Here is a 106,005-nt window from a genome sequence, read left to right on the forward strand (position 1 = left end):
GTCGGGGAAAAAACGGAGACAAACAGGAAAAGGGGGGGGTGTTGCGGAGGGGGGGGTGTTTTTTTGGGGGGGGGTTATTTTTTTTTTTTTTTCCTTTCCCCCCCCCCCCCCCCCCCCCCCCCCCCCCCCCCCCCCCCCCCGCACCCGCCCTCCCGCGACACTTCCACGGCGCGCGGGCACAGAAAACGCCGGAGGGCCCGCAGCATGCGCTCGCTGCGGGCCCTCCGGCGCTTGCCGTACCGTCTACGCCTCGTCCCGGCGCAGCGACGGCTTCAGCTCCTTGAGCCGGCCGAGCAGGCCGTTCACGAACGAGGGCGACTCGTCCGTGGAGAACTCCTTGGCGATCTGCACCATCTCGTCCAGGACGACGGCGTCCGGGGTCTCGTCCACCCAGATCAGCTCGTAGGCGCCGAGACGCAGGATGTTCCGGTCGACGACCGGCATCCGGTCGAGCGTCCAGCCCACCGCGTACTGGGAGATCAGCTCGTCGATGCGCTTCGCGTAGACCGCGTAGCCCTCGACCAGCTGCATCGTGTACTCGCTCACCGGCGGCTGCCGGGTGTCGGACCGGGACAGCCGGATCCAGTCCGCGAGGACCGTCAGGACGTCGGCGCCGCGCTGGTCGCCCTCGAAGAGGATCTGGAAGGCGCGTTTGCGGGCCGTGTTGCGGGCAGCCACGGTTAGCTGTTCACCCGGCCGAGGTAGTCGCTCGTACGGGTGTCGACCTTGATCTTCTCACCGGTGGTGATGAAGAGCGGGACCTGGATCTGGTGGCCGGTCTCCAGGATGGCGGGCTTGGTGCCACCGGTGGAGCGGTCGCCCTGGACGCCCGGCTCGGTCTCCTGGATGACAAGCTCCACGGCGGCCGGAAGCTCGACGAAGAGCACCTCGCCCTCGTGCTGCGCGACGGTGGCGGTGAAGCCCTCGATGAGGAAGTTGGCGGCGTCGCCGACGGCCTTGCGGTCGACCATCAGCTGGTCGTAGGTCTCCATGTCCATGAAGACGAAGTACTCGCCGTCCATGTACGAGAACTGCATGTCGCGCTTGTCGACAGTGGCCGTCTCGACCTTGACACCGGCGTTGAAGGTCTTGTCGACGACCTTGCCGGAGAGCACGTTCTTGAGCTTGGTGCGCACGAAGGCCGGGCCCTTGCCGGGCTTGACGTGCTGGAACTCGACGACGGACCAGAGCTGGCCGCCTTCGAGCTTGAGCACCATGCCGTTCTTGAGGTCGTTCGTGGAAGCCACGGTTGCGGAATCTCCTGGACTGACGTACGACCCCGGGGCACGCGCACAGCGCGAGGCTAGAGCGCGAGCAGCTCCTTGGTCGTGATGGTGAGTAGCTCGGGTCCGCCGTCCGCCTCAGGGCGTACGACGAGCGTGTCATCGATCCGGACGCCGCCCCGGCCCGGGAGGTGGACCCCCGGTTCGACGGTGACCGGCACGCAAGCGTCCAGTTTACCCATGGACGCAGGGGCCAGCTGCGGGTCCTCGTCGATTTCGAGTCCGACGCCGTGTCCCGTCAGCGGTGGCAGAGCCTCAGCATAGCCTGCGGAGCCCAGTACCTGGCGTGCCGCACGGTCGACGTCGCGGTAGGCGACGCCGGGCGCCAGGGACTCTCGTCCGGCTCGCTGGGCTGCGAAAACCAGGTCGTACAGCTCGATCTGCCAGTCGGCGGGCGAGGTGCCGATGACGAAGGTACGGCCGATCTCGCAGCGGTAGCCGCGGTAGGTGGCGCCCAGACAGACGGAGAGGAAGTCGCCCTCCTCCACGCGGCGGTCGGTGGGCCGGTGGCCGCGGCGGCCGGAGTTGGGGCCGGTGGCCACCGAGGTCGCGAACGCGGGCCCGTCGGCGCCGTGGTCGACCAGACGCCGCTCCAGCTCCAGCGCGAGGTGCCGTTCCGTGCGGCCGACCAGGATGGACTCCAGCAGCTCACCGAGGGCCTGGTCGGCGATCTCGGCGCCGATGCGCAGGCAGGAGATCTCCTCCTCGTCCTTGACGACCCTGAGCTGCTCGACGGCCCCGCCGAGGTCGGCGAGGCGCAGCCCGGGGGCGACGGCGGACAGCGCACGGTGGCGGGCGACGGTGAGGTGGTGTTCCTCCACCGCGAGGGATTCGGCCCCCTGCACTTCGGCGAGGCCGGCTGCCGTGACCGCGGGGTCGCCGCCCGGCGAGGGCAGGACATGCACCGTCAGGGCCTCGTCGGGACGGCCCTCGGTCGGCCGGTCGTCCAGCGGGCCGGCGCAGGCCAGCAGGTCCTCGCTCTTGCCCAGCAGCAGCACGGAGCCCCGCGGTGCCGCACCGGCGAGGTAGCGCACGTTGGCAGGGCGCGAGATGAGCGCTGCCGCGGCGCCGGCCGCGTTGCAGCGTTCCCTGAGCTGGGCACGGCGGGTCGCGTACACCTCTGACATGAGATGATCGTAGGAGTTTTGTCCGGCTTGCGCTGGTTGGTGGGGGCCGAGTGGGGTGCGGTCGGTAGTGCCTACGGGTGCGGGCCGGCGGGGATCGATCGGGCCCACGCGGCGGAGCCGCCCCCCGATGGGGCCCCGCACCACTCGGACAGGACCGGCCGCCCGCCGGTCACCAGCTCGGGGGGCTTGCGATGGCCCTGGTCAGGACCTCGTCCAGTACTTGGGCCGTGCCCGGGACGTCCAGCTGGGAGTTGTCGATGATCGGGAGGCCCGAGCCGTACCAGCCGGCCATGCGGCCGTGGATGCGGGCCACCTCCTCGTCGGTGAGGCGGCGGTTGCCGGTGCGTTCGGCGTTGCGCTCCAGGACGATGTCGAGGCCCGGGAGGAGGACCACCGGCAGCAGGCCTGGGCCGACATGCCGCTTCCAGCCACCGAGGCCCACCACGGGGCGGTCCGGGAAGACGGCGTCGTCGAGAATGCAGGAGATGCCGTTGGCCAGGAAGTTCCGGGCGGCGAAGCCGCAGGTGCGGCGGGCCAGGCGGTACTGGGCCTCGGAGTTGTCGTTCCACCCGGACTGCGGGTTCGCGTAGCCGGCGCGGACCCATTCGCGCACGTCGTCCAGGCTGATGTGCGCGGTGGGCACCCGGCGGTGGTCGGCCCAGTACTTGGCCACGCTCGTCTTGCCCGCGCCCGCGGGGCCGATCAGCAGGACCGCCAGGGTGGTGGTCGTCGGGTCCGGGACGGCGGCCGCGGCAGGGGGCGCGGTGGGCACACCGACCGGACCGCCGGGCGGCAGCGGGACATGACCGGTCGTGTCGGGCGGCGGGGCGGGGGCGTGCTGCGGAGGCGCGGGCGGCACGGGAGCGGGCGGGGGCACGGATCCCGGCCCGGCTCCGGGGTAGCCGGGTGGCGGCGGGGGCGCGGGTGCGGGACCCTGTGGGGCTCCCGGGTGGTGTGCGGCCGGCTCCCAGCCGGCGTGCGGTCCCTGCCCCGGCCGGTGGGGCGGCGGCAGCGGAGACCCCACTGCGTGCTGCATCCGTTGCCACTCCGTCTCGTACACACATTTGGCGCTGGCAGGCGGGTACGGAGCCCGCTCCCTAGCGAACGGTACCGCCCCCGGCCGTCGTTTGGTGAAACGACCGGGGGCGGTCCGAAGTGCCCGGCCCGGAAAGGCAATCGGGCGGAAGGGAACAGTGGAGGACTTACTGGACCGCTTCCTACTGGCCCACTTCTCCGTAGGCGGCGAGGAGAACGGCCGGGTCCGGGCCCTCCAGCACGGTCGGCTTCGCCAGCCCGTCCAGGACGATGAAGCGCAGCAGGTCACCGCGGGACTTCTTGTCGACCTTCATCGCCTGCAGCAGCTTGGGCCACTGGTCGTAGCGGTAGTGCAGCGGCAGGCCGACCGACTCGAGGACGGTGCGGTGGCGGTCCGCCGTCGCATCGTCCAACCGGCCCGCCAGACGGCCCAGTTCGGCGGCGAAGTGCATGCCGACCGCGACCGCCGCACCGTGCCGCCACTTGTAGCGCTCGTTCTTCTCGATCGCGTGGCCGAGCGTGTGGCCGTAGTTCAGGATCTCCCGGAGCCCGGACTCCTTCAGGTCGGAGGAGACGACGTCCGCCTTGACCCGGATCGAGCGCTCGATCAGCTCGGCCGTGTGCGGGCCGGCCGGAGTGCGGGCGGCCTCGGGGTCGGCCTCGATGAGGTCGAGGATCACCGGGTCGACGATGAAGCCGGCCTTGATGATCTCCGCGAGACCGGAGACGTAGTCGTTGACCGGGAGGGAGTCGAGCGCGGCCAGGTCGCACAGGACACCGGCCGGCGGGTGGAACGCGCCGACCAGGTTCTTGCCCTCGGCGGTGTTGATGCCGGTCTTGCCGCCGACCGCCGCGTCCACCATGGCCAGCACGGTGGTCGGGACGGCGATCCAGCGCACCCCGCGCAGCCAGGTCGCGGCCACGAACCCGGCGAGGTCCGTGGTGGCGCCGCCGCCGACGCCGACGACGACGTCGGTGCGGGTGAAGCCGGACTGGCCCAGCGCCTTCCAGCAGTAGGCGGCGACCTCGGCGGTCTTGGCCTCCTCCGCGTTGGGCACCTGGATGGCGACGGACTCGTAGCCCTGGTCGGCCAGGTCGGCGCGCAGTGCGTCGCCGGTCTCGGCGAGCGCCTCGGGGTGGATCACCGCGACGCGCTTGGCCTTCGGCCCGATCAACCCGGCCAGCTCGCCCAGGAGTTGCCGGCCGACCAGCACCTCGTACGGCTCGGTGCCCGCGGTGCCGGCGACCTGGATCCGGGTGACTGCCTCGCTCATGCTTCCTTCAACTCCAGTGCGTCCAGCGCTGCTTGGGTGACCTCTTCGGGGGTGCGGCCGTCGGTCGGCACGACGGCGGTGGCGACCTCCTCGTACAGGTGACGGCGGGCCTCCATCAGCTCGCGCCACTGCTTGCGCGGATTGACCGCGAGCAGCGGCCGGGCCACGTTCAGGCCGGTGCGCTTGACCGCCTCCTCCACGTCCATGGAGAGGTAGACCACCCGGTGCCCGGCGAGCAGCGCCCGTGTGTCCGCGTCGAGTACCGCCCCGCCGCCGAGCGCGAGGACGCCCTCGTGCTCGGCGAGCGCGGTGTGCACCGTGCGCTTCTCGATCGCGCGGAAGGCGGACTCGCCCTCGTCCACGAAGATCTCGGCGATGGTCCGGCCCTCGGCGGCGACGATGTCGTCGTCGGTGTCCCGGTAGACGACCCCGAGGCGCTCGGCCAGCAGCTGCCCGACGGTGGACTTGCCCACTCCCATCGGGCCGACCAGTACTACCGCAGGCACGGCGGTCACCGGATGGCGAGGTTGTCGAGGTACGACTGCACGTTCCGCCGCGTCTCGGGGACGGAGTCACCACCGAACTTCTCCGCGACGGCGTCGGCCAGGACGAGCGCCACCATGGCCTCGGCGACGATGCCGGCGGCCGGGACCGCGCACACGTCGGAGCGCTGGTGGTGGGCCTGGGTGGCCTCGCCGGTGGCGACGTCGACGGTCTGCAGGGCCCGGGGCACGGTCGCGATCGGCTTCATCGCGGCGCGCACGCGCAGCAGCTCGCCGGTGCTCAGGCCGCCCTCGGTGCCGCCGGAGCGCCCGCTGGACCGCTTGATGCCCTCGGGGGTGCCGACGATCTCGTCGTGCGCCTTGGAGCCGGGCACCCGGGCCAGCTCGAAGCCGTCGCCGACCTCGACGCCCTTGATCGCCTGGATGCCCATGAGGGCGGCGGCGAGCCGGGCGTCCAGCCGGCGGTCCCAGTGCACGTGCGAACCCAGGCCGACCGGGACGCCGTAGGCGAGCACCTCGACCACGCCGCCGAGCGTGTCGCCGTCCTTGTGGGCCTGGTCGATCTCCGCGACCATCGCCTTCGAGGTGTCGGCGTCCAGGCAGCGCACCGGGTCGGCGTCCAGCTTCTCGACGTCGGCCGGGGTCGGGTAGAGGCCGTACGGGGCCTTGGCGGCGGCCAGCTCGACCACGTGGGAGACGATCTCGATGCCGGCCGTCTCCTTCAGGTAGGAGCGGGCGACGGCGCCGAGCGCCACACGCGCGGCGGTCTCGCGGGCGGAGGCGCGCTCCAGGATCGGACGGGCCTCGTCGAAACCGTACTTCTGCATGCCGGCGAGGTCGGCGTGGCCGGGCCGGGGACGGGTCAGCGGAGCGTTGCGGGCGAGGCCGTCGAGGATCTCGGGGTCGACCGGGTCGGCCGCCATGACCTGCTCCCACTTGGGCCACTCGGTGTTGCCCACCATGACCGCGATCGGGGAGCCGAGGGTGAGGCCGTGCCGGACGCCACCCAGGAAGGTGACCTCGTCGCGCTCGAACTTCATCCGCGCACCGCGGCCATAGCCGAGCCGCCGCCGCGCAAGGTGGTCCGCCACCATCTCGGTGGTGATCGGCACGCCGGCGGGAAGCCCCTCCAGCGTCGCGACAAGTGCGGGACCGTGGGACTCCCCCGCGGTCAGCCAACGCAGCCTGCTCAACGGTGCTCCTCAGTGTTCGCGCCCGGTACTGCCCTGCGTACGCACGTCCTCGCGTACGGCGACGACGCCACCGGGTGCGCGACCCCGGTCCGCCACCTCCGATCCTCCCACGTCCGGGGGCGGTGTCCGGCCGCTGGTCCAGCAGGCGGGACGCGGCGGCGGAACGGAGGCGGCCCTTCAGCGCGCGGCGAGCGCCTTCTCGCCTGCGTGCCGCATGGCCTCCAGGGGGGCAGGGGAGCGGCCCGTCATCCGCTCGACCTGGAGAACGGCCTGGTGGACCAGCAGGTCGAGGCCGCTGACCACGGCACCGCCGAACATGGACCAGCGGGCCGCGAGCTCGGTGGGCCACGGCTCGTAGAGCACGTCGAAGAGGGTGGCGGGGCGCTCGGGCACGGCGCTGGCGAGCGCGTCGGTGGTGCCGGCCGGGGTGGTGGCGATCACCAGGGGTGCCTTCAGGGCCTCCCGTGCGTCGCCCCAGTCCGCAGTACGGACGTCCACGTCGAGCCGCTCGCCCCACTGGCGCATCTCGGCGGCGCGGGCCTCGCTGCGGACGTAGGCGACGACCTCACCGGTGCAGATCCGGGCGAGTGCGGCCAGCGCCGAGGAGGCCGTGGCGCCGGCACCGAGGATCGCCGCGGAGTCGACCTGTTCGATGCCGTGCTCGCGCAGGGCGGCCACCATGCCCGGGATGTCGGTGTTGTCGCCGATGCGGCGGCCGTCCTCGGTGAAGACCACGGTGTTGACGGCGTCGACCGACGCGGCCGTCTCGCTGATCTCGTCCACCAGCGGGATGACCGCGCGCTTCAGCGGCATGGTCAGCGACAGCCCCGCCCACTCCGGCCCGAGCTCCTCGATGAAGCCGGGCAGGGCGGCTTCGTCGATCTCGAAGCGGCCGTACGACCAGTCGGTCAGTCCGAGTGCCTCGTAGGCCGCCCGGTGCAGCACCGGGGAGAGGGAGTGGGCGATGGGCGATCCGAGCACGGCAGCCCGGCGGGCGTCAGTTGCCCGAGGAGGCATTGAACTTTTCCTTGAGCTTTTCGAATTCGTCGTTGGTCTTGGCGAATTCGGTGTTGTTCACACCGTCGGTCGCCACGAAATACATCCAGCCGTCGTGCGTCGGATTCAGTGCCGCCTTCATCGCGTCCTCACCGGGGTTTCCGATCGGACCGGGCGGAAGGCCCTTGTGGGTATAGGTGTTGTACGGGCTCTGGTTGCTGTTGATCTCCTTCTCGGAGATGTGGATGTTGCTCGTGCCCTTGAGGTAGTTGTACGTCGAGTCGAACTGGAGCAATTGGTTCGTCTCGGTGTTCGTGGGCTTCAGACGGTTGTAGACCACTTCGGCCATCTTGCGGAAGTCGTCGTGCGTCTTGCCCTCGGCCTGGACCAGGCTCATGACCGTGATGAGCTGGAACGCGTTGTTCAGGCCCAACGCCTTCGCCTTCGCCGGCAGGTCGTAGGCGGCGTACCTCTCCTTGGCCTGGGTGACCATCTGCTTCAGGATCGCGTCGGGCTTCATGCCCTTCGCGGCCGCATAGGTACCCGGGAACAGGAAGCCCTCCAGCGGGTCCTGGATCTGGCTGCTGCTCTGCGCCCAGCTCGGCAGACCGAACTTCCGGTATTCCTGCTTGGCGAGCTTCCGGGTGGTTCCGGTGGACAGCTGGAGTTTCTTGTCGATCGCCGCGTAGACACCCGCGTTGCGCTCGCCGGGCGTGACGATCACATTGTTCTGGCTCTTCGGGTCGAGCATCAGCTGCACGGCGCTGGCGGCGGACATCTGCTTCTCCAGCGTATAGACGCCTTCCTGGAGCCCCTTGCCCTTGGGGTTCGCCTGCAGCGCGGAGACGAACGCGTCCGCGCTCTCGACGACGCCCGCCTCCCTCAGCTTCGTACCGATCTCCCAGCCGCCCGCGCCCTTCGGGATGGAGACCGTGACCTGTTCGCCGTTGCCGCTGCCCGCGTAGTCCGGGGCCGGGCCGAAACGATTTTGGTAGTACTTGTAGCCGAAGTAGCCGACCGTGCCGAGGCCGCCACCGAAGACCAGGACGACGACCATGCAGGCGCAGCCGGTGCGCCGCTTCTTGCTCTTGACCGGTTTCTTGCCGCGCCGTTCGCCACGGCCGGACCGGCTGTCCGCCTCGTCGTCGGCATCGTCGTCATCGCCGCCTCCGGCGAAGAAGGCGTGCTCGCCCTGGTCCTCGCCCGGGTCCCAGCCGGTCTCGGGATCCGGTTCCGGTTTCGAATCGGGACGCCTGCGGCTGGGCGGCACCGGCGGCGGGTAGGCGTCCTCGGTGCCGTAGAAGTCGGGCGCTTCCCCGCCGTAGGAAGCGGGCTGCTGGCCGTACGGGTCGCTCGGGTCGGGCGTGTAGGGCACCTGGCCGTGCGTGCCGGACGCCTCCCAGCCGCCCTGGTGCTGGTACTGCTGCGGGGCCTGCACCGCGTACTGCTGGTCCTGGCCGGTGTACTGCTGACCGTACTGCTGCCGTCCCTGCTCGTCGTAGTACTGGTACTGCTGCTGGTCGTACCCGGGCTGCTGCCCCTGGGTCCAGTCACCGTGCTGCGGCTGCGGGTACTGCTGCTGTGGCTGGCCGCCGTAGGGGGACTGCTGGCCGACGTGGGCCTGCTGTCCTCCCCATCCGCCGTCCCCGTACAACGGGTCCTCCGGATGCCACGGTTCGGAGCCAGGGCCCCGGCCATACTCAGTCATCGATCCCCTAGAGCCGCGAGGCCGACGGTCGCATGGCCGGTGGACCGGCTTCCGTTCCGCCTCTTGCTGTGCGGCGGCTGTTCGAACACCGCCGCATCGCGCGGAACGTTACCGTATCGCGATCAGATGACCACTTCGACGCCCTCGCCGGGTGCTTTACCTGACACCCGTTCGGATTCCAGGGCCTGCTGCAGGATGATGACGGCTGCTGCCTGGTCGATGACGGCCCGGCCCTTCTTGGATTTCACCCCCGAGGCGCGCAGTCCCTGACTGGCCGTCACGGTCGTCATCCGCTCGTCGACCAGCCGGACCGGCACCGGGTCGATGCCCTTGGCGAGCTCCTGGACGAAGGCGCGTACCTTCTGGGCGGCCGGGCCCTCGCCCCCCTTGAGGGAGCGAGGGAGTCCGACGACGACCTCGATCGGTTCGTACTCCTCCACCAGCTGCCTGAGGCGGCGGTGGGCGGCCGGGATGTCCCGGCCGGGGACGGTCTCCACCGGAGTGGCGAGGATCCCGTCGGGGTCACACGAGGCGACCCCGATCCGGGCGTCCCCGACGTCGATCGAGAGTCGGCGTCCTCTGCGCATTTCCGACCGTTTCCTTACTTAACTGTCACTTGGCGGTCTCGGCGACGAGGCGCTCGACGGCCTCCACGGCCTCGCCGACCGCGGCCGGGTTCTGGCCGCCGCCCTGGGCGACGTCCGGCTTGCCGCCACCGCCGCCGCCGAGCGTCTTGGCGGCGGTACGGACCAGTTCACCGGCCTTGAGGCCGCGCTCGCGGGCAGCCTCGTTGGTGGCGATGACGGTCAGCGGCTTGCCGTTGTTGACCGTGAACAGGGCGACCACGGCGGCCCGGCCGCCCTGGATGCGGCCGCGCACGTCGAGGACCAGCTTGCGCAGGTCGTCCGGCGTGGTGCCGTCCGGGACCCGGCCGGTGACAAGAGCGACGCCCTTGATGTCCTTGGCGGACTCGACGAGACCGGCGGCGGCCTGCAGCACCTTCTCGGCGCGGAACTTCTCGATCTCCTTCTCGGCGTCCTTCAGCTTGCCGAGCATCGAGGCGACCTTCTCCGGCAGCTCCTCCGAACGTCCCTTGAGCAGCTCGGTCAGCTGGTTGACGACCGTGTGCTCGCGGGCGAGGAAGTTGTAGGCGTCGACGCCGACCAGCGCCTCGATACGGCGGACACCGGAGCCGATGGAGGACTCGCCGAGCAGCTTCACCAGGCCCAGCTGGGCGGTGTTGTGCACGTGCGTGCCGCCGCACAGCTCCTTGGAGAAGTCGCCGATGGTCACGACGCGGACGCGCTCGCCGTACTTCTCGCCGAACTCGGCGATGGCGCCCTGCTTCTTGGCCTCGTCGATGCCCATGACCTCGGCGTGCACGTCGAGATCGCGGGCGAGCACCTCGTTGATCTTCTGCTCGACGTCGGTCATCACGGCCGTCGGGACGGCGGACGGGGAGCCGAAGTCGAAGCGGAAACGGCCGGGCTGGTTCTCGGAACCGGCCTGGGCGGCCGTCGGGCCGAGGGCGTCGCGCAGGGCCTGGTGGGTCAGGTGGGTGGCCGAGTGGGCGCGGGCGATGGCCTTGCGGCGGCGGGAGTCGACGGAGGCGTGGGCCTTGGCGCCGACCGTGACCTCGCCGACCTGGACGACGCCCTTGTGGACGTACACACCGGGGACCGGCTTCTGGCAGTCGCGGATCTCGATCACGGCACCGGAGTCGACCTTGATCCGGCCGGTGTCGCCGATCTGGCCGCCGCCCTCGGCGTAGAACGGGGTGCGGTCGAGGACGACCTCGACCTCGTCGCCCTCGGTGGCGGCCGGGGAGGAGACGCCGTCGACCAGGAGGCCGACGATCGTGGACTCGCCCTCGGTGTCGCCGTAGCCGATGAAGTCGGTCTCGCCGGCGGCGTCGGCGATCTCGCGGTAGGCGCCCATGTCGGCGTGGCCGGTCTTCTTGGCCTGGGCGTCGGCCTTGGCGCGCTCCCGCTGCTCCTTCATCAGGCGGCGGAAGCCGTCCTCGTCCACGGACAGCCCCTGCTCGGCGGCCATCTCGAGGGTGAGGTCGATCGGGAAGCCCCAGGTGTCGTGGAGCAGGAACGCCTTGTCGCCGGGCAGGACCGAGGAGCCGGCCTGCTTGGTCTCGGTGACGGCTGTGTCGAGGATGTTGGTGCCGGCCTTCAGCGTCTTCAGGAAGGCGTTCTCCTCGGCGAGGGCGACCTTCTCGATGCGCTCGCGGTCGGTGACCAGCTCCGGGTACTGCTGGCCCATCATCCGGATGACGGTGTCGACCAGGTCGAGCGCGACCGGACCGGTGGCGCCCAGCAGACGCATGTTCCGGATGGCGCGGCGCATGATGCGGCGCAGGACGTAGCCGCGGCCCTCGTTGCCGGGGGTGACGCCGTCGCCGATGAGCATCGTGGCCGTACGCATGTGATCCGTGACCACACGGAGGGACACGTCCGAGCCGTGGGCGTCGCCGTAGCGCACACCGGTCAGCTCGGTGGCCTTGTCGATGACGGCCATGGAGGTGTCGATCTCGTACATGTTCTGCACGCCCTGCAGAATCATGGCGAGGCGCTCCAGGCCGAGGCCCGTGTCGATGTTCTTGCTCGGCAGGTCCCCGAGGATCTCGAAGTTGTCCTTGCCGATGCCCTCGCCACGCTCGTACTGCATGAAGACGAGGTTCCAGATCTCCACGTACCGCTCGTCGTTGACGGCGGGGCCGCCCTCGACGCCGAACTCGGGGCCGCGGTCGTAGTTGATCTCGGAACAGGGACCACAGGGTCCGGGGACGCCCATGGACCAGTAGTTGTCCTTCATGCCGAGGCGCTGGATGCGCTCCTTGGGCACGCCGACGACCTCGTGCCAGATGCGCTCGGCCTCGTCGTCGTCCTTGTAGACGGTGATCCACAGGCGCTCGGGGTCGAGGCCGTAACCGCCCTTGTCCTGGGGGCTGGTGAGCAGCTCCCAGGCGAGCTTGATGGCGCCTTCCTTGAAGTAGTCGCCGAAGGAGAAGTTGCCGCACATCTGGAAGAACGTGCCGTGGCGCGTGGTCTTGCCGACCTCTTCGATGTCGGGCGTGCGCACGCACTTCTGCACGCTGGTGGCGCGCGGGAACGGCGGCTTGACCTCACCCAGGAAGTAGGGCTTGAAGGGAACCATGCCGGCGGGGACGAGGAGCAGAGTCGGGTCGTCCGCGATGAGCGACGCCGAAGGGACGACGGTGTGCCCGCGCTCCTCGAAGAAGCTCAGCCAGCGGCGGCGAATCTCGGCCGACTCCATCAGTGGTCCTCATTCCGGTTGTACGAGTACATCGGGGCTTCGATGTACTTCGGGTTGCTGTGGTTGTCGCTGTTCTCGATGGCGGTGTACCGCCGGGGTGCGGGGAGTTCGGGGTCCTCCTGGATACCCAGCGCGTCCGCCAGCTCGGCCTCCCGCTGCGCCATGTTGTCGCGGACGTCGAGCGCGAAGCCGACCGCGCGGTCCTTCAGGCGGTGACCGGTCTCCAGGGCCTTGTTGGCCGCGGTCGCGGCGAGGCTCTCGGGGGTCAGCTTCTTCAGCTTGCGGTTGACCTTGGTGGTGGCCCACACACCTGCGGCGACACCCGTGGTGAACCAGAACGTACGGCGGAACATCGCTCGGTCAGTCCTTCTTTCCCCGGTTGCTCCGCTTGCGTGCCGCCGGGACCGTGCGGCCCACGATCACGGTACGCCTGGGCTCTTTGGCGGGCACGTTCTCCTTGCGGCCGCCGATCGCCCGGCGCACGCCGTAGCCGAAGGCCGCGACCTTGACCAGCGGGCCGCCGAAGGTCGAGGCGACGGTGGTCGAGAGCGCGGAGGCGTTCGACGTGACTTCCTGGACGTCGGAGGCGATCGCGTCGACCCGGTCGATCTGGGTCTGCGCGGAGCGCACGGCCGCGGAGGCGTCGGCGAGCAGCGGGACGGCCTGGTCGGTCACGTCCGCCACGAGCTTGGTGGTCGCCTTGAGCGTCTGGGCCAGCCTCGCCAGTGCGACGGCGAGGAAGGAGACCAGGATCGCCCAGAAGACGGCCACCAGGATCCCGGCCACCTCTCCACCGGACACTGTGCGCACCCGCTCCCTGAAACGTGCTCTGAACTTCGAAACCATGAATAAGCAGTGCACCGAGCCTATCGCGCCACGGGTGCGGCTCCGTACCGGTTTACGGTCGGCGGATGGTGGAGTTGCGGGAAGCGATTGTACGGAATGAACACGGTTCAGTACGCTCCGTGTCCCATGCGAGGTCCTCAGCGCCCCGGCCCTTACACGGACGGGTCTCCGCCCCTTGAACTCACCGCCTTCGTCGGGCGCTCGGCCGAACTCGCCCAGCTGGCCGAGGCGATGGAGGCCGCCCGGCTGGTGACGGTGACCGGGGTCGGCGGCGTGGGCAAGTCCCGGCTGGCCGCACGGGCGGCGGCCCGGTCGGCGCCGCGGGCCTGGGTGAGGGTCGAGCTGGCGCCCGTACAGGATCCGCAGTTCGTGGAGTACGCGGTCGTGGAGGCGCTGGGGCTGACCGACCACACCACCCGGTTACCCCGCCAGACCCTGCTGGACCGTCTCGCCGGCCGCCGACTCCTGCTGGTGCTCGACGGGTTCGAGCATCTGGTGGCGGCCTGCGCCGACCTGGTGTCCGAACTGCTGCGCAGGCTGCCGGAGCTGCGGATGCTGGCCGTGGGGCGGCGCCCACTGGGGCTGACCGGCGAGCGGCTGTTCCCGCTGGCCCCGCTCGCCGAGGACGAGGCGGTGGAGCTGTTCACGGACCGGGCCCGGCAGCACGGGCCTGAGCCGGAGGACTGCCCCGTAGTGCGGGAGCTGTGCCGCCGGCTGGAGGGGATCCCGCTGGCTCTGGAGCTGGCCGCGGGGCGACTGCGGGCGCTGTCGCCGGCGCAGTTGCTGGAGCGGCTCGACGACCGGTTCCGGCTGCTGACCGGCGGCGGCCGGGACGCTCTCCCCCGCCATCAGGCGCTGCGTACGGCGATCGGCTGGAGCCATGAGCTGTGCACCCCGGCGGAGCGGCTGCTGTGGGCGCGGCTCTCGGTGTTCGCGCAGACCTTCGACCTGGAGGCGGCCGAGTACGTGTGCAGCGGGGACGGGCTGGACGCCGAGGACGTCCTGGACGTGCTGACGGAGCTGCTCGCGCAGTCGGTCCTGTCCCGCGAGGAGACTCCGGCGGGCCCCCGCTACAGGATGCTGGACACGGTCCGGGCCTACGGCGGCGACTGGCTGGAGGCGACGGGCGACGCGGTACGGCTGCGGCGGCGGCACCGGGACTGGTACCTGGGGCTGGCGACCTGGTGCGAGCTGGAGTGGTTCTCGGCCCGGCAGCGCGAGGTGGCGGCGCGGGTCGAGGTCGAGCTGCCGAACCTGCGCACCGCCCTGGAGTTCTGCCTGACCGAGCCGGACGAGGCGCATCTGGGGCAGTACCTGGCGGGTTCGCTGTGGTTCTGCTGGGCCGGCTGCGGGCGGCTGTCGGAGGGGCGGCGCTGGCTGGAGCGCAGCGTGGAGCTGGATTCGGAGTACGAGCAGTCCCGGCTGAAGGCCCTGTGGGTGCTCGGTTATGTGGCGATCCTGCAGGGCGACACCGTGCCGGCGCTGGCCGCGCTGCGGGAGTGCCGGGTGCAGGCGGAGCGGGTCGCGGACGGAACGGCGGTCGCGTACGCGGAGCACCGCACCGGCTGTCTGGCCCTGGTCACGGATGACATGGCACGCGCAGAAACGCTGCTGCGCTCGGCTCTCGACCGGTACCAGGAGATCGGCGAGCTGAACAGCAACGTGCTGATGGCCCAGGTGGAGCTGGCAATGGCGCGGGCGTTCCAGGGGGATCTGGCGGACGCGGTGCGGCTGTGCGAGGACGTAAGCCGGGTGTGCGAGGACCACGGCGAGCGCTGGGCCCGGTCGTACGCGCTGTACGTGCTGGCCTACGCGGCCTGGCGGGACGGTGATCCGGCCGGCGCGCGGGAGCTGCTCGCGGACTGCCTGGACAACGCGCACGCCTTCCACGATCTGCTGGGATCGGTGCTGTCCCTCGAACTGCTCGCCCTGGTGACGGCGGCCCAGGGCGACCCGGCCGAGGCGGCGGTGCTGCAGGGCGCCGCGGGCCGGATGTGGCCGTCGGTGGGGCTGCCGCTGTTCGGCTCCGCCTACTACAACGCCCCGCACGAGCTGTGCGAGGCGACGGCCCGGCAGGCGCTCGGCGACGAGCGGTACGAGGAGTGCGTGCGCGCGGGGGCGGAGCTGGACGGCGACGCGGCCGTGGCGCGGGCGCTGGGGGGCGGCGGCGTACGGCCGCTGGAGGCCCTGCCGGCGCCGCGCGGGCCGGTGTCGCACGCGCTCGGGGACGCCGGGAAACGCGAACCCGCCGCCTCGCCCACCCGGAAGGGCGGGGAGACGGCGGGCTGAGATGCTGCGCCGGTGCTGGGATCAGCGGGCGTAGTACTCGACGACGAGCTGCTCGTCGCAGATCACCGGGATCTCCTTGCGGTTCGGCTCGCGGTCCAGGCGGAACGCCAGGGCCTTGAGGTTCACCTGCAGGTAGCGCGGGGTCTCACCGTCGGGGGCGAAGCCACCCTCGCGGGCGATCTGGAAGAGGGTCTTGTCCTTGGAGCGGTCGCGGACCTGCACGACGTCGTCCGGACGGACACGGAAGGACGGCTTGTCGACCTTCTGGCCGTTGACCTGGATGTGGCCGTGGACGACCATCTGGCGGGCCTGGTAGATCGTGCGGGCGATGCCCGAACGCAGGACCAGCGCGTCGAGACGGCGCTCCAGCTCGACGATCAGGGCCTCACCGGTCTTGCCCTGGACCTTGGACGCACGCTCGTAGGCGCGGACCAGCTGGCGCTCGGAGATGTCGTACTGAGCGCGCAGGCGCTGCTTCTCGAGCAGACGGACCTTGTAGTCCGAGTTCTGCTTGCGGCCGCGGCCGTGCTCGCCCGGCGGGTAGGGGCGGGCCTCGAAGTACTTGACGGCCTTCGGGGTCAGCGCGATGCCGAGGGCACGCGACTTCTTGACCTTGGGGCGGGACTGGTTCGCCACTGTCTTTCTCTTTCCTCGTTTTCGGCTTGTCAGAGTTGAGGGAGGTCGCATCCGCAGCCGGGGAAACCCGCCGGGTCCGTATCGGACCTGTCGGGCAGCCGCTCCCCTGGTCTGGGCACATACGTGCAGCACGCGAGTGGCCCACCGACCTCTCCCGGGATCCGGGTGGTGGTGGGCTGCCCGCGACACCGTTCGACGGTGCGCGACGCTCCTGGAGATCAGTCCCGAGGGACCGGGTCTCCGGCTGGCTGTCCCGCTCTGACTGCGCGGGACTCAGCACTTCGAGGGATTCTACAGGGCGCTCAGGACCGCTTGCGACCGAGGTGCTTGCGGGTCCATTCGACGGCGTCCGCGTACCGGGCCTCGGCTCCGTGCCGGGTCGGTGTGTAGTACTCGCGGTCCTTGAGGGCGTCCGGGGCGTACTGCTGCTGGGCGATGCCCTCGGGCAGGTCGTGCGGGTACACGTAGCCCTGCGCGTGGCCGAGCTTGGCGGCGCCCTTGTAGTGCCCGTCCCGCAGGTGCGGCGGTACGGCTCCGGCCAGGCCCTTGCGTACGTCCTCCATGGCCGCGCCGATCGCGGTGGTCGCGGCGTTGGACTTGGGGGCGAGCGCGAGGGCGATGGTGGCGTGGCTGAGGGTGAGGGCGGCCTCGGGGAAGCCGATCATGGCGACGGCCTGGGCGGCGGCGACCGCGATGGGCAGCGCGTGGGGGTCGGCCAGACCGATGTCCTCGCTGGCGGAGATCATCAGGCGGCGGGCGATGAAGCGGGGGTCCTCTCCGGCCTCGATCATGCGCGCCAGGTAGTGCAGGGCGGCGTCGACGTCGGAGCCGCGGATCGACTTGATGAGGGCGCTGGCGACGTCGTAGTGCTGGTCGCCGTCGCGGTCGTACTTCACCGCGGCCCGGTCGACGGTCTGCTCCAGGGTCCGGAGGCTGATCTCCGGCTCGCCCTGGTCGAGGGCGGCCCCGGCGGCGGCCTCCAGGGCGGTCAGGGCGCGGCGGGCGTCGCCGCCGGCGATGCGCAGGAGGTGGTCCTCGGTGTCCTCGGGGAGGGTGACGGCCGCCTTGAGGCCGCGCTCGTCGGTCAGCGCCCGCTTCAGGAGTCCGCGGATGTCGTCGTCGGTGAGGGGTTCGAGGGTGAGGAGGAGGGAGCGCGACAGCAGCGGGGAGATGACCGAGAAGTACGGGTTCTCCGTGGTCGCGGCGATCAGGGTCACCCAGCGGTTCTCGACCGCGGGGAGCAGGGAGTCCTGCTGGGCCTTGCTGAAGCGGTGGATCTCGTCCAGGAAGAGGACGGTCTCCTTGCCGAAGGCGCCGGTGGCGCGGCGGGCCCCGTCGATGACCGCGCGGACCTCCTTGACGCCCGCGGTGATCGCGGACAGCTCCACGAACCGCTTGTCGGTCGCCTTGGAGACGACGTAGGCGAGGGTCGTCTTGCCGATGCCGGGCGGGCCCCAGAGGATCACCGAGGAGGGTCCGGCCGGGCCGCCGCTGCCCTCGCCGACCAGTCTGCGCAGCGGGGATCCCGGCTTGAGCAGGTGCTGCTGGCCCACCACCTCGTCGAGGGTGCGCGGGCGCATGCGGACCGCCAGGGGGCTGCCGGCCGGGTCCTTCTCCTGGCGTTCCTCTGCTGCGGCGGTGAACAGGTCGGCTTCCACGCTGGAAACCCTATGTCACACCACTGACAACGCGGCCCCGGATGTCAGCTGGTCCAGAAGTCCCACCAGCGGGTCAGGATCAGCATGCCGATGATCCCGACGTGCAGGACCGGCACGACCCAGGTGAACTCGCCGAAGAAGGACTTCAGCCAGCGCGGCGACGGCAGGAAGCCGTTGCGGATGTTGAACGAGGTGACGTACCAGAACATGGTGATGGTGGCGACCCAGGCGAGCGAGCACCACAGGCACAGCGCGTTGATCCGGTACAGGGACTGGAACTGCAGCCAGGTGCAGAACGCGACGCCGAACAGCGTGCCGAAGTTGAAGGTCAGCCAGTACCAGCGCGGGAAGCGGGCACGGGCCAGCAGGCTCATGCCGACGCAGACGACGATGCCGTAGCAGACCAGGCCGAGCATCGGGTTGGGGAAGCCGAAGGCGGCGGCCTGCTTGCTCTCCATGACGCTGCCGCAGGAGACGACCGGGTTGAGGCTGCACCCGGGGGTGAACGTCTTGCCCTCGACCTTGGCTTCCAGCAGCTTGAACTTGTCGATCGTGATGACCCAGGCGGCGAGCAGTCCGGCGGCACCGGTGATCACCAGCAGCAGGGCGAAGGCGCGACTGCCGCCCACCGTGCTGGGGGCGTCGACGGCGCGCTCCGGCTCGGGCTCCGTGGAGACGTCCTTGACTGTCGTCTTGCTCATCACGCCGATTCCGTCACTTGAGAGTTGGACCATCTTCGGGCACCGGACATTGTGCCGCACACACCCGGGTGCGCACCGTTCGCTCCGCATAAGGATGTACGTACGACGGGTCCCGTCCGTTCGGTTCCGGACAGCGCCCGTACCCGAGACGACGAAGGCGCCGGACACCCCCGAGGGGACAGCCGGCGCCCACGCGCGCGGGTGCGGCTAGCCGAGCCGCGACCGCAGCTCGGCCACGATGTCGTCCACACCGACCGCCGTCTGCTCGCCGGACTCCATGTCCTTGAGCTGCACGACGCCCTCGGCGAGGTCGCGCTCGCCGGCGACGATCGCGTAGCGGGCCCCGCTGCGGTTGGCGTTCTTCATGGCGCCCTTGAGGCCCTTGCCGCCGTAGGAGAAGTCCGTGGCGACACCGGCCTTGCGCAGCTCGGTGACCTTCGCGAACAGGACCCGGCGGGCCTCCTCGCCGAGCGGCACCGCGTAGACGCTGGTCGCGGACGGGATGTCCAGCTCGACACCCTCGGCCTCCAGGGCGAGGACGGTGCGGTCGACGCCGAGGGCCCAGCCGACGGACGGCAGCGCGGGGCCGCCGATCATCTCGGACAGACCGTCGTAGCGGCCGCCGCCGCCCACCGCGGACTGGGAGCCCAGACCGTCGTGCACGAACTCGAAGGTGGTGCGGGTGTAGTAGTCCAGGCCGCGCACCAGCTTCGGGTCGTCCTCGAAGGACACACCCGCCGCGGAGATCAGCTCGCGCACCTCCTCGTGGTACGTCTTGCAGGCGTCGCACAGGTAGTCACGCAGGAGCGGGGCGCCGCCCAGCTGCTTCTGGACCGACTCCCGCTTGTCGTCGAGCACGCGCAGCGGGTTGATCTCGGCACGGCGCTGGGTGTCCTCGTCGAGGTCAAGGCCGCGCAGGAAGTCCTGCAGCGCGGCCCGGTAGACCGGACGGCACTCCTTGTCGCCCAGGCTGTTCAGCAGGATGCGGAAGTTGCTGAGGCCCAGGGAGCGGTACGCCTGGTCGGCGAGGATGATCAGCTCGGCGTCCAGCGCCGGGTCCTCGGCACCGATCGCCTCGGCGCCGACCTGGGAGAAGTGCCTGTAACGGCCCTTCTGGGGGCGCTCGTAGCGGTAGTACGAGCCGGAGTACCAGAGCTTGACCGGGAGGTTGCCCGCCTTGTGCAGGTTGGCCTCCAGGGCCGCGCGCAGGACGGACGCCGTGCCCTCCGGACGCAGGGCCAGCTGGTCGCCGCCCTTGGTCTCGAAGGCGTACATCTCCTTGGTGACGATGTCGGTGGACTCACCCACGCCGCGTGCGAAGAGTTCGACGCTCTCGAAGCCGGGAGTCTCGATGTAGCCGTAGCCGGAGTTGCGCAGCGGGGCCGCGATCGCCTCGCGGACCGCCAGGTACTTGGCGGAGTCCGGCGGAATCAGGTCGTACGTGCCCTTGGGGGCCTGAAAGGTGCTCACGGAAAGCTCTCTCGTCACATTCCTCGTCGGGGAGCCTGGGGGGCTCCCTGGCCGGCCGCCACCTGCCGCAGATAGGGGTTGGTGGCGCGCTCCTGGCCGATGGTCGTCTGGGGGCCGTGGCCGGACAGCACCACGGTGGAGTCCTCGAGCGGCAGGCACACGCGGGCCAGCGAGTCGAGCATGTCCTCCATGGAGCCACCCGGAAGGTCGGTGCGTCCGACGGAGCCGGCGAACAGCAGATCCCCGGAGAAGAAGACCGAGGGGATGTCCGCGGTCTCGGGCATCTGGAAGGTCACCGACCCCCTGGTATGGCCCGGTGCGTGCGCGACGGAGAGCTCCATCCCGGCGAGCGCGAGCCTCGCGCCGTCGGTCAGCTCCTTGACGTCGTCCGGCTCCCCCACGGTCAGCTCGCCCATGAGCGGCATGCCGATGGACCGGCCGATCCCCTTCTCGGGGTCGGTCATCATGTACCGGTCCTCGGGGTGGATCCAGGCCGGTACGTCGTGCGCGCCGCACACGGGGACGACCGAGGCCACATGATCGATGTGGCCATGGGTGAGGACGACGGCGACGGGCTTGAGCCGATGCTTCTTCAGCGCTTCCTCGACGCCCTGGGCGGCCTGGTGGCCCGGGTCGATGATCACGCACTCCTCACCGGCGGCGGGGGCGACGAGATAACAGTTCGTCCCCCAGGCCCCGGCGGGGAACCCGGCAATGAGCACGATCGTCCTTCGTTGTGTCGATACGGGAGGGCTTACGGGCGGGCAGCCCGTGGTCCAGAGACTACCGGCGCTGCCGTTTCCTCAGCCAACCCATATACGGTACGGGGCTACACGCAGCTGTCGGCTCACAGGTCGCACGCGTACCGGTCGACACACGACACGCATGAGGAGAGAACCCGGTGGTCAGCCAGGAGCAGCGGCGGCGTCAGCTCGCCCGGGAGAAGTTCTTGCGGCAGCAGCAGCGGCGCACCAGCGCGCGGCGCAAGGCGAATATGCGCAACTCTGTGATCGCGTCGGTACTGGGCGTGGTCGTGATCGGCAGTGTCGCGCTGTACACGACCGGCGTGCTCAAGAACGACGACAAGAAGACCAACGCGAGCGCCGACGTGACGCCGAGCGCCACGCCGAGCAGCAAGGCGCCGGACCCCTGCGCGAAGCCGGCCGCCGGCTCCATCGCGAAGGAGACCTGGAAGAAGGAGCCGGCGATGTCGATCGACACGTCGGCGAAGTACACGATGAAGCTCGCGACGACGTGCGGTGACATCGGCATCGCGCTGAAGACGTCGGCCGCGCCGCACACCGTGAACTCGTTCGACTTCCTGGCGGGCAAGGGCTTCTTCGACCACACCAAGTGCCACCGCCTGACCACGAACGGCATCTACGTGCTGCAGTGCGGCGACCCGACGGGCGTCGGCAGCGGCGGCCCGGGCTACACGATCCCGGACGAGAACCTGAAGGACGCGAGCCTGAAGGGCAACAAGTACCCGGCGGGCACGGTGGCGATGGCCAACACCGGTCAGAAGCACACCGGCGGCAGCCAGTTCTTCCTCGTCTACAAGGACAGCCCGCTGCCGCCCAGCTACACACCGTTCGGCACGATCGACGCGGCGGGCCTGAAGGTGCTGGACAAGATCGCGGCCGCGGGTGAGAACACGGGTGCCGGTGACGGCGCCCCGAACGCTACGGTCGTGATCAACAAGGCGACGGTCACCAAGTCCTGACGCCGTACCGGCGCTCAACACGGCCAACTGCGGAATTTCGGTCGCGCTGGATGCGGACAGGCAACCTGCTGGTCGCCTATGTTGGCCGTGACGAAACTGTGGACGATGCCCGGGGGCGCCGAGGCCCCCGCGGGCATCATGTGGAGGAGGCGCTGTGAGCAGCGACCCGTGGGGCCGCGTCGACGAGACGGGGACCGTGTACGTGCGTACGGCCGACGGCGAGCAGGTCGTCGGTTCCTGGGCGGCCGGCTCCCCTGAGGAGGCGCTTGCCTACTTCGAGCGCAAGTACGAGGGCCTGGTTGTCGAGATCGGCCTCCTCGAGAAGCGAGTGCAGACGACGGACCTGTCCGCGAAGGACGCCCAGACCGCGATCGACCACCTGCGCGAGCAGGTGGACGCGCATCACGCCGTGGGTGACCTGGAGGCGCTGCGGGCCCGTCTCGACAAGCTCGTGGCGACGGTCGAGGCGCGGCGCGAGGAGCGCAAGGTCCAGCGGGCCAAGCAGTCCGACGAGGCCCGCAAGGCCAAGGAGGACCTGGTCACCGAGGCCGAGCAGCTGGCGCAGTCCGACCAGTGGCGGGCCGCCGGTGAGCGGCTGCGGGCGCTGGTGGACACCTGGAAGGGGCTGCCGCGGCTGGACCGCAAGTCCGACGACGAGCTGTGGCACCGCTTCTCGCACGCCCGGTCGGCGTTCTCCAAGCGTCGCAAGGGTCACTTCGCGCAGCTGGACGCGCAGCGCGAGGAGGCCCGCAAGACCAAGGAGCGGCTGGTCGCCGAGGCCGAGTCGCTGTCCGGTTCGACGGACTGGGGTCCGACGGCGGCGCGCTACCGCGAGCTGATGGCGGACTGGAAGGCGGCGGGCCGTGCCCAGCGCGAGCACGAGGACGACCTGTGGAACCGCTTCCGCGGCGCCCAGGACGTGTTCTTCGCCGCCCGCAGCTCGGTCTTCGCCGAGCGCGACGCCGAGCAGTCGGAGAACCTGAAGCTCAAGGAGGAGCTGGCCGAGGAGGCCGAGAAGATCCTCCCGGTCACGGACCTCAAGGCCGCCCGGGCCGCCTTCCGCTCGATCAACGAGCGCTGGGAGGCCATCGGTCACGTCCCGCGGGACGCGCGGCCGAAGGTCGAGGGCCGGATGCACGCCGTCGAGCGGGCCATCCAGGAGGCCGAGGAGGCCGAGTGGCGCCGGACCAACCCGGAGGCGCGTGCGCGTGCCGAGGGGCTGACCGGTCAGCTGCAGGCCGCCGTGGACAAGCTGCGGGCGCAGATCGAGCAGGCGCGTGCCCAGGGCAACAACTCCAAGGCCGACAAGCTGGAGCGTGAGCTGGAGGGCCGTCAGGCGCTCCTGGACCAGGCTCTGAAGGGCCTGCACGAGTTCGGCGGCTGATCCCCGCTGCGCATCGAGAAGGGCCCCGTACGTGGCGTACGGGGCCCTTCCTCGTGCGTGGGTGTCCTACGACCGTCTACGACCGGCTGCGCGCCGAGGTCACGCGGTAGACGTCGTACACGCCCTCCACGCCCCGTACGGCCTTCAGGACGTGGCCGAGGTGCTTCGGGTCGCCCATCTCGAAGGTGAAGCGGGAGGTGGCCACCCGGTCGCGGGAGGTCTGGACGGCCGCGGAGAGGATGTTGACGTGCTGGTCGGACAGGACGCGGGTGACGTCCGACAGCAGGCGGGAGCGGTCCAGCGCCTCGACCTGGATGGCGACCAGGAAGACCGAGGACTGGGTGGGCGCCCACTCGACGTCGAGGATGCGCTCCGGTTCACGGGACAGCGACTCCACGTTGACGCAGTCGCTGCGGTGAACCGACACACCGCTGCCCCGCGTGACGAAGCCGATGATCGGGTCGCCGGGGACGGGCGTGCAGCAGCGGGCCAGCTTGACCCACACGTCGTCGACGCCCTTGACCACGACGCCGGGGTCGGCGCTGGAGCGGCGCTTGCGGCCGCGGGTACGGGTCGGCGGGACGGCCTCGTCGATCTCCTCGGTGGCCGCCTCCTCGCCGCCGAGCGCCTGGACGAGCTTTTGCACGATGTTCTGCGCGGAGACATGGCCCTCGCCGATCGCCGCGTACAGCGCGGAGATGTCGGAGTAGCGCATCTCGTGCGCGAGCGTGACGAGGGAGTCGCCGGTGAGGATGCGCTGGATCGGCAGGTTCTGCTTGCGCATGGCGCGGACGATGGCGTCCTTGCCCTGCTCGATCGCCTCGTCGCGGCGCTCCTTGGAGAACCAGGCCCGGATCTTGTTGCGGGCACGCGGCGACTTGACGAACCCGAGCCAGTCCCGGGACGGACCCGCGCCGGGCGCCTTGGAGGTGAAGACCTCCACCAGGTCGCCGTTGTCCAGGGTGGATTCGAGCGGTACGAGCCTGCCGTTGACCCGCGCTCCTATGGTGCGATGGCCGACCTCGGTGTGGACGGCGTATGCGAAGTCGACCGGGGTCGCGCCGGCCGGGAGCGCGATGACGTCGCCCTTGGGCGTGAAGACGAAGACCTCGTTGCGGGACAGGTCGAAGCGTAGGGACTCCAGGAACTCGCCGGGGTCCTCGGTCTCCTTCTGCCAGTCGAGCAACTGGCGCAGCCACGCCATGTCGTTGAGGTGGTCGTCCTTGCCCTTGCCCGCCTTGGGCACGTCGGTGCGGACCTTGGAGGCGCCGGCGACGGCCTCCTGCTTGTACTTCCAGTGCGCGGCGATGCCGTACTCGGCGCGGCGGTGCATGTCGAAGGTGCGGATCTGCAGTTCGACGGGCTTGCCGTTGGGTCCGATGACCGTCGTGTGCAGCGACTGGTACATGTTGAACTTGGGCATCGCGATGTAGTCCTTGAACCGGCCGGGGACCGGGTTCCATCGCGCGTGCACGGTGCCGAGGGCGGCGTAGCAGTCGCGGACCGTGTCGACAAGTACACGAATCCCCACCAGGTCGTAGATCTCCGCGAAGTCGCGACCGCGGACGATCATCTTCTGGTAGACGCTGTAGTAGTGCTTCGGGCGTCCGGTGACGGTCGCCTTGATACGGGCGGCGCGCAGGTCGGCCTGGACCTCGTCGGTCACTATGGCCAGGTATTCGTCACGCTTCGGTGCCCTCTCGGCCACCAGCCGTACGATCTCGTCGTACATCTTGGGGTAGAGGATCGCGAACGCGAGGTCCTCCAGCTCCCACTTGATGGTGTTCATGCCCAGGCGGTGGGCGAGGGGCGCGTAGATCTCCAGCGTCTCGCGCGCCTTCTTCTCCTGCTTCTCGCGCTTGAGGTAGCGCATGGTGCGCATGTTGTGCAGGCGGTCGGCGAGCTTGATCACCAGGACCCGGGGGTCCTTGGCCATCGCGACGACCATCTTGCGCACGGTCTCGGCCTGCGCGGCCTCGCCGAACTTGACCTTGTCCAGCTTGGTGACGCCGTCCACGAGGAGGGCGACGACGTCGCCGAAGTCGCGGCGCAGGTCGTCCAGGCCGTACTCGGTGTCCTCGACGGTGTCGTGCAGCAGGCCCGCCATGAGGGTGGCCGGGTCCATGCCCAGCTCGGCGAGGATGGTGGTGACGGCGAGCGGATGCGTGATGTACGGGTCGCCGCTCTTGCGCTTCTGCCCCCGGTGCCAGCGCTCGGCGACCTGGTAGGCACGCTCGATCTGCCGGAGCGTCGAGTTCTCGATCTTCGGGTCGTTGCTGCGCACTATCCGCAGCAGCGGCTCCAGCACGGGGTTGTACGGGTTCGCGCGCTGGACACCGAGGCGGGCCAGGCGGGCTCGGACGCGGTTGGAGGAGCCGCTGCGGGCGGGCTGGTTGGTGGCCGGACGTCCGGGCGACGGGGGTCCCCCCGCTCGGGCGGAGTCGGGAGTGGGGGACGGTTTGGGGCGCGCCACCTCGGCAGCCTTCTCCACGGGCGTGGACTGGGCGTGCTCGACCGCCCCGCGGGTGTCGTTCTTCGCATGCGACACGTTCGGCGCGGGCTTGGCCGCGGGTGCCGAGGCGGGCTCGGGCTTGGCGGCGGTCAGTGGCTGGGCCTCGTCTGGCAAGAGGACTCCTCGTGCGCGATCCGGGTCCCCCGGTCAGGCTCCGGAGACCCCATGGTAGCGATCCTGCGCCCGGTCATCGCCTTCAGGCGGATGTGAGGACCGTCTACCCCTGCAACACGAGGGACGGGCGCAGGATTCCAGGAGGTGGCTCCGAGGTGTTTTCCCGGCATGCCGCGCATGTCCCGCACGGGGACGCCGACTGCCGCCCCGGTGGTGCCGGAGCGGCCGTGGAGCACCTGGTGCCCGGTTCGGTCAGAGCTGTCAGATCTGGAGCAGCGCCTGGAGCGGTGCCCCGTTCAGCGCCGGTTCCAGACGGGCGCGGCCGTCCAGGAAGCCCAGCTCCATGAGCACCGCGAGGCCGGAGACCTCGGCGCCCGCCCGGTGGATGAGCTGGATCGCGGCCTCGGCGGTGCCACCGGTCGCGAGGACGTCGTCCACGATCAGCACACGGTCGCCGGAGGACAGGTCCTCCGCGTGCACCTCGATCTCCGCCGAGCCGTACTCCAGGTCGTACGCCTGGCGCAGGGTCGCTCCGGGGAGCTTGCCCGCCTTGCGCACCGGGATGAAGCCGAGGCCCGCGCGGACCGCGACCGGGGCGCCGAGGATGAAGCCCCGGGCCTCCAGGCCGACGACCTTGGTCGCGCCGGTGCCGACGGCGATCTCGGCCAGCGCGTCCGTGAGGGCCGTGAAAGCGGCGGGGTCCGCCAGGAGCGGCGTGATGTCCTTGAACATCACGCCGGGCTCCGGGTAGTCCGCCACGTCACGGATGCGGCTGAGCAGCAGCGGCGTGATCTCCGCGAGCTCGGTCATCGACGCTTCCCGGAGGGGCGGCCGCGGCCCCGGGTGCGGGACGACGGCTGGTTGCGCGGACCCACCACGGCGGGAGCGGCGTCCTCGGACTCGTCACCGGCGGCGGACCGCGCGTCCGCGAAGCCCTCCTCGGCGGCGGCCTGGGCACGCTTGGCCAGGACCCGCTTGCGGAGCGCCTTCATCGCCGGCTCGGCCTCCTTGAGGTCGGCGACGAGCGGCGTGGCGATGAAGATCGAGGAGTACGCACCGGCCGCGAGGCCGACGAACAGCGACAGCGAGATGTCGTTCAGCGTGCCGGCCCCGAGGAAGCCGCCACCGATGAACAGCAGGCCCGCCACCGGCAGCAGCGCGACCACGGTGGTGTTGATGGAGCGGACCAGCGTGCCGTTGATCGACCGGTTGGCGATGTCGCTGTACGTCCAGCGGGTCTGCTTGGTGATGTCCTTGGTCTGCTCCTTGAGGCTGTCGAAGACGACGACCGTGTCGTAGAGCGAGTAACCGAGGATCGTCAGCAGACCGATGACCGTACCGGGCGTGACCTCGAAGCCGACCAGGGCGTAGATACCGGTCGTGATGGTGATGTCGTGGATCAGCGCGACGAGGGCCGCGACGGCCATGCGCCACTCGAAGGCGATCGCCAGGTAGATCACCACGAGCACCATGAAGATCGCCAGGCCCTCCCAGGCCTTGTTGGCGATCTGCTCGCCCCAGCTCGGGCCGACCAGGTCGGCGGCGAGCTTCTCCGGGTCGAGGTTCAGGTCCTTGGCCAGCGTCTGCTTGATCTGGTCCGACTTGTCGGTGTCGATACCGGCGATCTGGATGCGCAGGCTGCCGTTGCCGAGCTTCTGCACGACCGCTTCATGGCCGGAGGCGGACTTCGCGTAGTCCTCCGCCTGCGCGACCGACGTGCTCATCGCCGTCGGCGTGGTGAAGACCGCGCCGCCCTGGAACTCGATGCCCATGTTCAGGCCGCGCACCGCCAGGCCGAGGATGGCCGTGATGGTGATGAGGATGGAGACGCCGTACCAGATCTTGCGCTTGCCGACGAAGTCGTAGCTGATCTCGCCGCGGTGCAGTCGAGCGCCGAGGTTGCCGAGTTTCGACATCGCTCACGCCTCCTTCGGGTCGACAGGGCCGGCGGCGGGACCGGCGGGACGGCGGGTGCGGCGCAGCGGCGGCTGGGCACCCAGGCTCTTCGGGTCGAGGCCGGACCACTTGTGGCCGTTCGCGAAGAACTTGCGGCGGGCGAGCAGGGTCATCAGCGGCTTGGTGAAGAAGAACACGACGACCACGTCGAGCACGGTGGTCAGGCCGAGCGTGAACGCGAAGCCCTGCACCTTGCCGACGGTGACGATGAACAGCACCGCGGCGGCGAGGAACGACACGAAGTCGGAGACCAGGATCGTGCGCCGGGCGCGCGGCCAGGCCCGCTCGACGGCGGGACGCAGCGTGCGGCCCTCACGGATCTCGTCCCGGATGCGTTCGAAGTACACGATGAACGAGTCCGCGGTGATACCGATGGCGACGATGGCACCGCAGACGGCCGGCAGGTTCAGCGCGAAGCCGATGGCCGGGCCGAGCAGCGCCATGAGCACGTAGGTGAGGATCGCGGAGACCAGCAGGGACGCCATGGCCACGATCGACAGACCGCGGTAGTAGGCGACCAGGTAGATCACGACCAGAGCGAGGCCGATCGCGCCCGCGAGCAGACCGGCGTGCAGCTGCTGACCACCGAGCGCGGCGGTCACCGTGGTGACGGTCTCCTCCTTGAACGACAGCGGCAGCGCGCCGTACGACAGCATGTTGGAGAGGCTCTGCGCCTCCTGCTGCGTGAAGTGGCCCGAGATCTCCGCCTGACCGCCGGAGATGGCCGACTGGACGAACGGGCTGGAGACGACCTCGCCGTCGAGGACGATGCCGAACTCGTTCTGCGGGGACTGCTTCTTGGCCAGCTCCTCGGTGATGTTCGCGAACTTCTTCGACCCGCTGGAGGTGAAGGTCATCTGGACCTGCCAGCCGGCGGCACCCTGGGTGTCGATCACGGCCTGGGCCTTCTTGACCTCGGTGCCGTCCACGGCGGCCGGGCCGAGCAGGTACTTGTACCAGACCTTGTCGTTCTCACCACAGGCCACGGTGACCTCGCCGGGCTTGGCACCCTTGCCGGCGTTGGCCCGCTGGGCGGGCTTGGAGCAGTCCAGCGCGGCGTACTGCGCCTGGAGCTTGGTGGTGTCGGCCGTGCCGCCGGAGGACGACGCGGACGGGCTCGGCGAGGACGAGGTGCTCGGGGAGCCGGAGGGCGACGGCGTGGCGTCGTCCTTCAGGGCGTCGGTGACCGCACGGCCCTGCGAGGTGGCGGTGGCCGTCGGCGTCGGGGACCCGGAGGAGGACGAGGAGGCCTTCTCCTTGGAGGAGGCGCTGCTCGACGGGCTCGGCGAGCCGCTGCCGCTGGGGGACGCGCTCGGCGAGGGCTTCGCGGCGGATCCCGTGGGCTCGCTGGCGAGCACCGGGCGGAAGTACAGCTTGGCGGTGGTGCCGACCTGCTGCTGGGCCTCCTTGGAGTTGGTGCCCTTGGGGATGTTCACGATGATGTGATCGTTCCCCTGGGTCTGCACCTCCGCCTCGGAGACGCCCAGGCCGTTGACACGACGGTTCATGATGTCGACCGCGGTGTCCATGTTGGCCTTGTTGATCGCGGACCCCTGGTCGGGCTTCGCCTTGAGCGTGATGCTCGTACCACCCGCGAGGTCGATGCCGAGACGCGGAGTCTTGTGCCCGGAGGCGAACATCCCCCCGGTCAGCGCCACGATGGCGATCAGGATGAGGGCCAGCGAGCGCCCTGGCTTGCTCTGGGCGCTCGCGCTCCGGCCCTTCTTAGGTGCTGCCACCTTCTCGTACTCCCTCTCGGGCCGCCCTGCGCCCGGTCGGCGCGGTCGGCCATGACATGGTGTCGGGCTCCCGTGCGGAAAACAGACGCGCCCGGGGTGCTCGGGGTGCGGTCGGTCCGCGCCCCGCACCCCGGACGTGACTACTTCGCGTCGGTGTCGCCGTCGGTCTTCTTCGGCTCTTCGTCCGCCTTGGCCTCGGGGGCCTCGGGGGCCTCGTCGGCCTTGTCCTCGTCGGCGTCCTTCTTACCGAGGTCGACGGCCTTGTCGTCGGAGGCGGCGGCAGCGGCGTCGGCAGACTCGTCGGTCTCGGTGAGGGAGGAGGCGTCGTCCGGGACGATGTCGGCGTCGGACTTCAGGTCGTGCTCGATGCCGTGGACGATGCGGTTGTACTCGTCGTCCGTGAGGACGGCGCCGATCGCGTTCTTGGCGAAAAGGAGGTCCACGCCGGGGCCGGCGTCGAGGAGGACGGTGTCCTCGTTGACCTCCTTGACCGTCGCGTACATCCCCCCGATGGTGCGGACACCGGAGCCGGGCTGCATCTCGTTCCGCATGTTTGCGGCCTGCTGCTGCTTCTTCTTGGACGAGCGCGTCATCAGGAACATGGCCGCGATGAGCACGATGAAGGGGAGAAGGGTAAAGGCATTCACGGGACGGAATTTCCTTCGCGCGACCGCGCGGTGAGCGGCCTGATGGATGGGGGTTGGTCGGCGCCACCCGCAAGGGCGGCATCGGCGGAGTCTAAGCGAGTCCGCGTGCATGGAACAACGCTCAGCATGGCACCTGGGTTCCTGCTCCCGCCATTGCCCTCGCCGTCACGGAGCGGTCACGCCCCGAACAGGTCCTGTTGTCCGTTTCCCCCCGCCGACGAGCGGGGCGGCGTCAGTCCGAGGTGCGCCCAGGCCGCGGGAGTGGCGACCCGGCCTCGTGGGGTGCGGGCCAGCAGACCCTCCCTGACCAGGAAAGGTTCGGCGACCTCCTCGACGGTCTCGCGCTCCTCCCCCACCGCGACGGCGAGCGTGGAAAGGCCCACCGGACCGCCGCCGAACAGCTTCAGCAGCGCCTCCAGGACGGCCCGGTCGAGGCGGTCGAGGCCGCGCGCGTCGACCTCGTAGACGGCGAGTGCGGCCGCGGCGATCTCGCGGGTGATCACGCCGTCGGCCTTGACCTGCGCGTAGTCGCGCACGCGGCGCAGCAGGCGGTTGGCGATACGGGGCGTGCCGCGGGAGCGGCCGGAGATCTCGGCGGCGCCGTTCGGCTCGATCTCGACGTCGAGCAGGTGTGCCGAGCGGTGCACGACCCGCTCCAGCTCGGCGGGCTCGTAGAACTCCATGTGCGCGGTGAAGCCGAAGCGGTCGCGCAGCGGGGGCGGCAGCAGTCCCGCGCGCGTGGTTGCGCCGACCAGCGTGAACGGGGGCAGCTCCAGGGGGATGGCGGTGGCGCCGGGGCCCTTGCCGACGATGACGTCGACCCGGAAGTCCTCCATGGCCATGTACAGCATCTCCTCGGCGGGCCGGGACATGCGGTGGATCTCGTCCAGGAAGAGGACCTCGCCCTCCTGGAGGGAGGAGAGGATCGCGGCGAGGTCGCCGGCGTGCTGGATGGCGGGGCCGGAGGTGATGCGGATGGGGGCGCCCATCTCGGCCGCGATGATCATTGAAAGCGTGGTCTTGCCCAGGCCGGGCGCGCCGGAGAGCAGCACGTGATCGGCGGTCGCCCCCCGCGCGCGTGCGGCGCGCAGCACCAGGTCGAGCTGTTCGCGCACCTTCTCCTGGCCGATGAACTCGCCGAGGTCCTTGGGGCGCAGGGCGGCCTCGACGGCCTGGTCCTCACGGTCGGCGACAGAGCCCACCAGCCGCTCCGCGGCGGGGCCGACGGGCTGCTCATCGGCAGCGCTGTCGGTCGTGTCGTCCCAGTTCATGTGATGTGCCTTCGGCTATGGGGGGTCAGCGGGCTCGGTTCAGGGTCTGCAGGGCGGCCTTCAGCAGCACGCCCACCTGGGGTGTGCCGCCCGCCGCCTCCGCCTGGGGCGCCACGGCGGCCACGGCCTCCTCGGCCTCACGGGTGGCGTAGCCGAGGCCGATGAGAGCCGCGTGCAGCTGGTCGCGCCAGCCCTGGGTGACGGGGGCGCCGACCGCGGGGGCGCCGGTGGGGGCACCGAGCCGGTCCTTCAGCTCGAGCAGCAGCTTCTGCGCGCCCTTCTTGCCGATGCCGGGGACCGCGATGAGGGCCTTCTCGTCACCGGTGGCGACGGCGCGGCGCAGTGCGTCCGGCGTGTGCACGGCGAGCATCGCCTGGGCGAGGCGGGGTCCCACTCCGCTCGCGGTCTGCAGCAGTTCGAAGACCTGGCGCTCGTCGTCGTCCGCGAAGCCGTACAGGGTCAGCGAGTCCTCGCGCACCACCAGGGAGGTGGCGAGCTTGGTCTGAGCGCCCATGCGGAGGCCGGAGAGCGTGTTCGGGGTGCACTGGACGGCGATGCCGATGCCGCCCACCTCGACCACCGCGGAGTCGGGGGCGAGGGCGGCGACCGGGCCGCTGACGAACGCGATCATGCCGTACGGCCTTTCGTTGCGTGGACTGTGTGCCGGGCGACGGCCTGCTGGAGCCGGTTCTGGGCGGGGGCGCGCCAGATGTGGCAGATGGCGAGGGCGAGTGCGTCGGCGGCGTCGGCCGGCTTCGGCGGGGCGCTGAGCCGCAGCAGGCGGGTGACCATGGCCCCGACCTGGGCCTTGTCGGCGCGGCCGCTGCCGGTGACGGCGGCCTTGACCTCGCTGGGGGTGTGCAGGGCGACGGGGATGCCCCGCCGGGCGGCGCACAGCATGGCGACGGCGCTGGCCTGGGCGGTGCCCATCACCGTGCGCACGTTGTGCTGGCTGAAGACGCGCTCGACGGCGACGAACTCGGGCCGGTGCTCGTCCAGCCACTCCTCGATGCCCTGCTCGACGGCGAGCAGCCGCAGGCTCAGGTCGGCGTCCGCAGGTGTCCGCACGACCCCGACGCCGAGCATGGTGAGCGGCCGGCCCGCGACCCCCTCCACCACGCCGACACCGCACCGCGTCAGCCCGGGGTCCACCCCCAACACGCGCACGCGCCCCTCCCTTCGATCGCCTGTTTGTGCAGGCTATCGGGTGCCACCGACAACGCCCCGCACCAACGCCAGACAAGGCGACGGGCCGACGGGGTGTCCCGTCGGCCCGTGAGAACCTGTGCAGCCCGCGGCGGCGCTACGCGTCGACCTTCTCCATGATCTCGTCGCTCACGTCGAAGTTGGCGAAGACGTTCTGCACGTCGTCGCTGTCCTCGAGGGCGTCGATCAGCTTGAAGATCTTCTTGGCACCCTCCTCGTCCAGTTCGACCTGGACGGACGGCACGAAGCTGGAGTCGGCGGAGTCGTAGTCGATCCCGGCCTCCTGGAGGGCGGTGCGGACCGCGACCAGGTCGGTGGCCTCGCTGATGACCTCGAAGGTCTCACCGAGGTCGTTGACCTCCTCGGCGCCGGCGTCCAGGACGGCACCCAGGACGTCGTCCTCGCTCAGCTCGCCCTTGGGGACGATGATGACGCCCTTGCGGGTGAACATGTACGACACCGAGCCCGGGTCGGCCATGGAGCCGCCGTTGCGGGTCATGGCGACGCGGACGTCGGAGGCGGCGCGGTTGCGGTTGTCGGTGAGGCACTCGATGAGCACCGCGACACCGTTCGGGCCGTAGCCCTCATACATGATCGTCTCGTAGTCGGCACCGCCGGCCTCGAGGCCGCCGCCGCGCTTGACCGCGGAGTCGATGTTCTTGTTCGGGACCGACTGCTTCTTCGCCTTCTGGATGGCGTCGTAAAGGGTCGGGTTGCCCTCGATGTCGACGCCGCCCATGCGGGCCGCGACCTCGACGTTCTTGATCAGCTTCGCGAAGAGCTTGCCGCGCTTGGCGTCGATCACGGCCTTCTTGTGCTTCGTCGTAGCCCATTTAGAGTGGCCGGACATCTGCCTGTCTCCTTCGCGTAACCCATCCAAACAACGAACGCCAGAGATCCTACAAGGACTCGGCGGTCCGGTTCGCGCGCACCATGTCGACGAACAGGGAGTGCACGCGGTGGTCGCCGGTCAGTTCCGGGTGGAACGACGTGGCGAGCGCGTTGCCCTGACGGACCGCCACGATGTGGCCTTCGTGCTCGGCGAGCACCTCGGCCTCGGCCCCGACGGACTCGACCCAGGGGGCGCGGATGAAGACGCCCTCTACAGGATCGCCCTCGACGCCCCTGACGTCGACCGCCGCCTCGAAGGACTCGTTCTGCCGTCCGAAGGCGTTGCGGCGCACGATCATGTCGATGCCGCCGATGGTCTCCTGGCCCGAGCGCGGGTCGAGGATCTTGTCCGCGAGCATGATCATGCCGGCGCAGGTGCCGTAGACGGGCATGCCGTCGCGTACGCGCGCGCGGAGGGGCTCCATCACTCCGAAGAGGACGGCCAGCTTGGAGATGGTGGTGGACTCGCCGCCGGGCAGGACGAGACCGTCGACCTCGGCGAGTTCCTCGGGGCGCCGCACCGGCCTGGCCACGGCGTCGGCCGCGGCCAGGGCGATGAGGTGCTCCCGTACGTCGCCCTGGAGAGCCAGGACGCCTATGACGGGGGTGTTCATGTCTTTTGGTGCCTTACCAGCCGCGGTTCGCGTAGCGCTCGGCCTCGGGGAGGGTGTCGCAGTTGATGCCGACCATGGCCTCGCCCAGGTTGCGGGACGCGTCCGCGATGATCTTCGGGTCGTCGTAGAAGGTGGTGGCCTTCACGATGGCGGCGGCGCGCTTGGCCGGGTCGCCGGACTTGAAGATGCCGGAGCCCACGAACACGCCCTCGGCGCCGAGCTGGCGCATCAGGGCGGCGTCGGCCGGGGTGGCGACACCACCGGCGGAGAAGAGGACCACCGGGAGCTTGCCCAGCTCGGCGACCTCCTTGACCAGCTCGTACGGGGCGCGCAGCTCCTTGGCGGCGGCGTACAGCTCGTTGTTGTCGTAGCCGCGCAGGCGGGCGATCTCGTTCTTGATCTGGCGCAGGTGACGGACGGCCTCGACCACGTTGCCGGTGCCGGCCTCGCCCTTGGAGCGGATCATCGCGGCGCCCTCGGCGATGCGGCGCAGGGCCTCGCCCAGGTTGGTGGCACCGCAGACGAAGGGGGTGGTGAAGGCCCACTTGTCGGAGTGGTTGACCTCGTCGGCCGGGGTGAGGACCTCGGACTCGTCGATGTAGTCGACGCCGAGGGACTGCAGCACCTGGGCCTCGACGAAGTGGCCGATGCGGGACTTCGCCATGACCGGGATGGAGACGGCGTCGATGATGCCCTCGATCATGTCCGGGTCGGACATGCGGGCCACGCCGCCGTCCTTGCGGATGTCGGCGGGCACTCGCTCCAGGGCCATGACCGCGACGGCGCCCGCGTCCTCGGCGATCTTCGCCTGCTCCGGGGTGACGACGTCCATGATCACGCCGCCCTTGAGCTGCTCGGCCATACCGCGCTTCACGCGGGCGGTGCCGGTCTCGGGAGCCTGGTTCTCGGTGGTGGACACGGGTGACCTCACTGAAGTGAAAGAGGGTTTTCTGCTTCAGAGAGGAAACGTGAGTGGACCAGGCCACAGCAAGGGCCAATGGCAACCCGGTGGATCCTTTTGGTCCACCAAAGGTTCAGGAGGCCCGTTCCACCAGCGCCGCGGGAGGCTCGTCGTCCATCTCGAAGGCCAGCGGGAAGGGGGCGTGACCGGCCAGCCGGAACCAGCGCACCTTGCGGTGCTCCCGGAGCCTGCGGGCGGCTCCCACGGCATCGTTGTGGAAGCGGCGGGCCATGGGGACCCGGCGTACCGCTTCGGCCAGCTCGCGGGCCGCCGACTCGCCGCCCGGGGCCTCCCGTACGGCCTCGACCTGCTGCGGAGCCTCGAACACCGCGCGCAGCGCCTGGCTCAGCTCGCTCTCGGCGACCTCCCGCTGCTCCTCCTCGGCCTGCCGGGCGGCGTGCGCGGCCTCGTAGAGCACGATCGAGGCGGCCGGGTCCAGGACGCCCGAGGTCGCGAGTTCCTGGGTCACGGAGGCCCGCCGCAGCAGCTGCGCGTCCAGCGCGGCCCGCGCGGCGTCCATGCGCACGTGCAGCCGGTCCAGCCGGCCTGCCGTCCAGCTCAGATAGAGGCCGATGGCGACGAGCGCGACGAAGATCCAGATCAGGGTTGCGGTCACGGGCGAAGGTTAGTCGGCCCGCGAGGCCGGCCGGAGCAGACCCTCGCCTCAGTCCCGCGCCAGCCCGAACCGGGCCCTGAACCCCGTGCGCTCGTCGGTGGCCACCGCCGACGTACCGGTGGTGACCGTCTCGTACACCGACAGGATGTCCGCGCCGACGGTGGACCAGTCGAAGCGGCGGACGTGGGCGCTGCCCCGCTCGCTCAGTTCAGCCCTGCGGTCCGGGTCCGCCAGCAGGCGTACGGCGGCCTCGGCCAGGGCGTCCGCGTCCTCGTTGGCGAAGACCTCGCCCGCCTGGCCCTGGTCCAGGACCTGGACGAAGGCGTCCAGGTCGGAGGCGAGGACCGGGGCGCCCGCCGACATGGCCTCGACGAGGATGATGCCGAAGCTCTCGCCGCCGGTGTTGGGCGCGATGTACAGGTCGACGCTGCGCAGGAAGCGCGCCTTGTCCTCGTCGCTGATCATGCCGAGGAACTCGACGCGGGAACGCAGCTCCTCGGGCAGGTCCTCGACGGCCGCCTCCTCGTCCCCGCGCCCCGCGACCAGCAGACGCGCCTGCGGGCGGGCGGCGAGGATCTTCGGGAGGGCCTTCATCAGGACCGGCAGGCCCTTGCGGGGCTCGTCGATACGGCCGATGAAGCCGAGCGTGTCTCCCTGCCACTCGGGGTTCGGCTCGGCCTTGGCGAAGAAGTCGACGTCGACACCGTTGGGGATGACCACCGCGTCGCCGCCCAGGTGCTCGACCAGGGTGCGGCGGGCGTACTCGCTGACCGCGATGCGCGCGCTGATCTTCTCCAGCGCGGCCTGCAGGATCGCGTACGCGGCGATCATCGCGCGCGAGCGGGGGTTGGAGGTGTGGAAGGTGGCCACGATGGGGCCCTGGGCCGCCCAGCAGGTCAGCAGGCCGAGCGACGGGGAGGTGGGCTCGTGGATGTGGACCACGTCGAACGCGCCGTCGTGCAGCCAGCGCCGCACCCGCGCGGCCGACAGGAAGCCGAAGTTGAGGCGGGCCACCGAGCCGTTGTACGGCACCGGCACCGCTCGGCCGGCCGAGACGACGTACGGCGGCAGCGGGGTGTCGTCGTCGGCCGGGGCGAGGACGGAGACCTCGTGGCCGAGGCGGATGAAGTACTCGGCGAGGTCGCGGATGTGGAACTGGACGCCCCCGGGCACGTCCCAGGAGTACGGGCAGACGATCCCGATTCTCACGCGGGTCCCTTCGCGGGGTCGAGGTCGGCGAGCCACAGGCGCTGGAGCATGTGCCAGTCCTCCGGGTGGTCGGCGATCCCCTTGGCGAAGACGTCGGCCAGTGCCTGTGTCATGACAGACGTCTTCTCGGCCCGGTCGCCTGTCTCCGGTACCTCGACCGGAGGATGCACCTGGCCCTTCATCACGGGCGAGTCGTCGTACCAGAGGGTGACGGGCATCAGCTGCGCGCCGGTCTGCTGGGCGAGCAGGGCCGGGCCGGCGGGCATCCGGGTCCGCTCGCCGAAGAAGTCGACCTCGACGCCGGACGCGGACAGGTCCCGGTCGGCGACCAGGCAGACCAGGCCGCCGTCGCGCAGCCGCCGGGCCAGGGTGCCGAAGGCGGTGCCGCCGCTGTGCGGCAGGACCTCCATGCCGAGGCCCTCGCGGTAGGCGACGAAGCGGTCGTAGAGCGACTCGGGCTTCAGCCGCTCGGCGACCGTGGTGAACGGCGTCTCCAGCCGGGTGGTGACCCAGGCGCCGGCCAGGTCCCAGTTGGCCATGTGCGGCAGCGCGAGGATCAGGCCCCGGGGGGAGGCGATGCCGTCGGTCAGGTGGTGCACGTCCGTGCAGTCGAAGCCCGTCCTGACGCGCTCGGCGCTCCAGGCGGGCAGCCGGAAGGACTCCATCCAGTAGCGCAGGTACGAGCGCATGCCCGCGCGGGAGAGTTCGGCGAGGCGCTCGGGGCCGGCGTCGGGCACCACGCGCGCGTAGTTCGCCTCCAGCCGCAGGACGCCCTTGCCGCGCTGCTTCCAGGCGAGGTCCGCGACGGACCGGCCGAGCCGGACCGCGGCGGGTTCCGGGAGCTTCTTGACGGTGCTCCAGCCGAGGCCGTACAGCGCGTCGGTGAACCGGTCGGCGGTGCTCACTTCGCCGCCTCCCTCCCCTGGGACGCGTTCTGCTCCGCCTCGGCCTCCGCCTCGGCGGACTCCCGGCGGACGGTGACGACCCGCTGGACGAGGGTGACGAGGCTGCCCACGGCGACGATCCACAGGGCGATCGGGAGGAGGATCTGGATGCCCGGGACGCCGAACGTGTGGAGGCCGGCCAGACCGGCCGCCACCAGCGAGATCACCAGCCGCTCGGCGCGCTCGACGAGGCCGTTGACGGCGACCGGCAGCCCGATCGACTCGCCGCGCGCCTTGGTGTACGACACCACCTGGCCGCTGGCCAGGCAGAAGATCGAGACGGCGCACAGGGCGTTGTTGTCGCCGTTGCCCGCGTACCACAGGGCGAAGCCGCCGAAGATCGCGCCGTCGGCCACCCGGTCGAGCGTGGAGTCCAGGAAGGCGCCCCAGCGGCTGGAGCGGCCCAGCTGGCGGGCCATGTTGCCGTCGACCAGGTCCGAGAAGACGAACAGGGTGATCACGATCGTGCCCCAGAAGAACTCGCCCCTGGGAAAGAAGACCAGCGCGCCCGCGACCACACCGGCCGTGCCGATGAGCGTGACCGCGTCGGGGCTCACGCCCCGCCGGATGAGAAACGCGGCGAACGGTGTGAGGACACGCGTGAAGAATGCACGCGCGTACTTGTTCAGCATGGCCTTCCCGACGGTCGTGGCGCCGCGGCCCTGGTGGCCACCGGCTGGCCCATCGTAGTCACGCGCGCGCGTGGGTGACGGGCGGGCACCCACAGACGTGCCGCGAACCGGTGCACACCCGCCCGCACGGGGGGCGCGTGGCGCGATCGGCGTCCGTCGTATGGACGCAGCATGACGGGAGTGGAAAGCTCGAAGGACCGCGGGCGTCGCAGGAGCCGCCAGTGACGCGGTGCCGCGTGTCCGCGCCCACAGTGACCTCACCGTCCACGGGAGGCAGGATCATGGGCGACAAGGCTCAAACACACCCCGGGGCCGCCGGCAGGGCAGTGGCGGCCGACCACCCCGCGTCCGTACGGAATGTGGTGCTGGTCGGCCACTCCGGTTCGGGCAAGACGACTCTGGTGGAGGCCCTCGCGCTGACCGCGGGGGCTGTCAACCGGGCGGGCCGCGTTGAGGACGGCGGCACCGTCTCCGACTACGACGAGATCGAGCACCGGCAGCAACGCTCGGTACAGCTCTCCCTGGCCCCGGTCGAATGGGACGGGTTCAAGATCAACGTCCTCGACACCCCCGGGTACGCCGACTTCGTCGGGGAGCTGAGGGCCGGTCTGCGAGCGGCGGACGCGGCCCTCTTCGTCGTCTCGGCCTCGGACGGCGTGGACGGCTCGACCCGCATGCTCTGGGAGGAGTGCCAGGCCGTCGGCATGCCCCGGGCGATCGTGATCACACACCTGGAGGCAGCCCGGGCGGACTTCGAGGAGATGACCCGGGTGTGCGCGGAGGCCTTCGGCGCCGACGACCCCGACGCCGTGCTGCCGCTGTACCTGCCGCTGCGCGGGCCGGAGGGACCCGACGGGCACGCGCCGGTGACCGGGCTGATCGGGCTGCTGTCGCAGAAGCTGTTCGACTACGCGTCCGGGGAGCGCAAGGAGGCCGAGCCCGGCGAGGACCAGCTGCCGGCCATCGGGGAGGCCCGCAACAGGCTGATCGAGGGGATCATCGCCGAGAGCGAGGACGAGACCCTCATGGACCGCTACCTCGGCGGTGAGCAGATCGACGTCAAGACACTGATCGACGACCTGGAGCGGGCCGTCGCGCGCGGCACCTTCTTCCCGGTCCTGGCGGCCGCCCCCGCCGCCGACGGCGCCCGGCAGGGCCTCGGCACCGTCGAGCTGCTGGAACTGATCACCGGCGGGTTCCCCACCCCGGTCGAGCACCCGATGCCCGGGGTCACCACCATCGACGGCAAGCCGCGCGAGCTGAAGGCCTGCGACACGAGCGGCCCGCTGGTCGCCGAGGTCGTGAAGACCGCCTCCGACCCGTACGTCGGCCGGATCTCGCTGGTCCGCGTCTTCTCCGGCACCCTGCGCCCCGACGAGACGGTGCACGTCTCCGGGCACGGCCTCGCCGACCGCGGGCACGAGGATCACGACGTGGACGAGCGGATCGGCGCGCTGTCCACGCCCTTCGGCAAGCAGCAGCGCCCGGTGACGCACGCCGTCGCGGGCGACCTGGTGTGCGTGGCCAAGCTCGGCCGCGCCGAGACCGGGGACACGCTCTCGGCCAAGGACGACCAGCTCCTGATGGAACCCTGGCAGATGCCGGACCCGCTGCTGCCGCTCGCCATCCAGGCGCACAGCAAGGCGGACGAGGACAAGCTCTCGCAGGGGCTGAGCCGGCTGGTGGCCGAGGATCCGACGATGCGCCTGGAGCAGAACCAGGACACCCACCAGGTGGTCCTGTGGTGCCTCGGCGAGGCCCATGCGGACGTCGCCCTGGAGCGGCTGCGCAGCAGGTACGGCGTCCAGGTCGACGTCGTCCCGCACCGGGTCTCCCTCCGGGAGACGTTCGCCACGAAGGCCGCGGGGCGCGGCCGGCACGTCAAGCAGTCCGGCGGGCACGGGCAGTACGCCATCTGTGAGATCGAGGTGGAGCCGCTGCCGGGCGGCTCGGGCATCGAGTTCGTGGACAAGGTGGTGGGCGGCGCCGTGCCGCGCCAGTTCATCCCGTCCGTGGAGAAGGGCGTACGGGCGCAGGCCGCCAAGGGCGTGGTCGCCGCGTATCCGCTGGTGGACGTGCGGATCACACTGCTGGACGGCAAGGCGCACTCGGTGGACTCCTCCGACGCCGCCTTCCAGACGGCGGGCGCCCTGGCTCTGCGCGAGGCAGCGGGCCAGACCCGGATCCATCTGCTGGAACCGGTGGCCGAGGTGACCGTGCTGGTCGCCGACGACTACGTGGGCGCGGTGATGAGCGACCTGTCGAGCCGGCGCGGCCGGGTGCTCGGCACCGAGCAGGTGGGTTCCGGACGGACCCTGGTCCGCGCCGAGGTGCCCGAGTTCGAGATCGGCCGCTACGCGATCGACCTGCGCTCCCTGTCGCACGGGACGGCGCGCTTCGACCGGGCGTACGCCCGGCACGAGCCGATGCCGCCGCAGATCGCCGAGCGGATCCGCGAACAGGCGGGAGAATCCTCGTAGTTCACCACCGGTGGACGTCATGCGCCGGCGGGCGGCTTCGGCCGTCCGCCGACGCGGTGTCAGCGGCTGCGGATACGCTGATCACCTGATCACGGTGTGCCGAACTCGTTCGGCAGTGGCTCGGTATCGGCACGACGCGCTGTTCAAAAGGTGTGCGGGGCAGGGAAGTCGGGAAGGCCGCAGAAGCGACACCGGCGGCGATGGGGGCGGGAATGTCGGTTGGCACGGAGTGGGACGGACCGCAGGTGCCCGTGTCCGGCGACGAGGGACAGGCGGCGACCTTCGCGCTGGCCTCGGCGGCCTACCGGGACAACGTGGTCGAGGACATCAAGAAGACCGACAACGAGTGGCACCAGTCGGCGGTGAAGGCCGGCCGGATCGCCCTGCTCAAGCCGAACCTCGGCGAGGCCTTCTCGCGGGCCGTCGTCGACCGCATGCTCGCGCCCGGGCGCAAGCCGCTCATCCAGTCCTTCGGCGCCGAGCCGCAGGTCGTCGTGGAGCACTGCCTGGCGGCCAACAACATCCGCCGGGAGCGGGACAACCGGCTGTCCCTGGTCATGGTGGTGTGCGGCCTGATCTTCCTGCCGGGCCTCATCGGCTGGCTGCTCGTCTTCCAGCTGCGCACGTTCGTCGCCAAGCGCGAGGACAAGCGGGCCGGCGCGCTCGCCACCGCCCTGCTCGCCGGGGTCGGCGTGCTCGCCGCGCTCTTCCTGCTGAAGATGCCGTTCACCGGTTTCTGGGCGTGGTACGCGCGCGGTTGCGTCGTCGCCCCGGTGCTGGGCTGGTTCTGGGCCAAGCAGATCTGCGAGCGCACCGCGAAGGACCTGCGGGCGCGCTGGGACGGCCTGCTCTCGGGCACCAGCGTCGGCGCCAAGGTCCCCGAGGCCGTGCCGCGCAGCCCCGGCGAGACCGCGGCCGAGCAGCTGCGCCAGTCGCTGGCCCGGCTCAGCGCCGAGCAGCAGTCCAACGCGGTCTTCTACGCCGGCCCCAAGGGCATACTCGGCATGGGTACCCGCTGGGGCGCCTGGCAGCTCGCCGAGGACCTGGTGCCCGCCGACCCCACCCGGGAGATCCACCCCTTCCGCAGCTGGGACGTCGTACGCGCGATCCACGACCAGCTACGGATGCTGGAGCGCGGCCCGCTGAACACCGGCGGCTTCCCGCGGCCCTCGATACGGCACTGGATCGTCACGCCGATCGGGGAGAACGCCAAGGAGGTGTCCCGGCCGGCGGGCACGGACGTCGAGGCGTTCCAGGTCAAACCGCACGCCATACAGGACATCTGCAACAAGCAGCAGTTCGGCAGCGGTGACCGCCACTACCTGGGCGTGCAGTGGACGCTGTGGGACGGGCAGTTGGTCATCACGATGCTGATCACGGTGACCGTGCTGCACGAGACGCTGCGCATCGAGGTGACCGGGCACGCCCTGGGACCGGTGAACCCGCTGTTCACGACCAAGCCGGCGGCACCGACCAAGGAGGTCGCCAAGTCCCTCAAGCCCTGGGAGAGTCGCACGATCAAGCTGCCGCTGGTCCCCACCGACGAGGTGGTGCGGCTCGCCGCGCGCGCCCCGCTGACCTGGTATCCGCCGTTCCTCAACTGGCTGGGCGGCTCCCTCGCGCTGCCCGAGCCCTTCGGACTCAGGCACGCCTGGGCCGACCAGCCCTGGCGGCACCGCTTCATGGCCGACGACGCGCTGCGCGCGGCCACGCCGGTGCTGCGGGTGGTGCACTCGGCCGCACTCCGGGTCCTCGCGGAGAACGGCGTGGACACGGCGAAGTTCGGCAACCGCTCGTCCGTGCTCAGCGGTCTGGTGCAGGATGCGTCGCCCAGGAAGGCAGACCTCTACGACGCGTAGGGGGTGCCCTCTGCGGAGGGCACGCGGGGACCTACGCCGGCCAGGCCTCCGCCAGCATCTTCCGCGTGTCCGCCAGCAGCTGCGGCAGTACCTTCGTGTGGCCGACCACCGGCATGAAGTTCGTGTCGCCGCCCCAGCGCGGGACGATGTGCTGGTGCAGGTGGGCCGCGATGCCGGCGCCGGCCACCGTTCCCTGGTTCATACCGATGTTGAAGCCGTGCGCGCCGGAGGCGGTGCGCAGGGCCGTCATCGCCTGCTTGGTCAGCTCGGCCAGCTCGGCGGTCTCCGGCCCGGTCAGGTCGGTGTAGTCGGCCACGTGCCGGTAGGGCACGGTCATCAGGTGGCCGCCGTTGTACGGGTAGAGGTTGAGGACGGCGTAGACGTGCTCGCCGCGGCGGACGATCAGGCCGTCCTCGTCGGACTTGGCCGGGATGGAGCAGAAGGGGCAGCCGTCGCCGGACCCCGGGCCGGTCGGCTTGTTCTCGCCCTGGATGTAGGCCATCCGGTGGGGCGTCCACAGGCGCTGGAACGCGTCCTGCGTCCCCACTCCGATCTGCTGCTCCGGCTCACTCGTCATGCAAGGCAGCATATGGCTTCGCCCGTTCGCGGCGTGTCGCCGGGGCGGCAGGAGGGCACTCACCGGCCAAGCTTGGCCGGTGGACGTCGACAGCCCCCTGGCCCGCTGGGAGCAGAGCAGCGAGATTCCCCTGTTCGCCGCCTCACTGGTGTTCCTGGCGGCCTACGCGACCCGTGTCCTCGCGACCGACGTGGCGCCCTTCTGGCTCGACCTGTGCGGGTTCGTGATGCTGGCGATCTGGGTGGCCTTCGCCGTGGACTACGTGGTGCGCTTGCGGCTCAGCGGGCAGCGCTTCCTGCGCTTCGTCTCCGGGCACTTCCTGCTCACGGTGGTGGTCGTGCTGCCGCTGCTGCGCCCGCTGCGGATCGTTCCGCTCTACGACGTCATCCAGCGCCGGCAGGGCGAGCCCCGGCTCTCCCTGTACGCCCGTGTGATCTCCTACGCGAGCCTGTCCACCCTGCTCCTCGGCTTCTCCGGTGCCCTCGCGACCTACCAGCAGGAGCGCGGGGCGCCCGGCGCCACCATGAAGACGTTCGGGGACGCCGTGTGGTGGGCGGCCTCGACCCTCAGCACGGTCGGCTACGGCGACGTCACCCCGGTGACCAGGGCCGGCCGGACGATCGCGGTCGGGATGATGGCCTGCGGAGTGGGCCTGCTCGGCGCGGTGACGGGTTCGTTCTCGTCCTGGCTGTTGCAGACCTTCACCCGCGAAGGCGACGAAAGGCCCCCGGGGAAGTGATCCCCGGGGGCCCTGCAAACGGTACGGATCAGACCTGGGTCCGCTCCTCCACGATCTGCGCGATCTTGGCGATGGCCTCGTCGAACGGGATGCCGTTCTCCTGCGAGCCGTCGCGGTAGCGGAAGGACACCGAGCCGTTCGACATGTCCTCGTCGCCCGCGATGACCATGAAGGGCACCTTCTGCTTCTGGGCGTTGCGGATCTTCTTCTGCATGCGGTCCGAGGAGGAGTCCACCTCGACGCGCAGACCCTTCTTCCGGGCCGCCGCGGCGAACTTCTCCAGGTACTCGACGTGCCCGTCACCGATCGGGATGCCGAGCGCCTGGACCGGGGCGAGCCACGCCGGGAAGGCGCCCGCGTAGTGCTCCAGGAGCACCGCGAAGAAACGCTCGATCGAGCCGAAGAGGGCACGGTGGATCATCACCGGGCGCTGCTTGGAGCCGTCCGGGCCGGTGTACTCCAGGTCGAAGCGCTCGGGCAGGTTGAAGTCGAGCTGGATGGTCGACATCTGCCACGTGCGGCCGATCGCGTCCTTGGCCTGGACGGAGATCTTCGGGCCGTAGAAGGCGGCGCCGCCCGGGTCCGGGACCAGGGGCAGGCCCTGCTTCTCGGCGACCTCGCGGAGGGTCTCCGTCGCCTCCTCCCAGACCTCGTCCGAACCGACGAACTTCTCCGGGTCCTTGGTGGACAGCTCCAGGTAGAAGTCGGTCAGGCCGTAGTCGCGCAGCAGGCCGAGGACGAAGGTGAGCGTCTTGTCCAGCTCCTCGGACATCTGCTCACGGGTGCAGTAGATGTGCGCGTCGTCCTGGGTGAAGCCGCGGGCCCGGGTCAGGCCGTGCACGACGCCCGACTTCTCGTACCGGTACACGGTCCCGAACTCGAAGAGGCGCAGCGGCAGTTCACGGTACGAGCGGCCGCGCGCGTCGAAGATCAGGTTGTGCATCGGGCAGTTCATGGGCTTGAGGTAGTAGTCCACGCCCTCGTCGAGCTGCATGGGCGGGTACATGCCCTCGGCGTACCAGTCCAGGTGGCCGGACGTCTCGAAGAGCTTCCCCTTCGTCGCGTGCGGGGTGTAGACGAACTCGTAGCCCTCCTCCTCGTGACGGCGGCGCGAGTAGTCCTCCATCACGCGGCGGACGATGCCGCCCTTGGGGTGGAAGACGGCAAGGCCGGAGCCGATCTGCTCGGGGATGGAGAACAGGTCGAGCTCGTTGCCCAGCTTGCGGTGGTCGCGCTTCTCGGCCTCGGCGAGGAAGTCGAGGTACGCCTTCAGCTCGTCCTTGGACGGCCAGGCGGTGCCGTAGATGCGCTGGAGCATCGGGTTCTTCTCGCTGCCGCGCCAGTAGGCGGCCGCGTTGCGCATCAGCTTGAACGCCGGGATGAGGCGGGTCGAGGGCAGGTGGGGACCGCGGCAGAGGTCCTTCCAGCACAGGTCGCCGGTCTTGGCGTCCAGGTTGTCGTAGATCGTCAGCTCGCCGGCGCCGACCTCCACGTCCGCGCCGTCGTCGTGCGACGCCGAGCCCTTGAGGCCGATCAGCTCCAGCTTGTACGGCTCGTTCGCCAGCTCTTCGCGGGCGGCCTCGTCGGTGACGACGCGGCGGGCGAAACGCTGACCGCGCTTCTGGATCTCCTGCATCTTCTTCTCGACGGCTTTGAGATCCTCGGGCGTGAACGGCTTCTCGACGTCGAAGTCGTAGTAGAAGCCGTCCTTGACCGGCGGGCCGATGCCCAGCTTGGCCTCGGGGAACAGCTCCTGCACCGCCTGCGCCATGACGTGCGCGGTGGAGTGGCGCAGGATGTTCAGACCGTCCTCGGAGGAGATCTCGACGCCCTCGACCTCGTCGCCGTCGGACAGCTCGTACGCGAGGTCCTTCAGCTCGCCGGCCACGCGCGCGGCGATGATCGACCGCTCGCCCGCGAAGAGGTCGGCGGCCGTAGTGCCCGTCGTCACCACGCGTTCTTCCCGCTCGGAATCGCGTTGGATGATCACACGGACGTCTGACACCGGTCTCTCCTGACTGAAGGTGGGATGCGGCGCTATACCAGGAGCGCGCGCACAAGGGATCGTACCGACCCGACACCACCGACCGCTAAACGGTCACCCTCAGTCCTCGCCCCCGTACGCCTCTCCGCACGCCTCCTCGAAGAAGTCGAGATTCTCCTGAAGCGACTTCATCAGCCGGTCCCGCTCGGCGTCGTCCACCTGCACGGGGACGACCCCGGAGGCGCCGGTGAGCCTGCGGAAGCCGCCCCGGCGCTCCAGCCGGCCGTGGACCCGCACCGGGAGGCCGACGAGGTGGGCGTGGCCGGCGATGCGGTAGTCCTCCTCGTCCAGGGTGAAGCGGACGTGCGGGACCTCGGCGCCGGCGAGCACCCGAAGCCGTACGGTGCCCGCGCCGCGCGGCCCGGAGCGGCGCAGACGGACCACCGTGCCGGTGATCCGGACCGGCACCGAGGGTTCGCCCTGGACGTAGCGGGCGCCGGCCGCGTGCAGCACGGGCAGGTCGCCGGGTGAGAACTCGACGGGTTCGGCGGTGGGGGCGCAGCCCTCGGGCACTCCGGCCCCGGGGGCCCAGGCGATGGCGATGCGGGCGCCCTCGGTGCCGCGGACGAGCGTGGTGAGGGCCTCGGTCAGCTCGCGGCTGACGCCGGCCTCGACCGCGCCGTCGAACGCGTCCATCCCGCCGGTGGCCCGCTGGTAGTCGATGGCCTCGCGGGCGGCGTACAGGGCCTGGTGGAGGCGGACGGCGAGGGAGCGGCCGGTGGGCACGGGCACGAAGGCCGTCAGCCGGTGGCCCTCGGCGGTGGGGCCGACCAGGACGTCCTCCAGAAGTCCGGCGGCGGACCGGCGGTGCCGGGCGCCGTAGTAGCCGGCACGCGCGCGCGTGGCGAGCGCGGCCGCGAGGAGCATCTGGCGGGCCGCGGTGCGCAGGCGCTCGTCGACCGCCCAGGGGGAGGCTCCGACGGGCCCGCCCGGTGTGTCCCGCCACCAGCGGATCTCGTCGCTGGGCACGGCGAGGGAGATCAGCACCTCGCGCGCGGCGGGGGTGTCGCTGCGGGCGAGGGCGTCGAGGGCCTCGCCGAGCAGGTCGTCGCTGTCGGGGAAGGCCCGGCTCTCGGGCACCAGCAGGCTGGTCCCGCCGCCGCCCGGCCCGGGCGGGGTCCAGCGGCCGTAGCGCCCGGCCGCTCCCCCGCGCCGCTGCCAGCCGTGCCGGCGCAGCAGGGCGCCGAGCACGGCGGGGTCGATCTCGGCGGGGTCGGGCGGCCGGTTCCAGGCCAGGTCGTCGGGGTGCGGCCGGACCTGCCTGGCCGGCTCGTCGTACGGACGGATCCTCATGGCCTGCCTCCCGTCCCGACCCGCGTCATGATCTCGCACAGCGCTCGGTCGTCGAAGATGCGCGAGGTCGGTATCCGCACGGTGGTCCGGTGCCGGCCGGTGACCGGTTGACCGGCGAGGTTGACCCAGTAGCAGCAGTGCCTGAGGTCCAGCCGGTCGTGGCCGGCGCGCAGCCAGTCGTCCTGGGAGCGCGGGACCAGCATGACGACCAGGATCTTGTGCACCGAGACGGGCGTGCGGGCGAGTTTGCGCAGGTGGTCGTTGTCGAGGGTGAAGGAGAAGAAGCGGCCCGGCGGGTTCGGCGGGACCTGGTAGGTGCACTTGAGCTGCACCTTGATGGTGACCTCGTCGTCGACGGTGTGTCCGGGTGCGCTGTGGCTGACGTGCCAGTCGATGCCGTTGTCCGGGAAGGGCTGGGACAGCGAGCAGCCCGCCGCGGCGGCGACCGCGTGCAGATATCCGACCTGCAGTGTCTCCATGCAGGCGGTGGTGGCGAGCGTGCCGCGGACGGTGCCCGAGCGTTCGGGCAGCAGCCCGCCCCGCTCGGGCTGCGCTATGGCCATGACCAACAGCCTTCCAAGCCAAGAGTTTCCCCGCTGCGGGCTGCTGAACTGCAAAGACCCGCACTCCTGTTGTGTCCTCCCGGCGTACGGCGCAAACGGCCCGGGTATCACCAAACGGGCAGAAGACGGAACTTCATCTGCCGTGGGTGAACGAGGAGTTGGGTTGGGATGACGTGCTGGTACGAGGGGGCGCTGGCCGCCTTCGACACGGAGACGACGGGCGTCGACGTGGAGGCCGACCGGATCGTGTCGGCCGCCGTCGTCGTCCAGGACGCGCCGGGCACCCGGCCCAGGATCACCCGGTGGCTGGTGAACCCGGGTGTGCCGGTGCCGGAGGGGGCGACGGCGGTGCACGGTCTGACGGACGAACACCTGCAGCACAACGGCCGCTGGCCGGCGCCGGTGATGTTCGAGATAGCCGAGCAGCTGGCCGAGCACGCGGCGATGGGCCGCCCGCTGGTGGTGATGAACGCGCCGTTCGATCTCACGCTGCTGGACCGGGAGTTGCGCCGGCACCGCGCCTCGTCGCTGGACCGCTGGTTCGAGACGAGCCCGCTGCACGTGCTGGATCCCCGGGTCCTGGACAAGCACCTGGACCGCTACCGCAAGGGCCGGCGCACGCTGACCGACCTGTGCGCGCACTACGGCGTGACGCTGGAGGGCGCGCACGACGCGGCGGCGGACGCCATGGCCGCGCTGGACGTCGTACGCGCCGTGGGCCGCCGGTTCACCACCCGGCTGGAGCGTCTGAGCCCTGCCGAGCTGCACACGCTCCAGGCCACCTGGCACGCGGCGCAGGCCCGCGGCCTTCAGGCGTGGTTCGCGCGCAGCGGCTCGGAGGAGACGGTGAGCACGGACTGGCCGCTCAGGCCGGAGCTGCCGGCGGCGGCGTAGCGGATGTCCGGCAAGCTCCGCGCGGCAGGCGGGAATTGCCGGACAGGCTCCCCGGACCTCGGCGGGGGCGGGGGTTCACCAGGAGCCTCCGCCACCGCCGCCCGCTCCCCCGCCGACGCCGCCCGAGGAGCCGCTGCCGCTGCCGCCGGAACTTCCGGAGCCGCTGGAGGAGGGTGCCCTGGACGACATCGCGGCCGTGACGACGACGCCGAGGGCCAGCGCGGGTCCGAACCGCACGGCCGGCGAGGCGCGCCGCCGGGTGGGCACGGCGGACGACTCGACGGCGTGCCGCCAGGTGTCGCCCAGGCCGAGTGCGACGGCCCACGCCGTACAGAGCCGTACCTGGTCGTCGTCGAGCGGTTCCGTGCCGGGGAACGCGGACGGGTCGGCGAGAGCGCGCCGGAACGCCTCGACCCGCAGCAGTCGGGCGCTGCCCTCGGCGGTGCGCCGGTGCAGTTCCCAGCCGCGCCGCCACAGCGCGAGGCCGACACCGAAGACGATCACGCCGGCGACGAACAGCGGCCCTCCGGCCGCGTGGCGGCCGGCGCCCAGTGCGGCGCCCACCACGCCGGCGAGCAGGCCGAGGACGGTGGCGGCGATGCCCACGGGCCGGGCGCAGCGGGCGCGGCGCACGGCGGCCGGGTCCCACAGACCGGAGTCGGCCTGCCACTGCTTCAGGTGCCGGGCCAGCGCGTGCCAGCCCGTCTCGAAGGACGAGTCGTACCCGCCCAGGGTGATCTCCGTGCGGCCCGCGAACATGTAGCGCAGGACCTCCCTGGCGACCGGATCGTCGGCGCCCGCACCACGGTTGGGGCGCCGCAGGGTCGGGGCGTGCTCGGCACCCCCGAGCGTGAGGTGGCCGTCGGCGGCGAGGCCGAGCAGCCAGGCGGCCTGGTGCATGGGGGCGACCTGCTCGGCGGCCAGGATCCCGCCCTGGGCCGGGCTCAGGTCCCGCGGGGGCAGGGGGTTCGGAGCGGGCGTTCCCGGGCCCCGGTCGGTCCCCGCCGGTGCGGGCCGGTCGCGGCCGGCGAGCCGCAGCAGTCCGGTCGTCACCAGGGCCACGGCGAAGGCGAGGGCGACGGAGTAGAGGGCGGTCCGCAGCGGATGGGTGACGGTGGTTCCGACGGCCTCACCCTCGGGCGGCGCGGGCAGGGCCGCCCGGCCGGTGGCGCCACCGCGGGTGGCGTAGAGGGTAAGCCCTTGCTTCCCCTGGAGCCGGTCGATCCGCACGGTGAGGCGGCCGGGCTCGGTCTGCTCGGCGGTGCACTTCCGGCGGGAGCCGTCGGTGCCCTGCACACAGCGCAGACCGGTGAGGTCGTAGGGGGCGACGGCGTGGATCTCGACGCGGGACCGGTCGACGGTCCAGCCGGTGCCCACCGCGTCCCAGGCGAGCCGGCCCTTCTTCACGACGTCCCGGAGGGTGTACTGGATGCGGTACCGGTGCACGCCGGTGACGGCCCGGCCGGGGTCGCCGACCTTGATGCGGGTGGCGATCTCGCGGTGGCCGTTCGGTTCGAGGTAGTAGTCGCCGACGGTGAGTTCCCAGGGGACGCGGTGGCCGTCAAGGGTGACGGCGACGTCGGCCTCGTCCTCGTCGTAGGGCAGGTCGGGCAGGTCGCGGTAGATGCCGTGCCGTTCGGCGTCGGGGTATCCGAAGTCGTAGTCGACGACTTCGGTGATGCGCGCGCTGCCGTCGGCGGAGATCCGCGCGCCGACCCACATGGTGGTGACCCGTTCACTGTTGCCGCCGACCCTGGCCAGCGCCACGAGAGCGCCGAGCAGCAGCGTGAGGAAGAAGATGCCGATCAGACTGCCGATCCGGCGCTGACGCAGTCGCGCGCCAACTCTCGGTCCGTCCTTGCCCCGTTCCGTACCCATGACGCCCCCCTGACGTCAAAAGAGCCGGTCCGCTGTGCGGACCGGCTCTTTCCCGGTGGGCGATACTGGGTTCGAACCAGTGACCTCTTCGGTGTGAACGAAGCGCTCTCCCACTGAGCTAATCGCCCGGGAACGCACTGAACAATACAGGTCCCTGCGGTGTTACTTCAAACCGCTTCCAGGTGACGCAGCAGTCCGCGCCGCCCGGCCGCCATCATCAGCCGGTGGTTGAGGCGGAAGACCGGGCGTCCCGGCACGGCCAGCCTTCTGAGCAGGGGCTTGGTGACGTCGACGACCTGGTCGTAGCGGGCCAGCGTGCCCGCGCCGTCGGCCGTGACGGTCCAGCGGGCCGAGCCCTCGATGTCGCCGGACACGGCGATCTCCAGGACACCGGCCGCCGGGTCGCGGCGGGTCTCTCGGGCGGTGAAGGTCATGTCGTACGGCAGCAGGGAGCGGATGGTGATGACGCCGGTGACGTCGTCGAGCCGGGTCACCGCCCGTACCTGCGGCCACCAGTCGGGATAGCCCTCGGGCCGCTCCAGCACCGCGTACACGACGGCCGGCGGGGCGGGCAGGGACCACAGGCTGCGAAAGCGGTAGCGGTACCAGTCCATGGCCAGAGTCTGCCCTGGTGGACGCGTTGGTCTGAGTACGCGTACTCATGCGCCGCACGGTGGCGCGAACCACACTCGGGGGACGAGCGCCGCCGCCCGTGCGACGGCGCTCCCCCAAACGTCTTCAGGCGGGCATCTCGTCGCCGAGCAGGGCCAGGTTCTCGATGGCCGCGAGGCCGTACAGAGCGGTGTCGTTGGTCGACACCCAGCTCGCCTCGCTCCCGGGAACCAGGGTGGCCGGTCCGGTCAGCTTCTCGGTCTTCCACGGTGCGGACTCGGTGTAGCCGTCGGAGCTGTGGAACTTGGTCCAGGCGCGCTCGGCGAGCGTCGCGTCACCGGTCTGTACGGCGGCGTAGGCGTCCAGGCGCGAGTGCCCCTGGAAGAGCAGCAGGGTGCCGAAGTTGCTGCCGTAACGGGCCGCCTGTTCGGCCTTGGTGGCGTTGAAGTAGCGGCAGTAGTCGAGGTAGGCCTCCTTGAACTTCGGCAGGTCGACCAGGTGGATCAGCTCGGCGCACAGTTCACCCAGACCGAAGACGGCGGAGAGGTGGGAGACCGCCACCACCGGTTTGTCGGCGACGGCGAACCTGCCGGTGTCGATGTCGTACAGGCCGCTGCCCTGGACGAAGCCGTTGGGCTGGGCGGCGATGGTCTCCATGGTGGACAGGATCCGGGCCCTGGCCTTCTCCCATTTGGGGCCCTTGCGCTCCCACTCCGTCAGCCAGGCCGACACCAGTCCGCTCCAGTCGGTGCCGAAGCCGATCGACAGGGCGTGCGGGTCGGGGGTGTACGGGCCGGTGCGGACCTTGCGCTGCGGGTCGAGGACGAGGAACGTCTCGTCGGAGTCGACGTTGGCGCGCATGAGGTCGCCGACGCGTTCGTCGGCGGTGAGGAAGTAGTAGAAGCGCCGGTAGGTGGTGTTGGCGATGCGCTGTTGCTTGGCGCTGTCGGCGAAGTGCTGGACGCCGTGCCGGGTGCCGAGGCCGGCCCACTTGCCGAGGTGGTAGACGTCGACCTCGCCGGTGTGCCGGGGCATCGCCTCGGCGAAGCGGAAGATGTCGGAGCGGCCGCTTCTGAGGTAGGCGTACCAGAGCCACAGGTCGGGTGAGAGCTCGGAGTTGTCCCAGGCGTAGCCGCCGATGTCGTACCGCCACACGTGCCGGGCCGGATCGTAGGTGTGCATGATGTCGCCGTAGTCCCAGAAGCCGTACCAACGGCGCATCTCCACCTGGTCCTTGTAGTAGGTGAAGAGGAAGTCGAGGTGGTCCTCGATCTTCGCCTTGGCGGCGGTGGAGCGGTCCGGCTCGGAGTAGAGGCCGGGGCCGAAGACCTTGGCCCTGATGAGCTGTCCGGGCGGGGCGGCGAGCTGCGGCAGTGTCCTCACGGCTGTCACCTGGTCGGCGAGGGTCTCGGCGGCGGGCGTCGACTCGTCGGCCCAGAAGAGGAGTTCGGAGGTGCGGGCGATGCCGTGGGGGGTGCCGAACTCCGGCTCGTAGTCCTCGTAGGTGATGTTGAGGCCTTCGAGCTGCTCGGCGTAGGTGTCCTGGCCCATGCCGTCGTGGTAGAAGCGCAGGTCCATGGGCTGCGCCTCGGGCGACCAGAGCCAGAGGGTGACGGTGGCCTCGTCGGTGTGGGCGTCGCGGATGTCGAGCTGGGCGGGGAACTTCTCCCAGAAGTCCCTCAGGCCGAAGGAGAGTCCGCCGCTCGCCCCGCCGACGTAGCCGAAGCCGGAGGCCCGCCCGCCACCGCCGGCGGTGATCCAGCCGTAGCCCTTCCTGGTGCGCTTGCGCAGGGTGAAGCCGTCTGCGGAGAGCTGGGAGAGCGTGTAGTCGCCCCAGTGCGGGACGTACTGCAGGCGGGTGGTGACGCGCTGGTCCCAGGTGGCCGGGTCGGGCAGCTTCCGGCCCTCGTACTGGGCGGCCTGCACGGCGGCGCCCGGGTCGCGGCGCAGCCCGGTGATGCCCTGGACGGCCTCCCGCAGCAGGCCGGTGCCCTCGCCGCCGATGCGGATGTGCCGGTCGTAGGCCGCGTCCCGCATCGGCACGGCGAACCGTACGCCGAGCCCGCGGATGAAGTCGCCGCCGGCCTTGCCGGGCTCCAGCGTGCCGTCGTAGGTGATGGAGTGCACCATGCGGAAGGACTCGGAACCGGCGTAGAAGTACAGCCGGATCGAGAAGGGAAGCCAACTGCGGTCGCCCTTGCGGTGCTTGCCGTCGAGCCGGACCACCGCGCGGACCGGGCCGTCCTGTTCGACGGTGGCCTCGCCGATCACACCGTCGAAGCGCTCCGTCCTGACCGTGCCCTGGTCCTCGTCCTCGGCCTCGGGCTGCCGGACGAGCACGAGCCGCCCGTTCCTGGCGATCTCGGTCGAGCCCCGGGTGACCGACTTGACGAGGGTGGAGCCGTTCTTGCCGATCTTCACGGTGATGACGCCGGTGGAGACGTCGACGGTGCCGCCGCTCTTGTCGACGGTGACCTTCCGGTCGGGCGCCTTGGGGGTGCCGGCCGTGAGGGTGAGCCTGCCCGAGCCCGAGGCGACCGCGTGTGCGGTCCACTTGAGGGAGCCGTCGGGCCAGTGGGCGAGGGGCCAGGTCTGTACGGGGACGTCCTTGCCGTCGGCGTCCGTGAGCGCGAAGGTCTGGTCCTCCTGGTGGGCGCCCATCGGCCAGGGCACGCCGACGGTGGAGCCGGGCGCGGCGCCGAGGCCGCCGTCCTCCAGCCAGTCCAGGGTCACCGGGTCGGCGCCGTCGGCCGCGGGCGCGGGCGCGGCCTGCGCGTCGCTCGCCCCGACCGCCCAGCTGAACCGGGCGGCGGCACCGGCGACGGCGGCCGCCTTCAGGAGGGACCTGCGGGGAATGGGAGACATGGTCTTTCCTTCCGTGCGGGCAGCTGCGAACTGATCAGGGGCATGACAGAAACGGGTGCGATGCCCAGGGGGCACCGGCCTCGATCGAGGGCGCCGCGGGCTCAGCGGCGCCGGTACCGCTCCTCCACGGCGACGGCCGCCGCCGCGACGGCCCCGAGCACGGGGACCGCCAGCGGTGCGATGAGCACAGCGGAACAGCAGGTCAGGACCGCTCCACCGACGAGCAGGAAGGATCCGGCGGGGTCGAGGAGGGTACGGCGGCCCGCGTCGGCGAGCAGGGCGCGCCAGCGGCTTCCCGGGGTCCACACGGCAGCAGCGCGCAGCACGGCCACGGTGAGGCCGAGCAGCGCGAACAGACCCACGGCACCGGCCGGCGGCCCGCCGGGCAGCCCCTCGCGCACGGCCCGGACGTCCACCCAGGCGAGCGCCGGCACGGCCCAGCCGACGGCCCCGACGGCCCAGCCGCCGCGCAGCGCGCTCCGGAAGTCGGCGACGAACTCCCGCGCGCCGCCGCCCTCGTGCGCCGTACGACGGCGCAGATGCCGGGCGCCGGCGGCGAAGGCGGCCGGGCAGGTCACGACTCCGAGCGAGGCCACCGCGATCCACACACCGGTGAGCAGGCACTCGGCGAAGACCCCGAACCTCTCCGCGACCACGGACTCCCAGCGCGGCTTCACACGTGCTTCCGTCATGGTGGCCGCCTCAGCCCTTCAGTCCGGAGGTCGCCATGCCGTCGATCAGGTACCGCTGGAAGGCGAGGAAGAAGAGCAGCACCGGCAGCAGCGCGACCAGGGACATGGCGATCATGCCGCCGTAGTCGGCGGCCACGCCGTCGGAGTCGCGGAACATCATCAGGCCCAGGGAGACGGTGTACTTGCCGGGCTCGTTGAGGTAGATCAGCGGGCCCATGAAGTCGTTCCAGGCGTTGATGAAGGTGAAGATCGCGCTCGTGATCAGGGCGGGCCGGCACAGCGGCAGCACGATCGACCAGTAGATGCGCAGGTGACCGCAGCCGTCGAGCCGGGCGGCCTCGTCCAGCTCGCGGGGCAGGTTGCGCATGAACTGCACCATCAGGAAGACGAAGAAGGCCTCGGTCGCCAGGTACTTGCCGATCAGCAGCGGGGTGTAGGTGTTGATCCAGCCCAGCTTCTGGAACATCACGTACTGCGGGATCAGCAGGACGTGGTACGGCAGCAGCAGGGTACCGATCATCAGGGAGAAGAGCAGGTTGCGGCCGGCGAAGCGGATGCGGGCGAAGGCGTAGGCGGTGAGCGAGCAGGAGATGAGCACGCCGACGACGGCCCCGACGGCGTAGAAGAGGGAGTTCTGGAAGAAGGTCCGGATGCCGATGTCCGCCATGCCGTCGGCGAGACCCTTGAAGTTGGACAGGATCGGGTGGGACGGGAACAGCGTGAGGCTGTTGATGATGTCCCTGCCGGGCTTGAACGAGGCGCCGATCACCCAGACCACCGGGTAGAGGATGACCGCGAGGATCAGCAGGGCGCCGAGATGCCAGGCGAGGGAACCGGCGCGCCTGCGGCCGGCCCTGTCCGTGGCCTTCGTGGTGACCGCACTCATCGGGCGCCCTCCTCGTAGTGCACCCACTTCTTCTGCGACCAGAAGAGGACGGCCGTCACCAGGGCGACTGCGAGCAGCAGCATCCAGGCCATCGCGGCGGCGAAGCCCATCTGGGCGTTCTTGAAACCCTGCTGGTACAGGTAGCAGGTGTAGACGAGCGTGGCGTCGGCCGGACCGCAGTAGGTGTTGGAGACGACGTAGGCCGAGCCGAAGATCTGGAAGGAGTGGATGGTCTCCAGGAGCACGTTGAAGAACAGCACCGGGGAGATCATCGGCAGGGTGATGTTCCAGAACTTGCGGAACGGTCCCGCGCCGTCCATCTCGGCGGCCTCGTACAGCTCCCTGGGCACCTGCTTCAGCCCGGCCAGGAAGATGACCATGGGCGCCCCGAACTGCCAGACGGTCAGCGCGACCAGGCAGTACAGCACCCAGTCGGCGTTGCCGACCCAGCCGCCGGCATGGAAGCCGAGGAAGGTCTGGGCACGGTCCACCACGGCGCCGTCGGAGAAGAGCGAACGCCAGACGAAGCCCACCGAGACGCTCGCACCGATGAGTGAAGGGGCGTAGAAGGCGGCCCGGTAGAAGGACTGGCCGCGGCGGCTCTGCGCGAGGAGCAGGGCGACACCGAGGGCGAGCAGCAGCTTCAGCGGGGTGCCGATGACGACGTACTTGGCCGTCACCTCCACCGACTTCTGCCAGCGCGGGTCGTCGAACATCTTGGTGAAGTTGTCGAACCCGACCCACTTCGGGGTGTTGAAGAGGTTGTAGTCGGTGAACGCGAAGTACAGCGAGGCCGCCATCGGGCCCGCGGTCAGCAGCAGGAAGCCGGCGATCCACGGGGACATGAAGAGGTAACCGGCGAGGTTCTCCCGGCGGCGGCCCGCCCCCCCCGCGGTGCCGCGGCCGGCCGGACGTGCCTTGCGGGTCGCGGGCGCGGAGTCCTTGACGAGCGTCACGGCACGTCCCATCAGGCCTGGAAGGCGGCCTCGGACTCGGTGAAGAACTGCTTCACCGCGTCGGAGACCTTGGTCTTGCCCTGTCCGAGGTCGCCGCCGAGGCGCAGGAAGGCGGCCTCGACAGTGTCGGCGCCGGAGGGGTGCGGGGTGATCGTGCCGAGGACGCCGGACTTGGCGGTGTCCTCCTCGTACTGCGCGATCTCCTTGTTCACCGCGTCGGCCGGCTTGAAGGCCCCGTACTGCTCGGTGCTCGCGAGGATGCCCCGGTCGTAGCCCATGATCTTGCCGACCTCGGGGTCGTGGACCATGAAGTCGATGAACCGGGCGACCTCCTCGGGGTGGGAGGTGCGGGCGGAGGCGCTGAGCATCAGGGAGGCGAGGTACTGGCCGGTGTTCCTGCCGTCGGTGGTGGGGATCGGGGCGAGGCCGTAGGAGCTGTCGCCCTCCGCGGAATAGCGGACGGTGAAGTTGTCCCAGGTGAACTCCGACGCGCCGTGTCCGGCGGAGAGGGAGGACTTGGGCATGTCCTGCTGGACGACCTTGGGGTCGGTGACGATGCCGGCCTTGACGCGGTGGTAGCCGTCCGTCCACCACTCCGTCAGGTCGGCCCTGTCGAAACCGAGTCCGTCCTTGGTGAAGAAGGCCTTCCCGTTCTGGCGGAGGTAGAGGTCGTACAGGTACATGATGGTGAAGTAGCCGGTGTCCCCGGCGACCTTCGTCCTGTCGTGGATGGTCTTCAGGGCCTTGAAGTACTCGTCCCAGGTCCAGCCCGGCTGCGGCTCGACGCCCGCCTTCCGGAAGACCTTCTTGTCGATGACGAGCGCCATGGTGTTGGAGCCGACCGGAACGCCGAGCTGCTTGCCGTCGACCTCGCCGACCTTCGTGACGCCCGCCCGGAAGTGATCCAGGCTCAGATTGCCGGCCTGCACCTGTGACTTGAGGTCCAGAAGAATTCCGCGCTTGTCGTACTTCCGAAGAAATGTGACGGCGTTCTGGAAAACGTCCGGGGGATTTCCGCCGGCCGCCTGCGTCTGGAACTTCTCCCAGAACGACTGGTACGTCTGAAAGTCGGTCTTGACCTTGATCTTCGGGTACTTCTTCTCGAAGAGCGCGATCGTCCGATTGATCTTCTTGGCCCGCTCCTCGGCTCCCCACCACGAGTAACGGATCGTCACCGTCCCGTTCCCGGAACCGCTTTCACCACCACACCCGGTCGCCGTGGCGAGCCCGAGCGCGGCGGCCGAGACCCCGGCGGCCTTCAGGATCGTACGCCTCTCAAGATTCCTGCTGGTTCCCACGGTCGGGCCCCTCTCCGCAGCGTCGTCGCCGCCATCATGAATCGTTTCAAGTAAGCGCTTGCTGGCACAAGTTACGGAGGGGCCGGAGGTGCGTCAATGATTCGGGCAGGATTTTCTGCCGGGCCCGGGCCGGAACCCGGGGCGTCCGGTCTGGGCGCAGGAGCACGTGGGCGGGGTGATTGCGCAGGTCGGCGGTCGCCGCCGGGTGGACAGGGAAGCCGGTCGGCCGGCCACAGGACGCCACCTCCGCGGAGCGCCACCGCTGGACGAAGTGGCCACAGCCGTCCAGCGCCTGCGGGGGCCGCAAGGCCCGGCAGGGTGGCCGGAATGCGTCGGTGGCGCCGCCCCGCGGCGTCGGGTGCGCGCACGCGGCGGTGGGCACCTCGGGTTCGCCGTTCTCGGCCGGGTGGCTCCGCCCTTCGAGCTGCAGCGGCTCCGGGTCCCTGCTCATGGCCCGGGCCCGGACCGCCGGATCTACCGGATCGGGCTGGAGGAGTGCGCGGTGCGGCTCGGTGACAGAGCGAAGTCGGACGAAGCCGGGAACAGAGCGGAGCCGGAACCGCGGCGAAGTCGCAACCGCAGCACAGTCGCACCGATGATCCACCCGGACGGCGTAACGCCCGCGGTGACCTTCGGGAAGCGCCCACACGACGACGGCCCACCTGCTGTTCGCAGATGGGCCGTCGGTTCCGGGTGGGCGATACTGGGTTCGAACCAGTGACCTCTTCGGTGTGAACGAAGCGCTCTCCCACTGAGCTAATCGCCCGGGCGCAGGAAGAACATTACCCCATGTCAGGGGGTGCCTCCGACCACGCCCGGGTCCGCGGTCACTGGTTCTTGATCTGCCACGGCAGCACGATGCCGAACTTCCACAGGTAGACCCCGACCAGCGCGCCCACCATCACCAGGCCGATCACCGTCAGCGTGATGTTGCGGCGCCGCACCCTGGGATCGAGGGCCTTCTGGGCCGCCTCGGTGACCTTGCGTTTCGTCCAGCGCAGCACAAGCTGGGCCCAGACGAACTCGGTCGCCCAGATCGCCATGCCCGCGAAGATCACCACCCAGCCCGGGCCCGGGAGCGGCAGCATGACGATGCCCACCACGACGACCGCGAGGCCGACCACGAAGATGCCGACCTGCCAGCTCAGGTGCAGCGCACGGCGGGCCTTGATGAAGGCCGGCGCCCGGGAGCCGAGCCCCCGCTCGGGCTGCTCCGCGCCCGCCGCCACGTCCGCCTTGTCGGCCTTGTCCGCATCGTCCGCCGCCACGGCGACCTCGCCCGGCTCGTCACTCCCCGTATTCATACAGACAAACCCTACCCGAGTGAATCCAGTCACCGGAATGGTCGCAGGTCTCGCCCGAGTTCTCGGCCGGAAGAGTTACGTAAAGACACGCAAAACACTCAGAGGGGTTTACAACGGCACCGTAGGTGGCATGTCGATTTCGCCGACGTGCGAATCCCCGAGCGCACACTGAGCGAAAGGCCCTGGCGCTTATGAACACCACGGTCAGCTGCGAGCTGCACCTGCGCCTCGTTGTGTCGAGCGAGTCATCCCTGCCTGTCCCCGCAGGCCTGCGGTACGACACGGCCGACCCCTACGCCGTGCACGCCACCTTCCACACCGGAGCCGAGGAGACCGTCGAGTGGGTGTTCGCCCGCGACCTCCTCGCCGAGGGGCTTCACCGGCCCACCGGCACCGGCGACGTCCGCGTCTGGCCGTCCCGCAGTCACGGTCAGGGCGTCGTGTGCATCGCCCTGAGCTCTCCGGAAGGGGAAGCCCTGCTGGAAGCCCCGGCACGGGCCCTGGAGTCCTTCCTGAAGCGAACCGACGCCGCCGTGCCGCCCGGCACGGAACACCGGCACTTCGATCTGGATCAGGAGCTCTCGCACATCCTGGCGGAGAGCTAGGCCGAGGCCGCCCCTCAAAGCCGCCCGGCGCCGTCCACTCGGGGAGACGGCTCGGGCCAAGACAACCGCATACGGCACAGAGCGACGCCGTCACCGTGAGTGCTCACGGGGCGGCGTCGGCCTGTTTTCCGGCCACATCCAGGCATATCGTGCAGGCACCGGACGGACTCGGGAACCGCCGAGTGCACGGAGGCGTTCTACCGGGCAATCGCCGGTGGGCGGCCCCCGGTACGGTGGGCGCGGTTGTCGCTACCATCGGCCAGCATCGGCGGGCGCCCGCCCGACCCTCAGGCCAGGGAGCGAAACGTGCTGATCACCCACGACACCCGGTGCGCACTCGACACCGTGGTGGATCTGGTGAACACCGCGCCGGAGGACGACCCGGCGGCGGACGGACTGCCGGACGTCGCGGCTCTCGCTGACTTCGTGCGCAGTCACGCGATCAGCGATGTCGGGGTGCTGTCGGAGTTCGACCTGTCGGCGGTGCGCAAGATCCGGGGCAGGTTCGCGGGAATCTTCGCGGCTCCGGACGCCCGGTCCGCCGCGGGGATGATCAACGAGCTGGTCGCCGCGGCCGGTACCACCCCGCGGCTGACGGACCACGACGACTACGACTGGCATGTGCACTACTTCGCCCCGGGCGCGTCCGTGGCCGACCACCTGGCGGCCGACTGCGGGATGGCGCTCGCCTTCTTCGTGGTGGCCGGGGAGCAGGAGCGGCTGCGGCGCTGCGAGGCGCCGGACTGCCGGCGCGCCTTCGTGGACCTCTCCCGCAACCGCTCGCGCCGCTACTGCGACAGCCGCACCTGCGGGAACCGGCTGCATGTGGCGGCCTACCGGGCCCGGCGCAAGGAAGCGGCGGGCTGATCCCCGGGAACACGCCCGGTCGACGCCGGTCCCGGCGGGTGACGCCGGGACGGACGTGTACGGCTCACAGCAACAGCAGGTCGTGCAGCGCAGCCATGAGGAGCAGACACCCGATCACCGCAAGGAAGATCATCAGCGGTGGCTGGGATAGGGCGAAGAGGCATCCGCGCGGCTCGTCCTTCGGCGGCGCGGCCTCGCTCTGTCTCGTGTCCAGCATCTCGCGGTGATGATGACCCAGGGGATGCCCCCTTGGCGATCACCACAGCTTCGAGTGCGGTACTTCACCGATTTCCGTACCGGTCCGCTCGACTTGCTTCCGGTTGTGAACGGTTTCAGATCATATGCCGTGCTTCTTGAGGATGGCCTCGATGTCGCTGAAGTCGTCGGCGGAGGTGGTGGCGGGCGGAGCGCCCGCGGGCCGGGCGGCAGGCCGGTTCGCCGGGCCCAGCGAGGGGGCCGAGGCGGCCGGGGCCACCGCGTCGCGTCCGGCGGCCCGTGCCGCCCTGCGCTCCGCGCGGCTGCCACCGCGCCTGCGCTCCACGGCCCGTGTCGTCGCGAAGAGTGCCCAGGCAGCGCCCAGCACACCGAAGCCGGCCCAGGCCGTCGGGCTGAAGGCCGTGTCGGCCAGCCAGCCGACGACGCCCGTCATGACCAGGCCGATCGGGATCAGCGCATAGGCGGTGATGCGGGCGGCGGCCAGGAAACGCTTGCGGTAGGCGGTGACCGCGGCGACGCCGAGGCCGGCCGCGGAGACGGCGGAACACACGGTCTCGGCAATCATCCGGTCCTCCTGGCGGGCTCGATGGGGCACGGCGGGGCGCGGGGTGCGCTTCGTCCCCTTCCATCCTGCACCGCCCGGTCCTCGCGATGCCATGCTCCGGCCCGACATCAGGGAGATCTCCGGGTCGTCTCCTCCCGAAGTGCCGGTGGCCGCCCACCGTCCGATTCGGTACCCGGGGTGCGGCCTGGAAGACTGGTGCGCATGAGCGACTCCTCCCCCGCACGCACCGAAGCCCCCGTCCTCGACGTCTGGTGCGAACTCCAGTGTCCCGACTGCCGCAGCGCCCTGGACGACCTCCGCGCCCTGCGCGCCCGTTACGGCGACCGGCTGGAGCTGCGGCTGCGGCACTTCCCGCTGGAGAAGCACAAGCACGCCTTCGCCGCCGCCCAGGCCGCCGAGGAGGCGACGGAGCAGGGGCAGGGCTGGGCCTACGTCGAGGCGGTGCTCGGCCGGGTCGCGGAGCTGGACCGCAAGGGGGAACCCTTCCTGGTCGACGTCGCCCGTGAACTGGGGCTGGACGCCGAGGAGTTCGACACCGCGCTGATCGACGGGCGGCACATCCTGATCGTCGACGCCGACCAGGCCGAGGGCAAGGCGATCGGTGTCACCGGTACGCCGACCTACGTCATCGGCGGCGAGCGCCTCGACGGCGGCAAGAGCCAGGAGGGGCTGCGCGAGCGCATCGAGGAGATCGTGGACCGGCTGCTGGCCGGTCCTCAGGCCTGACCGCAGGGCTGACCGGACACGGGTGGACTTCGCTACAGAAGGTCCTTGTACAGGGAGTGCCGCGTCGTCTCGTAGCCGAGCGACTCGTACAGCCGCTCGGCCGGGGTGTTGCCCGCGAAGACGTTGAGGCCGAGGACGCGGCGGCCGGCGGCGATCGCCTGCCGCTCCGCCAGCAGCATGAGCGTACGGCCGTGGCCTCGGCCGCGGTGGGCTTCGTCGGCCTCCACGTCGAAGACGAAGGCCTTGCCGTCCTGCAGGGACACCCACAGCGTGCCCACCCGCTCGCCCTCGTGCTCGAGCACGCTGAACAGCATGTCCTCGGTGGCGAGCCCGTGCGGCAGCAGGGTCTCGTGATCGTGGCGCGACTTGGCGTACGCCTCGGCCTCGGGCACGCCCCGCTCGATCCAGACGCGCGCGTAGGCCTCCGATTCGCACGCGAGCCACGCCTCGAACTCGGCCGCGCCCATGGGGTGCCCGAGACTGCCGGCGGGCAGTTCGGGCGGTACCTCGCCGAGCGGCTTCTCCATGCCGCGGTTGCGGTGGGCGTAGCCGAGCGCCTCGAAGAGCCGCAGCGCGTGCCCGGCGTCCCCGGCGACGCCTGTCTCGATCTGCCGGCAGCCCCAGCTCCGCGCCACCTCCTCGGCGGCGAGCACGGCCACCGTGCCCCGGCCGCGACGGCGGTCCGGCTCGTCGATGCGCACGTCCAGGATCCGGGCCATCCGGTCGCCGAAGGCGGCTGAGGTCCCGAGATGCATCGAGCCGACCGGGCGGCTGTTCACGCACACCTGGTAGCGGCGGGAACGCGTCCCGTCGGCGTTGTGCTGGAGCGGCTCGGTCGGCCGCAGAGTCGTCGTCATCACGGGTGTTCTACCCGCTCCGGTGCCCCGGGGCAGCTGATTTTCCGGCTTCTGTCAGGGGTCCAGGTCCTCCCCGGCCCGGTCCTCGAAGATCCGCATGGCCTTCGCGGTGACCGGGCCCGGTGCGCCGGACAGTTCCCGGTCGTCGATGCGGTGCACGGCCTGGACGTCCCTGAGGGTGGACGTGAGGAAGACCTCCTCGGCCCGTTCCAGCACGTCCAGCGGCAGCTCGGTCTCCTTGGCGCCGGTCCACTCGACGGCGAGGGCGCGGGTGATGCCCGGCAGACAGCCGGAGGCGACCGGCGGGGTGTGGATCTCGCCGTCCAGGACCACGAAGACGTTCGACCCGGTGCCCTCGCAGAGCTGTCCGACCGTGTTGCCGAACAGCGCCTCGGAGGCACCGTGTTGGTGGGCTCGGGCGAGGGCGACGACGTTCTCGGCGTACGAGGTGGTCTTCAGGCCGGTGAGGGCGCCGCGCTCGTTGCGGGTCCAGGGAACGGTGATCACGGCGGTGGAGTCGGGGCGGCGTGCGGTCTCGCCGAGCGCCACCACCAGGGTCGGGCCGTGCTCGCCGCGGTCGGACCCGAGGGGGCCGTGGCCGCCGGTGTAGGTGATGCGCAGCCGGCCCAGCGGCATCGGGTTGGCCTCCAGGACGGCCGCGCAGGCGCGGCGGACCTCGGCGTGGTCGGGGTCGGGCAGGCCCAGGCCGCGGGCCGACCGGGTCAGCCGGTCGAGGTGGCGGGTGAGCGCGAAGGGCTGCCCGTCCACCGCCTTCACCGTCTCGAAGATGCCGTCGCCGACGGTCAGCCCGTGGTCGAAGACGGAGACCCGGGCCGACTCCGGGTCCTGCAGCGCGCCGTCCAGCCAGATCCTCATGACAGAGCCCCTCCGCTCACCTCGTACGTCCCCGACGCTACCGCGAGCAGCCGGGACGCCTTCAGCTCGGTCTCGCGCCACTCACCTTCGGGATCGGATCCCCAGGTGATGCCGGCGCCGGTGCCGAAGCGGAGCATCGCCGCGCCCTCGCAGGACCGGTCGATCCAGAACGTCCGGATGCCCACCGCCAGCTCGCCGACGCCCCGGTCGGCGTCGACCCAGCCGATGCCGCCGCAGTACGGGCCACGGGGTGCCGTCTCCAGCGCCGCGATGATCCGCAGCGCGCTCGACTTGGGCGCGCCGGTGACCGAGCCGGGCGGGAAGGCCGCGGCGAGCAGGGCGGGCCAGCCGGCGCCGTCGCGCAGCTCGCCGCGGACTGTGGAGACCAGGTGGACCAGGCCGGGGTGCTTCTCCACCGCGCACAGGTCGGGGACGGTGACGCTGCCGGTGGCGCAGACACGACCGATGTCGTTGCGGACCAGGTCCACGATCATCACGTTCTCGGCGTAGTCCTTCTCCAGGAGGTCCGCCTCGGTCCGTCCGGTGCCCTTGATGGGTCCCGACTCGACGGTACGGCCGTCCCGGCGCAGGAACAGCTCGGGCGAGGCGGTCGCGATCTCCACGCCGTGCTCCGGCAGCCGGATCGTGCCCGCGTACGGCGCCGGGTTGCCGCGGGCCAGCAGGGCGGTCAGGGCGTCCACGTCGGCGTCGGGCGCGACGGGCGCGCCGAGCACCCGGCAGAGGTTGGCCTGGTAGACCTCGCCGGCCGCGATGTGCTCGCGGATGCGGCCGACGGCCGCGGTGTAGGCGGCCCGGTCCAGGGAGGTGGACCAGTCCCCCACCGCCGGGCCGTGCCAGCCGCCGGGGACCGGGGCGGGCACCGGCTCCTCCCGTACGTGCGCGAAGCGGGCGCAGGTCAGCCGGCCCTCGAAGTCGGCGCAGACGGCCCAGAACCCGGTGGAGTCCAGGGCGGCGGGATCGTCGGTGACGTCGAGGAGGCCGGTGGCCAGACGGGCGCCGAAGCGGGCGAGAGGAGGGAGGCCGGAAGGGAGGTCGAGCACGTGGTCGAGTCTAGGGCGGGTGGCCGAAAGGTGGCCCGGGCATGTCCCCCTCGTGGGCGCTGACCACGTGCTCCGTGGAGTGCACCGCAGCACGCTGCGCAAACGCGTTTTTGTACTGGCCCGGGAATCCGCTAGAGTTCAACACGTCGCCGGGACGCGAGAGCGGACCGAAACGACAAGCGGACGTAGCTCAGTTGGTAGAGCGCAACCTTGCCAAGGTTGAGGTCGCGAGTTCGAGCCTCGTCGTCCGCTCGAAGGAAGAAGGGGTCTTCCCGATCCCCTACACTCCTGGTGGAGTGGCCGAGAGGCGAGGCAACGGCCTGCAAAGCCGTCTACACGGGTTCAAATCCCGTCTCCACCTCCAAGGACGATTAGCTCAGCGGGAGAGCGCTTCCCTGACACGGAAGAGGTCACTGGTTCAATCCCAGTATCGTCCACTGGATCTTCTCGAAGATCCGAACCCGCGCGATTAGCTCAGCGGGAGAGCGCTTCCCTGACACGGAAGAGGTCACTGGTTCAATCCCAGTATCGCGCACCGACTGTGACTTTCACGTCACAGCCTGCGGACGATTAGCTCAGCGGGAGAGCGCTTCCCTGACACGGAAGAGGTCACTGGTTCAATCCCAGTATCGTCCACACACCAGGAAGCCCCCGGTCTCGCGACCGGGGGCTTCTTCGTGCGCTCAGCTGGAGAACAGCATGTGCGCCCAGCTCTTCTGGTGGCCGTGGTGACCGCCGTGGTGACCGCCGTGGTGGCTGTGGTGACCGCCGTGCGGGGCGCCCCAGGCCGGCGCGGGCGGGGCCGGGTACGCCTGCGGCGCGGCCGGCGGGACGGGCTTGGCCCACTGGGCCTCCAGCTGGGTCAGGGCCTCCAGCTCGCCGTAGTCGAGGAAGATGCCGCGACAGCCGCTGCACTGCTCGATCTGGACGCCATTGCGGTTGTAGGTGTGCATCGGCGCATGGCACTTCGGACACTGCATGGTCGGCTCAACTCCTCGCCGGTTGGTGCTGCTTCGTGTTTCCCCAGGACAGACTCCGTCCGGCCCCGGTCGGTTGCACCCTACGCCCGGAATCCCCGAGTCAACTGGTGGGGGATGGAACTCATTCGCGCACAGGCGTCCACCAGGGCCTGTTCCACCTCGTCCAGCGGGCGGTCGGCCGTGAGCGCCTTGGTGAGCGCGCGGGCCGCGGTCTGCACGGTCAGGGCGCGGGCCGGGACGTCCAGGGCGGGCCAGGGGTCGCCTTCGGCGGGTACGGCGGGGCCGCGGGCCTCGCGGTAGGCGGTCAGGAAGCGGGTCCACTCGTCGGGCGGGAGAAGCCCGCAGGCGTACCAGGAGGCGGGGCGGGCGAGATCCCAGGCCGGGACGCCGACGCCGAGGTCGTCCACGTCTATCAGCAGCCAGGGGCCGTCGGGTGCGGGGCTGCGGACCAGCTGGCCGAGGTGCAGGTCACCGTGGCAGAGGGCCGGGGTGCCGGGCATGGGGGCCTCGGCGCGGGCCCAGGCGGGGAGCGCGTGCCAGGCCCGCAGGACGGGGGGTGCGGCGGCATGGGGCGCGGTGCTCACGGCCGCACGCAGGCGCTCGACGGCGAGGGCGGCCCTGGCGGGGCCGCGCATCGGGGGCACGGGGGTGGGAGGGACCGTCCGGTGCAGCCGGGCGAGGAGGGTGGCCGCGGCTTCCCAGGGGGCGGCGGCCGGGTCGTCCGGGTCCACGGGGGCGCCGTACGGCCAGAAGGTCACCAGGCGGTTGTGGAGAGTGGCCGGGGTGTTGGCGAGCGGGGCGAGGAGGACGTCCGGGAGCCGGGCCGCCGCGGCGAGACGCAGGGTCAGCCCGGCGGGGTCGGTGTCCGGGGCGTGGGCCTTCGCCACGGTGTCGGCGTGGCGGACGACCGTGGCGTCGGGGCGGTCGGCGAGGGGGGTGGTGCCGCACGCGCAGGTGGCGCCGCCGGCCCGGGGGTGGGCGGTGGCGCTGAGTTCTGCGGTGAGAGCGGCGAGCAGGTTCACGGAAGCCTCGGTGAGTGGGGTGTCCGGGGTGAGCGTACGCGGGGCGCGGGGCGTGCGGTGGTGCTCGGCGCCACGGCCGGGCGGGGGTGGGCCTCGCCGGGTACGGCGACCGCCGCTCCCCAGGGGCGCGGGGAACTGCGCGATCGGCCCCCACCGGCCCGCAGACGGAACGGACGGAGGTCCGGAACGGCGCAATGCCGGCGCAGCTCCCCAGCTGCGCCGGCATTTGTGCCGTCCGCCGTACCCCCGTCCCCACGGGGTTTCATGGATCGATGTCCCCGCCCGGACCGCTCTTCCGGGCCTGGGGTCGCCGCTCAGCGCCCCAGCATCGCACCCACGGACGACGCCTGTGTGGCCACTGTCTCTCAGCCGTCGAAGACGAGGAGGAGCAGTGCCGCCAGGGGAAGGGCCATGAGCGTCGCCACCAGCGGGTGGCGACGACCCGTCCGGCGAGGGGCGAACGTCGTGCGTCGCGGTGCCGGGTGGGCCATGGTCCCTCTCCTGACCGTCTCTGTTGTCGTTGACAGCGGCGGGTGCCTGACCTCGGGGGACGAGTGCTGCACCCGCCGCTTGACCTCAAATCTAGGCGTGCGGCCCCCGACGGGCGTCATGCCTTCGTACCGAATCGCGGGCCTCCCGGAGGATGAGCCACGACCTGTGGAGTACTCCCCTGGGTGGAGACGGGGTCCCAGGTCTCGGGGTCATCCCGGAGGGGTCGCCCACCGTGTCCGGTCATTTCCGGACCATCCGACGGGTGCGGCGAGTGACTTCGATCACTTCGGGTGGGGTGTGGGGGTGTGATGCGTGCGCGCGGTGGCCGGTTCGGGGCGGCAGGCTGGAAGGAGGGCACGGTGTTCCTTCCGTGGGCGCCTCTCCTCGTCCATGGTCGCTCCGGCCGGGGCCAACCTCCCTGCCGCGTCCGTATGTTGAAGTCACGGGTGTCCCAAGGGCACCGCAGGGAGCGGCTAACTGACCGTGTTTCACCTCGTGCTCCCGTCGCGCACAATCCGTCCGTCCCGGAGGGCGCGGCCTCTGCGCGCAGGCGGCTGTGGAAACGTAAGCTGTGCCACGTCACAGGGACCGGGCAGCGGGGATGAACATGGCGATGATGCGCCTGAGGCGCGAGGACCCGCGCGTCGTCGGCTCGTTCAGGCTTCACCGACGGCTCGGCGCGGGCGGAATGGGCGTGGTCTACCTCGGCTCCGACAAGAAGGGGCAGCGGGTCGCGCTGAAGGTGATCCGGCCCGATCTGGCGGAGGACCAGGAGTTCCGCTCGCGGTTCGCCCGTGAGGTCTCGGCGGCCCGGCGCATCAGGGGAGGCTGCACCGCACGGCTGGTGGCGGCGGACCTGGAGGCCGACCGGCCGTGGTTCGCGACGCAGTACGTGCCCGGCCCCTCCCTGCACGACAAGGTCGCCGACGAGGGCCCGCTCGGCGCGGCCGAGGCGGCGGCGGTCGGCGCGGCCCTGTCCGAGGGACTCGTCGCCGTGCACGAGGCCGGGGTCGTCCACCGGGACCTGAAGCCCTCCAACATCCTGCTGTCCCCCAAGGGGCCGCGGATCATCGACTTCGGCATCGCGTGGGCCACCGGCGCCTCCACGCTCACCCACGTCGGCACCGCCGTCGGCTCCCCCGGCTTCCTCGCTCCCGAGCAGGTGCGCGGCGCGGCCGTCACCCCGGCCACGGACGTCTTCTCCCTCGGCGCGACCCTGGCCTACGCATCGACCGGCGACTCCCCCTTCGGGCAGGGCAGTTCCGAGGTGATGCTGTACCGCGTGGTGCACGAGGAGCCGCAGCTGTACGGCGTTCCGGACGCCCTCGCGCCGCTGGTGCGGGCCTGTCTGGCCAAGGATCCCGAGGACCGGCCCAGCACCCTCCAACTGTCGCTGCGGCTCAAGGAGATCGCCGCCCGTGAGGCGCAGGGCCTGGCCGACGCACGGCCGCCCGCGCCGCGGGCCGCCGAGGCGGACCGGCCCACCGGACGGCTCGTGGACACCTACCCCGAGCCGCAGCGCGCCCAGCGGCGCACCGCCCCCGGCACCCCGGTGCCGCGCGGCGGCACGCCCGCCCGGGGCGGCACCCCCTCGCGGGGCGGCAGCGCCTCACGTGCCGGGGGCGTCGCCTCCCGGCCCGGCACGGCCCGGCCCACCCCGGCGCCCCGCTCCGGCGGCACACGCTCGGGCAGCGGGAGCCGGCCCGCTCCGCGCAGCGGCACCGGGCGTCCGGTGCCGCGCGCGACGGGAACCGGCCGACGCCCGGCCAATCCCCGGCTGCTGCGCCAGCGGCTGTTCGTGTTCGTGGTCGTGACGCTGCTGGTGGCCCTCGGTATCGCGGTGGCGCAGGGCTGTCAGGGCCCGGCCCGCGGGCTCGGCGACGACGGTGGCGACGGCCGGCGGCAGCGGCACGTACAGCCGGGCTTCACGCCGCCGGACGGCGGGAAGCTGATGTCGCAGCGGTACGACTCGACCTTCGAGTCCGGGTCCGGCTCGGAGAACTGAGCTTTCCGGACCGGCTCAGGACGCGGGCCGTCCCGAGGCCACCGCGTAGAAGGCCACCGCGGCGGCCGCGCCCACGTTGAGGGAGTCGACCCCGTGGGACATGGGGATGCGCACCCATTCGTCGGCGGCGACCAGGGCCTGCGTGGACAGGCCGTCACCCTCGGCGCCGAGCATCAGCGCGACCCGGTCCATCCGGTGCGGGGCGGCCTCGTCCAGGCTTCTGGCCTTCTCGTCCGGAGTGAGCGCGAGGAGCGTGAAGCCCGCCTCGCGCACCGACTCCAGACCCTTGGGCCAGGTCTCCAGGCGGGCGTACGGCACGGAGAACACCGCACCCATGGAGACCTTGACGCTGCGGCGGTACAGCGGGTCGGCGCAGTCGGGCGACAGCAGCACCGCGTCCATGCCGAGGGCTGCCGCCGAGCGGAAGATCGCGCCGATGTTGGTGTGGTCGTTGACCGACTCCATGACCACCACCCTGCGGGCGGAGCGGAGCAGTTCCGCCGCCGTCGGCAGCGGCTTGCGCTGCATGGAGGCGAGGGCGCCGCGGTGCACGTGGTAGCCGGTGACCTGCTCGGCCAGTTCCGGGGTGACCGCGTACACGGGGGCCGGGAGTTCGTCGATGACGTCGCGCATGACGTCGATCCACTTGGCCGAGAGCAGCATGGAGCGCATCTCGTAGCCGGCTTCCTTGGCCCTTCGGATGACCTTCTCGCCCTCGGCGATGAACAGGCCCTCGGCCGGCTCGCGCTTGCGGCGCAGTTCGACGTCGGTCAGGCCCGTGTAGTCGCGCAGGCGCGGGTCGTCGGGATCCTCAACGGTGATGAGATCGGCCACAGGGTGATACTGCCTTGTCCTGGGTGTGCTGCCAACGGCTGGGAACGGGTTGCGTTACCCCGGGTTACGCGGGATCAAGCCACCGGCTCCGGGCCGACGTTCACGACCTCGCCGATGACGATGACCGCCGGGGGTTTCACGTCCTCGGCACGTACGGTCTCGGCGACCGTGGCGAGGGTCGCGTCCACACGGCGCTGGGCGGCCGTCGTGCCCTCCTGGACGAGGGCGACCGGGGTGTCGGGCGACCTGCCGTGCGCGACGAGCGTCTCGGCGATCTTCCCGATCTTGTCGACGCCCATCAGGATCACGAGCGTACCGGTCAGCCTGGCCAGCGCCGGCCAGTCGACGAGGGAGCGCTCGTCGTCGGGGGCGACATGACCGCTGACCACGGTGAACTCATGGGCGACACCGCGGTGGGTGACCGGGATGCCGGCCGCGCCGGGGACGGAGATCGAGCTGGAGATGCCCGGCACGACCGTGCAGGGGATGCCGACCTCGGCGAGCGCCTGGACCTCCTCCATGCCGCGGCCGAAGACGAACGGGTCGCCGCCCTTGAGCCGAACCACGGACTTGCCCTGCTTGGCGTGCTCGATCAGCGCGTTGTTGATGGCCTCCTGGGCCATGTACCGGCCGTACGGGATCTTCGCGGCGTCGATGACCTCGACGTGCGGCGGGAGTTCGGCGAGCAGGTCGCGCGGGCCGAGCCGGTCCGCGATGACGACGTCGGCCTCGGCGAGCAGACGGCGGCCGCGGACGGTGATGAGGTCCGGGTCGCCGGGACCGCCGCCGACCAGGGCCACGCCGGGTGTACGGGTGCGGTGGTGCGGGGCGACGAGGGTGCCGTCGCGCAGGCCCTCGACGACCGCGTCGCGGATGGCGGCGGTGTGCCGGGGGTCGCGGCCCCTGGCGTCCGTGGTGAGGACGGCGACGGTGACACCCTCGCTGTGGCCGGTCGCCGGTGTCCAGGCCGTCGCCTGGTCGGCGTCGTCGGAGCGGACGCACCAGACGCGGTGGCGCTCCGCCTCGGCGGAGGCCCGGGCGTTGGCCTCGGGGTCGCTGGTGGCGATGAGGGCGTACCAGGCGGCCGCGAGGTCGCCGTCCGCGTAGGGGCGCCGCTCCCAGGTGATCTCGCCCGCGTCCGCCATCGCCTCCACGGAGGGGGTCGCCCCGGGGGACACCAGGATGATGTCCGCGCCTGCCGCGATCAGTGCGGGGAGGCGGCGCTGGGCGACCTGGCCGCCGCCGAGGACGACCACTCGACGGCCGGAGAGGCGGAGGCCTACGGGGTAGGCGGGGTGTTCGGCCATGAGGGGCGGCTCCTCTTGCTGCTGTGCAGTGCGAGGCCTCTGCGGCTTTGCGGTGGCCCTGACGTGCGGATTTTACGTTGGCTGCAGGAAAGGCGGGTCGGCTGTCCGGTGGCTGGGCAAGGTGGCCGGGCGCGGCCGCGTGGTCCGTGCCCGCCCGCCGGAACGACTGCGCACGGACCACGCCTGACCGGCCGTCGGCCAAAAGCCGCCCCTACTTCTCGGTGACCCCTGCCGAATCGAAGGTCGCCACCTCGTGCATCGCCCTGGCCGTGCTCTGCACCAGCGGGAGGGCCAGGAGGGCACCCGTGCCCTCGCCGAGGCGGAGGTCGAGGTCGACCAGGGGCCGCAGGCCCAGCTTGTTGAGGGCCGCGACATGGCCGGGCTCGGCGCTGCGGTGGCCGGCGATGCAGGCCGCGAGCACCTCGGGGGCGATCGCGCGGGCGACCAGAGCCGCGGCGCCGGCGCTGACGCCGTCCAGGATCACCGGGGTACGCAGGGAGGCTCCGCCCAGGAGCAGGCCGACCAGCGCCGCGTGTTCGAAGCCGCCGATCGCCGCGAGGACGCCGATCGGGTCGGCCGGGTCCGGCTGGTGGACTTCGAGCGCACGGCGGACGACCTCGGTCTTGCGGGCCAGGGTCTCGTCGTTGATGCCCGTGCCCCGGCCGGTGACCTCCGCCGGGTCGGCGCCCGTGAAGACGGAGATGAGCGCGGCGGACGCGGTCGTGTTGGCGATGCCCATCTCACCGGTGAGCAGCGCCTTGTTGCCCGCCGCCACCAGGTCGCGGGCGGTCTCGATGCCCACCTCGATGGCCGCCTTGGCCTCCTCGCGGCTCATCGCGGGGCCGGTGGTCATGTCGGACGTGCCGCCGCGGATCTTGCGGGGCAGCAGACCGGGCGTGGCCGGCAGGTCGGCGGCGACACCGACGTCCACGACGCAGACCTCGGCGCCGACCTGGTTGGCGAAGGCGTTGCAGACCGCTCCCCCGCCCAGGAAGTTGGCCACCATCTGGGCGGTGACCTCCTGCGGCCAGGGGGTGACGCCCTGGGCGTGGACCCCGTGGTCGCCGGCGAAGATGGCGACGGCTGCGGGCTCCGGGATCGGCGGCGGGCACTGCCGGGACAGGCCCGACAGCTGCGCGGAGATGATCTCCAGCATGCCGAGCGCGCCGGCCGGCTTGGTCATGCGCTTCTGGCGCTCCCAGGCCTCGCCGAGCGCCTTGGCGTCCAGCGGGCGGATCTGCGCGACGGTCTCGGCAAGCAGGTCGTGGGGTTCCTCTCCGGGCAGGGCGCGGCGGCCGTACGTCTCTTCGTGCACCACCCAGGACAGCGGGCGCCGCTTGGACCAGCCGGCCTGCATCAGCTCGGGCTCGTCCGGGAACTCGTCGACGTACCCGACGCACAGGTAGGCGATGACCTCCAGGTGCTCGGGCAGGCCGAGGGCTCGGACCATCTCGCGCTCGTCGAAGAAGCTGACCCAGCCGACGCCGAGGCCTTCGGCGCGCGCGGCGAGCCAGAGGTTCTCGACCGCGAGAGCGGCGGAGTAGGGCGCCATCTGCGGCTGGGTGTGCCGGCCGAGGGTGTGGCGGCCGCCGCGGGTCGGGTCCGCGGTGACGACGATGTTCACCGGGGTGTCGAGGATGGCCTCGATCTTCAGTTCCTTGAACTGCTTGGCCCGGCCCTTGGGCAGCGACTTGGCGTACGCCTCGCGCTGGCGCATGGCCAGTTCGTGCATGGTGCGGCGGGTGTCGGCGGACCGGATGACGACGAAGTCCCAGGGCTGCGAGTGGCCCACGGAGGGCGCCGTGTGGGCGGCCTCCAGGACGCGCAGCAGCACCTCGTGCGGGATCGGGTCGCTGCGGAAGCCGTTGCGGATGTCGCGCCGCTCGCGCATCACCTTCAGGACGGCCTCGCGCTCGGCGTCGTCGTAGGCCGGAGCGGCCGGTCCGGAGGACTGTCCTGCCTCTTCCACTGCGGCCGTGCTCTCTTCCTGGTCGGCGGCCCTGGTCTCCAGGTCCTCCGCGTGCTGTACGACGTCGGGGGCGTGTTCGTCGGCCGCCGCGTCCGGTCCGGCAGCGGGCTCGGCCTCGCGCGGAGCGGGGACCGTGGCGACGGGCTCCTGCTGCTCCTGGGTGGGCAGGACGAGGGGCTGCGGCGGGGTCGGCGCCAGGTGCGGGGTGGTCGGCACCTGGCCCTCGACGGGCACGAACTGCCCGAGCGGCTGCTCGGGGTGCGCCTGGAGCGGGACGCCGGAGGGCAGCGGCCCGGTGGTGCCGGCGGGTGCCGACGGCGCGGCCGCCGCGGCCGGGTCCGGCTCGGTGGCCGGTGCGACCGGTGTCGGGGCCCCGGTCTCCGGCGTCACCGGAGCGGCCTCGGCCTCGAGCGCCACCGGAGCGGCCTCGACCGGCTGGAGCTGCGGGCCGGCGGGTGCGGCGATGCCGGTGTCCGGGGCCGACGCCACCGCGGCCTGCCCGGCGGCGTCCGGCGCCTGGGGCTGCGGCTGCTGCGGGGCGGCCGCGGCATCGCCGTCCTGCGGGACGGGACCCGCGAGCTGCGGGCCCTGGGCCTGCAGGAGGGCGGGCCCGGACACCTCGGGCGTGGCCTGCGGAAGCAGCACCTGCGCGACGTCCTGCGCCGGGGCGAGGGGTTCCGGGGACTCTGCCGGTCCGGCTGCGTGCGCCGGCTCCGGCGCCGGCTCGGCGGCGGCCACGGGCTCGGGCGCCTGCCCCTGCTCGACGGCGGGCGGGACCTGGGCGACAGCGGGGGCGGCGGAGTCGGGGACAGCGGCCGGCGGGGTCTCGACGGGTCCGGCGGCGGACGGGCCGGGCTGGGCCGGAGCGACCGGGACGGCGTCGGTGACGACCGGGGCCGCTTCGCTGACGACCGGGGCCGCTTCGGTGACGCTCTGGGCGACAGCGGTGTCCGCCGCCTCGGCCACGCCCTGCGCCGGAGCGGCGGCGACAGCCTCGGCCGGTGCATCCGCAGCCGAGGGCACCTCTGCCTGCACGGTGTCGACGAAGGGTGCGGTCTCGACCGGCTGAACCGCCTCGGCAACGGGTGCGGCCTCGACGGGCTGAACGGCCTCGGCAAGGGGTGCGCCCTCGACCGGCTGAGCGGCCTCGACGACAGGTGCGGCCTTGGCCTGCAGGACGGGCTCCGGCTGCAGGACGGGCTCCGGCTGCAGGACGGGCTCGGACTCCTGGAGGGGTTCGGACACCTGGACGGGCTCCGCCGCGTCCGCCACCGGCGTGGCCTCCGCGACCGGCGCGGCCTCGGGTGCCTGGACCGGTACGGCCTCGGCCTGCGCCGGCTGAACCGGAGCACCCTGCTCCAGCACGTCGGCCGCAGGGGGCACCGGGCCGCTCTCCACGGTATGGACCGCCTCGGCGACCTCGGCCTCGGCCGCGGGGACGACCCCACCGGCAGCGGCGTCGGAAGCGGCGGCGACCTCGGGGCCCTGGCCCAGGTCCAGATCCCCCTGGGGGACGTACACACCGTCGTGACCGTGCACCGGCTGCACCCCGTCATGACCGTGCACGGCCTGCGGCTGGACCGCCTCGCCGGGCAGCTGCGCGGCCGCCTGCGTGGCAAGGCGGGTCATCGTGGCCTGGGCGGCGTCGGGTACATCGGCGACGGCCTCGGGGACCGCGAAGGGACCGACCGTTTCGGCGGCCGGGGCCTCCGTGCCGACCTGGGCCACGGCGACCGGCGCGGCGCCCCAGGGGGCCGCGTTCTGCGGGGCCATGTCGCCCAGCGGCTGGGCGTCGAGGTACTCGGGTCCGGGCGTGGCCGGTCCCGGCTGCCGTACCGGCGCTCCGGCGGGCCCGCGGTCGGCGAGGGAGCGGACCGGGCTGGCGGTGGCGTCGGGGATCGGCGGACCGAGATGCAGGGGCCGGCGCGCCTGCTGCGGCGCGGCGGCCGCGTCGTGCGGGGCCGAGAGGATGGGCGACGGCGGCACGGACGCCGGCGCCGGATTCGGCAGCCGGACGCCGCTGAGGTCGACGGAACCGCTGTCCCGGCCGGCCGTCTCGTGCGGGCCCGGCTGGTGGACGGTCTCGACGACCGGTTCCGGGGCGGGGGGATGCACTTCGTTGCCCCACGCGCCCTGGGCTCCCGGCAGCAGCAGGTCTTCGTCCTCGGCGGGTGCCTCGGAGAGGTAGGTGTACGCGCCGTGCGCGGGGGCGCCCGGCTGTTCCACCATGCCTGCGCTCTCCGGCTGCCCCTCGCCCGGGACCTGGCCGGTGTCGGTCATGCGTACCCCTCGCCCATCGGTTAGTGCTTCTACGACCAGCTCACCCGGAACGGCGCACCGACCGCCCCGTAGTGAAGAACGAGCGTGTGTGCCCAGCGGCACGAACGACCCGCCCAAAAAAGGCGACAAAGCCATTCAGTGGCATTGTCCCGGCCGTTCAGCCGTCGCGACAGCATGATCCGCGACAGCCCGCTGTGGACTGCGCCACGTTGCGCGTCCTCGGGTTCTGCCGTACCACACCCACCCCAAAGCGGGCACGTTTTCCGGACATTGGCGAACGAAGTTCCGGGCCACCGATGCGGTACAACGATCGGCCAGCCTACCGCGCGCAGTACGACAACAGGATCACGGGGCGCGATCCGGCAGGCCCGCCCGTCGCCCGACCACCACCCCTCAACGAGGCGCTTCGCGCCGCAGCAATTCCCCGGTGAGCAGGAACGCAACGTTCCGCTCAGTCTCCGTCCAGGCCCTGGTGTCGAGTTCGACGGACTGCAGCAGGGCGCACTCGACCCGGTATCCGTGTTCGCTCAGGCCGCGGCCGACGAGTTCGGCCTCGTCGCGGGTCGCGGCGTGGGTCACGATGCGCTGCGGGCGGCGGTCGGCGACCGCGGAGACCACGGCCGCTCCCCCGCCGCCGACCCGTACGACGTCCGGTTCGGGCAGGTTTTCGAGGACATGGGGTGCGGTGCCCTGCACCACCTGGAGCTGGACGCCGAAGCGGCGGGCGGCCGCGTCGGTCCGGGCGCAGGCGTCGGACAGCCGGTCGACGGCGATGACGGCGGCTCCGGCGCGCGCCGCCTCGGTGGCGAAGGCTCCGCTGCCGCAGCCGATGTCCCAGACGAGGTCGCCGACCCGGGGACCGAGACGGGCGAGTTGGGCGGCCCTGAGCAGCTGGGTCTCCCCTTCGCCGAGGCCGCCGCCGTACCCCCCGTACTCCTCGTCCGGCTGCACCCAGCCGCGGGGTCCGATGCCGGGGTCGCGCCCGGCGATCCAGCCGCCGCCCTCGGCGGCTCCGGCCGGGCCGCCGATGACGATGACGACGTTCGGGTCGCGCCAGGTGTGGTCGGGGGCGTTGTCGGAGGTGACGACGGAGACCCGCTCGCGTTCGGTGCCCAGCTCCTCGCAGATGACGAAGGTCCGGTGGATCCCGTCCATGAGCAGCCCCAGCTCGGCGGGGCCTGCGCCCGGCGAGGTGAGGACGGCGACCTTGGTGTGGGCACGGCAGACGTTCACGGCACGGCGCAGGGTGCGCCGGTGGGCGACGACCACCTGGGCGTCGTCCCAGGGCATGCCGGCGCGGGCGAAGGCGGCGGCCACCGAGGAGACGGCGGGGACGACCTCGACCTCCAGGCCGAACTCCGGTGCACGCAGGGCCCGTACGACGCCGAAGAAGCCGGGGTCGCCGTCGGCGAGCACGACCGCGGTGCCACGGTGGGCGGCGATGCGGCGGGAGGCCAGCGCGAGGCTGCCGAGGCGGATGCGCTCGGCACTGGGCGGGACCTCGGGGAGCGCGAGGTGGTGTGCCGCTCCGGCCACGAGCGTGGCGGCGCCGAGGGCGGCCCGTGCCGTGGCGGTCAGCGGCGAGCCGTCCCAGCCGATCACCGTGACCCGGTCGGCCATCGTCGTCAGTCTCCAGGTTTTCGCAGCTCGTCAGGGGTACGGGCCCGTCGGGCGGGCTCCGTGAGGGTACCTGGTGAAGGTAGCGGACGCGCGATGCGGCGAGGCCGTGCGCGGATCCGGGTGCGCCTCGCCGGGGTCAGTTCCAGTCGGCGTACGAGGTGAAGTCGCCGCTGTCGGCGAGCTGCCCGTCGGCGCCTTCGATGTCCTCCGGGAGGAGGCTCCAGACGATGAAGTCCGTGCGCAGGTCGGTCCAGGTTCCGTCCTCGGCACGGACGTGGACTATGCAGGCGTTGCGCAGCACACCCTCGCTGATGCAGCCGATCTTCTGCGCGACCTGCTGGGAGGCCGTGTTGTCGGCGGCGGTACGGATCTCGATGCGCTCGAACTTCTGGTCGCCGAAGAGCCACTGGGCCGTGGCGAGGGCGGCCTCGGAGGCGTAGCCCTCGCCGCGGGCCCAGGGGGCGACGATGTACGAAAGCTCGGTGGAGCGGATGTGCCAGTTGGTCTTGCCCAGTTGGACGATGCCGACGAGGCGCTGGGTGAGGAACTCGGTGACGGCGAGATCCAGGCCGCGACCGGCGGTGCGCTCGGCGGGCGCGTACTCGGTGATCCAGTGCCGGGCGTCGTCCTGGGTGAACGGCTGGGGGACGTCGGTCCAGGCACCGATGTGCTCGTCGTTCATCATCTCGGCCAGGGCGGGCACGTCGTCCTCGTCGAGGGGACGCAGCACCAACCGCTCCGTGCTGATGGAGATGTTGGGGAAGGTGCTAGTCATGCGCCGCTCCGTAACCTTCGGAAAATCCTTGAGAGAGCATCAGGACCGCCAGGGCCCCGCTGAACTGCCCAGCATGCAGCATGAAACCACTGAACGGCACGAGGGGGCCCACCCCGGGTGAGGGAGTGGACCCCGTGCGTGGCGATACGCCGTATACGTGCCGCCGGACGAGCCGTCAGGTTCAGAAGGACGGGATGACCGAGCCCTGGTACTTGTCCTCGATGAACTTCTTGACCTCGGGCGAGGTGAGGAGCTTGGCGAGCTTCTTCACCCGCGGGTCCTTCTCGTTGCCCTTCTTGACCGCGAGGAAGTTGCCGTACGGGTTGTTCTTCGCGGACTCCAGCACGAGGGCGTCCTTCGCCGGCTTGAGACCCGAGGAGATCGCGTAGTTGCCGTTGACCACGGCGGCGTCCACGTCGTCCAGGGAGCGCGGGGTCTGGGCCGCCTCGACCTCCTTGAACTTGAGGTTCTTGGGGTTCTTGGCGATGTCCTGCGGGGTGGCCTCGGTGCCGACGCCGTCCTTGAGCGTGATGAGGCCCTTGGCGGCGAGCAGCTTCAGCGCGCGGGCCTCGTTGACGGAGTCGTTCGGGACGGCGACGGTCGCACCGCTCTTGAGGGCGTCGGCGCTCTTCACCTTGTGGGAGTAGAGGCCGAGCGGCTCCAGGTGCACCGTGACGACGGGCACGATGTGGGTGCCCCGCTTCTTGTTGAAGTCGTCCAGGTACGGCTGGTTCTGGAAGTAGTTGGCCCCGACCGAGCCGTCCTCGGTCGCCGTGTTCGGCGTGATGTAGTCGGTGAACTCCTTGACCTCGAGGTCGAGGCCCGCCTTCTTCGCCAGGTTCTCCTTGACGAAGTTCAGGATCTCGGCGTGCGGGGTCGGGCTCGCGGCGACGACCAGCGGGCCGCTGTAGTCGGAGGAGCCGGCGGAGTCGTTGCCGGAGCCGCAGGCGGTGAGTCCGAAGGTGAGGGCTCCGGCGGCGAGGACGGCGGTGGTGAGCTTGGCGGTGTTACGCACGAAAAGTGCCTTTCCTTAAGGGTGGTGCGACCCCGTGATGGGTGTACGGGGAGTCTTTGGGGGTCTCAGGCGACCTTGGTGATGTCGGCGGCCTCGGTCGCCTCGGCCTTCAGCAGGCGCAGCTTGGGAGCCGGGCCGGAGCGGGCGCCGCGGTGGTGCAGGGAGCGGGCCGCGTAGTCGCCGGCGAACTGGATGAGGGAGATGGCCACGGCGAGGATCGCGACGGTGATCCACATCAGCTCGGTCTCGAAGCGCTGGTAGCCGTAGCGGACGGCCAGGTCGCCGAGACCGCCGCCGCCGACCGTGCCGGCCATGGCGGAGTAGCCGATCAGGGCGATGACCGTCGTGGTCGTGCTGGCGATCAGCGAGGGCAGGGCCTCGGGGACGAGGACCTTGCGGACGATCGTCCAGGAGTTGCCGCCCATGGCCTGTACGGCCTCGACGAGACCGTTGTCCACTTCGCGGACAGCCGTCTCGACCAGGCGGGCGAAGAACGGGATGCCGCCGATGGCGAGCGGCACGACGGCGGCGGTGGTGCCGATCGTCGTCCCGGTGACCCAGCGGGTGAAGCTCATCAGGGCGACCATCAGGATGATGAACGGCATCGACCGGCCGACATTCACGACCTGGCCGATCGCCTTGTTGGCGACGACGTTCTGCAGCAGGCCGCCCCGGTCGGTCAGGACGAGGAGGATGCCGAGCGGAAGGCCGGCGGCGACGGCGATCAGGGTGGACCAGGCCACCATGGTGAACGTCTCGCTACACGCCTGGGACAGCAGCGGCTGCATCTCGGACCAGGTCACTTGGCACCTTCCTTCACCAGCACGGGCGCCTGGGCCGTGTGGTCGACGACGTCGATCTGCAGGCCCAGCTCGCGCAGGAAGCCGACGGGCACCACGTTGTCCTCGTAGCGGCCGGGCAGTTCGATGCGCATGCGGCCGATCTGGAGACCGCCGACGGTGTCGATGGCGGCGCCGAGGATCGAGATGTCGATGTTGTAGGTGCGCGCGAGCTGGGAGATGACCGGCTGGGTGGCGGCCTCGCCGTGGAAGGTGACGTCGAGGACGGTCCGGTCGGCGCCCGTGGCCTCGCCGCCCACCGGGAACAGGGCGGAGGCCAGCTCGGAGCCGGGGGTGGCCAGCAGTTCGCTGACCGTGCCGGACTCCACGATCCTGCCCTTGTCCATGAGGGCGGCGGAGTCGCAGACGGACTTCACGACGTCCATCTCGTGGGTGATGAGCAGGACGGTCAGGCCCAGCTGCCGGTTCAGGTCGCGCAGCAGCTGGAGGATGGAGCGGGTGGTCTCCGGGTCGAGGGCGCTGGTGGCCTCGTCGGAGAGCAGCACCTTGGGGTCGCCGGCCAGGGCGCGGGCGATGCCGACGCGCTGCTTCTGGCCGCCGGAGAGCTGGGCGGGGTAGGCCTTGGCCTTGTCGGCGAGGCCGACCAGGTCGAGGAGTTCGAGCGCCTTGCGGGAACGCTCCTTGCCCGACTTGCCGAGGATCTCCAGCGGCAGCTCGACGTTGTCCTGCACGGTCCGCGAGGAGAGCAGGTTGAAGTGCTGGAAGACCATGCCGATGTGGCTGCGCGCCCGGCGCAGCTCCTTGCCGGCGCGGGGGCCCCGGCCGGCGAGCGCGGTGAGGTCCTGTCCGGCGACGCTCACCGTCCCGGATGTCGGACGCTCGAGCAGGTTGACGCAGCGGATGAGCGAGGACTTTCCGGCGCCGGACTGGCCGATGACGCCGTAGACCTCGCCTTCGCGGACGTGGAGATCGACGCCGTCGAGGGCGGTGACCTCACGGCCGCGGGAGCGGTAGACCTTGGTCAGGCCCGATGTGGTGATCACAGGGGTTTCCGTCACTGTCGAGTGCCCGGGCGTGGGTGTGCCCGGACACGGGTGCAGTTGCAGTCGTTCACGGACGCGGCACGGTTCTCGCCGAGGCGGTGAACCGGGGAGAACGTCGTGTGCGCGATGGGGGTCCCCCCACGCCGTTCAGGCAGTGGGGGAGGCTTCAGTCACGCAGGCCGGGGATCCGGCGTGGGACAGGCCACGGCTCTCGCTTCGGGGCGCGAGGCTCAGGTGGTGCGGGGGCCCTCTAGAAAGCGCACATTCGGCGCGAACACATACAACGAGCACCGGGCGTCAGGGTCGCCTCGGTCGCAAGGGTGCGGCAGCTCGTCGTGGTCATGCGATCAGTAAACCAGACCTACGGTGCTGACCGGCCGCCGCTGTCCGCATGCTGGACAGCGGCGGACAGTTCTCAGTCGCGAACGGAGATCTCCACTCCGGCATCGGTGACCAGTGCGGACAAGGCCGACAGGTCCCTCACCACCAGGTCGGCGTCCAGCTCCTCGGCCCGGTGGGTTGTGGCCAACGCCACGGTGGTCATGCCGGCCGCGCGGCCCGCCTGGAGTCCGGCGGGTGCGTCCTCGAAGACGACGCAGCGGGCCGGGTCCACGCCGAGCTGCCGGGCGGCGAGCAGACAGGGCTCGGGGTCGGGCTTGCCGCGGGTGATGTCGTCGGCGGCGACGAGCGTCTTGGGCAAGATGCCGACGGCGTCGAGGCGGGCCTCGGCGAGCCGCCGGGTGGCGGAGGTGACGACGGCCCAGCGGTCGGCGGGGAGCGAGTCGAGGAAGTCCCGGGTACCCGGCAGGAGCTGCACGCCTCCGTCGGGCACGTCCTCCACCTCCAGCTGTTCGACCCGGGCGACCGCCTCCGGCACGAGGCGGGCGGGCAGCAGATCGGCGACTATCTCGGCCGCGGGCCGCCCGTGCAGCGCGACGCGCCGGAACTCCTCGGCGGTGATGCCGTACTCCTGCGCCGTGGGGGTCCCCCCGCGCCCTTTAGGCGTGGGGGAGGGTCCAGCAGCGCTCGACGGAGTCGAGGGAGGAGACGAGAGTGCCGTCGTTGTCGAACAGGAGGGCGTGCGCGTGGAACATCATGGTCTAGACCCTACGGCGTACGACGGGGTCGGCGACGTCGGGCCATTTCGGCCGTAATAAGGTCACCGCATGCTCAACGCCCTGACGCTGGTGACCGGAGTCGCCGCGCTGCTGCTCGCCGCCTGGTGCGGCTGGGCCGCCCACCGGGACCAGCCGACCAAGGACTGGCACTTCATCGGCATGGCCGTGGTGTCGCTGCTGGCCGTGATCCAGCTGGTGGCCGGGATCGTGCTGCTGGCCCGGGGCGAGAAGCCGGAGCAGGGGACGGCCATCTTCGTGGCGTATCTGCTGGGCGCGTTCGCCTGCGTGCCGGCGGCGGGCTTCATGTCCCTGGCCGAGCGGACGCGCTGGGGCTCGGTGACGGTGGCGGCCGGCGGTGTGGTGCTGGCCGTGCTCGAGGTACGGCTCTACGACATCTGGGGAGGCTGAGATGACGGCGCTCGAGGAGAAGCCGACCCGGTTGATCAGCGGGCCGGGGATGCTGCTCGTCTGGTTCTACGGCGTGATGGTGGTCGGCGCGGTCTCGCGCTCGGCGTACCAGATCGCGACGGACTTCCAGCGGGCACCGCTCGCCTACTCGTTGTCGGCGGTGGCCGGTGTCGTGTACGGCTTCATCACGTACACGCTGGTCCGTGGCGGCGAAACGGCCCGCAGGGCGGCGCGAGTCTGCTGCGCGGCCGAGCTGGTGGGAGTGCTGGTCGTCGGTACGTGGACGCTCGTGGAGCCCTCGGCGTTTCCCGACGCGACCGTGTGGTCGGACTATGGGATGGGCTACATCTTCATCCCCGTGCTGTTGCCGTTGTCCGCGCTGTACTGGCTGCGGAAGGTGCAGGCGCAGCAGCGGGCTGCCGCCTGAGAAGTGCGGGCGCCCGCGGGCCGTTCGCGGCCGGTCGCACCCACGCGGCGGAGCCGCATGTCAATACGGCCCCGCGCCTCCTTGGGCGCTCCTCACGCCGTAGTTGCGTAGGCACCCGCCTGCTTCTCCAGGACGATCAGCTCCACGCCGTCCGCACCCTTCGACCGGCCCACCGCCTGGTACCCGACCCGGCGGTACAGGCGGAGGTTGCCCTCGCTCCGATGGCCGGTGAAGAGGCGGAACTTGGTGGCACCCCGCTCCCCCTCCAGCGCCGCTTCGGCCGCGCGCAGCAGACGCGCACCGATGCCGTGGCCCTGGAGACGCGGGTGGACACAGAGCTTGCCGATGGCGGCGGCGCCGTCCTCGGTCACCTTGCCGCGCACCGCGCCGACCACCTCGTCGCCGAGGCGGGCCACGAAGACGCAGTCGGCGACGACCTCCTGACGGACCGAGTCGAGACTCTGGACGAGCGGGTCGATGCGGTAGTTGCCGTACAGCGCCGCCTCGCTCTGGAAGCACAGGTACTGGAGCCTGAAGATCTGCTCCGAATCCTGCTCGGTCGCCACCGAGATGGTCACGCTCATGCCCATGTGCGCATGCCTCCCGCTCACCTGATCGCCTGTCGTTCCTCACTCCTATCCCCGCGCTTCACGGGCCGCAACCTCCGGCGTGAGCAATCGGCGCAGACATCCCAGACATCTGGAACGTTCCGGTCCGAGACTGCCTTGTGAGATACCCAACTCCCCCGCGATCTCCCGGTATGTCAGGTCCCTCGGGGAGAGCAGCGCCTCGATGAGCCGGGGGCAGCGGCCGGGCAGCCGGCGGGCCGCGTCGCGCAGGGCGCGGTACCGGGCGGCCGTGAGTGCCAGCTGTTCGGGGTCGGGGCGGGCGTCGTCGGCCGGCTCGATGCCGTAAGGACGTTCGATGCGGGTGGTACGACGGCTGCGCCGGGCCTCGGCACGGACGGCCTTGCGCAGCCAGCCCTGCGGGTCGGTCGGCGGCCCGGTGGTCTCCAGAAGCTCCAGGAGGCGGAGCCAGACGGCCTGCTCCAGATCGCCCGGTTCACCTCCGCAGGCATATGCCTCGGCGGAGGCCTCGGCAGCGAGCAGCGGGCGCAGGGTGACCACCAAGTCGTGCGTCATATGCGGAACGACGCGCCGCCCCGGCGGCAGGTTTCCGGGACGGCGCGGAGTCACCCCTAAAGGGGTGCGGTACGGCCTCGGTGTTGACGAGGGCGGCTCCGGTCAGCCGGCCAGGAAGTCGGCGCGGGCCAGCACACCGGTGTCGGCGTTGTCGGTGAAGACGCCGTCGATGCCGGTGGCGAAGTACGTCCCGAAGGCTCCGAAGACATCGCCGTAGGCGTCCGCGGCGCTGCCCTTGCGGTACTCGGCCGGGAGGAAGGGGTTCTCGTTGCGCATGGTGTAGGGGTGCAGGACGAGCCCCACCTTGTGCGCGTCGGAGACCAGCGTGGTCGGCTGGGCCAGGGTGCCGTCGGCGTTCTTCGGGATGATCAGGTCCAGCGTCGGGCCGATGCCCTGCGCGTAGCCGGCGAGCTCCCGCAGACCCTTGGGCGTGATCAGGTCGGCGACCGTGCGCGGGTCGCCCGCCTCGACGAAGTCGTAGGGGCGGCTGGTGGCCGAGGAGAGCAGCACGACGAGCGGGTTGTCCACCAGCTGGTTCAGCTTCTGGATGCTGCTCGGCTCGAAGGACTGCAGGATGACCGGCGAGTTCCGGCTGTCCTTGCCGTACTTGCGCAGCAGCTTCGCCACCCGCTCCTCCAGGCCCAGGCCCAGCTTGCGGAAGTAGGTGGGGTGCTTGGTCTCGGGGTAGATCCAGACCTGCTTGCCGCGCTTGCGGGTCTGCTCGTCCTGCCACTTCAGGACCTCTTCGAACGTGGGGATCTCCCAGCGCCCGTTGTAGAGGGTGTTGTGCGGGCGGTTGGCCGGGATGCGCTCGACCGCGCGCAGGGTCTTCAGCTCGGCGAGGGTGAAGTCCTCCGTGAACCAGCCGGTGGTGGGGACGCCGTCCAGGACCTTGGTGGTCTTGCGGTCGGCGAACTCGGGATGCGAGGCGACGTCCGTGGTGCCGCCGATCTCCGGCTCGTGCCGGCAGACGAGGTGACCGTCCTTGGTGGGCACCAGGTCACCCGCCTCGACGACGTCGGCGCCGAGATCGAGGGCCAGGTTGTACGAGCCGAAGGTGTGCTCGGGGCGGTAGCCGCTGGCACCCCGGTGGCCGATGATCGTCGGCACCGGCAGGCTCTTCAGCCCGCGCCCGCCATACCCTGCCGTCCGGGCGTCGGCCGCCCGGGCGGTTCCGGGCAGTCCGAAGACCGCTCCGCCCGCGCCGAGCACCGCTGCGCCGAGGAGCGCCCGCCGTCCCGTGCCCTGCGTCTGCTCGTTCGTCCGGTCGCTGTCCATGAGCGCCCTCCCGCTGTCCTGCCTCTTCGATGCGCGCCGATCGTAGGGGCGTACACATGACCGACGGGAGACCTCGGTTCGAACACGCGGGTGACGCCGTCTGTCGTGTGTGAGGCGAGACATGACGGTCCGTCGGCTTCGGCCGCAGGCATTCGGCGCGACCTCCGTCACACTGCCGGCGTACGTCACCGACGGACACCGGGGCGTCACCGCAGGTAAACCAGTGTCAACAGTGTGTAAGACCTCGGTGAACCGGCCGCACCCGATGTGCGCATCCCCCGGAGCCGCGAGTAATGTCCTCACCTGCACAGACACATATCGCTTCCCTCGACATCGGAGGACCCGTTGTCCCGCTTCGCGCTCATCAAGGCAGTGCTCGGACCGATCATGCGCCTGATGTTCCGCCCACAGGTGGAGGGCGCGGAGCACATCCCGGGGGACGGGCCGGTCATCCTGGCCGGCAATCACCTGACCTTCATCGACTCGCTGGTGCTGCCGATCGTCACCAAGCGGCAGGTGTACTTCATCGGCAAGGACGAGTACGTCACCGGCAAGACCCTCAAGGGCCGGCTGATGGCGTGGTTCTTCACCGGCGTCGGCATGATCCCGGTCGACCGGGACGGGGCCAACGGTGGCGTCGCCGCGCTGATGACCGGGCGGCGGATCCTGGAGGAGGGGAAGGTCTTCGGGATCTACCCCGAGGGGACGCGGTCGCCCGACGGCCGGCTCTACCGGGGGCGCACCGGTATCGCGCGACTGACGCTGATGACCGGTGCGCCGGTGGTTCCGTTCGCGATGATCGGCACGGACAAGCTGCAGCCGGGCGGGGCGGGGATGCCGCGGCCCGGGAAGGTCACCGTTCGCTTCGGCGAGGCGATGGAGTTCTCGCGGTACGAAGGAATGGACCGGGACCGGTACGTGCTGCGGGCCGTGACCGACTCCGTGATGGCCGAGGTCATGCGGCTCTCCGGGCAGGAGTACGTGGACATGTACGCCACGAAGGCCAAGGCCGCGTAGCGCCGCCGGCGGTTCGGCCGGTTTTCAACTGCGGGTGCGGGGGCTGGTCGCGCCCACGCGGCGGAGCCGCATGTCGACACAGCCCCGCGCCCCTGAGCTGCTCGGCTCACCCGGCACTTTCCAGTTGCTGCCCCTTCAGCAGGAACCACGCCGCCACCGCCGTTGCCAGCAGGACCGCTGCTCCTGCGGCCGACGCGATCTGCAGGCCCTGGACGAAAGAGCTGCTCGCCGCGTCCAGGAGGGACTCCGCCGTGTGCGCAGGCATGGCCGTCGAGGCCTCCACCGCCGCTCCCAGTGACTCATGGGCCGCTGCCGGGGTTCCGGCCGGGCCCGTGAAGTCGCGGTAGACACCGGTCACGATCGAGCCGAGCAGGGCGATGCCGAGGGCAGCGCCCAGTTCGTACGCCGTCTCGGAGACCGCGGAGGCGGCGCCCGCCTGGTCCTTGGGCACACTGGAGAGGATCACGTCGGCCGTCACCGTGAAGGAGAAGCCGGCGCCGATGCCGACGACCAGGAGCGCGACGCCGAGGACCGGGTAGCCCGTCGACCGGCCCACGGTCGTGAGGACGGCGAGGGCGATGCCCACGGCGGCCAGACCGCCCGAGACCACGGCCCGTACCGAGAAGCGGCGGGCCGCGCGGCCCGCGATCAGGCCGGCCGCCACCGCGCCGACGGCGGCGGGCAGTTCGGCCAGGCCCGCCTCGAAGGGGCTCCTGCCCTGGACCAGTTGCAGGAACTGGGAGAGGAAGAAGACCAGGCCGGACATGCCCAGCACGGTCAGCAGGTCGGCGAGGACCGCGCCGCTGAAGCCACGGCGCCGGAACAGGCGCATGTCCAGCAGCGGGGCCGGCATGGTGAGCTGGCGGCGCACGAAGCCGTAGAGCGCCGACGCGCCCAGCAGGGCCGCGGCGAGCGTGGGCCAGGTGAAGCCGTGGGTGGCGGCCTCCTTGACCGCGTACACCAGGCCGATCATGCCGACCAGCGACAGGACGACGCTGATCAGGTCCCAGGGGCCGGGGTCCGGGTTGCGGGACTCGGGCAGCGTACGGATGCCGACCAGCACCAGGACCGCCATCACCGGCAGGTTGATCAGGAAGACCGAGCCCCACCAGAAGTGCTCGAGGAGGAAGCCGCCGGCGATGGGGCCCACGGCCGTGCCGGCGGAGGCGGTGGCGCCCCAGATGCCGACCGCGAGGCTGCGCTCGCGCGGGTCGTGGAAAAGGTTGCGGATCAGGGCGAGGGTGGCAGGCATCAGGGTCGCGCCGGCGACGCCGAGCAGGGCCCGCGCCAGGATCAGGAGTTCGGGGGTGGTCGCGTACGCGTTCAGGACGGATATCGCGCCGAACGCAGTGGCGCCGGTCAGCAGGATGCGCTTGCGGCCGATGCGGTCGCCGAAGCTGCCCATGGAGACCAGCAGACCGGCGATGACGAAGGAGTAGACGTCGCCGATCCACAGGAGCTGGGTGCCGGAGGGGTTGAGGTCTTCGCTGATGTACGGGGTCGCGAGGCCGAGGACGGTGGCGTCGACGGCCACCAGCAGCACGGCCAGGACGAGGACGGAGAGCGCGAGCCAGCGGCCCGGGCGCCTCTCCACCTCCGCCCCACGTTCCCCCAAGCTCTCGACTTCGCTCGAGCAGGGGGGACCCCCATGCTGCAGGGTGCTGGTCATGATTCCTCTCTTCGTAGTGCGCCGCCGAGCAGCAGCTCGACGATCATGTGGGTGAAGTCCTTGGGGGCGACGCGGCCTTCCGAGACCGCCCAGGCACCGGAGGCCAGCAGGCCGTACAGCGCCTCGGTGAGCCAGACCGGAGTGAGGTCGATACGGAACTCGCCGCTCTCCTGGCCGCGCCGGAACAGGGCCGTGACGCGCTCGTCGATGCGGGCCCAGCCCTGGTTCTGCTCCTCGCCCTCGAACAGCTGGTTCTCGGTGTAGAGGAAGGCGAGCAGGCCGGCCGAGGGTTCGAACGCGCGAACCAGACGGTGCACGGCCTCGCCCGCGGAACCCTCCTCCAGGCGGGCCGTGTCCAGCGCCGCCTCGCACTCCGCGATGCCGAGCGCCTCCAGCGCCCGTACGAGCGCGTCGCGCCCGGCGAAGTGGCGGTGCAGCGTGGCCCGGCTGATCCCGGCGGCCTTGGCGACCTCGTCCATGGTCGCCGTGGACTTGCGGGTCAGCAGGGCGGCTGCGCTGCGCAGCACGTGGTCACGATCCAGGGCCATGAGACAACCATAGCCCATGTGAGACATCTTTGTCTCATTGTAGGCATGTGTGACTCATAGCTGCTGGTCAGCAGGGGTGATCGGTCAGTGCCAGGGCAGCTGTCCGCGCCGCTCCCAGTAGGTGCCCGGTTCCTCCACCAGGGTGGCGAGGCGGGTCAGCTGGTCGACGTCCAGGTCCACGACGGGCGCGTGGAGGTTGGAGGCGAGCTGGGTGACGGTCGCGGCGCCGGAGAGCACGACCCCCGCCCAGGGCTGGCGCAGGATCAGGGCGAGGGCGACGGCGTCGCAGCCGAGGTCGGTCTCCTCGGCCACGGTCTTCAGCGCGTCCGGGGCATTCTGCGCGGCGAGGCGGCCGTTGGCCATGCCCTCCTTGATGATCACGGTCAGTCCGGCCTCGTGCGCCTCGGCGAGCGCGGGTCCGGCCGAGGTCTCGAGGGCGTTGTACGTCGACTGGACGGTACGGAAGAGGGGCTCGCCGTCGACCCGCACGGCGAGGGCGGCGCGGATCGCGTCCGCCTGGGCCGGACCGCTGGTGGAGAAGCCGATGGTCAGGCCCCCGGCCGCGGCCTCGGCGAGTTCGGCGTGGAGTTCCTTGTCGGTGAGGGCCGGACTGTCCGGGGTCACCGAGTGGATCTGGTAGAGGTCGAGCCGGTCGCCGAGCAGCGCTTCGGACTCGGCGCGCTGGCGCTCGTACGTCGCCAGGCTGTGGTCCTTCACCTCGTGCTGCGTGGCATCGGTGGACCAGCCGGCGGTGTAGGTGTAGCCCCATTTGCTGCCGATGACCACGTCGTCGATGTCCGGGCGGGCGTTCAGCCAGTCGGCGAGGAACTCCTCGGAACGGCCGTAGGAGCGGGCGACGTCGAAGTAGCGCACGCCCTGGGCGTAGGCGGCGTCGAGCAGGTCATGGGTGCGGTCGCGCAGGGCGTCGACGCTACGGACCGGCGGGAGGTCCTCCTCGCGGCCCAGGTTGATGTAGCCGGGGCGGCCGACGGCGGCGAGACCGAGCCCGATGTGGCAGGTCGGCGTCGTGGCGGTCGCGAGACGGGCGAAGGGCATCGCGGGCTCCGTTCGGTCGGCTCCGTGGAGCCTGTGTCATGTCCCGCGCCTGGCCGGGGACATGACACAGGCTCCTATGGCTCAGGACCAACGTAACCCGCCGCGTGCGGGCGGACACGACGGTCAGCCGGCCGAGTCGACCGGTCTGCTGTCGTCCAGCGCGTGCCGTACGTACGTCACGTAGCGCGCGAACAGTTCGGGCTGGCCCGTCCGGGCGATGTCGACCACGGGCGAGTCGGCTCGCCGTACCCCCGCCAGGTAGTGCGCGGTACGGCAGCGGCCCGACGCGGAGTCGGGGTCGACCAGGGACACGTAGCAGCTGGGCAGGTGCCGGGTGAACCGTACGGTCATCTGCCCGGCATGCCCCTCTGCGGTGAAGTCCCGCGCCACTCCGGCCAGTTGACGGGCGGACTCCGCCGCCCGGCCCGGCAGTCCGGGGTCGCCGATGCTGCGGGCGTACTCGATGGTCAGCGCCGACTCCGGGTCGGCGATCAGAAAGGTGATCCGCACACCCCGGCTCAGCAGCCGGCGGACGGGGTCGGTGAAGTCGCGCTCGGGGCGGGAGACGAACAGGCTGGTCAGGCTGCGCAGGGCGACACCGACCTCGATGATCTCCGTCTGTGCCCCGGCCAGGAACGCGGCCTTCTCCGTGGGCGCGAGCCGTCCGTGGGCGTGGACGGTCAGGCCGCGGCCGCCGTCACCGGTGGCCAGTCGCCGGTCGATGACCCCGCCCAGCTCCTGGAGGAACGTCTCCCGCTCGGCATCTCTGAGGAACAGGTCGTAGTAGAAGGGGACGGCGACACCGGCAGCCGCGAACAGGGCGAGTTCGTTGAGGACGGACCAGCCGAAGCCGTCGCGGCCGTTGGACAGCAGGGCCAGGCTCAGGCCCGCGAGCAGGACGCACAGTGCGAGGGCGGCGCGGAATCTGCTCAGCAGCCGCCGGCCTCCCGGCGCGTTGTTCTCCATGGCTCCCCCCGCCTCCCTGTCTGCCCGGGGAGGCGGGGGTTCACGCGCCAGGGGTCGTCACTTCTTGGCGTCCGCCCAGACGTGCTGCGCCGCCACGTCCGCCTTGACCTCGGTGAGCTGGACCGCGACCGCGCTGGGGGCCGTACCGCCGCGGCCGTTGCGGGAGGCGAGGGCGCCCGGGACGTTGAGGACGGTGCGGACCTCGGGGGTCAGATGGGCGGAGATCTTCGCGAACTGCTCGTCGGTCAGCTCGTCCAGCTCCTTGCCGTCGGCCTCCGCGACCTTCACGCACTCCCCCGCGACCTCGTGGGCCACGCGGAAGGGCACACCCTGCTTGACCAGCCACTCGGCGATGTCGGTGGCGAGCGAGAAGCCGGCCGGGGCCAGCTCCTCCATGCGCTCGCGGTTGACGGTCAGCGTGGCGATCATGCCGGTGAAGGCGGGGAGCAGGACCTCCAGCTGGTCACAGGAGTCGAAGACCGGCTCCTTGTCCTCCTGGAGGTCGCGGTTGTAGGCGAGGGGCAGTGCCTTGAGCGTGGCCATGAGGCCGGTCAGGTTGCCGATGAGACGGCCGGACTTGCCGCGCGCCAGCTCGGCGATGTCCGGGTTCTTCTTCTGCGGCATGATCGACGAGCCCGTCGAGAACGCGTCGTGCAGGGTCACGAAGGAGAACTCCTTCGTGTTCCAGATGATGATCTCCTCGGAGATCCGGGAGAGGTTCACGCCGATCATCGCGGTGATGAAGGCGAACTCGGCGACGAAGTCACGCGAGGCCGTGCCGTCGATGGAGTTGCCGACGCTGCCGTGCTCGAAACCGAGGTCCTCGGCGACCGCCTCCGGGTCCAGGCCCAGGGAGGAACCGGCCAGGGCGCCGGAGCCGTAGGGCGACACGGCCGTCCGCTCGTCCCACTGGCGCAGCCGCTCGGCGTCCCGGGACAGGGACTGGACGTGGGCCAGCACATGGTGGGCGAAGAGCACCGGCTGGGCGTGCTGGAGGTGGGTGCGGCCGGGCATGGCCACGTCCGGGTGGGCCTCGGCGAGGCCGATCAGCGCGTCCTGGAGGTCGGCGATCAGGCCGCCGATGATCCGGGCGTGGTCCCGCAGGTACATCCGGAAGAGGGTCGCCACCTGGTCGTTCCTCGACCGGCCGGCCCGCAGCTTGCCGCCGAGGTCCGGGCCGAGCCGCTCCAGCAGGCCGCGCTCCAGGGCCGTGTGGACGTCCTCGTCGGCGATCGTGCCCACGAAGGAGCCGTTCGCGACGTCCGCCTCCAGCCGGCCGAGTCCGGCGAGCATGCGGGTCAGCTCGTCCTCGGAGAGCAGCCCCGCCTTGTGCAGCACACGCGCGTGGGCGCGTGAACCCGCGATGTCGTAGGGCGCGAGCCGCCAGTCGAAGTGGACGGACGCGGACAGCTTCGCCAGGGCCTCGGCGGGACCGTCGGCGAAACGGCCGCCCCAGAGCCGTACGTCACCGCTGTTGCTGCTCACTTGCTCTGCTCCTAGAGAAGGTGTGGATGTCCGAACCGTACTCAGGCCAGGCCGTCGTCAGGCTCCGCCTGCGAGATCACGCCGTGCCGCGATCTTCGACGACAGGCTGTAGATGTCGATGAAGCCCTTCGCCGCCGACTGGTCGAAGGTGTCGCCGGTGTCGTAGGTGGCGAGGTTGAAGTCGTACAGGGACGAGTCCGAGCGCCGGCCGGTGACGACCGCGCGGCCGCCGTGCAGGGTCATCCGGATGTCACCGGTGACGTACTGGTTGGCCTCGTCGATGAAGCCCTCCAGGGCCCGCTTGAGCGGCGAGAACCACTGGCCGTCGTAGACCAGCTCGCCCCAGCGCTGTTCGACCTGCCGCTTGTAGCGGGCCAGCTCGCGTTCGACGGTGACGTTCTCCAGCTCCTGGTGGGCGGTGATCAGGGCGATCGCGCCGGGAGCCTCGTAGACCTCGCGGGACTTGATGCCGACGAGGCGGTCCTCGACCATGTCGATCCGGCCGATGCCCTGGGCGCCGGCCCGCTCGTTGAGCTGCTGGATGGCCTGCAGGACGGTGACCGGCTTGCCGTCGAGGGCCACGGGGACGCCCTGCTCGAAGGTGATGATCACCTCGTCGGCGTCGCGGGCCACGGCCGGGTTCTGCGTGTACTCGTAGATGTCCTCGATCGGGGCGTTCCAGATGTCCTCCAGGAAGCCCGTCTCGACCGCGCGCCCGAAGACGTTCTGGTCGATGGAGTACGGCGACTTCTTGGTGGTGGCGATCGGGAGCTGCTTCTCCTCGCAGAAAGCGATCGCCTTGTCCCGGGTCATCGCGTAGTCGCGGACCGGGGCGATGCACTTCAGGTCCGGGGCGAGGGCGACGATGCCGGCCTCGAAGCGGACCTGGTCGTTGCCCTTGCCGGTGCAGCCGTGGGCGACCGTGGTGGCGCCGTGCTTCTGGGCGGCGGCGACGAGGTGCTTGACGATCGTCGGCCGGGAGAGTGCGGAGACCAGCGGGTAGCGGTCCATGTAGAGGGCGTTGGCCTTGATCGCCGGGAGGCAGTACTGCTCGGCGAACTCGTCCCTGGCGTCCGCGACCTCGGCCTCGACAGCACCGCAGGCGAGTGCGCGCTTGCGGATGACGTCCAGGTCCTCGCCGCCCTGGCCGACGTCCACGGCGACGGCGATGACCTCGGCGCCCGTCTCCTCGGCGATCCAGCCGATGGCGACGGAGGTGTCCAGACCGCCCGAATAGGCGAGTACGACGCGCTCGGTCACGGGTTTCTCCTCACACTGCACTTGCTGACATGCATGAGTATGCAGACCTCTGCATGATTCGTCAATTCTCGGGCCGCTTGAACGATGGCAACCGCTTTCTCGTACTTCCCACCGAACGCCGGCGCCGCGTTGATCACAACCCACTCCTGACCCAAGTGAGGCAGTCGCATGTCCAGGGCACTTCCGAAGTACAGCAAGCGTCGTGTGGCGATCGTCGGAGGCGCTGCCGCCGTGGCGCTCTCCGGCGCGGTGATCGCCGGTTCCGCCCTCGCCGGGGAGCCGGCCAGGAGCGGCACCACCCAGGCCGCGCGCACCCTGGCGGACCCCGGCACCATCACCTGCCCCGACGTGAAGTCGAAGCTGCCCGCGGTTCCGGCCTCCGCCCAGGCCGAGGTCGACCGCAACCTGGCCCTGCTCCGGACCCAGATCCAGGAGGCCAACACGCGACTGAAGAACACCGTGGGCCAGGGCGGGCCGAACTTCGTCAACAACGCGATCCTCGGCCCCCTCGAGGACAAGCGCGTCTCCACCATCGACCGCATCGCCATCTCCATCGGCCGCAAGGGCACCAGACCGACGGGGCTGGACGCGCTGGCGCCCTGCACCCTCAGCGCGGGCGGGGCCACGGGCGGTGGCGCGAACGCGGGCGGCGGCCGGGCGTCCGCCTCCGCGGCCCCGGGCAACGCGGCCGGGCAGCAGGCGGGCGGCGGTGCCGCGGCGGGCGGGAGCACCGCTGCGGGCACGATCACCTGCCCGGACGTGGCCTCCAGGCTGCCGGCCGTCCCGGCTTCCGCGAAGGCCGAGGTCGACCGCAACCTGGCCCTGCTCCAGACCCAGATCCAGGAGGCCAACACGCGACTGAAGAACACCGTGGGCCAGGGCGGGCCGAACTTCGTCAACAACGCGATCCTCGGCCCCCTCAAGGACAAGCGCGTCTCCACCATCGACCGCATCGCCATCTCCATCGGCCGCACCTCGGCCAAGCCGGCCGGCCTGGACTCGCTGGCCGCCTGCACGCTCACCAAGTGAGGTGACAGGCAGCCGCGGCCGCCCCGTTGGACAGCGTCGGCCGGGGCGGCCGCGGTGGATCCGGGCGAGCGGATCCGGGCGAGCGGATCCGGCAATTCATTAGACAGGCGAACGACTTGCGCCGATAATCGCTGGACATGGGAAAGAGCTACGAGCGCATAGACGGAAGGCTCCGGACGTTCATCGAGGAGCAGCCAATCTTCTTCACGGCGACCGCGCCACTCTCCGGCGACGGCACGGTCAACCTCTCCCCCAAGGGCCTCAAGGGCTCGTTCGTGGTGCTGGACGAACTCACTCTGGCGTATCTCGACTTCGCCGGGTCCAACGCCGAGACCATCGCGCACCTGCGGGAGAACGGGCGCATCACCCTCATGTGGTGCGCCTTCCAGGGCCCGCCGAACATCGTGCGGGTGCACGGCCGGGGCGAGGCGGTCTTCCGGGACGACCCTCGCTTCAAGGACCTGGTCGCCCGCTTCCCGGACATCGACCCGAGCCTGCACGGCCTGCGCGCGGTCGTCGTCGTCCACGCCGACGTGGTGCGGGACAGCTGCGGATACGCCGTCCCCCACATGGCCTACGAGGAGGACCGCGATCTGCACGCCAAGCGGTTCGCCCGCGAGAACGACGACTCGCTGAGTGCCTACTTCACCAAGAAGGAGTACATCGCGACAAGCCTGGACGGGCTGCCCGGACTGCCCTTGCCGCTCCCGCCGTCTACCGTCTGAGCCATGCGCCCCGGAGTCGTCGTCGCCCTCGTGTCCGCGTCCGTCTGCGTGCTCGGCCTCGCGCCCGGGCCGGCGCCGGCGCCGTTGCCCTCGCAGATGACGGACACCGGGGGCGGCACCCAGTTGATCACCGCTCAGGCGGCGGACACCGCCGCGACGTCCGGCACGGTCACGTGGTGGGACCTGCGGGACGGCCAGTGGGTCCAGGCCGGGTCCGCGCCCGCGCGGTTCGGGGCGAAGGGCCTGGTGGAGGGTCAGTCGCGGACGCAGGGGACGAACACCACGCCGACGGGGCTGTACCGCATTCCGTTCGCCTTCGGCATCAAGGCGGCGCCGAGCGGGACGCGGGCCGAGTACCGGGCGGTGAAGGACAGTTCCTGGTGGTGCGAGGACGTCGACTCCACCGAGTACAACCGCTGGGTGGACCCGCTCCCGGCCGACTGCCGCGCCTCGGAGTCCGAGCAGCTGAGCTCCTACGGGACGCAGTACGCGTACGGGCTGGTCATCGGGTTCAACTACGACGAACCGGTGCGGGGGCGGGGCGCCGGGATCTTTCTGCACGTCAACGGTAAGGCGGCCACCGCCGGTTGCGTGTCCGTGCCCGAGGACGCCATGCAGCGGATCCTGGAGTGGGCGGACCCCGGCAGGAAGCCGCACGTCGCGATCGGCACCACGGACGGCGCCACGGCCATCACCCGTTACTGACCCCCGCCCAGGGGCAGCCGTACCGTGAACGTCGTCGCCCCCGGCCCGCTCTCCAGCCCGACGCTCCCCCCGTGCGCCTCCACCACCGCCGCCACGATCGACAGGCCGAGGCCGGCACCGCCGCCGGGTGCGTCCTGGCGGCGGCGGTGTTCCGCGCGGGTGAAGCGTTCGAAGACGCCCGGATGGACCTCCCCGGGAACACCGGGGCCGTCGTCGTGGACCGAGAGGCGGGCCGAACCGTCCTCGGTGTCCAGGGTCACCGTCACCTCGGTGCCGACGGGTGTGTGCACGCGCGCGTTGGCCAACAGGTTGGCCAACACCTGTTGGAGGCGGTGGGTGTCGCCCGTGACCGTGACCGGTTCCTCCGGAAGGTCCAGGGTCCAGCGGTGGTCGGGGCCCGCGGCCCGGGCGTCCGTCACCGCGTCCAGGACCAGGTGGGTCAGGTCGACCGGGCGGCGCTCCAGCGGGCGGCCCGCGTCGAGCCGGGCCAGCAGGAGCAGGTCGTCGACCATCTCGCCCATGCGGGAGGACTCGGCGGCGATGCGCTCCAGGGCGCGGGTCACCTCCGGTGGGACCGGCCCCGGGTGCAGCAGGGCCAGCTCGGCGTGGCCGCGGACCGAGGCGACCGGGGTGCGCAGCTCGTGGCTGGCGTCGGCGGCGAAGCGGCGCAGCCGCTCCTCGCTGGCGTGGCGTTTGGTCAGGGCGTCCTCGACATGGCCCAGCATGCGGTTGAAGGCGGCCGCGACCCGGCCGACCTCGCTGCGGGAGTCGGGTTCCGGGGCGCGCGCCGGCAGGGCCACCTCGCCGCTGGCCAGCGGCAGCTCGCTGACCCGGGTGGCGGTCGCAGCGACCCTGCTGAGCGGGCGCAGCGACCAGCGGACCCAGAAGGCCCCGGTCACGCCGGCCGCCACCAGGGCGAGACCGAAGACGATGCCGGCCACCGCTTCGAGACGGTGGACGGCGGCCTGGACGGGCTCCAGCGGAAGGCCGACGACCAGCACGTCCCCGTCCCGGCCCGGCTTGGCGACGATCCGGTAGTCGTCCAGGGCGGAAAGTTCGACGGTGTGGGGCCTGCCGTCGGCCGGTACGGCGGCCAGGGCCTTCCGGTCCCCGGCGGTGAGGTCCACGCCCAGGTCCGCGGACGGGTCGCCGGAGCGGATGAGGCCCTTGTTGGTGACCTCGCCGTTCAGCAGGCGGGCGCCGAAGGTGCCGGTGGCCAGGCGGCGGGTGTCGCCCTGCTCGTCGCCGTCGTGATCGTCGGGCACCCGGCCGCCCTGCCCCGGGCGGTCGTGCTCCAGGCTCTCCGGGAACCGGGTGCCGGCCTGGGTGAGCTGCTCGTCAAGACGCTGGGTGAGGAAGCCGTTCAGCTCGACGACCGCGGCGAGTCCCACGGCCGCGCAGCTCACGGCGAGCAGGATCACCAGGGCGAAGGTGAGCCGGGCGCGCAGCGTGCGGGGCCGGGGCAGGCGTCGTACGGGCCTCACCGGGGCACCGGCTTCAGGACGTAGCCCGCGCCGCGGACCGTGTGGATCATGGGTTCACGGCCCGCGTCCACCTTCTTGCGCAGGTAGGAGATGTACAGCTCGACCACATGGGCCCGGCCGCCGAAGTCGTACGACCACACCCGGTCGAGGATCTGCGCCTTGCTCAGCACCCGGCGCGGGTTGCGCATCAGGAAGCGGAGGAGTTCGAACTCGGTCGGCGAGAGTTCGATCAGCTCGCCGTTCCGGGTCACCTCGCGGGCCTCCTCGTCCATGACCAGGTCGCCCACGGCCAGCCGCGGCCCCTCCTCCAGCTGGCGGGCCATGCCGGCGCGGCGCAGCAGTCCGCGCAGCCGGGCGACGACCTCCTCCAGGCTGAAGGGCTTGGTGACGTAGTCGTCGCCGCCCGCCGTGATGCCGGCGATACGGTCCTCGACCGCGTCCCGGGCGGTGAGGAAGAGCACACAGACGTCCGCCTTCACCTCGCGCAGGCGGCGCAGCACGGCGAAGCCGTCGGTGTCCGGGAGCATCACGTCCAGCACGACGGCGTCGGGCAGCAGCTCGCGCGCGGCGGTGACCGCCGAGGCGCCGTCGCCGGCCGCGCGCACCTCCCAGCCCTCGTAGCGCAGGGCGCCGGTGAGCACCTCTGCGAGGTCGGGGTCGTCGTCGACGACGAGGACGCGCAGCGGGGTGCCGTCGGGTCGGGTGAGGGCGGGGCGGCCGGAGCGGGTGGTGTTCATCGCGTCAACCAGCATCTCTCGTGCGCGGGGCGGCCGGCCGCCGGGGCAGCTCTGAGTTTCCTCTGAGTCGGCTCGGTACGGCGCCCGCTCAGAGGTCCCTCAGAGCTTCGGACCGCACAGTGGCCCGGCACGACGGACGAAGGGACGACCATTCATGACCACCGTGGACGCGGGGCGGGCGGCCCCGCCCCTGCCCCTGACCGCACGGCGCTCCCTCGCGGGGCCCGTGCTGGCCGTGCTGTGGGCGGGAGCGGCGGCCGTGGTCGCGCTGTGGTGGGCGGACACGGACGCCGTGGTCGGTGCGGCGGGCCGGCTGACCGGGGCCGGGCGGATCGCCGGGCTGCTGTGCGGGTACGCCTGCGCGGTGCTGGTCGGGCTGATGGCCCGGGTGCCGCTGCTGGAGGTGCGGATCGGCTCCGACCGGGTGGCCCGCTGGCACGCGATGGCCGGCCGGTACACCGTGTGCCTGCTCGTCGCGCACATCGTGCTGATCCTGGCCGGGTACGCCGCCCAGGACCGCGCCTCGCTCTGGCACGAGGCGGTCACCGTCGTGCTGGACTACCCGGAGATGCTCAAGGCCACCGCCGGCACGGTGATCCTCTTCGCGGTCGGCGTCACCTCGGTGCGCGCAGCGCGCCGCCGCACGAGCCACGAGTTCTGGTACTACGTCCACCTCCTCACCTACGCGGCCGTCTTCCTCGCCTTCGGGCACCAGCTGGCGCTGGGTGAGGAGTTCAACGGCAAGCCCCTCGCCACGGCCTTCTGGTACGCGCTGTACCTCGGGGTGGCGGCCCTGGTGCTGTGGTTCCGGGTCCTCGCCCCGGTCCGGCTCAACCGGCGGCACCGGCTGCGGGTGGAGTCGGTGCACCGGGAGGCGCCGGGCGTGTACTCGGTCGTCGTGCACGGGCGGCGCCTGGACGAGCTGGGCGCGCGGCCGGGTCAGTTCTTCCGCTGGCGGTTCCTCGCCGAGGGTATGAGCTGGACGTCGACGCCGTACTCGCTGTCGGCGCCGCCCCGCCCGGACCGGATGCGGATCACGGTGAAGGCGCTCGGCGACCACAGCGCGGCCGTCGCGCTGCTGCGGCCGGGCACCCGGGTGTGGGCGGAGGGCCCGTACGGCTCGCTGACCGCCGACCGGGCCACGGGGCAGCGGTCCCTGCTGATCGCGGCCGGGGTCGGCATCACCCCGCTGCGGGCCCTGTTCGAGACGCTGCCCGGCGAGGTCACCCTGCTCTACCGGGCGCGCGGTGCCGAGGACCTGGCGCTGGGCGGCGAGCTGGAGGCGATCGCCCGCCGGCGGGGCGCGCGGGTGCTGTACGCGCTCAACGGGCCGCGCGGAGAACGGCCGAGCATCACGGCACAGTCGCTGCAGGCGACGTTCCCCGGGCCGGCGGGCCTCGACGTGTACATCTGCGGCCCGCACGGCTTCGCCCAGGACGTGTACGGCGCGCTGCGGGCGGCCGGGGTCGCGGACCGTCGTATCCACCACGAGTCGTTCGAACTGTGAGAGCTGTGAGGCCCGCGTGCACGCGTTGAAGAAGAACCGTCCCCTCCGCCGCATCGTGCTGGCGAGTGCCGCCACCGTCTCCGCAATGGTGCTGCTGCTGTCGCTGAAGCCGCACACGAGCCCCACGCTGGCGACGGCAGACACCAAGTCACCCGCCACGTCGAGCAGTTCGAGCCCGACGGCCGGTTCAAGGCCGGGGACCAGGAGCGTCACCGGGGACACCGTCCAGACCCGGTGGGGCCCGGTGCAGGTGCGGGTCACGATCGAGAGCGGCAGGCTCACGGACGTGACGGCGGTCAGCTATCCGCAGGACAACCCGCGCGACCAGGAGATCAACGGCTACGCCCTGCCGCAGCTGCGGCGCGAGGCGCTGGCCGCCCAGAGCGCGCAGATCGACACGGTCTCGGGAGCCACGTACACCAGCGAGGGTTACCGCCAGTCACTCCAGTCCGCCCTCGACTCCGCGAGCCGCTGAACACTCAGCGCATGCGGCACGTATCTGTGGGCCAAGGGTCAAGTCCCCACGGAGGAACCGTGACCACCACGCTCGCAGGCGGACGTGCCGCCCGCCGCCAGACGATGCGCCGCATCCGCCCGCGCCGCTCACCGGCCGTCCCGCTGCTGCTCGCGGTCTGGGCCGGTGCGGTGGCCGTGCTGTGGCTCTGGTGGCACAACACACCGTCCATCGCCGACGACAACAGCAAAATCCTGAACGCGGGCCGCATCACCGGCCTGCTGGCCGGCTACCTGATGGCGCTGGTCGTACTGCAGATGGCGCGCGTACCGGCGCTGGAACGGCGCGTCGGCTCCGACCGGGTGGCCCGCTGGCACGCGATGAGCGGCCGGTACACGCTCTGTCTGATCGTCGCGCACGTCTTCCTCACCATGTGGGGGTACGCGCTCCAGGCCGGCAAGTCGCTCGGCGACATCGTCCAGCAGACCATCGACTCCATCGACCAGCTGCCGGACATGGGCAAGGCCGCCATCGGCATGGGCCTGTTCGTGGTCATCGGCCTGACGTCGATCGGCCCGGTCCGGCGCCGGCTGCCGTACGACACCTGGTACCACGTCCACCTGCTGACGTACGCGGCCGTGTTCCTGACGTTCTGGCACCAGATCACCACCGGCAACGACTTCGCGGTCGAGCCGACCGCCAAGACCTTCTGGTACGTGCTCTACGGCACTGTCACCGCGCTGGTGCTCTGGTACCGGATCCTCACCCCGATCCGGCTGAACCTCCGTCACCGCATGCGTGTGGAAGCGGTCATCGAGGAGAGCCCGGGCATCGTGTCCGTGCTGATCGGCGGCCGGAAGCTGCACCGGATGGGCGCGGAGGCGGGCCAGTTCTTCCGCTGGCGGTTCCTCGCTCCCGGGATGCGGTTCAGCTCGCACCCGTACTCGCTGTCGGCGGCGCCCCGCCCCGAGACGCTGCGGATCACGGTGAAGGCGATCGGCGACCACAGCGCGGGGCTGCGCGAACTGACGCCCGGCACCCGGGTGTGGGCGGAGGGTCCGTACGGCGCGCTCACCGCCCAGCGGCGCAGCAAGGGCAAGGTGCTGCTGGTCGCGGGCGGGGTCGGCATCACGCCGATGCGGGCGCTGTTCGAGACGCTGCCCGGCGCGGCCGGTGACATCACCCTGCTCTACCGGGCCAACACCACCCAGGACCTGGCCCTGTGGGACGAGCTGGCCGCGATCGCCGAGGAGCGCGGCGCCCGGCTGATGTACGCGGTCAACAGCCCCGAGGGCGAGCGGCCGGACATCTCGGCAGAGAACCTCCAGCGGAAGATCCCGGACATCGATCACCACGATGTCTTCATGTGCGGCCCGCCCGGGTTCGCGCAGTCGGTGTACGAGGCACTGCGCGGCGCGGGAGTCCCCGCGCGTCGTATCCACCACGAGTCGTTCGAGATGTGAGCGGGAGCTGCGAAGCGATGAGGAAGAGCCACCCCATTCGGCGCGTCGTGCTGGCCACCGCCGCCACCGTGTCCGGAGTCGTGCTGCTGCTGTCGCTGAAGCCCGCCTCGGATCCGGCGGCCGCTTCGGCGGCGGGCGCGGCGCCCCAGCAGACGGCGGCGGGGCAGGAGTCACCGCAGGGCGGGGCGCAGGCCGCCGGGACCGGCACGGTGACCGGAGACGTGGCGCAGACCCAGTACGGGGCCGTGCAGGTACGGCTGACCGTCGCGGGCGGCAAGATCACCAAGGCGGAGGCGGTGCAGGCGCCCAAGGGCGGGCTCAGCGACCAGAAGACCGAGCTCTCCGTGCCCAAGCTCAACCAGGAGGCCGTGGTGGCGCAGAGTGCGCAGATCGACGCGGTGTCCGGGGCGACGTACACGAGCACGGGGTACAAGAAGTCGCTGCAGTCGGCGCTGGACAAGATGAAGGCGTCCTCGGGGGCCTCGTCCGGCTCGTCCTCCGGGTCTTCGTCGGGCTCGTCCTCCGGGTCTTCGTCCGGCTCGTCCTCCGGGTCGGGCTCGGCGCAGGCCCGTACCGTCACCGGCAAGGCCGTGCAGACCCAGTACGGCACGGTCCAGGTCCGGGTCACGGTCAGCAACGGGAAGATCACCAAGGCGGACGCGGTCCAGGCCCCGAAGGGCGGGCTCAGCGACCAGAAGACCGCCCTCGCCGTGCCCAAGCTCAACCAGGAGGCCGTGGCGGCCGGGACCGCGAACATCGACTCGGTCTCCGGGGCCACCTACACCAGCACCGGCTACAAGCAGTCACTGCAGTCGGCGCTCGACCAGGCCGGTGGCTGACGCGGTGGCCGAGCCGGCTGAAGCTCCCGCCGCGGTGCGTCACGCGGAGGAGGTCATGGGGACCGTCTTCTCCTTCGACGTCCGCGGCGGGGAATCCGGTGCGGTGCGGCAGGCCCTGGACGAGGCGGTCGCGGGCCTGCACCGGGCCGACGCGCTCTTCTCCACCTACCGCGAGGACAGCGAGGTGTCGCGCCTTGCCCGGGGCGAGCTGACCGTGGCGCAGTGCGCTCCCGAGGTGGCCGAGGTGCTGGAGCTGGCGGCCGAGGCGGAGCGGGTGAGCGACGGGTGGTTCAGCACCCGGTACCGCGGTTCGCTGGATCCGACCGGGATCGTCAAGGGCTGGTCGGCGGAGCGGGCGGCGCGGCTGCTGGCGGCGGTGGACGGGGTGTGCGGGGTCAGTGTGAACGGCGGCGGTGACGTCCAGATGCTGGGCGCGCCGGAGCCGCAGCGGCCGTGGCGGGTCGGGGTGTCGGATCCGCTCCGCCCCAGTGGGCTGGCGGCGGTGATCTCGGCGGCCGGGGTGGACGAGCTGTCGGTGGCGACGTCCGGCACGGCGGAACGGGGCGACCACATCGTGGATCCGCGTACCGGCAGGTCGGCGGTGACGGACCTGGTCGCGGTGACCGTGGTGGGGCCCCGGCTGACGTGGGTGGACTGCTGGGCCACGGCGGCGTTCGCGATGGGGTCGCGGGCGGGCCTGGCATGGCTCGAGTCGCTGCCGGACGTGGAGGCGTTGCTGATCACGGCGGGTGACGAGGTGCGGTGCACCGGGGGTCTGGCGGCGCGACTCGGCTGAGCATCGGCCCCGTGAGTAAGGTTTTTTTGACGTTTCTACCAATTTGCCCCCATAACGCCATCCAACTTCTGCGTTGGGACGTATCCCCTGTGGGGCAAGTTTCAGGAGGAACGCATATGGCCATCTTCAGCAGTCTCATGCCGGCAAAGCGTCACGACCATGGCGGCGACTCGTCGGGCCACGGCTTTTCGGGGCACGGCGACCGTCACGGCCACGGCGACCACGGCGACCGTCACGGCCACGGTGACCACGGAGATCACGGAGATCACGGCGACCACGGCGGTCACGGAGGCCACGGCGGCTACTGATCGCACACAGAGGCTGAGCGGACCGGACCCGGGAGGACCCGGTCCGCTTCACCGGTCCCCGAGGAATCCTTGCCATGGCGCGTGTCCTGCGACGGCTGCTCTCGGTGGGCGAGACGTCCGACGCCGTGGTGGCGGCCGCGCCCGCGGTGCCCCCGCGTGAGGTGTTCCGGCGGTTCTGGCCGTACACCCGCGGTGGCCGGCGCTGGCTCGTGCCCATCGTGTTCTTCAGCCTGGTCGGCCCCGCCGTCGACGCCGGGGAGATCTGGCTCTTCAAGATCGTCGTGGACGACGTCCTCGTCCCCCGTGATCTCCGGCCGCTCCTGTGGATCGCACCGACCTATCTGGGACTCATCGTCGGCTCCGGGCTGCTCGCCTACGCCGATGACCTGACGTCCACGTGGGTCGGCGAACGCTTCCTGCTCACGCTTCGCTCCGATGTCTTCCGGCACGTCCAAGGGCTGTCGCTCGGATTCTTCGAGCGCCGGCGGCTCGGGGACGTGCTCTCGCGTGTCACGGGCGACGTCGACGCGGTCGAGACGTTCCTGCTCTCCGGTGTCGCGGACGCCCTCTACTACACGATCAGCCTGGGTGTGTTCCTCGGCCTGCTGCTCTACCTGCAGTGGGATCTCACCCTCCTCGCCCTCGTCATCGTGCCGCTGTTCTGGGGCACGGCCCGGCACTTCTCCAAGCTGATCAAGGCGGCGTCGCGGGAGCGCAGGCGCCGTAGCGGCTCGATCAGCGCGATCGCCGAGGAGTCGCTGGGCAATGTCGCGCTGGTGCAGGCGTACAACCGCCAGGACTGGGAGGAGCAGCGGTTCGAGCGGGAGAACATCGGCAGGTTCCGGGCGGCGATGGTCTCGGCACGTATCCGCGGCGCGTACGGGCCCCTCGTCGACGTCATCGAGGTGGCCGGCGGGCTCGCGGTCATGGGTCTGGGCACCTGGAAGCTGGCCCAGGGCCAGCTCACGCTGGGCGGGCTGCTGGTCTTCCTGGCGCTGATCGGCAAGCTCTACGGCCCGGTCCGCAGCCTGTCCCGCCTCGGCACCACCTTCTACGCGGCGTCCGCCTCCGCGGAACGGATCATCGAGTTGCTGGACCAGCGGCCGCAGGTGACCGAGGCCGCGGGCGCCCGGCGGATCGGCCGGGCCCACGGTGACCTGGAGTTCGACGGCGTCTGGTTCCGCTATCCGGGCGTCCCGTCCTGGGCGCTGACGGACGTGTCCTTCCATGTGGCGCCGGGCGAGACGCTCGCGCTGGTCGGGGCCAGCGGGGCGGGCAAGTCCACGGTCGCGAAACTGCAGTTGCGCTTCTACGACCCCGACCGGGGAGCGGTCCGGCTCGACGGGACCGATCTGCGCTCGCTGCGCCTGGCCGACGTACGGGAGAGCGTCGCGGTAGTGCTGCAGGAGACACTCGTCTTCCACGGCACCGTGCGGGAGAACATCGCCTACGGACGGCCGGAGGCGACGGAGGCGGACATCGTGGCGGCGGCGCGCGCCGCGGACGCCCACGACTTCGTCGAGGCACTCCCGGACGGCTACGACACACTCGTCGGCCAGCGCGGCCGGACGCTCTCCGGCGGACAGCGCCAGCGTCTGGCGATCGCCCGCGCGATGATCAGGGACGCACCCGTGCTGCTGCTGGACGAGCCGACCACGGGACTCGACGTCCCCTCCGGCCGGCGGATCATGGACCCGCTGCGCCGGCTCATGGCCGGACGGACGACCGTCGTCATCTCCCACAATCTGCTGACCGTCCGCGACGCCACGCACATCGTGGTGCTGGACGGCGGCCGGGTGGTCGAGCACGGCACCCACGACGACCTGCTGCGGCGCGGCGGCAGGTACGCCCGGCTCCACCGGCTGCACGCGCCGGAGAGGAGCGTCCTGTCGTGAGCGACTGCGCCCCGCCCGCCCGCGCACCGGGCGCGAGACCGGCCCCGGGCTACGAGGTCCTGGCGCACCTGACGCGCACCGGCTGGCTCGACGTCTACGACGCCTGGAGCGAGGAGCGGGCCTGCCGTTGCGTGATCAAGACGGTACGTCCCGACCGGCTGGGCGAGGAGCGGCTGTGGGCGCGGCTGCTGCGGGAGGGCCGGTGGCTGCTGGCGTTCAGCCATCCCCACCTGGTGCGTGCCTACGAGACCTTCGAGTCGCCCGAGCCGCTGGTCGTCCTGGAGACACTGACCGGTGAGACGCTGTCCCACCTGATCGGCCGGCTGCGGGGGGGGGGGGGGGGGGGGGGGGGGGGGGGGGTGGGGGTGGGGGTGGGGGGGGGGGGGGCCGCCCCCTCCGGACCGGGCCCAC

General features: G+C 71.2%; 97 protein-coding genes, 7 tRNA genes and 1 pseudogene (1 of these 105 only partly in view). 29 read left to right on the forward strand and 76 right to left on the reverse strand.

Going from position 1 to position 106,005, the window contains the following annotated elements; all coding sequences use genetic code 11:
* Positions 1–243: 243 nt before the first annotated feature.
* The 13 genes from nusB to AC07DS_RS09800 all read right to left on the reverse strand — a co-directional run bounded on the left by nusB (position 244) and on the right by AC07DS_RS09800 (position 13,205).
* Positions 244–678, reverse strand: coding sequence for a transcription antitermination factor NusB (gene nusB / locus AC07DS_RS09740; RefSeq protein WP_479143939.1), 435 nt, complete (start codon positions 676–678; stop codon positions 244–246).
* Positions 679–680: 2 nt separating this feature from the next.
* The gene (gene efp / locus AC07DS_RS09745) at positions 681–1,247 is read right to left on the reverse strand and encodes an elongation factor P (RefSeq protein ID WP_451726020.1); all 567 of its coding nucleotides are present in this window, start codon (positions 1,245–1,247) and stop codon (positions 681–683) included.
* A gap of 56 nt (positions 1,248–1,303) precedes the next feature.
* Positions 1,304–2,410 (reverse strand): aminopeptidase P family protein, encoded by a 1,107-nt coding sequence (locus tag AC07DS_RS09750; protein ID WP_479143940.1) that lies wholly within the window; start codon positions 2,408–2,410, stop codon positions 1,304–1,306.
* A 169-nt stretch (positions 2,411–2,579) separates the two neighbouring features.
* A complete protein-coding gene (locus AC07DS_RS09755; RefSeq protein ID WP_479143941.1) occupies positions 2,580–3,446 on the reverse strand; it encodes a Pro-rich N-terminal domain-containing protein in 867 nt (288 codons plus the stop codon).
* 181 nt (positions 3,447–3,627) lie between these two features.
* Positions 3,628–4,719, reverse strand: a complete 1,092-nt coding sequence (aroB, locus tag AC07DS_RS09760) for a 3-dehydroquinate synthase (RefSeq protein ID WP_479143942.1) — start codon at positions 4,717–4,719, stop codon at positions 3,628–3,630.
* Positions 4,716–5,198, reverse strand: coding sequence for a shikimate kinase (locus AC07DS_RS09765; protein WP_479144228.1), 483 nt, complete (start codon positions 5,196–5,198; stop codon positions 4,716–4,718). The genes aroB and AC07DS_RS09765 overlap by 4 nt, the downstream gene beginning before the upstream one ends.
* Before the next feature lie 32 nt (positions 5,199–5,230).
* On the reverse strand, positions 5,231–6,415 hold the full coding sequence (aroC, locus tag AC07DS_RS09770; RefSeq protein ID WP_479143943.1) for a chorismate synthase: 1,185 nt from the start codon (positions 6,413–6,415) through the stop codon (positions 5,231–5,233).
* A 177-nt stretch (positions 6,416–6,592) separates the two neighbouring features.
* Positions 6,593–7,432 carry a shikimate dehydrogenase gene (locus AC07DS_RS09775; RefSeq protein ID WP_479143944.1) on the reverse strand — a complete coding sequence of 280 codons (840 nt, stop codon included), beginning with the start codon at positions 7,430–7,432 and terminating at the stop codon, positions 6,593–6,595.
* Positions 7,413–9,119 carry an endolytic transglycosylase MltG gene (mltG, locus tag AC07DS_RS09780; RefSeq protein WP_479143945.1) on the reverse strand — a complete coding sequence of 569 codons (1,707 nt, stop codon included), beginning with the start codon at positions 9,117–9,119 and terminating at the stop codon, positions 7,413–7,415. The genes AC07DS_RS09775 and mltG overlap by 20 nt, the downstream gene beginning before the upstream one ends.
* A 122-nt stretch (positions 9,120–9,241) precedes the next feature.
* The gene (gene ruvX, locus AC07DS_RS09785; RefSeq protein WP_145881128.1) at positions 9,242–9,706 is read right to left on the reverse strand and encodes a Holliday junction resolvase RuvX; all 465 of its coding nucleotides are present in this window, start codon (positions 9,704–9,706) and stop codon (positions 9,242–9,244) included.
* A gap of 25 nt (positions 9,707–9,731) precedes the next feature.
* Entirely contained in the window at positions 9,732–12,404 is a 2,673-nt protein-coding gene (gene alaS / locus AC07DS_RS09790; protein WP_479143946.1) for an alanine--tRNA ligase, read from the reverse strand.
* Positions 12,404–12,757 (reverse strand): hypothetical protein, encoded by a 354-nt coding sequence (locus AC07DS_RS09795; protein ID WP_479143947.1) that lies wholly within the window; start codon positions 12,755–12,757, stop codon positions 12,404–12,406. Before AC07DS_RS09795 ends, alaS begins: the two co-directional genes overlap by 1 nt.
* Positions 12,758–12,764: 7 nt before the next feature.
* Positions 12,765–13,205, reverse strand: a complete 441-nt coding sequence (locus AC07DS_RS09800) for a DUF948 domain-containing protein (protein WP_094220724.1) — start codon at positions 13,203–13,205, stop codon at positions 12,765–12,767.
* Between the two features lie 171 nt (positions 13,206–13,376).
* Between AC07DS_RS09800 and AC07DS_RS09805 the strand changes: the two genes are divergently transcribed.
* On the forward strand, positions 13,377–15,539 hold the full coding sequence (locus tag AC07DS_RS09805) for an ATP-binding protein (protein WP_479143948.1): 2,163 nt from the start codon (positions 13,377–13,379) through the stop codon (positions 15,537–15,539).
* A gap of 21 nt (positions 15,540–15,560) precedes the next feature.
* Here the strand turns inward: AC07DS_RS09805 and rpsD are convergent, their stop codons facing one another.
* From rpsD to AC07DS_RS09830, 5 genes are all read right to left on the reverse strand, one after another.
* Complete coding sequence (gene rpsD / locus AC07DS_RS09810; RefSeq protein ID WP_020938857.1) at positions 15,561–16,175, reverse strand: 30S ribosomal protein S4; 615 nt, start codon at positions 16,173–16,175, stop codon at positions 15,561–15,563.
* Positions 16,176–16,477: 302 nt separating this feature from the next.
* The gene (locus AC07DS_RS09815; RefSeq protein WP_479143949.1) at positions 16,478–17,833 is read right to left on the reverse strand and encodes a replication-associated recombination protein A; all 1,356 of its coding nucleotides are present in this window, start codon (positions 17,831–17,833) and stop codon (positions 16,478–16,480) included.
* A gap of 44 nt (positions 17,834–17,877) precedes the next feature.
* Positions 17,878–18,534: a vitamin K epoxide reductase family protein gene (locus AC07DS_RS09820; RefSeq protein WP_479143950.1), complete on the reverse strand. Its 657-nt coding sequence runs from the start codon at positions 18,532–18,534 to the stop codon at positions 17,878–17,880.
* A 207-nt stretch (positions 18,535–18,741) separates the two neighbouring features.
* Positions 18,742–20,004 carry a histidine--tRNA ligase gene (gene hisS / locus AC07DS_RS09825; protein WP_479143951.1) on the reverse strand — a complete coding sequence of 421 codons (1,263 nt, stop codon included), beginning with the start codon at positions 20,002–20,004 and terminating at the stop codon, positions 18,742–18,744.
* 14 nt (positions 20,005–20,018) lie between these two features.
* The gene (locus AC07DS_RS09830; protein WP_479143952.1) at positions 20,019–20,726 is read right to left on the reverse strand and encodes an MBL fold metallo-hydrolase; all 708 of its coding nucleotides are present in this window, start codon (positions 20,724–20,726) and stop codon (positions 20,019–20,021) included.
* A gap of 179 nt (positions 20,727–20,905) precedes the next feature.
* Between AC07DS_RS09830 and AC07DS_RS09835 the strand changes: the two genes are divergently transcribed.
* Both AC07DS_RS09835 and AC07DS_RS09840 read left to right on the forward strand, forming a co-directional pair.
* Positions 20,906–21,727 (forward strand): peptidylprolyl isomerase, encoded by an 822-nt coding sequence (locus AC07DS_RS09835; RefSeq protein WP_479143953.1) that lies wholly within the window; start codon positions 20,906–20,908, stop codon positions 21,725–21,727.
* A gap of 154 nt (positions 21,728–21,881) precedes the next feature.
* On the forward strand, positions 21,882–23,111 hold the full coding sequence (locus AC07DS_RS09840; RefSeq protein WP_479143954.1) for a DUF349 domain-containing protein: 1,230 nt from the start codon (positions 21,882–21,884) through the stop codon (positions 23,109–23,111).
* Positions 23,112–23,187: 76 nt separating this feature from the next.
* On the opposite strand, the gene AC07DS_RS09845 is transcribed toward AC07DS_RS09840, so the two are convergent.
* The 15 genes from AC07DS_RS09845 to pgsA all read right to left on the reverse strand — a co-directional run bounded on the left by AC07DS_RS09845 (position 23,188) and on the right by pgsA (position 38,423).
* Positions 23,188–25,737, reverse strand: coding sequence for a RelA/SpoT family protein (locus tag AC07DS_RS09845; RefSeq protein WP_479143955.1), 2,550 nt, complete (start codon positions 25,735–25,737; stop codon positions 23,188–23,190).
* A gap of 261 nt (positions 25,738–25,998) precedes the next feature.
* Complete coding sequence (locus AC07DS_RS09850; protein ID WP_479143956.1) at positions 25,999–26,547, reverse strand: adenine phosphoribosyltransferase; 549 nt, start codon at positions 26,545–26,547, stop codon at positions 25,999–26,001.
* Positions 26,544–27,653 (reverse strand): protein translocase subunit SecF, encoded by a 1,110-nt coding sequence (secF, locus tag AC07DS_RS09855; RefSeq protein WP_479143957.1) that lies wholly within the window; start codon positions 27,651–27,653, stop codon positions 26,544–26,546. The genes AC07DS_RS09850 and secF overlap by 4 nt, the downstream gene beginning before the upstream one ends.
* Before the next feature lie 3 nt (positions 27,654–27,656).
* Complete coding sequence (gene secD / locus AC07DS_RS09860; RefSeq protein WP_479143958.1) at positions 27,657–29,432, reverse strand: protein translocase subunit SecD; 1,776 nt, start codon at positions 29,430–29,432, stop codon at positions 27,657–27,659.
* A 140-nt stretch (positions 29,433–29,572) separates the two neighbouring features.
* Positions 29,573–30,079, reverse strand: a complete 507-nt coding sequence (gene yajC / locus AC07DS_RS09865) for a preprotein translocase subunit YajC (protein ID WP_479143959.1) — start codon at positions 30,077–30,079, stop codon at positions 29,573–29,575.
* A 176-nt stretch (positions 30,080–30,255) separates the two neighbouring features.
* Positions 30,256–31,350 (reverse strand): Holliday junction branch migration DNA helicase RuvB, encoded by a 1,095-nt coding sequence (gene ruvB / locus AC07DS_RS09870; protein WP_145881162.1) that lies wholly within the window; start codon positions 31,348–31,350, stop codon positions 30,256–30,258.
* A gap of 25 nt (positions 31,351–31,375) precedes the next feature.
* A complete protein-coding gene (gene ruvA / locus AC07DS_RS09875) occupies positions 31,376–31,981 on the reverse strand; it encodes a Holliday junction branch migration protein RuvA (RefSeq protein ID WP_479143960.1) in 606 nt (201 codons plus the stop codon).
* Positions 31,978–32,517 (reverse strand): crossover junction endodeoxyribonuclease RuvC, encoded by a 540-nt coding sequence (gene ruvC / locus AC07DS_RS09880; RefSeq protein ID WP_094220709.1) that lies wholly within the window; start codon positions 32,515–32,517, stop codon positions 31,978–31,980. Before ruvC ends, ruvA begins: the two co-directional genes overlap by 4 nt.
* A 136-nt stretch (positions 32,518–32,653) precedes the next feature.
* Positions 32,654–33,406 (reverse strand): YebC/PmpR family DNA-binding transcriptional regulator, encoded by a 753-nt coding sequence (locus AC07DS_RS09885; protein WP_479143961.1) that lies wholly within the window; start codon positions 33,404–33,406, stop codon positions 32,654–32,656.
* 49 nt (positions 33,407–33,455) lie between these two features.
* Entirely contained in the window at positions 33,456–34,061 is a 606-nt protein-coding gene (gene pdxT, locus AC07DS_RS09890; protein WP_145881167.1) for a pyridoxal 5'-phosphate synthase glutaminase subunit PdxT, read from the reverse strand.
* A 13-nt stretch (positions 34,062–34,074) separates the two neighbouring features.
* Complete coding sequence (gene pdxS, locus AC07DS_RS09895) at positions 34,075–34,980, reverse strand: pyridoxal 5'-phosphate synthase lyase subunit PdxS (protein WP_145881170.1); 906 nt, start codon at positions 34,978–34,980, stop codon at positions 34,075–34,077.
* A 115-nt stretch (positions 34,981–35,095) separates the two neighbouring features.
* On the reverse strand, positions 35,096–35,638 hold the full coding sequence (locus tag AC07DS_RS09900; protein ID WP_479143962.1) for a LemA family protein: 543 nt from the start codon (positions 35,636–35,638) through the stop codon (positions 35,096–35,098).
* Positions 35,639–35,686: 48 nt separating this feature from the next.
* Positions 35,687–36,847, reverse strand: a complete 1,161-nt coding sequence (locus tag AC07DS_RS09905) for a glycosyltransferase family 4 protein (RefSeq protein ID WP_479143963.1) — start codon at positions 36,845–36,847, stop codon at positions 35,687–35,689.
* The gene (locus AC07DS_RS09910; RefSeq protein ID WP_479143964.1) at positions 36,844–37,752 is read right to left on the reverse strand and encodes a phosphatidylinositol mannoside acyltransferase; all 909 of its coding nucleotides are present in this window, start codon (positions 37,750–37,752) and stop codon (positions 36,844–36,846) included. The genes AC07DS_RS09905 and AC07DS_RS09910 overlap by 4 nt, the downstream gene beginning before the upstream one ends.
* Positions 37,749–38,423: a phosphatidylinositol phosphate synthase gene (gene pgsA, locus AC07DS_RS09915; protein WP_391335720.1), complete on the reverse strand. Its 675-nt coding sequence runs from the start codon at positions 38,421–38,423 to the stop codon at positions 37,749–37,751. Before pgsA ends, AC07DS_RS09910 begins: the two co-directional genes overlap by 4 nt.
* 281 nt (positions 38,424–38,704) lie before the next feature.
* Between pgsA and AC07DS_RS09920 the strand changes: the two genes are divergently transcribed.
* Both AC07DS_RS09920 and AC07DS_RS09925 read left to right on the forward strand, forming a co-directional pair.
* Positions 38,705–40,903 (forward strand): elongation factor G-like protein EF-G2, encoded by a 2,199-nt coding sequence (locus AC07DS_RS09920; RefSeq protein ID WP_479143965.1) that lies wholly within the window; start codon positions 38,705–38,707, stop codon positions 40,901–40,903.
* A 212-nt stretch (positions 40,904–41,115) separates the two neighbouring features.
* The gene (locus tag AC07DS_RS09925; RefSeq protein ID WP_479143966.1) at positions 41,116–42,762 is read left to right on the forward strand and encodes a hypothetical protein; all 1,647 of its coding nucleotides are present in this window, start codon (positions 41,116–41,118) and stop codon (positions 42,760–42,762) included.
* A gap of 31 nt (positions 42,763–42,793) precedes the next feature.
* Here the strand turns inward: AC07DS_RS09925 and AC07DS_RS09930 are convergent, their stop codons facing one another.
* A complete protein-coding gene (locus tag AC07DS_RS09930) occupies positions 42,794–43,351 on the reverse strand; it encodes an HIT family protein (protein ID WP_479143967.1) in 558 nt (185 codons plus the stop codon).
* Between the two features lie 67 nt (positions 43,352–43,418).
* Here AC07DS_RS09930 and AC07DS_RS09935 point away from each other — a divergent pair, with 67 nt between their 5' ends.
* Positions 43,419–44,078, forward strand: coding sequence for a potassium channel family protein (locus tag AC07DS_RS09935; RefSeq protein ID WP_479143968.1), 660 nt, complete (start codon positions 43,419–43,421; stop codon positions 44,076–44,078).
* A gap of 28 nt (positions 44,079–44,106) precedes the next feature.
* On the opposite strand, the gene thrS is transcribed toward AC07DS_RS09935, so the two are convergent.
* The 3 genes from thrS to AC07DS_RS09950 form a co-directional block, all read right to left on the reverse strand.
* Positions 44,107–46,083 (reverse strand): threonine--tRNA ligase, encoded by a 1,977-nt coding sequence (thrS, locus tag AC07DS_RS09940; protein ID WP_479143969.1) that lies wholly within the window; start codon positions 46,081–46,083, stop codon positions 44,107–44,109.
* 99 nt (positions 46,084–46,182) lie between these two features.
* Positions 46,183–47,415, reverse strand: coding sequence for a hypothetical protein (locus AC07DS_RS09945; RefSeq protein WP_479143970.1), 1,233 nt, complete (start codon positions 47,413–47,415; stop codon positions 46,183–46,185).
* Positions 47,412–47,978 carry a DUF4365 domain-containing protein gene (locus AC07DS_RS09950; protein ID WP_479143971.1) on the reverse strand — a complete coding sequence of 189 codons (567 nt, stop codon included), beginning with the start codon at positions 47,976–47,978 and terminating at the stop codon, positions 47,412–47,414. Before AC07DS_RS09950 ends, AC07DS_RS09945 begins: the two co-directional genes overlap by 4 nt.
* Before the next feature lie 168 nt (positions 47,979–48,146).
* Here AC07DS_RS09950 and AC07DS_RS09955 point away from each other — a divergent pair, with 168 nt between their 5' ends.
* Complete coding sequence (locus AC07DS_RS09955; RefSeq protein WP_479143972.1) at positions 48,147–48,872, forward strand: exonuclease domain-containing protein; 726 nt, start codon at positions 48,147–48,149, stop codon at positions 48,870–48,872.
* 75 nt (positions 48,873–48,947) lie between these two features.
* Here the strand turns inward: AC07DS_RS09955 and AC07DS_RS09960 are convergent, their stop codons facing one another.
* The 10 genes from AC07DS_RS09960 to AC07DS_RS10005 all read right to left on the reverse strand — a co-directional run bounded on the left by AC07DS_RS09960 (position 48,948) and on the right by AC07DS_RS10005 (position 59,363).
* Positions 48,948–50,750 (reverse strand): DUF2207 domain-containing protein, encoded by a 1,803-nt coding sequence (locus tag AC07DS_RS09960; protein ID WP_479143973.1) that lies wholly within the window; start codon positions 50,748–50,750, stop codon positions 48,948–48,950.
* 56 nt (positions 50,751–50,806) lie between these two features.
* A tRNA-Val gene (locus tag AC07DS_RS09965) sits at positions 50,807–50,878 on the reverse strand.
* A gap of 39 nt (positions 50,879–50,917) precedes the next feature.
* Complete coding sequence (locus tag AC07DS_RS09970; RefSeq protein WP_479143974.1) at positions 50,918–51,364, reverse strand: SRPBCC family protein; 447 nt, start codon at positions 51,362–51,364, stop codon at positions 50,918–50,920.
* Positions 51,365–51,488: 124 nt separating this feature from the next.
* Entirely contained in the window at positions 51,489–54,227 is a 2,739-nt protein-coding gene (locus AC07DS_RS09975; protein WP_479143975.1) for an exo-rhamnogalacturonan lyase family protein, read from the reverse strand.
* 101 nt (positions 54,228–54,328) lie between these two features.
* Positions 54,329–54,919, reverse strand: a complete 591-nt coding sequence (locus tag AC07DS_RS09980; RefSeq protein WP_479143976.1) for a hypothetical protein — start codon at positions 54,917–54,919, stop codon at positions 54,329–54,331.
* Positions 54,920–54,929: 10 nt separating this feature from the next.
* On the reverse strand, positions 54,930–55,805 hold the full coding sequence (locus AC07DS_RS09985) for a carbohydrate ABC transporter permease (protein WP_479143977.1): 876 nt from the start codon (positions 55,803–55,805) through the stop codon (positions 54,930–54,932).
* The gene (locus AC07DS_RS09990) at positions 55,802–56,761 is read right to left on the reverse strand and encodes a carbohydrate ABC transporter permease (protein ID WP_479143978.1); all 960 of its coding nucleotides are present in this window, start codon (positions 56,759–56,761) and stop codon (positions 55,802–55,804) included. The genes AC07DS_RS09985 and AC07DS_RS09990 overlap by 4 nt, the downstream gene beginning before the upstream one ends.
* 11 nt (positions 56,762–56,772) lie before the next feature.
* Positions 56,773–58,059: an ABC transporter substrate-binding protein gene (locus AC07DS_RS09995; protein WP_479143979.1), complete on the reverse strand. Its 1,287-nt coding sequence runs from the start codon at positions 58,057–58,059 to the stop codon at positions 56,773–56,775.
* 694 nt (positions 58,060–58,753) lie between these two features.
* Positions 58,754–58,825: transfer RNA gene (locus AC07DS_RS10000), tRNA-Val, on the reverse strand.
* 61 nt (positions 58,826–58,886) lie between these two features.
* Positions 58,887–59,363, reverse strand: a complete 477-nt coding sequence (locus AC07DS_RS10005) for a TIGR02611 family protein (protein WP_479143980.1) — start codon at positions 59,361–59,363, stop codon at positions 58,887–58,889.
* Positions 59,364–59,554: 191 nt separating this feature from the next.
* Between AC07DS_RS10005 and AC07DS_RS10010 the strand changes: the two genes are divergently transcribed.
* Both AC07DS_RS10010 and AC07DS_RS10015 read left to right on the forward strand, forming a co-directional pair.
* Entirely contained in the window at positions 59,555–59,968 is a 414-nt protein-coding gene (locus tag AC07DS_RS10010) for an SsgA family sporulation/cell division regulator (protein ID WP_004002642.1), read from the forward strand.
* Positions 59,969–60,274: 306 nt separating this feature from the next.
* Positions 60,275–60,835: a CGNR zinc finger domain-containing protein gene (locus AC07DS_RS10015; RefSeq protein WP_479143981.1), complete on the forward strand. Its 561-nt coding sequence runs from the start codon at positions 60,275–60,277 to the stop codon at positions 60,833–60,835.
* A 64-nt stretch (positions 60,836–60,899) separates the two neighbouring features.
* Here AC07DS_RS10015 and AC07DS_RS10020 read toward each other — a convergent pair whose 3' ends face one another.
* Together AC07DS_RS10020 and AC07DS_RS10025 are read right to left on the reverse strand one after the other, a co-directional pair.
* A complete protein-coding gene (locus tag AC07DS_RS10020; protein WP_165289388.1) occupies positions 60,900–61,052 on the reverse strand; it encodes a hypothetical protein in 153 nt (50 codons plus the stop codon).
* Between the two features lie 120 nt (positions 61,053–61,172).
* A complete protein-coding gene (locus AC07DS_RS10025; protein WP_479143982.1) occupies positions 61,173–61,616 on the reverse strand; it encodes a hypothetical protein in 444 nt (147 codons plus the stop codon).
* A 201-nt stretch (positions 61,617–61,817) separates the two neighbouring features.
* Here AC07DS_RS10025 and AC07DS_RS10030 point away from each other — a divergent pair, with 201 nt between their 5' ends.
* Entirely contained in the window at positions 61,818–62,342 is a 525-nt protein-coding gene (locus AC07DS_RS10030) for a DsbA family protein (protein ID WP_479143983.1), read from the forward strand.
* A gap of 32 nt (positions 62,343–62,374) precedes the next feature.
* On the opposite strand, the gene AC07DS_RS10035 is transcribed toward AC07DS_RS10030, so the two are convergent.
* The 3 genes from AC07DS_RS10035 to AC07DS_RS10045 are packed head-to-tail and all read right to left on the reverse strand — an operon-like array spanning position 62,375 to position 65,136.
* Positions 62,375–63,199, reverse strand: coding sequence for a GNAT family N-acetyltransferase (locus AC07DS_RS10035; RefSeq protein ID WP_479143984.1), 825 nt, complete (start codon positions 63,197–63,199; stop codon positions 62,375–62,377).
* Between the two features lie 54 nt (positions 63,200–63,253).
* Positions 63,254–64,075 (reverse strand): aminotransferase class IV, encoded by an 822-nt coding sequence (locus AC07DS_RS10040; RefSeq protein ID WP_479143985.1) that lies wholly within the window; start codon positions 64,073–64,075, stop codon positions 63,254–63,256.
* Complete coding sequence (locus AC07DS_RS10045; protein WP_479143986.1) at positions 64,072–65,136, reverse strand: chorismate-binding protein; 1,065 nt, start codon at positions 65,134–65,136, stop codon at positions 64,072–64,074. The genes AC07DS_RS10040 and AC07DS_RS10045 overlap by 4 nt, the downstream gene beginning before the upstream one ends.
* A gap of 179 nt (positions 65,137–65,315) precedes the next feature.
* On the opposite strand from AC07DS_RS10045, the gene AC07DS_RS10050 reads away from it, so the two are divergent.
* From AC07DS_RS10050 to AC07DS_RS10070, 5 genes are all read left to right on the forward strand, one after another.
* Positions 65,316–65,388 (forward strand) — tRNA-Gly (locus AC07DS_RS10050).
* Between the two features lie 38 nt (positions 65,389–65,426).
* Positions 65,427–65,500 (forward strand) — tRNA-Cys (locus AC07DS_RS10055).
* 1 nt (position 65,501) lies between these two features.
* A tRNA-Val gene (locus AC07DS_RS10060) sits at positions 65,502–65,573 on the forward strand.
* A 26-nt stretch (positions 65,574–65,599) separates the two neighbouring features.
* A tRNA-Val gene (locus AC07DS_RS10065) sits at positions 65,600–65,671 on the forward strand.
* A 29-nt stretch (positions 65,672–65,700) separates the two neighbouring features.
* Positions 65,701–65,772 (forward strand) — tRNA-Val (locus tag AC07DS_RS10070).
* A 47-nt stretch (positions 65,773–65,819) separates the two neighbouring features.
* Here the strand turns inward: AC07DS_RS10070 and AC07DS_RS10075 are convergent.
* The 3 genes from AC07DS_RS10075 to AC07DS_RS10085 all read right to left on the reverse strand — a co-directional run bounded on the left by AC07DS_RS10075 (position 65,820) and on the right by AC07DS_RS10085 (position 67,629).
* A complete protein-coding gene (locus tag AC07DS_RS10075; RefSeq protein WP_479143987.1) occupies positions 65,820–66,116 on the reverse strand; it encodes a TFIIB-type zinc ribbon-containing protein in 297 nt (98 codons plus the stop codon).
* A gap of 80 nt (positions 66,117–66,196) precedes the next feature.
* Positions 66,197–67,132 carry a phosphotransferase family protein gene (locus AC07DS_RS10080; RefSeq protein WP_479144229.1) on the reverse strand — a complete coding sequence of 312 codons (936 nt, stop codon included), beginning with the start codon at positions 67,130–67,132 and terminating at the stop codon, positions 66,197–66,199.
* Between the two features lie 371 nt (positions 67,133–67,503).
* Positions 67,504–67,629 carry a hypothetical protein gene (locus AC07DS_RS10085; protein WP_479143988.1) on the reverse strand — a complete coding sequence of 42 codons (126 nt, stop codon included), beginning with the start codon at positions 67,627–67,629 and terminating at the stop codon, positions 67,504–67,506.
* Positions 67,630–68,231: 602 nt separating this feature from the next.
* On the opposite strand from AC07DS_RS10085, the gene AC07DS_RS10090 reads away from it, so the two are divergent.
* Positions 68,232–69,635: a serine/threonine-protein kinase gene (locus AC07DS_RS10090; protein ID WP_479143989.1), complete on the forward strand. Its 1,404-nt coding sequence runs from the start codon at positions 68,232–68,234 to the stop codon at positions 69,633–69,635.
* A gap of 15 nt (positions 69,636–69,650) precedes the next feature.
* On the opposite strand, the gene AC07DS_RS10095 is transcribed toward AC07DS_RS10090, so the two are convergent.
* From AC07DS_RS10095 to AC07DS_RS10135, 9 genes and pseudogenes are all read right to left on the reverse strand, one after another.
* On the reverse strand, positions 69,651–70,469 hold the full coding sequence (locus AC07DS_RS10095) for a TrmH family RNA methyltransferase (protein WP_145881221.1): 819 nt from the start codon (positions 70,467–70,469) through the stop codon (positions 69,651–69,653).
* A gap of 74 nt (positions 70,470–70,543) precedes the next feature.
* Complete coding sequence (cobA, locus tag AC07DS_RS10100) at positions 70,544–71,776, reverse strand: uroporphyrinogen-III C-methyltransferase (RefSeq protein WP_479143990.1); 1,233 nt, start codon at positions 71,774–71,776, stop codon at positions 70,544–70,546.
* 211 nt (positions 71,777–71,987) lie between these two features.
* Positions 71,988–76,025, reverse strand: a complete 4,038-nt coding sequence (cobT, locus tag AC07DS_RS10105; protein WP_479143991.1) for a nicotinate-nucleotide--dimethylbenzimidazole phosphoribosyltransferase — start codon at positions 76,023–76,025, stop codon at positions 71,988–71,990.
* Between the two features lie 393 nt (positions 76,026–76,418).
* Positions 76,419–77,645 (reverse strand): precorrin-6y C5,15-methyltransferase (decarboxylating) subunit CbiE, encoded by a 1,227-nt coding sequence (cbiE, locus tag AC07DS_RS10110; RefSeq protein WP_479143992.1) that lies wholly within the window; start codon positions 77,643–77,645, stop codon positions 76,419–76,421.
* Between the two features lie 136 nt (positions 77,646–77,781).
* On the reverse strand, positions 77,782–78,420 hold the full coding sequence (locus AC07DS_RS10115) for a GNAT family N-acetyltransferase (RefSeq protein ID WP_479143993.1): 639 nt from the start codon (positions 78,418–78,420) through the stop codon (positions 77,782–77,784).
* Between the two features lie 181 nt (positions 78,421–78,601).
* On the reverse strand, positions 78,602–79,435 hold the full coding sequence (locus tag AC07DS_RS10120; RefSeq protein WP_479143994.1) for a MetQ/NlpA family ABC transporter substrate-binding protein: 834 nt from the start codon (positions 79,433–79,435) through the stop codon (positions 78,602–78,604).
* Positions 79,436–79,500: 65 nt separating this feature from the next.
* Positions 79,501–80,238 carry a methionine ABC transporter permease gene (locus AC07DS_RS10125; protein WP_479143995.1) on the reverse strand — a complete coding sequence of 246 codons (738 nt, stop codon included), beginning with the start codon at positions 80,236–80,238 and terminating at the stop codon, positions 79,501–79,503.
* Entirely contained in the window at positions 80,235–81,278 is a 1,044-nt protein-coding gene (locus AC07DS_RS10130; protein WP_479143996.1) for a methionine ABC transporter ATP-binding protein, read from the reverse strand. The genes AC07DS_RS10125 and AC07DS_RS10130 overlap by 4 nt, the downstream gene beginning before the upstream one ends.
* A gap of 415 nt (positions 81,279–81,693) precedes the next feature.
* Positions 81,694–82,375: pseudogene (locus AC07DS_RS10135) on the reverse strand (HAD family hydrolase).
* A 69-nt stretch (positions 82,376–82,444) separates the two neighbouring features.
* Here AC07DS_RS10135 and AC07DS_RS10140 point away from each other — a divergent pair.
* Together AC07DS_RS10140 and AC07DS_RS10145 are read left to right on the forward strand one after the other, a co-directional pair.
* Positions 82,445–82,804, forward strand: a complete 360-nt coding sequence (locus AC07DS_RS10140; RefSeq protein ID WP_479143997.1) for a hypothetical protein — start codon at positions 82,445–82,447, stop codon at positions 82,802–82,804.
* Between the two features lies 1 nt (position 82,805).
* Positions 82,806–83,231: a hypothetical protein gene (locus AC07DS_RS10145; protein WP_336110842.1), complete on the forward strand. Its 426-nt coding sequence runs from the start codon at positions 82,806–82,808 to the stop codon at positions 83,229–83,231.
* Positions 83,232–83,323: 92 nt separating this feature from the next.
* Here AC07DS_RS10145 and AC07DS_RS10150 read toward each other — a convergent pair whose 3' ends face one another.
* From AC07DS_RS10150 to AC07DS_RS10160, 3 genes are all read right to left on the reverse strand, one after another.
* On the reverse strand, positions 83,324–83,821 hold the full coding sequence (locus AC07DS_RS10150) for a GNAT family N-acetyltransferase (RefSeq protein WP_479143998.1): 498 nt from the start codon (positions 83,819–83,821) through the stop codon (positions 83,324–83,326).
* A 45-nt stretch (positions 83,822–83,866) separates the two neighbouring features.
* On the reverse strand, positions 83,867–84,373 hold the full coding sequence (locus tag AC07DS_RS10155; RefSeq protein WP_479143999.1) for a sigma-70 family RNA polymerase sigma factor: 507 nt from the start codon (positions 84,371–84,373) through the stop codon (positions 83,867–83,869).
* Positions 84,374–84,475: 102 nt separating this feature from the next.
* Complete coding sequence (locus AC07DS_RS10160) at positions 84,476–85,651, reverse strand: glycerophosphodiester phosphodiesterase (RefSeq protein WP_479144000.1); 1,176 nt, start codon at positions 85,649–85,651, stop codon at positions 84,476–84,478.
* Between the two features lie 345 nt (positions 85,652–85,996).
* On the opposite strand from AC07DS_RS10160, the gene AC07DS_RS10165 reads away from it, so the two are divergent.
* A complete protein-coding gene (locus AC07DS_RS10165) occupies positions 85,997–86,668 on the forward strand; it encodes a lysophospholipid acyltransferase family protein (RefSeq protein ID WP_145881243.1) in 672 nt (223 codons plus the stop codon).
* 106 nt (positions 86,669–86,774) lie between these two features.
* Here AC07DS_RS10165 and AC07DS_RS10170 read toward each other — a convergent pair whose 3' ends face one another.
* The 6 genes from AC07DS_RS10170 to AC07DS_RS10195 form a co-directional block, all read right to left on the reverse strand.
* Positions 86,775–88,337 (reverse strand): MFS transporter, encoded by a 1,563-nt coding sequence (locus tag AC07DS_RS10170; protein ID WP_479144001.1) that lies wholly within the window; start codon positions 88,335–88,337, stop codon positions 86,775–86,777.
* The gene (locus AC07DS_RS10175; protein WP_479144002.1) at positions 88,334–88,885 is read right to left on the reverse strand and encodes a TetR/AcrR family transcriptional regulator; all 552 of its coding nucleotides are present in this window, start codon (positions 88,883–88,885) and stop codon (positions 88,334–88,336) included. Before AC07DS_RS10175 ends, AC07DS_RS10170 begins: the two co-directional genes overlap by 4 nt.
* Before the next feature lie 84 nt (positions 88,886–88,969).
* Positions 88,970–89,941 (reverse strand): aldo/keto reductase, encoded by a 972-nt coding sequence (locus AC07DS_RS10180; RefSeq protein ID WP_479144003.1) that lies wholly within the window; start codon positions 89,939–89,941, stop codon positions 88,970–88,972.
* A gap of 123 nt (positions 89,942–90,064) precedes the next feature.
* On the reverse strand, positions 90,065–90,907 hold the full coding sequence (locus AC07DS_RS10185; protein ID WP_479144004.1) for a hypothetical protein: 843 nt from the start codon (positions 90,905–90,907) through the stop codon (positions 90,065–90,067).
* 57 nt (positions 90,908–90,964) lie between these two features.
* Positions 90,965–92,392 (reverse strand): argininosuccinate lyase, encoded by a 1,428-nt coding sequence (argH, locus tag AC07DS_RS10190; RefSeq protein ID WP_145881252.1) that lies wholly within the window; start codon positions 92,390–92,392, stop codon positions 90,965–90,967.
* Between the two features lie 57 nt (positions 92,393–92,449).
* The gene (locus tag AC07DS_RS10195; RefSeq protein ID WP_479144005.1) at positions 92,450–93,652 is read right to left on the reverse strand and encodes an argininosuccinate synthase; all 1,203 of its coding nucleotides are present in this window, start codon (positions 93,650–93,652) and stop codon (positions 92,450–92,452) included.
* 168 nt (positions 93,653–93,820) lie between these two features.
* On the opposite strand from AC07DS_RS10195, the gene AC07DS_RS10200 reads away from it, so the two are divergent.
* From AC07DS_RS10200 to AC07DS_RS10210, 3 genes are all read left to right on the forward strand, one after another.
* Positions 93,821–94,681, forward strand: a complete 861-nt coding sequence (locus tag AC07DS_RS10200; RefSeq protein WP_479144006.1) for a hypothetical protein — start codon at positions 93,821–93,823, stop codon at positions 94,679–94,681.
* A 137-nt stretch (positions 94,682–94,818) separates the two neighbouring features.
* The gene (locus tag AC07DS_RS10205) at positions 94,819–95,406 is read left to right on the forward strand and encodes a pyridoxamine 5'-phosphate oxidase family protein (RefSeq protein ID WP_479144007.1); all 588 of its coding nucleotides are present in this window, start codon (positions 94,819–94,821) and stop codon (positions 95,404–95,406) included.
* Positions 95,407–95,409: 3 nt separating this feature from the next.
* The gene (locus AC07DS_RS10210) at positions 95,410–96,111 is read left to right on the forward strand and encodes a L,D-transpeptidase family protein (protein ID WP_479144008.1); all 702 of its coding nucleotides are present in this window, start codon (positions 95,410–95,412) and stop codon (positions 96,109–96,111) included.
* Here the strand turns inward: AC07DS_RS10210 and AC07DS_RS10215 are convergent.
* Both AC07DS_RS10215 and AC07DS_RS10220 read right to left on the reverse strand, forming a co-directional pair.
* Positions 96,105–97,595: a sensor histidine kinase gene (locus AC07DS_RS10215; protein ID WP_479144009.1), complete on the reverse strand. Its 1,491-nt coding sequence runs from the start codon at positions 97,593–97,595 to the stop codon at positions 96,105–96,107. The two genes, AC07DS_RS10210 and AC07DS_RS10215, sit on opposite strands and share 7 nt — an antisense overlap.
* Entirely contained in the window at positions 97,592–98,332 is a 741-nt protein-coding gene (locus tag AC07DS_RS10220; RefSeq protein ID WP_479144010.1) for a response regulator transcription factor, read from the reverse strand. Before AC07DS_RS10220 ends, AC07DS_RS10215 begins: the two co-directional genes overlap by 4 nt.
* Before the next feature lie 154 nt (positions 98,333–98,486).
* On the opposite strand from AC07DS_RS10220, the gene AC07DS_RS10225 reads away from it, so the two are divergent.
* From AC07DS_RS10225 to AC07DS_RS10245, 5 genes are read left to right on the forward strand one after another with little or no spacing between them, the layout of a single operon-like run.
* Positions 98,487–99,839, forward strand: a complete 1,353-nt coding sequence (locus AC07DS_RS10225) for a ferredoxin reductase family protein (protein WP_479144011.1) — start codon at positions 98,487–98,489, stop codon at positions 99,837–99,839.
* A 16-nt stretch (positions 99,840–99,855) separates the two neighbouring features.
* Complete coding sequence (locus AC07DS_RS10230) at positions 99,856–100,314, forward strand: FMN-binding protein (protein ID WP_479144012.1); 459 nt, start codon at positions 99,856–99,858, stop codon at positions 100,312–100,314.
* A 59-nt stretch (positions 100,315–100,373) separates the two neighbouring features.
* Positions 100,374–101,756, forward strand: a complete 1,383-nt coding sequence (locus AC07DS_RS10235; RefSeq protein ID WP_479144013.1) for a ferredoxin reductase family protein — start codon at positions 100,374–100,376, stop codon at positions 101,754–101,756.
* Positions 101,757–101,773: 17 nt separating this feature from the next.
* Complete coding sequence (locus AC07DS_RS10240) at positions 101,774–102,595, forward strand: FMN-binding protein (protein ID WP_479144014.1); 822 nt, start codon at positions 101,774–101,776, stop codon at positions 102,593–102,595.
* Positions 102,596–102,650: 55 nt separating this feature from the next.
* The gene (locus AC07DS_RS10245) at positions 102,651–103,391 is read left to right on the forward strand and encodes an FAD:protein FMN transferase (protein ID WP_479144015.1); all 741 of its coding nucleotides are present in this window, start codon (positions 102,651–102,653) and stop codon (positions 103,389–103,391) included.
* Positions 103,392–103,492: 101 nt separating this feature from the next.
* Here the strand turns inward: AC07DS_RS10245 and AC07DS_RS10250 are convergent, their stop codons facing one another.
* Entirely contained in the window at positions 103,493–103,678 is a 186-nt protein-coding gene (locus AC07DS_RS10250) for a hypothetical protein (protein ID WP_479144016.1), read from the reverse strand.
* Between the two features lie 95 nt (positions 103,679–103,773).
* Here AC07DS_RS10250 and AC07DS_RS10255 point away from each other — a divergent pair, with 95 nt between their 5' ends.
* Together AC07DS_RS10255 and AC07DS_RS10260 are read left to right on the forward strand one after the other, a co-directional pair.
* A complete protein-coding gene (locus AC07DS_RS10255; RefSeq protein WP_479144017.1) occupies positions 103,774–105,594 on the forward strand; it encodes an ABC transporter ATP-binding protein in 1,821 nt (606 codons plus the stop codon).
* Positions 105,591–106,005, forward strand: partial view of a serine/threonine-protein kinase gene (locus AC07DS_RS10260; protein ID WP_479144018.1) — the 5' end (the start) only. 605 nt of this gene lie beyond the right edge of the window; the window shows 415 of its 1,020 coding nt (coding positions 1–415); the start codon lies at positions 105,591–105,593; the stop codon falls past the right edge of the window. The genes AC07DS_RS10255 and AC07DS_RS10260 overlap by 4 nt, the downstream gene beginning before the upstream one ends.

The sequence above is a fragment of the Streptomyces sp. NPDC044064 genome (assembly GCF_056434245.1).

What these genes read in the sequence shown, in the direction of transcription:
- cobA (WP_479143990.1), bottom strand. Translation starts at nt 71,776, where the DNA reads ATGGCCGAACACCCCGCCTACCCCGTAGGCCTCCGCCTCTCCGGCCGT.
- AC07DS_RS10245 (WP_479144015.1), top strand. Translation starts at nt 102,651, where the DNA reads ATGGGGACCGTCTTCTCCTTCGACGTCCGCGGCGGGGAATCCGGTGCG.
- AC07DS_RS09945 (WP_479143970.1), bottom strand. Translation starts at nt 47,415, where the DNA reads ATGAGGATCCGTCCGTACGACGAGCCGGCCAGGCAGGTCCGGCCGCAC.
- AC07DS_RS09850 (WP_479143956.1), bottom strand. Translation starts at nt 26,547, where the DNA reads ATGACCGAGCTCGCGGAGATCACGCCGCTGCTGCTCAGCCGCATCCGT.
- AC07DS_RS10185 (WP_479144004.1), bottom strand. Translation starts at nt 90,907, where the DNA reads ATGGAGAACAACGCGCCGGGAGGCCGGCGGCTGCTGAGCAGATTCCGC.
- AC07DS_RS10150 (WP_479143998.1), bottom strand. Translation starts at nt 83,821, where the DNA reads ATGGGCATGAGCGTGACCATCTCGGTGGCGACCGAGCAGGATTCGGAG.
- cobT (WP_479143991.1), bottom strand. Translation starts at nt 76,025, where the DNA reads ATGACCGACACCGGCCAGGTCCCGGGCGAGGGGCAGCCGGAGAGCGCA.
- AC07DS_RS10175 (WP_479144002.1), bottom strand. Translation starts at nt 88,885, where the DNA reads ATGGCCCTGGATCGTGACCACGTGCTGCGCAGCGCAGCCGCCCTGCTG.
- AC07DS_RS09805 (WP_479143948.1), top strand. Translation starts at nt 13,377, where the DNA reads ATGCGAGGTCCTCAGCGCCCCGGCCCTTACACGGACGGGTCTCCGCCC.
- AC07DS_RS10220 (WP_479144010.1), bottom strand. Translation starts at nt 98,332, where the DNA reads ATGAACACCACCCGCTCCGGCCGCCCCGCCCTCACCCGACCCGACGGC.
- AC07DS_RS10160 (WP_479144000.1), bottom strand. Translation starts at nt 85,651, where the DNA reads ATGGACAGCGACCGGACGAACGAGCAGACGCAGGGCACGGGACGGCGG.
- AC07DS_RS09750 (WP_479143940.1), bottom strand. Translation starts at nt 2,410, where the DNA reads ATGTCAGAGGTGTACGCGACCCGCCGTGCCCAGCTCAGGGAACGCTGC.
- mltG (WP_479143945.1), bottom strand. Translation starts at nt 9,119, where the DNA reads ATGACTGAGTATGGCCGGGGCCCTGGCTCCGAACCGTGGCATCCGGAG.
- ruvX (WP_145881128.1), bottom strand. Translation starts at nt 9,706, where the DNA reads ATGCGCAGAGGACGCCGACTCTCGATCGACGTCGGGGACGCCCGGATC.
- AC07DS_RS10040 (WP_479143985.1), bottom strand. Translation starts at nt 64,075, where the DNA reads ATGAGGATCTGGCTGGACGGCGCGCTGCAGGACCCGGAGTCGGCCCGG.
- AC07DS_RS10005 (WP_479143980.1), bottom strand. Translation starts at nt 59,363, where the DNA reads ATGAATACGGGGAGTGACGAGCCGGGCGAGGTCGCCGTGGCGGCGGAC.
- AC07DS_RS10225 (WP_479144011.1), top strand. Translation starts at nt 98,487, where the DNA reads ATGACCACCGTGGACGCGGGGCGGGCGGCCCCGCCCCTGCCCCTGACC.
- AC07DS_RS09820 (WP_479143950.1), bottom strand. Translation starts at nt 18,534, where the DNA reads ATGAGCAAGACGACAGTCAAGGACGTCTCCACGGAGCCCGAGCCGGAG.
- AC07DS_RS09985 (WP_479143977.1), bottom strand. Translation starts at nt 55,805, where the DNA reads ATGAGTGCGGTCACCACGAAGGCCACGGACAGGGCCGGCCGCAGGCGC.
- AC07DS_RS10205 (WP_479144007.1), top strand. Translation starts at nt 94,819, where the DNA reads ATGGGAAAGAGCTACGAGCGCATAGACGGAAGGCTCCGGACGTTCATC.
- AC07DS_RS10090 (WP_479143989.1), top strand. Translation starts at nt 68,232, where the DNA reads ATGAACATGGCGATGATGCGCCTGAGGCGCGAGGACCCGCGCGTCGTC.
- AC07DS_RS10085 (WP_479143988.1), bottom strand. Translation starts at nt 67,629, where the DNA reads ATGGCCCACCCGGCACCGCGACGCACGACGTTCGCCCCTCGCCGGACG.
- AC07DS_RS10255 (WP_479144017.1), top strand. Translation starts at nt 103,774, where the DNA reads ATGGCGCGTGTCCTGCGACGGCTGCTCTCGGTGGGCGAGACGTCCGAC.
- AC07DS_RS10170 (WP_479144001.1), bottom strand. Translation starts at nt 88,337, where the DNA reads ATGACCAGCACCCTGCAGCATGGGGGTCCCCCCTGCTCGAGCGAAGTC.
- AC07DS_RS09925 (WP_479143966.1), top strand. Translation starts at nt 41,116, where the DNA reads ATGTCGGTTGGCACGGAGTGGGACGGACCGCAGGTGCCCGTGTCCGGC.
- AC07DS_RS09795 (WP_479143947.1), bottom strand. Translation starts at nt 12,757, where the DNA reads ATGTTCCGCCGTACGTTCTGGTTCACCACGGGTGTCGCCGCAGGTGTG.
- AC07DS_RS09955 (WP_479143972.1), top strand. Translation starts at nt 48,147, where the DNA reads ATGACGTGCTGGTACGAGGGGGCGCTGGCCGCCTTCGACACGGAGACG.
- AC07DS_RS09930 (WP_479143967.1), bottom strand. Translation starts at nt 43,351, where the DNA reads ATGCTGCCTTGCATGACGAGTGAGCCGGAGCAGCAGATCGGAGTGGGG.
- AC07DS_RS10155 (WP_479143999.1), bottom strand. Translation starts at nt 84,373, where the DNA reads ATGACGCACGACTTGGTGGTCACCCTGCGCCCGCTGCTCGCTGCCGAG.
- ruvA (WP_479143960.1), bottom strand. Translation starts at nt 31,981, where the DNA reads ATGATCGCGTTCGTCAGCGGCCCGGTCGCCGCCCTCGCCCCCGACTCC.
- AC07DS_RS09975 (WP_479143975.1), bottom strand. Translation starts at nt 54,227, where the DNA reads ATGTCTCCCATTCCCCGCAGGTCCCTCCTGAAGGCGGCCGCCGTCGCC.
- aroB (WP_479143942.1), bottom strand. Translation starts at nt 4,719, where the DNA reads ATGAGCGAGGCAGTCACCCGGATCCAGGTCGCCGGCACCGCGGGCACC.
- AC07DS_RS10145 (WP_336110842.1), top strand. Translation starts at nt 82,806, where the DNA reads ATGACGGCGCTCGAGGAGAAGCCGACCCGGTTGATCAGCGGGCCGGGG.
- alaS (WP_479143946.1), bottom strand. Translation starts at nt 12,404, where the DNA reads ATGGAGTCGGCCGAGATTCGCCGCCGCTGGCTGAGCTTCTTCGAGGAG.
- AC07DS_RS09950 (WP_479143971.1), bottom strand. Translation starts at nt 47,978, where the DNA reads ATGGCCATAGCGCAGCCCGAGCGGGGCGGGCTGCTGCCCGAACGCTCG.
- AC07DS_RS09755 (WP_479143941.1), bottom strand. Translation starts at nt 3,446, where the DNA reads ATGCAGCACGCAGTGGGGTCTCCGCTGCCGCCGCCCCACCGGCCGGGG.
- AC07DS_RS10035 (WP_479143984.1), bottom strand. Translation starts at nt 63,199, where the DNA reads ATGACGACGACTCTGCGGCCGACCGAGCCGCTCCAGCACAACGCCGAC.
- AC07DS_RS10010 (WP_004002642.1), top strand. Translation starts at nt 59,555, where the DNA reads ATGAACACCACGGTCAGCTGCGAGCTGCACCTGCGCCTCGTTGTGTCG.
- ruvB (WP_145881162.1), bottom strand. Translation starts at nt 31,350, where the DNA reads ATGAACTGGGACGACACGACCGACAGCGCTGCCGATGAGCAGCCCGTC.
- cbiE (WP_479143992.1), bottom strand. Translation starts at nt 77,645, where the DNA reads ATGGCCGACCGGGTCACGGTGATCGGCTGGGACGGCTCGCCGCTGACC.
- AC07DS_RS09775 (WP_479143944.1), bottom strand. Translation starts at nt 7,432, where the DNA reads ATGCCTCCTCGGGCAACTGACGCCCGCCGGGCTGCCGTGCTCGGATCG.
- AC07DS_RS10075 (WP_479143987.1), bottom strand. Translation starts at nt 66,116, where the DNA reads ATGCAGTGTCCGAAGTGCCATGCGCCGATGCACACCTACAACCGCAAT.
- AC07DS_RS10200 (WP_479144006.1), top strand. Translation starts at nt 93,821, where the DNA reads ATGTCCAGGGCACTTCCGAAGTACAGCAAGCGTCGTGTGGCGATCGTC.
- secF (WP_479143957.1), bottom strand. Translation starts at nt 27,653, where the DNA reads ATGTCGAAACTCGGCAACCTCGGCGCTCGACTGCACCGCGGCGAGATC.
- AC07DS_RS10115 (WP_479143993.1), bottom strand. Translation starts at nt 78,420, where the DNA reads ATGACTAGCACCTTCCCCAACATCTCCATCAGCACGGAGCGGTTGGTG.
- AC07DS_RS09980 (WP_479143976.1), bottom strand. Translation starts at nt 54,919, where the DNA reads ATGACGGAAGCACGTGTGAAGCCGCGCTGGGAGTCCGTGGTCGCGGAG.
- AC07DS_RS10020 (WP_165289388.1), bottom strand. Translation starts at nt 61,052, where the DNA reads ATGCTGGACACGAGACAGAGCGAGGCCGCGCCGCCGAAGGACGAGCCG.
- pgsA (WP_391335720.1), bottom strand. Translation starts at nt 38,423, where the DNA reads ATGCTGAACAAGTACGCGCGTGCATTCTTCACGCGTGTCCTCACACCG.
- AC07DS_RS09885 (WP_479143961.1), bottom strand. Translation starts at nt 33,406, where the DNA reads ATGTCCGGCCACTCTAAATGGGCTACGACGAAGCACAAGAAGGCCGTG.
- AC07DS_RS10025 (WP_479143982.1), bottom strand. Translation starts at nt 61,616, where the DNA reads ATGATTGCCGAGACCGTGTGTTCCGCCGTCTCCGCGGCCGGCCTCGGC.
- AC07DS_RS09920 (WP_479143965.1), top strand. Translation starts at nt 38,705, where the DNA reads ATGGGCGACAAGGCTCAAACACACCCCGGGGCCGCCGGCAGGGCAGTG.
- AC07DS_RS09970 (WP_479143974.1), bottom strand. Translation starts at nt 51,364, where the DNA reads ATGGACTGGTACCGCTACCGCTTTCGCAGCCTGTGGTCCCTGCCCGCC.
- AC07DS_RS10210 (WP_479144008.1), top strand. Translation starts at nt 95,410, where the DNA reads ATGCGCCCCGGAGTCGTCGTCGCCCTCGTGTCCGCGTCCGTCTGCGTG.
- AC07DS_RS10240 (WP_479144014.1), top strand. Translation starts at nt 101,774, where the DNA reads ATGAGGAAGAGCCACCCCATTCGGCGCGTCGTGCTGGCCACCGCCGCC.
- AC07DS_RS10030 (WP_479143983.1), top strand. Translation starts at nt 61,818, where the DNA reads ATGAGCGACTCCTCCCCCGCACGCACCGAAGCCCCCGTCCTCGACGTC.
- AC07DS_RS10180 (WP_479144003.1), bottom strand. Translation starts at nt 89,941, where the DNA reads ATGCCCTTCGCCCGTCTCGCGACCGCCACGACGCCGACCTGCCACATC.
- AC07DS_RS09960 (WP_479143973.1), bottom strand. Translation starts at nt 50,750, where the DNA reads ATGGGTACGGAACGGGGCAAGGACGGACCGAGAGTTGGCGCGCGACTG.
- AC07DS_RS09765 (WP_479144228.1), bottom strand. Translation starts at nt 5,198, where the DNA reads ATGGGAGTGGGCAAGTCCACCGTCGGGCAGCTGCTGGCCGAGCGCCTC.
- pdxT (WP_145881167.1), bottom strand. Translation starts at nt 34,061, where the DNA reads ATGAACACCCCCGTCATAGGCGTCCTGGCTCTCCAGGGCGACGTACGG.
- AC07DS_RS10140 (WP_479143997.1), top strand. Translation starts at nt 82,445, where the DNA reads ATGCTCAACGCCCTGACGCTGGTGACCGGAGTCGCCGCGCTGCTGCTC.